This is a genomic window from Cupriavidus sp. GW821-FHT07C08 (genome assembly GCF_059419025.1).
In genome coordinates, this window is sequence record NZ_JBWKQZ010000034.1 from 1 (window position 1) to 98,650 (window position 98,650).

The window sequence follows — 98,650 nt, forward strand, 5'->3', positions numbered from 1 at the left end:
GGCCAGGCCTGTGCCTGGCCCCACCGCCGCGCTGCGTTGTCCTGCCCGCTATGCTTGCGCCCGATCAGTTCAACCCGCCCGGATTCTGGGCCGTGTTGCGTTGCTTCGTCTTGGCCGCCCAGAACGCGCCAATCTGCCTCTCGGTCACCTCGCCCTTCTTCTTGGCGTCGATCTGGTCAAACTGCTTGTAGACCTCCGGCATACCCGCCTGTGCCTCCTCACGGGTCAGCTTGCCATCGTGATTGGCGTCCGCCGCCTGGAACTTCTCCGAGAATTTCGCCTTGGCTTCCTTGGCATTCATCGGCGGCTGCTGTTGCTGCGCACCAATGGCTCCGGAGGCGAGGCATGCCGCCAGCGCCAGGCTGGCAATCGAAAGTTGTCGCGCAATCATTGAGTCTCCCTGGATAGTCGGATGGCGAGTGCAGCCGGCCTGATGGTCGCCCGCAACGGGCCAGTTTTCGCAGAGGTCGGGATACATCGATTGCCCGAACCCCGCCCGAGATCATCGTCGGCTTTCAGGGATTAGGGAATTTAGTAATTTCGGCATCCGATATTAAAAACCCTCCCAGAAATGTGACGTGTGCCGCGGCGCGACATCTCCTGTGGCCGAGCTGATGCCTGCAATAGCGCACCTCCATCCCTATGGTCATTCGTCCTGCCGCAGCCTGGCCAGGTTGCGCTTGATCACGTCCAGCACCGCCGCGGTCATCACCGAAGTGGAGACGCCGAACATCAGGATGCCGTTGGCCGCCTCCAGCGGCCCCAGCAGGCGCCGGGGTTTGGACATGACGATATCGCCGTAGCCCAGCGTGGCAAAGTTCACGCCCGAGTGATAGAGCGCCGTAGCGAAATCGCCGAACTCGCCCAGCAGCATGAACAAGACGGCCCAGATCGCCATCTGCACGAAATTGCCGAGCAACGTCAGCATCATCACGACCGACAACAGCAGGATGTCCTGCCCCAGCGATTCGCGGCCTTGCCGGGCGTGCTTGAAGCGCACGTAGTAGCGCAGGCAGATAGCGACGAAGACCGCCTGCAGCAGCAGGCAGAGCAGCATTACGGGAAGGCCGATCAGCAGGTTGCTCAGCACGACCGGCCTCTCTTGCGGGCGTGCCGTCGTGCGCCGCGCGGCTGGTCGAGCAACTCGATCATCAGCCAGGCATACAGCGTGACGCCGATAAACAGGCCCATGCGCACGGCGAAGGCGGTATAGACATCCTTCCCGGCCGCGCTGTCCTGGACCGACTGGCCCAGCAGGATGATCAGCGTCACGAGAGTGTTCACCCAGAAGCCTGGCGGGTACCGCGACGGGCTGAGGCCATACAGCTTGCGCGCCACCAGCAGGCCGAACAGCAGCATCCACAGGAAGTACATCCACAAATGCACGAACAGGCTGAGCGCGCACCAGAACAGGATGGCCAGCACGCCGCCGAACAAGGTCGAGCCAAGCAGTTCGCGCCCGGCGCCGCGTGCCGTGGTGGTGCAGCTTTGCCGGCCAAGGCTGACCGCTTTCATGATGATCGGGATGTACGCGGCCGGGTCGTTCAGCGCCAGCAGGAAGGCCGGCATCACCACCAGCGCAGCGCGCAGCGCAATCCAGGCGGCCTGGTCATCCGGCAGGGCCTTGGCCGCAGGCGGCGCCTGCGCGCCGGCCGGTTCGGGAAACAGCCAGTGGCCAAGTGCCAGCACCACGACCGCGACGAGCAGTCCCTTGACCAGGGCACCGATGACCGTGACCGCCAGACCGAAATCGAAGGTGCCCGCCGCCGAGATCATGGTCAGGCCGATCACCAGGAAGGTCGAGACCAGGTTGTTGCCGCCGCGCAGTCCGTAGCGAAAGGCGAGGAACAGGCACAGGCCGATCATCAGCACGCCGCTGACCGGGTAGTAGCGCAGCAAGGGGATCAGCAGCAGGCCGGTGCCGGTGGTCAGCATCACGACCAGCACCAGGCCCAGCCCGGCCTTGGCTGACATCGGCTGGTTGACGCTGGCCAGCAGGAACACGCCGAGCACCGGCGCGAGCATGGGGACCGGCAGGCCCAGGCCGAAGCTGGCCGCCAGGCACAGCGCGGTGCCGCACGCCACGCGCAGCGAACGCTGGGCGCGTGGATCGCGCGCGGGCAACGGCAGCGCCGGGCGGTCAGTAGACATAGGAAAGCCAGCTCATCAGGTACAGGAATACGCGGCCGAGCGGATTGAGCGGGTTGCCCTGGGTGGGAAACGCCATGACCTCGGCCTGCCCGCCAACGCGAATGCCGCGCATCGAGGCGAGTTCGCCCTGGGCAAACTCGACCACCACCGGGAAGCGTTGCGCCGGACGCAGCCAGTCCCGGCTGTTCTGCACCGTCGGCAAGCTGCCCGGCGGCGTGCTCGAGCCAACGCTGACGCCAAAGCCGACGCTGCGCACACGGCCTTCGAAGATCCTGCCCGGCAGCGCATCGAGCACGATGGCAACCGGCGTGCCGGGCTCGACACGGCCCAGGTTGTTCTCGGTCATCTCCGCGTTGATCCACAGATCGTGGATCGCGATCAGCGTCATGACCGGGTTGCCGGCCGCGGCAAACTGGCCGGCATCGGTGCGCAGGTCGGTGACCAGCCCGGCGGCACGCGCCCGCACCTGCGTATTGGCAAGATCCAGTTCGGCCTTTTCCAGGGCCGTGGCGGCGCTGCGCAGCTTGGCGTTCTCTTCCTCGCTGCCCCCCTGTTGTTCGCGCGCACGCTGGACCTCGGCCTTGGCGGCGGCGACCTGGCTGACAGCCTGCTCGAGGCTGGCCCGCGCCACCTCCAGACGGCGCAGGGAAATGGTGCCGGGGTCATCGCTGTACAGGCGCTCCAGGCGGTTGCTGTCCTGGCGCGCCTTGAGTTCGTTGGCGCGTGCTGCGCGCAGCGATGCCTGCGCCGATTCGATGCCCGCGGTGCTGGCGCCGATCTGCCGGCGTGTCGACTCCAGATCGGCGCGGGCGCGGTCCACGGCGATCTTGTAGTGCTGGGGATCCACCTCGAACAAGACAGTGCCTGCCGCGACGTCCTGGTTGTTGCGCACATGCACCTTGGTCACGCGCCCGGACACTTCCGCCGCGACCGGCACCACGAAGGCCTGTACCCGCGCCTGCTGCGTGTACGGGGTCAGGCGGTCGGCCAGCAGGTACCAGACCAGGCTGATGACGATCAGCAGGATCACCCAGCGCACGCCCTTCCTTGCCGGGTCGGCGGCGGGCGGCGGTGCGCCGGGCGCTGGGACTGCGGGGGGTTGCGGGGCGTCGCTCATCGGCACTCGTTCAGGGAGATCTACCTCTGCTTCACAGGGAGGCTGGCACCGGCGGACGGCGGGCCTGGCTCATCCAGCAGCGTCCCCCAGTCGGTGCGTTGCTGCATCTGCTGACGGGTGGCCGGATCCACCAGTGGCTGCTCGCTGTGCCAGCCGCCGCCAAGCGCCTTGTACAAGGCGATCAGGTTGCTGACGGCATTGCTGCGGTTGACCAGGTAGGTGTCCTGCTGGGTGGCCAGCGCACGCTGGGAATCCAGTACGCGCTGGAAGTCCGAGTAGCCTTCGCGGTAGAGCGCGTTGGCCAGCGTCAGCGAACGCCTGGCGGCCAGCGCGGTGTCGCGCAGGATCTGCTCGCGTTCCAGCGCCTTGATCAGCGCACTGGCGGCATCGTCGGCCTCGCGCGCTGCCTGCCGCACGGCATCCTGGTAGGCGACGATCAGCTGCTGCAGGCGGGCGTCCTGCACGCGCACGGTGTTCTTGATGCGGCCGTAGTCGAACACGTTCCAGCGCAGGCTGGGGCCGCCGATCAGGGCCAGGCTGTTGGGCGTGCCGGCCAGCGTGCTGGCGGACCAGACAATGCTGCCCAGCAGCGTCAGCGACGGATAGAGATCGGCTTCGGCCACGCCGATCAGCGCCGATTGCGCGGCAATCTGCAGCTCGGCGGCGCGGATATCCGGACGGCGCAACAGCAGGCTGGCGGGCACGTCCTGCAGTACCGCGCGATCGATCAGTGGAATCACCCCTTCCTTGCCTGCCAGCTCCGGCAATTCCGGCAACGGGCCCGGCGGGCGGCCTATCAGCACCGCCAGGGCATTGCGGGTGCGCATGATCTGGCTTTCAAATTCAGGGATGCTGCTCAGGGTGCCCAGGTACTGCGTCTTCGCTTGCTGCAGGTCGAGCTCGTCGGTCTCGCCGCTCTTGAACAGCCGCTCGGTGATTTCAAGGCTGCGCTTTTGCAGCGCCGCGTTTTCGCGGGCGATGCCCAGCCGTGCCTCGGCCGTGCGCAGCGCAAAGTAGGTGTCAGCCACCTGGGCGCGCAGCAGCACCAGCACATCGTCGCGGTTGGCGCGGGCGGCAAAATAGGCGGCGTCGGCGGATTCGATGGCGCGGCTGAAGCGCCCCCAGAAATCGAGTTCCCAGCCGATGTCGAAGCCCGCGCTGTATTGCCAGAAGCGGCTATTCTGCGGGTTGAGGCCACCGGCCTGCCTGCGATCCGTGTACAGGACATCGGCGCTGGCCTGCTGCAGTTGCGGGAAGCGCCCGCTCTGGGCAATGCCCAGCTGGGCGCGCGCTTCCATTACGCGCAGGCCGGCAATCCGCAGGCTGGCATTGTGTGCGTCGGCTTCGGCGATCAGGCGTTCGAGGGTCGGGTCGGCAAAGACCTGCCACCACTCGCGGATGTCGGGCTGGACCCGCTGCCCGGTCGCCTGCTCAAGCGCCGGGCTGTGCCACTGCTGCATCCAGGGTTCATGCTGCGGCTGGAAATCCGGCCCCAGGCGCGCGCAGCCGCCAAGGCAGCAGGCGCCGGCCAGCAATGCGCGCAACGGAGGATTCCAGCGCGACATGGGCGGCCCGGACCACTTCAGGTCTGTTGCTGGTTGCCGGGATCCGCATGCGGCGGCGGGTCTTCCACCCATTGCCAGAACAGCTGATACCCGACCGCAAGCACCACCGGGCCGATGAACAGGCCGATCACGCCGCCGGTCACCATGCCGCCCAGGGCACCGATCAACACCACCGGCATCGGCACATCGACGCCACGCCCGAGCAGCAGTGGCTTGAGCACGTTGTCGGCCAGTCCCGCCACGAAGACATAGATGGAGAAGACGATAGTGGCAACGCTGGCACCTTCCGTGGCAAAGACATAGATGATCACTGGCACGGTGATCAGCGTGGCCGGCAACTGCGCGATGCCCAGCAGCAGCACGGCCATGGCCAGCACGCCCGCGGCAGGAACCCCCTTGATCACAAAGCCTATGCCGATCAGCAGCATCTGGATGAAGGCGATGCCGACCACCCCCTGCGCCACCGCGCGGATGGTCGCCGTGCATAGCGTGGCGATGCGCGGGCCCCGCTCCGGGCCGAAAATGCGCGAGGCAATCTGCACGGCGCTACGGTTGCCGGCCTCGCCGTAGGCCATGAAGATGCCCCCGATAATCAGCGCGAAGACGAAGATCAGCAGCCCCTTGCCGATGCCGGCGGCTGCGGCCAGCACGGCCAGGCTGATTTCCTTGATCTGAGGCGCCAGCGTCTGCACCAAGCTGGCCAGGTCCGAGGCGGCATGCAGCCAGAGGTCATACAGGCGCTGGCCAACCAGCGGCCAGCTGGCGACCGACTCATGCGGTGGCGGAATATGAATGCCTTCGCTCTTGACGATGGCGATCGCATTCTCCATCGAATCGACCATGGCGGCACCCAGCAGGTAGGCTGGTAGCGCAATGATGGCGATGGCGGCCAGCACGATCAGCGTGGCGGCGCGGCCGTCCTTGTTGCCCAGCCTGCGCCTGAGCCTGACCTGCAGCGGGTAGATCGTCACCGCCAGGATCACGGACCAGACAATGAGATCGAGGAAGGGGCGGAATATCTGGAAGCAGAAGATTGCCAGCACCGCGATCAGCCCGGCACGGATCAGCACATCGAGTAGTCCGCGGGACAGCGCTCTCTCTGAAGTGGGCGTGGGCAACATCGCTTGTCTCCCTGCAGATCACCGCAAAGGTATCGGATCGGCAACCTCCGCCGCGCATTCGCCAATGCCAGGTTAAGTACCGGTCTCTTGGACAGGTGAAATCCAGTCTAGACGAGTGGCCGGGCCGGGACAACCTCAAAACGTACGCCTATCGTTACATTGGCCGTCTAGTATTGGGGGAGTTGCAGGGCGCCGACCCGCCCGGCCTGATTCGTCCTGCATTCGCCGCGGAGGACCTATGGCCAGATTGCCGACCTCAGCCTTGGCCGTCATTGCGATGCTGCTGCTTGCCGCCTGCGCCTCCCGGCCAGTCAATCCGCCGATCGCGCACGCGGACCAGAGTACCGGCTATCGATTCTTCACGCGGCCCCAGTACGCGGCGGACAACGAGAACCTGGTCATCCTTGCCTTCTCAGGGGGCGGCACGCGCGCGGCAGCATTCTCGTATGGCGTGCTTGAGTTCCTGCGCAATACCGAAGTCGTCGGACCCAAGGGCAACCGGTCACGCCTGCTCGACCATGTCAGCGTCATCACCGGCGTGTCAGGTGGCAGCTTCACTGCCCTCGCCTACGGCCTGTATGGCGACAAACTGTTTGATCTCTACGAACAGAGTTTCCTCAAACGCGACGTGCAGGGCGAGATCACGTTCCGGACGCTGAATCCGGCGTATTGGCCGTCGTTGTGGTCGAGCGGATGGGGCCGCTCTGAACTGGCCGCCGACCTGTATGACGAAATCCTTTTCCATGGGGCAACCTTTGGCGACCTCCATCGGGGCAAGGGTCCGTTCATCATTGCCTCGGCCACGGACATCTCGACGGGCGCACGCCTGCCATTCACGCAGACCACCTTCGACGTACTCTGCTCCGACCTCAATGCGCTGCGCCTGTCCCGTGCCGCCGCGGCATCGTCGGCGGTTCCCGTGGTCCTGACGCCCATCACGCTCAACAACTACGGGGGCAATTGCGGCTATGTGCCTCCCGACTGGATCAAGCCATTTATCAATGCCAGCGACCCGCCGCGGCCCGCCGCTCGCGCAACCCGGCACCTGAAGGAAGAAGCGGAATACGGGGATAGCGTCAACCGGCCCTATATCCATGTCGTGGACGGCGGCGTCTCTGACAACCTGGGCATGCGCAGCGTGCTGGACTCCCTGGAGGTCCTGGAGTCCCTGCACCTGAACGGCCAGCCCTCACCCCTGGACCATACCCGCAGGATCGTTGTCTTTGTCGTCAATTCGCTGTCCACGCCCCGGACGACATGGGACAAGTCAGAGTCTGCGCCGGGTACGCTGGAGATTCTGGTGAAAGCCACCGGCGTGCCAATCGACCACTATTCCTATGAGGCGACCGAACTGCTGAAGGACAACCAGGCCCGGTGGCAAGCCATGCGCCGACTGCGGGAGTCGCGCGCCTTTGCCACGAACAAGGATGCCGCCGTCACTGCGGCGTTGCGCACGCCGGACGCGACCATCTATGCCATCGATGTGTCGTTTGCCCGACTGACGGACAAGGCGGAACTGGATTACCTGAATGAGCTGGCGACGTCGTTCTCGCTGCCGGCCGAAGCCGTCGACCGCCTGCGCGCCGCCGCGGGAAAGATCATCCTGGAGTCGCCCGATTTCCAGCGCTTGCTGAAGGACGTCGGTGCCAGGATCGTGACAGACCAGGCGGCCGGGAATCGCCCGGCGGGGACGAGTCAGTAACCTGGTTCGATGGGATGGCCCCTGGGGGCTGGCGCGTCCTAGAGGACTCGAACCTCTGACCGCTCGCTTAGAAGGCGAGTGCTCTATCCAACTGAGCTAAGGACGCGAAGGCGTGCATTCTACCGCAGCACCGCAGCGCAGTGACAAGCGGCGCAGGTCAGGACGCGGCGCGCGGCTGTGCGCGCGTGATGTAGTGGCCATCGACAGCGCCGCCATCGGTGCCCGCCTCGCTGCCGGCCGGATGCAGGGACACGCAGTTGCGCCCTTTCAGCTTGGCGTCGTATAGCGCACGGTCAGCGCGGCGCATCAGCGCATCGGCGCCTTCGCCCGGCTGCCGCGCCGCCAGGCCGATGCTGACGGTATAGGCAATCGGGTCGGGCTCGGACGGGCATGGCGTGGCGCGCACCGCCGTAGCCAGCCGCAGGCAGGCCAGCCGGCCCTGCTCCAGCGCCGTATCCGGCATCAGGATGGCAAATTCTTCACCGCCCAGGCGCCCCGCCACATCGAACTGGCCGAAACTCTTGCGCAGCAGTCCGGCGAAATGCCGCAGCACGCTGTCGCCCGCGAGGTGGCCGTAGACATCGTTGATCGCCTTGAAGTGATCGAGGTCGACAAAGGCAACCGTCAGGGGCTTGCGCTGCCGCTCGGCACGCAGGCTGGCTGCCTCCAGCTCCTCCCAGAACGCGCCGCGCAGCAGCACATCGGTCAGGTCGTCATGGCGCGCGCGCCGCTCCAGCATGCGGCGCAGCCGGTCGTGCGCCATCAGCGCAAAACTGACCGACACGCCCACCAGTGCAAAGACGTTGAGCATGGCGAGCTCGCCGTCCCACGGCATCGGCCGCGGCCAGGTGCCGCCCTGCATGACTGCCGCCAGCGGCAGCGCCACGGTCCATGCGTTGATGGTTGCCGCGGCGATGACGATCAATACCTGCGACAACGCCGCCAGCCGGCCGGTGCCGCGCGTGGCCGGCACCGACGGCATGGCGCTGCGGGCCAGGTCCAGCAGCAGTGCGATATGGCACATCGTCAGCAGCGGTGCCATCTCCGGCACCAGCGCCGGCACGGCAAGATACTGCGGCGCCAGGTCGTGCCAGGCCACCGCCGCAGCGGCCACCAGGTTCAGCGCCAGCAACGGCACGGCGCGGCCGGGCCGGCCCGCGAAGTGCCGCGCGCCCACGGCCATGACCGAGAGCGCCGCCAGCAGCGCCAGGTCGCTCGATTCCAGCACCAGCCACAGCGGGCGCAGTTCCTGCACCGCCGCCAGGGCCGCGGCCATTGCCGCCAGCACACTCCCCAGCGCCCACGACGTCAGGCCGCTGCGATCCATGCCCGCCGAGCGGCGCAACACCACGCAAACCACCGCCATCTGCAGGGCAAACAACACTGCGATGAGCACAACTATGTGCGACTGAAACATCTTCATTCCCGTCCAAGGCGACCAGCGGTGCACCGCATGGCGCCGCTGTTACCTGCTCTTTACCGGCCCTGTGTCGGACCGTTGTTATCAATGCCGCATACCTGTTTCAGAACGCCTGGCGCCGCCAGCCGGCAGACGCAAACAGGCCGAGGCGCCCGCCGCGGGCGGGAGCGCCGTTCTTGTTGTGGTGATCAGGTCAGTCCGGAAGGAAATAGGCAAACCGGGCGGTCCCAAAAGCACGCCGGTCGGACTGGTGCGGTGTGCGGATTATCCCAGCGCGCAAACCCAAGTCAAGCCAAAGCGCCCCCGCCAGAAGGGGGAGCAGGCCGGCAAGGTTGAGTGCGCCAGAGCGGACATCATCACATTAGATTGACCGCAAGCCCGGAGCCCAGCTACAATCGCCGGCTTCGGAGCGTAGCGCAGCCTGGTAGCGCATCTGATTTGGGATCAGAGGGTCGTAGGTTCGAATCCTATCGCTCCGACCAGAAATACCCAATGGAAACAACGGCCTGGATCGAAAGATCCAGGCCGTTTTTCTTTTCTGCCAAACGGCTCCAATCGCCCGACAAGATCGCCGCCAAGGGGCCGGTGCGCTATGCGGCGCTAGGCAACCAAACAGAAGTCCCGCCAGCGCTGCGGCGGCTGTTCTCACCACCGCAGCAAGTCCGGCCAGATCAGCGCCCCCGCGAACAGCATCAGCATCACCGCGACGATGACCAGCCCCCGGCCTGGGCCCGCATGGCCGGTCTCAACCTTTGGCATCCATGACTGGCCGGCGCCGGCCGGGACCGCAGGTGACGGCGGCGGCACGGGTGGCGCAGGAATGCTGATCGCAACACGCGGCACGAAGTCGGCCTCGGCCAGCAGGAAGCCCATGGGCGTGGCCTGGCCGGCAGCACCCATGTGCTGGAACAGCAGCTTGGATAGCGCCAGACAATCATCCAGCGCAACCTGCGGGCGGGGCCGGAATATGTGCAGGTGCTCGCACAGCGTATCAAGCTTGTGGTTGGGGGCGTGGAAGTACTGGGCCCAGCGAACCTGGCGCACCGAGCAGCGCCAGCGCTTGTGCTGGATGTCGGGAAGCACTTTTCCCAGCATCCGCGCGTTGAATTCGGCGCCGTGGGCGACCAGCACATCCGCGTCGTCAATGATGGCGCGGATGGTGTCGACGTCAAAGCGCCGCCCGCGCAGCATCTCGGCGGTCAATCCGTGCGTGCCGGTGGCAGCTTCGCTGATCGGCACGGTGGGCTCCTGCGAACCGTAATAGTCAGTGATCTCCCGCAACAGCGTGCCAGCCCGCGGCGCCACTTCGACAAGCAGCAGGCCGATGCTGACGGGCTCGTCCGCTGGCGTGAGCCCAGTGGTTTCGGTACTGACGATTGCGACCCGCATGGGCTCGGTACTCCGGTGTAGCCGTCCGCAGGCATGGTTGGCGGCGGCCGCTCTGATCGTTTGCCTCTAGGTTAGTGCGAGCGCGTTAGACGTCATATCAACCAGATGGGCTAACCGAAAGCGCCAGCCGGGAGGATGCCGGCTGCTACCCCCCTCCCTCATCTCCACCTCCTGGTTCAGGCAGGCTGCTGCTCCGTCTCGCCACGCCGTCGCTCGAGATTGCAATAGACGTCGGCCGCCACCAGCCCGAAGAGCGCATGGGCGAACAGGCTTTCCCAGCCGCGGGCCTCGTCGAACCAGTTGAAGTAGGCGCCCAGCAGATAGAAATTGACCAGGTAGACCACCACGCCGAACACGATCCCGACCACCGAGGCCAACCACAGGCTGGAATCGAAACGGAATGACGACAGGATTATTGCCAGCACCGCCGCCAGGATGATCGACAGCGCGAAGTGCACCGTCCCCGCCGAAAGCACGACGGTCCAGTTGAAGGCATCAGCAGTCAGCGCTTCACGCCCGAGGATGATGGCCGCGACCATCTTCACGGTGCCCCAAGCGCCCTGGTACAGCAGGAAGCGCGCCGTCAGCAGCTCCAGCACCATGTAGACCGCGCCGGCAATCAGCCCCGCCACCACGGCTGCCCGCCAGTCCGGCCGGCAGCGAACGTAGCGGTGCGATTCCAGATGGAGTTCCATGGCAGTCTCCTTGCGAGATCCGGCCCGGCAGGGCCGTACGAGTTAGTTCTAGCTCATATGGGGCAAATACCAAGCCGGCCAGACCTCAATAAGAGCCCCTTAAGGCACATCTATTGCCGGCTTGCCCGGCACAGTGCAACTGTCGCGGCCGGCCGTCCGCTGCAACGTGCCGGCCATGCTGCAACTGCGTACGTGATACAATGTCAAAGTAGCCCCCGGGGTGTCCGTGCATCCCTGTAACCGGGCGTTCTCACCAGCGCGCTCTCGCGAGCGAACAGTAGCCGCCGGCGCGGGCCTTCCGCGACGACACCAAACTGGCGAACCACCGGGTACAACCTGCCCGCCTGCTCCGCAAAGCACACGGCCTCCCCGGCCGTCAGCGGCCAGGATCGCCCAAGCCATCCGCGCCCATTGGGCGATACCGCTGACAGGACCGAGCATCAGGCGCCGCGCGCCGCAGTCCGCGTGAGCTTGCCCCGAACAACCCAAGGCGCACTTCGCCGCAATCGGCGAAATGTGCCGCGGTTCCGCGCCGTGCCGGGCGAACCGAACAGGATTTTTGAAATCGCAACCATGCAGCCTTCACGGGCTGCCGGAAAGGAAGACAGATTGGCTAAGGAAGAACTCATCGAATTTGGCGGCGTGGTGTCGGAAGCCCTGCCTGACAACCGCTATCGTGTCACGCTGGAAAACGGCGTCGAAATCTGGGCATACGCTTCGGGCAAGATGCAGAAGCACCGCATCCGCATCCTGGCCGGCGACCGTGTCACCCTGGAAATGTCGCCCTATGACCTGACCAAGGGACGCATCAACTTCCGCCACAAGTCCTGAGTTTCTGCGCGGCCCCGGCGATACCGCATGCGCGGCTGTCGCCCGCGCCGCGGCCGTTGTGCGCCGACGCGCTGTCACGCCGCTGACACCGCGCCCGGACACACTTGCGGGCTGCCCGACAGGCAGCCCGCTTCCGTTTACGCGCTGCCTGCAGCCTGGCCTGCGCCACCGGCGCGGGCCAGGCTGGCGCTTGCGCCGCTCGGGCCGCTTCACCATACTCGAAGCACGCTCATTGCCCCGCCCGACATGAACCTGATCCTGTGGCGCCACGCCGAAGCCGAAGACCTCCCCGACGCGCTCAGCCTGAGCCGCCATGCCGACCTGCAGCGCCCGCTGACACGCCGCGGCCGCAAGCAGGCGGAGGTATCCGCCAAATGGCTGCGCGCGCATCTGCCGGCCGACACCCGCGTGCTGTGCAGCCCCGCGCTGCGCACCCGTGAAACGGCGGCCGCGCTGACTGCCAAGGCGGAGATCATTGATGCCCTTGCGCCCGGCGCCGACGTCAGCGCGGTGCTTGCCGCGGTCGAGTGGCCGGAACGCCCCGAGCATGTGGTGGTGGTCGGGCACCAGCCCTGGATTGGCCGCGTCGCCAGCCTGCTGCTGGCCGGCTCGGAAATGAACTGGAGCGTGCGCAAGAGCGGCATCTGGTGGCTGACCGGCCGCACCCGCGAAAGCGAGGCGCAGACCGTGCTGCGCGCCGTCATCAACCCCGAATTCCTCTGAGCCCTGCCTCCGGCATGCCAGGTGCCGCCTGACGGCACCTGACCCATCCTGTCCCGTCAAAATCAGAAATGGCTGATGGCGGGCGGAATCTCCCGTCACTAGAGTGGCCCTGGCGCCTCTTACGGTGCCGATAACAGGTGTCACGGAGATTCCCATGAATGGCCCGGCCAATCGTCATATTGCTGGCGAGGAACGCAACTCACACCCTGACCCGTCGCCCGAAACCGCCCAACCGTCCGCCCTGGCAGGAGACGTCACGGAACGGTCATCCCCGGGTCACGGCACTGTCACCGGCCCTCACTACATTGCATCGCAACAGTTTCGTCACCAAAAGGACATACTGATGCGAGATCTGCCGACGCCCACCCAGCCGCTTTTCGACTCTCTGCCCAATGGCCTTGGTGGCCAGACGGCGCGGAGCCGTCTTCATCGCCAATCAGATACACCGGCACATGAATCGCCTGTTCTCAGCGTGGCGTGGGCGCGCCACCAGGACGAAGTAGTCGAAGCCCAGCGCCTGCGCTACAAGGTCTTTGCCGAGGAAATGGGCGCGCGCCTGACCTCTTCCGTGCCGGAGCTGGACATCGACATGTTCGATGCCTACTGCGACCACCTGATCGTGCGCGACATGGCCACGCTGCGCGTGGTGGGCACGTACCGCGTGCTGCCGCCGCACCAGGCCAAGCGCCTGGGCTGCCTGTACGCGGAATCGGAATTCGACCTGGTGCGCCTGGCCCACCTGCGCCCCAAGATGCTGGAACTGGGCCGCTCCTGCGTGCACCGCGACTACCGTTCGGGCAGCGTCATCATGGCGCTGTGGGGCGGCCTGGGCGAGTACCTGCAGCGCTGGGGCATCGAATCGATGCTGGGCTGCGCCAGCGTGCCGATGAACGACGGCGGCCACTATGCGGCCAGCCTGCACCGGCTGTTCAGCGAACGCTCGCTGGCACCGATCGAATACCATGCCTTCCCGCGCGTGCCGCTGCCGGTCGAGGACCTGAACCAGCAGCTGGACGTCGAGCCGCCCGCGCTGATCAAGGGCTACCTGCGCCTGGGCGCAAAGATCTGCGGCCAGCCGGCCTGGGATCCGGACTTCAACGTGGCGGACTTCCTGACGCTGCTGCGCGTGAACGACATGAACCCGCGCTACGCCCGCCACTTCCTCGGCCTGAACAACGCCGCCTGAGCGGCGCCTGGCCCTGTCAGCGGCCGCCGCCCCTGGCGGCCGCCCTCCGCGCTGCGCTCAGTCGTAGATGACCTTGTAGCGCTTGCCGATCCGCTGCCATTCGTCAGCCTCCTGCGCGAGGCTGTATTCGATCAGCGGATTGGCCTCGATCCACGCCTGCGGCAGGCGCACGGTGAAGCCTTCGTCCAGCGCTTCGGCCAGCTGGCTCACACGGATATCGGGCAAGGCCACGTCCGAGCGGCGCCGGCACAGCACAAAGGCCAGGCGCAGGCTGAACAGCATGCGCCAGTCGACGAACCTGCCGCTGCCCGACAGCTTGCCGAGCTTGCCGGCATGGCCCAGCAACAGCGTCGCCAGTCGCGCCTGGTCGGTCTTGGAAAAGCCCGGCATGTCGGCATGGGTGGCGATATAGGCCGAATGCTTGTGGTAGCCGCTGTGCGAGATCGTCATGCCGATCTCATGCAGGCTGGCGGCCCAGCCCAGCAGCGCCAGGTTGTCCTCGCGCCGTTCGTTGGCCGGCTCCGGGAACTGTGACAACAGCGTCTGCGCGGCGCGGCGCACGCGGCTGGACTGGGCCCGGTCCACGCCGTAGCGGCGCATGAACTGGTCCACCGTGACGGTGCGCATGTCCTCATGGTGGCTGCGTCCGAGCAGGTCGTACAGCACGCCCAGCCGCAGCGCGCCGTCGGTGACATCCATGCGCTCGATATCGAGTTCGGCAAACACGCCCAGCATGATCGACAAGCCACCCGGCAGCACCGGGATGCGGTCCGCCTTGAGGCCGGTCAGCTTGACGCGGTTCGTATTCTCGGCCTTGATCAGCGCGCGCTTGAGGCGCTCCAGCCCCTCGCGCGTGATACCGTGCTCGGCGGTGCTGTCGTTCATGCCATTGAGTTCGATCAGCTCGGCCAGCGCGCGCGCCGTGCCCGACGAGCCGACCGCCTGCTCCCAGCCCGCGGCGCGGTACTGGCGTACCAGCACCTGTATCTCGCGGCGCGCGGCCAGCTCGGCCTGCTTCATCGCGTACTCATCGACGTTGCCGCTGGGGAAGAACTGGCGGCTGTGCGATACGCAGCCGATATACAGGCTTTCCATCAGCTTCGACTGGTAGCCGTTGCCGATGATGAACTCGGTCGAGCCGCCGCCGATATCGACCACCAGGCGGTTGCCCTGGCAGGCCGGGGCGTCGTGCGAGGCCCCGAGGTAGATCAGCCGCGCCTCTTCGCGCCCGGCGATCACTTCGATCGGGAAGCCCAGCGCGCTTTCGGCCTCGATCAGGAACTCGGACGCGTTCTTGGCCACGCGCAGCGTATTGGTGGCGACGGCGCGCACCTGGTTGGGCGCGAACTCGCGCAGCCGGTCGCCGAAGCGCCGCAGCGCATCGATGCCGCGGCGCCGCGCGGGCTGGTCCAGGTATTTGTCGGGCGTCAGGCCGGCGGCCAGGCGGACCGGCTCGCGCAGCGCGTCGACCTGGAAGATCTGGCTGGCCGGGCCATTGGCGGTGGGGGTCTCGTCCACCCGCCCGATCATCAGGCGGAAGCTGTTCGAACCCATATCGACGGCAGCCAGCAGGCGTGGGGTGTTGTTCATCGTGTGCTAGGAGGGCTGGTTCGCGTTGGCGTTGCGTGGCGCGGCAGGTGCACTCTGGTGCCTTGGCCTGCCGGCGTTCGCGCCCGGGAAAAATATGTCCTGATCATGTCTGCATCATGACAAAATCAAACTGTCATAAAAGTGACACGTTTTTATGAAAAAGTCGCCACATTACCAAAAGAAGGTCATGCTCATGTCGACGACTCCGTCCAGTACGCTGCTCAACCGCGAACTGGGCATCCTGGAATTCAATGCCCGCGTGCTGGCACAGGCGGCGGACCCGAAAGTCCCGCTGCTGGAGCGGCTGAAATTCATCTGCATCGTGTCCAGCAACCTGGACGAGTTCTTTGAAATCCGCATGGCGGGCCTGAAGGAACAGATGCGCGACAACGCTTCGGGCCTGACGCCGGACGGCCTGTCATTCCAGCAGACCTACCAGCTTGTCACCGAGCGCACGCAGCGGCTTGTGGCTTCGCAGTATGACATGCTGCAGAACACCATTTTTCCACTACTTGAAAAAGAGGGGGTCTTTTTCCACCTGACCACCACCTGGACCGACGCCCAGCGCGAATGGGCGCGCGAGTTCTTCCAGCGCGAACTGGGGCCGGTGCTGACCCCGATTGCGCTGGATCCCGCCCACCCCTTTCCCCGCGTGCTCAACAAGAGCCTGAACTTCGTAGTGGAATTGTCCGGCAAGGACGCCTTCGGCCGCGACGCCGACCTGGCCATCGTGCAGGCGCCGCGCGCGCTGCCGCGCGTGGTGAAGATGCCGGAGAAGCTGTCGGGCTACCCGTACGGCTTCGTGATGCTGTCGTCCTTCATGCAGGGCTTCGTGCATGAGCTGTTCCCGGCCATTGCCGTGCACGGCTGCTACCAGTTCCGCGTCACGCGCAACTCTGACCTGTTCGTCTCGGAAGACGAGATCACCGACCTGCGCGAGGCGCTGCAGGGCGAGCTGCCCACGCGCCATTTCGGCGACACGGTGCGCCTGGAAGTCTCTTCGGACACGCCGGCACCGCTGGCGCGCCGGCTGCTGCTGGAATCGGGCCTCGCCGAGCAGGACCTGTACCGTGTTTCCGGCCCGGTGAACCTGGTGCGGCTGATGCAGATCCCCGACATGGTGGACCGGCCCGCGCTGAAGTTTGCGCCGTATGTGCCCGCCCCGGTCAAGGCCTTCTCCGCCGGCGCGTTGATGTTCGACGTGATGCGACAGCAGGACGTGCTGCTGCACCACCCGTACGAGAGCTTCAGTTCCGTGCTCGACCTGCTGCAGCTGGCAGCGGCCGACCCCAACGTGGTCGCGATCAAGCAGACGGTCTATCGCACCGGCAATGAGTCGCTGGTCATGGAAGCGCTGATGACCGCCGCGCGCAACGGCAAGGAAGTCACGGTGGTGGTGGAGCTGCTGGCGCGCTTTGACGAGGAAACCAACATCAACTGGGCCGAGCGCCTGGAATCCGCTGGCGCACACGTGATCTACGGCGTGGTCGGCCACAAGTGCCACGCCAAGATGCTGCTGATCGTGCGGCGCGAGCCCACCGGCCCCAAGGCCAAGCAGGTCAAGCTGCGGCGCTACGCCCACCTCGGCACCGGCAACTACCATCCGCGCACCGCCCGCCTCTACACCGACTTCGGCCTGCTGACGGCCAACGAGGAGATCTGCGAAGACGTGCACCACGTGTTCCAGCTGCTGACCGGCACCGCCGGCACCATCCGGCTGAACCACCTGTGGCAGTCGCCCTTCACCATGCAGAGCAACCTGGTCGACCATATCCGCGCCGAAGCCCGCAACGCGCGCGCCGGCAAGCCCGCGCGCATCATCGCCAAGATGAACGCGCTGCTGGAACCGTCGATCATCGACGAGCTGTACAAGGCCTCGCGCGCAGGGGTGAAGATCGACCTGATCGTGCGCGGCGTGTGCGCGCTGATGCCGGGCGTGCCGGGCATGTCCGAGAACATCTCGGTGCGCTCGATCATCGGCCGCTTCCTGGAACACCACCGGGTGTACTACTTCCACGCCGGCGGCGAAGAGGTGCTGTACCTGTCCAGCGCCGACTGGATGGACCGCAACCTGTTCCGCCGCGTGGAAGTTGCCTTCCCGGTGCTGGACAAGGCGCTGAAGGCGCGCGTCATCAAGGAAAGCCTGCAGGTACACCTGCGCGACAACGCCTCGGCATGGATCATGCAGCCGGACGGCAACTATGCGCGCAAGCAGACGCGCTCGAAGCGTCCGCATGTGAGCCAGAACGATATGCTGGTGATGTTTGGGGGGATGCCCTGAGCGGGCTTCTTTTGCCCACCTTGTCGCAAAGACCATACTTGGTCCATATTTGTGGCTCTTAGGCGCGGCGCAGGAGTCCGACTGTGAAGTTCTCAACCCAAGTCAAACCCATCAGCTACCTGAAGGACCACGCCGAAGAGATCGTCAAAGACATCTCTGAGTCTGGCGAGCCCATGCTGATTACGCAGAACGGCGAGGCCAAGCTGGTGGTCATGGATGTTCGTGCGTACGAACGGCAGTGCCAGGAGCCGAGGAGGCTTCCCTGATGCATGACATGCAAAAACCCCGCCGCGGCGGGGTTTTCCTTTACGGGTCAGGCGGCGCGCCGCGAGGTGTCCGGCGACTGCGGCGGAGCGCCAGTGCCTGGCGCTGGCATGTCCGCGCCCTCCCCAGCCGAACGCAGGCTGCGCTCAAGCGGAAAGATCACGCGGAACACGCTACCCCGGCCCTCTTCGCTGGTCACGCGCAGGTCCGCATGGTGGCGTGACAGCACGTGCTTGACGATGGCCAGCCCCAGCCCGGTGCCGCCGGTGTCGCGCGAGCGGCTGCGGTCCACGCGGTAAAAGCGCTCGGTCAGCCGGGGAATATGCTCGGGCGCAATGCCCAGGCCCGTATCGGCCACGGAGAACACGGCATGGCCGTCTTCCCAGGCCAGGCGCATGGTGATACGCCCGCCATCCGGCGTATAACGCACCGCGTTCGACACCAGATTGCCCAGCGCCGACAGCAGTTCGGTTTCCGCGCCGCGCACCCCCACGGTCGGGTCGATATCGGCCGAGACCTGGTGCCGTCCCTGCGACAGCGCCTCGGCGTCGTGGCTCAGGTGCACCACCATGGCACGGATCGGCACGATGTCATTGCCGGGCGGCTGCGCATCGCTTTCCAGCTTGGCCAGCGCCAGCAGGTCTTCGACGATGCTCTGCATGCGCACCGACTGCGCCAGCATCATGTCGATGTAGCGGCGCCGGTCGTCCTCCGACACCGGCAGGTCGCGCACGGTCTCCAGGAAGCCGGTCAGCACCGTCAGCGGCGTCTTCAGTTCGTGCGACACGTTGGCAACGAAGTCGCGCCGCATCGCCTCGGTGTTTTCGAGCTTGGTGATGTCCTGCGTGATCACCAGCTTGCGGTTGTCGCCATAGGGCAGGATCTGCACCGCGATGACGCTGTGCTTGTGTTCGCCCATGTCGCGCATCACCAGCGGATCGTCGAAGCGCTGCCGGGTCAGGTAGTGGACGAACTCGGGGCGGCGGATCAGGTGGGTGATGCGCTGGCGCACGTCGCGCCGCGCGTTCAGGCCGAAATGCTGCTCGGCCACGTCGTTGCACCACTCGATCTGGTCGGCGTCATCCAGCATCAGCACGCCGTTGGGCGAAGCCTGGATGGCCTGGATAAAGCGCGTGTGCTGCTGCTCGACCTGCAGCACCTGGGTGCGCCAGCGCTTGACCAGCCGGTGCAGCCGGTAATACACCTCGCCCCAAAGCCCGAGTGCACTCGGAATCTCGCCGTAGACCGGCGCATCGAGCACCTTCCACAGGCGGTTGATCTGGTACAGGTAGTAGAACAGCAGCCCGAGCAGCGATACGCATGCCAGCGCCAGCGCCGGCACCGGGCCCACGGCCAGGTAGACACCGGCGGACAGCACCAGCAGGCTGATCAGGATGGCCACGGAACGGGCCCAGATGACATTCATGCGCAGGGTTCAGGCTCGCAGCCACGGAAGGCTGCAGGGTTGCGACGGAGTGTGCCACGAATTCGCCGCGCCCTGCCAGCAGCGTGGGCCATCCTGGCCGGGCGGTACGTCAGCCGCCCGGCCACGCCCAGCGCGTCAGGCGCCGGGCGTGCGCGCCAGGCGGTAGCCGCTGCCGCGCACGGTTTCGATCATATTGCTGTAGCCGCCGGGGGTGAGCGCGGCGCGCAGGCGCTTGATATGAACGTCGACGGTGCGCTCCTCGACAAAGACATGGTCGCCCCAGACCTGATCGAGCAGTTGCGAGCGGCTGTGCACGCGTTCCGGATGGGTCATCAGGAAGTGAAGCAGGCGGAACTCGGTCGGACCCAGGTCCAGCTTGATCGCGCCGCTGTCGTCCTGGCCGGTGACGCGGTGCGTGGCCGGATCCAGGCGCAGGCCGTTGATGGCCACCACGTCGTCGGTCAGCTGCGGTGCGCGGCGGCGCAGCACGGCCTTGATCCGCGCCAGCAGTTCCTTGGGCGAGAACGGCTTGGTGACGTAGTCGTCGGCGCCGGCCTCAAGCCCCATCACCTTGTCCTGCTCATCGCCGCGGGCGGTCAGCATGATGATGGGGATCTGGCGGGTGCGGTCGTTGGCCCGCAACTCCTTGGCGAAGTTGGCGCCCGACTTGCCCGGGAGCATCCAGTCGAGCAGCACCAGGTCGGGCAGCACATCGCTCATCAGCGACAGCGCCTGCTCGGCGTTGTAGGCCCGGATCGGATAGTGCCCCGCGTGCTGCAGGTTTACCGCGATCAGTTCGGCGATCGCCGGTTCGTCTTCGACAACGAGAATACTGCTTGGCATGTGTATTGTTCTCCGTGGGCGGCTGAGTTCAGCTCAGCGCTTCGCGCTCCATGTCCTCGCGCGAGACATGGCGGACGTCCGTCCCCTTGACAATGTAAATGATAAATTCCGCGATGTTCTTGGCGTGATCGCCAATGCGCTCCACCGCCTTGGCGATAAACAGGAAATCCAGCGCGACCGAGATCGTACGCGGGTCTTCCATCATGTACGTGATCAGCTTGCGCACGAAGCCGCGGAATTCCTCGTCGATGGCCTTGTCGTCCTTGACGATGCGCGCCGCCGCCACGGTGTCCAGGCGCGCAAAGGCGTCCAGCGCCTGGCGCAGCAGCGAAATCGCCATCTCGCCCGAGAGCTTGACCTCGGCGTAGTTGATGCTGTGCGCCGATGCGTCTTCCATGATGTGCTTGGTGCGCTTGGCGATCTTCTCGGCCTCGTCGCCGGCACGCTCCAGGTTGGTGATGGTCTTGGAGATGGCCATCACCAGGCGCAGGTCGCGCGCGGTCGGCTGGCGCCGGGCGATGATATTGCCGCAGTCGGCATCGATCTCGACTTCCAGCGCGTTGAGCTGGATCTCCCGGGCGATGACCTGGTCGGCGGTCTCGCCGTCGAAGTCGGCCAGCGCGCGCATGGCGAGCTCGATCTGCGACTCGACCAGGCCGCCCATCTGCAGCAGCTTGGTGTTGATCGCGTTGAGGTCAGCGTCGAACTGGGTCGACAGGTGCTTGTCTGGCATGGGATTCTCCTGGCCGCTTATGGATATGCTACGCCCTGCGGTGACGATCAGCCGAACCGGCCGGTAATGTAGTCTTCCGTTTCCTTGCGGTGCGGCTTGATGAAGATCTTCTCGGTCTCGCCGAACTCGATCAGCTCGCCCAGGTACATGTAGGCGGTGTAGTCCGAGCAGCGCGCCGCCTGCTGCATGTTGTGGGTGACGATCACGACCGTGTACTCGTCCTTCAGCTCGGCGATCAGCTCTTCGATGCGGCCAGTGGAGATCGGGTCCAGCGCCGAGCACGGCTCGTCCAGCAGCAGCACTTCGGGGCGGATGGCAATGCCACGCGCGATGCACAGGCGCTGCTGCTGGCCGCCGGACAGGCCGTAGCCCGACTGGTGCAGCTTGTCCTTGGCTTCATTCCACAGCGCCGCCTTGGTCAGCGCCCATTCCACGCGGTCGTCCATCTCCGAGCGCGACAGCTTCTCGAACAGGCGCACGCCGAAGGCGATGTTGTCGTAGATCGACATCGGGAACGGCGTCGGCTTCTGGAACACCATGCCAACCTTGGCGCGCAGCAGCGCGATGTCCTGGCGGGCGGTCAGCAGGTTTTCGCCGTCCATGTTGATCTCACCCTCGGCGCGCTGTTCGGGATACAGCGCATACATCTTGTTGAAGGTGCGCAGCAGCGTCGACTTGCCGCAGCCCGACGGCCCGATAAAGGCCGTGACCTTGCGGTCCGGGATCGACATGTTGATGTCTTTCAGCGCATGGAACTGGCTGTAGTAGAAGTTCAGGTTGCGCACGTCGATCTTGGCGCGTACCGAATCGGGAATATCGATGACGGTGGAGGTCATTGCGTTTCTCGCTTGCAGTCTTTGGGGCGGGACGGATTACCGGCCGCGCCGCTTATTTCTTGAACAGGATGCGCGCCAGGATATTCAGGGCCAGCACGCCGAGCGTAATCAGGAACACACCCGCCCAGGCCAGCTGCTGCCATTCGGTGAACGGGCTCATGGCAAAGCGGAAGATCGTCACCGGCAGGTTGGCCATCGGCTTGTTCAGGTCGCTGGTCCAGAACTGGTTGGACAGCGCGGTGAACAGCAGCGGCGCGGTCTCGCCGGCGATACGCGCGACGGCCAGCAACACCCCGGTCACAATCCCGGCGTAGGATGACTTCACGGTGATGGACAACACCATCTTCCACTTGGGCGTGCCGAGTGCGAAGGCAGCCTCGCGCAGCGCGTTGGGCACCAGGTTCAGCATGTTCTCGGTGGTGCGCACCACGATCGGCACCTGCAGCAGCGCCAGCGCACAGATCCCGGCCCAGCCCGAGAAGTGGCCCATGCGGGTCACCACCAGCGCGTAGACAAAGAGGCCGATCACGATCGACGGCGCCGACAGCAGGATGTCGTTGATAAAGCGGATAAGGCTGGCCAGCGGCGAGCTCTTGCCATATTCGGCCAGGTAGATGCCGGCCAGGATGCCCAGCGGCGTGCCGAACAGCGTGGCCATGCCGACCATCACGAAGCTGCCGAAGATGGCGTTGGCCAAGCCGCCGCCGGCGGTATTGGGCGCCGGCGTCATCTGCGTGAACAGGTCCAGCGACAGGCCGCCCACGCCCAGCGTGATGGTGGTCCACAGGATCCACGCCAGCCAGAACAGGCCGAAGCCCATCGCCGCCAGCGAGGCGGTCAGTGCGTACAGGTTGGTGCGGCGGCGGCGCGCCTGCAGCCGGGTGCGGATGGCATCCGCGTCGGGGCGGACCGCCGGGATCGATACGGTAGACACGGCTTGACTCACGCTCATTTGGTTCCCTCATTCTTTGCCAGTCGCAGCAGCAGCAGCTTGGACAGCGCCAGCACCACGAAGGTAATGAAGAACAGGATCAGGCCCAGTTCCATCAGCGCGGCGGTGTGCAGGCCGGCGCCGGCTTCGGCGAACTCGTTGGCCAGTGCCGAGGTGATGCTGTTGCCCGGCGAGAACAGCGAGGCGCTGTCCAGCAGGTTGGTATTGCCGATCACGAAGGTGACGGCCATGGTCTCGCCCAGTGCGCGGCCGAGGCCCAGCATCACGCCGCCGATGACGCCGGCGCGGGTGTAGGGCAGCACCACGTTCCACATCACCTCCCAGGTGGTGCAGCCCACGCCGTAGGCGGATTCCTTGAGCAGCACCGGGGTGACTTCAAACACGTCGCGCATCACCGAGGCGATGTACGGGATGATCATGATCGCCAGAATCACGCCCGCGCACAGCAGGCCGATGCCCAGCGGCGCTCCCTGGAACAGCTTGCCGATCACCGGCAGCTGGCCCACCGTGGCGGCCAGGGGCTTCTGGAAATACTCGCCGAAGATCGGCGCGAACACGAGCAGGCCCCACATGCCGTAGACGATCGACGGCACTGCGGCGAGCAGTTCGATGGCGGTGCCCAGCGGACGGCGCAGCCAGGCCGGCGACAGTTCGGTCAGGAACAGCGCGATGCCGAAGCTGACCGGCACCGCGATGATCAGTGCGATCAGCGAGGTCACGATGGTGCCGTAGATGGGCACCAGCGCACCGTAGACGTCGGCGGGAGGATCCCACTCCGCGGTCCACAGGAAGCGCGCGCCGAAAGTCTGGATCGACGGCCAGGCGCTGATCGCGAGCGAGACGATGATGCCGCCCAGCAGCAGCAGCGTCACGATCGCGGCGCCTCGCGTCAGGCCGCCGAACAGGATGTCGCCCATGCGGCTCGGGGGCTGGACGTTGCGGATCTCGGAGGGGGTAGTCGCCATGTCGGGAATTCAGGGTGGATCGCCGCTCCCGCCTGGGCGGGAGCCCGGTGTCCGGGCCAGTTTCGGGCAGCCCGGCCACCGGCCCCGCACTCACGCGGGGCCAGCGATGCCGTCAGGATCAGTACAGCGCCTTGCCCGAGGCGTCCTTGACGCTGGTCTTCCAGGTCGAACGGATCTGGTTCACAACGTTTTCCGGCAGCGGCACGTAGTCGAGGTCGGCAGCCATGTTGGCGCCGCTCTTGTAGGCCCAGTCGAAGAACTTCAGCACTTCGGCGCCCTGCGCGGCCTTTTCCTGGTTCTTGTGGACCAGGATGAAGGTGGCGCCGGCGATCGGCCAGGCTTCCTTGCCCGACTGGTTGGTCAGGATCTGATAGTAGCTCTTGCTCCAGTCCGCACCGGCGGCGGCGGCCTTGAAGGCGTCGTCACCCGGCTTGACCACGGCACCCGACGCGTTCTTCATGTTCAGGTGGGTCATCTTGTTCTGCTTGGCGTAGGCGTACTCGACATAGCCGATCGCGCCATTCAGGCGCTGCACGAAGGCGGCCACGCCCTCGTTGCCCTTGCCGCCGGTGCCGCCGCCCGGCCAGTTGACCGTGGTGCCTTCGCCCACCGCGCTCTTCCAGTCCGGGCTGACCTTGGACAGGTAGTTGGTGAAGATGAAGGTCGTGCCCGAACCGTCGGCGCGGCGCACCGGCAGGATGTCCTGGCTCGGCAGCTTGGCTTGCGGGTTCAGCGCCTTGATCGCGGGGTCATCCCACTTCTTGATCTTGCCCAGGTAGATGTTGGCCAGCACTTCGCCCGTGATGGTCAGTTCGCCCGGCTTCACGCCCTGCAGGTTGATCACCGGCACCACGCCGCCGATCACGGTCGGGAACTGGACCAGGCCCTGCTTGTTCAGGTCCTCGTCCTTCAGCGGCGCGTCCGAGGCACCGAAATCGACCGTCTTGGCGCCGATCTGCTTGATCCCGCCCGACGAGCCGATGGACTGATAGTTGACCTTGTTACCCGTTGCTTTTTGGTATGCGTCGGCCCACTTGGAATACACGGGCGCCGGGAAGGAAGCGCCTGCACCGGTAATTTCCGCCGCGAACGCAGTACCCGCCACCACCATCGAAACGATGCCTGCCACGGCAGTCTTGACCAGCTTCATATGTCCTCCAGAGAACATTGGTTGGGAATGACAAATTTTTGACAAGACGAACTCTATGCTCCCTGTATGACAATTCCGTGACATCTTCAAATCTTCTTGAAACCGGCCTCCAGCAAGGGATTGCCGCTGCCATCCGGCTGTCATGCCGGCCCAATATGACGGCGGTTAATTGCGATATCGGACAAAAAAACGCCGGGACTAGCCCGGCGTTCCTGGTCAGGGTGCGGCGTATCAGGCGCCCAAGGCATCCGCCAGCCGCCTGGCCGCGCGCTCGGCCATTTCGGCCTGCTCGGCCTCGACCATCACGCGCACCACCGGTTCGGTGCCGGAGGCACGGATCAGCACCCGGCCGCGGCCCTCCAGCTCAGGCTCGACCGCCGCGCGCGCGGCCTGCAGGCCGGCATGCGACTGCCAGTCGAAGCCCTTCTGCACGCGCACATTGATCAGCGTCTGCGGGAACAGCCGTACGCCCTCGAGCAACTGCGCCAGCGTCTTGCCGCTGCGGCGCAGCGCGGCCAGCACCTGCAGCGCCGACACGATGCCGTCGCCGGTGCTGTGGCGGTCCAGGCACAGCAGGTGGCCGGAGCCCTCGCCGCCCAGCGTCCAGCTGCGCTTGTTCAATTCTTCCAGCACGTAGCGGTCGCCCACCTTGGCGCGCACGAATTCCACGCCCTGTCGCTTGAGCGCCAGCTCGACCGCCATATTGGTCATCAGCGTGCCCACGGCACCGGGCACCGCCTGGCCGGCGGCCTGGCGGTCGCGCACGATCAGATACAGCAATTCGTCGCCATTGTAGAGACGGCCGTCGGCATCCACCACCTGCAAGCGGTCGGCGTCACCGTCAAAGGCCAGGCCCAGGTCGGCGCCATGGGCCTTGACAGCCTCAATCAGCTTGCCTGGCGCGGTTGCGCCGCAGCCGTCGTTGATATTGCGGCCGTCCGGCTGGTTGCCGATCGAAACCACGTCGGCGCCCAGCTCATGGAACACATGCGGCGCGATGTGATAGGCCGCGCCATGCGCGCAGTCGACCACCAGCTTCAGGCCGTACAGGTCCTGCTCGTGCGGGAAGGTGCTCTTGCAGAACTCGATATAGCGCCCGGGGGCATCGTTGATGCGCCGTGCGCGGCCCAGATCATCGGATGGCGCGCACACCATCGGCTCTTCGATGGCAGCCTCGATCTCTGCCTCGACCTCGTCGGGCAGCTTGTCGCCGTCGGCCGAAAAGAACTTGATGCCGTTGTCGTAGTAGGGATTGTGGCTGGCCGAGATCACCACGCCGGCGGACAGCCGCAGCGCCCGCGTCAGGTAGGCGATGCCCGGCGTCGGCAGCGGGCCGGTCAGCAGCACGTGCACGCCGGCCGAGGTAAAGCCGGCTTCCAGCGCCGCTTCCAGCATATAGCCGGAAATGCGCGTGTCCTTGCCGATCAGCACGGTCGGCTTGCCTTGCCCGGTCTTGGCGCCGTGGGCCAGCACCTTGCCGGCAGCATGGCCCAGCCGCATCACGAAGTCCGGCGTGATCGGCGCCTCGCCGACCCTGCCCCGCACGCCATCTGTCCCGAAATACTTGCGTGTCATTCGCTGATTCCCTTTCTGTACTCTGATCGTTGTTCTGTCCGCAGTGGCAGCGGCCGGTTCAGGCCGCGCCAACCGACTCGTTGCGCACCGCCCACCAGGTCTTCACGGCATCCACCGTCTGCTCCACATCATGCACGCGCACGATAAATGCTCCGCGCTCCAGCGCACACACCGCGGCGGCAATGCTGGCCGCAACACGCTGCTGCGGCGGCCGGCCGCCGAGGACGGCGCCCAGCGTGGACTTGCGCGAAATACCCGCCAGCACCGGCAGGCCCTCCAGCGCCAGCCGCGGCAATTGGCCGAGCAGGCGCAGATTATGATCGGGTGTCTTGCCGAAGCCAAACCCCGGATCGAGGGATATGCGTGCATCGTCGATACCGGCAGCGCGCAGCACGGCTATACGCTCGGCAAGGAACCCGGCCACCTCGGCGACCACGTCGTCGTAGTGTGGGTCTTCCTGCATGGTCTGCGGATCGCGCTGCATATGCATCACGCACAGGCCCGCCTGCCCCGCCGCCACGGCCTCGACCGCGCCCGGCATGCGGAAACCCCAGATATCGTTGATGAGATCGGCTCCGGCCGCAAGTGCGGCGCGCATGACCTCGGGCTTGTAGGTATCGATCGACAGCGGCTTGCCGCAGTTGCGCAGCGTTTCCACCACGGGGATCACGCGGGCCAGTTCGTCCTCAAGCGGCAGCGCGGCCGAGCCCGGGCGGCTGGACTCGCCACCGATATCGATGATGTCCACGCCCTCCTGGATCATCTGCTCGGCATGGCGCAGCGCCGCATCGCGGCTGGCGTGCTGGCCGCCGTCGGAGAACGAATCGGGCGTGACATTGAGAATGCCCATCACCAGCGGGCGCTGGTCCAGCGCAAAGCGGAAACGTCCGCACTGGAAGTACCGGGTCTGAAGAGTCTGCTGCAAGGTCGGAATACTTGAGGAAAGTCTGTGCGCGAACCCGTCGCGCAAAAGGAAAAGCCGGTGCACCAGGCACCGGCTTCGGATACAGCCACTACACAGCCACCACCACTACGTCGTCAGCCAGACGAAGTCGCGGGATCAGGCCGTGGCGGGCGCGTTGGTCGGCGCCACCGGCGAGCCGCCCGAAGGCGTGCTGCCGCCACCGTTCTGGCCCGACGCACTGCGCGGCGGACGCGGCGGCTTGCCGGCCATGATGTCGTTGACCTGGTCGGCATCGATGGTTTCCCACTCCATCAGCGCATTGGTCATGGCTTCGACCTTGTCGCGGTTCTCTTCAAGCAGGCGCTTGGCCAGCGCGTATTGCTCGTCGATGATGCGGCGGATCTCGGCGTCGACCTTCTGCTGCGTGGCTTCCGATACGGTCTTCGACGACAGCTTGCCGAACATGCCATCCTGCTCGGTGTCCACGTAGACCATGGCGCCGAGCGAATCGCTCATGCCGAAGCGGGTCACCATGTCGCGGGCGATCTTGGTGGCGCGCTCGAAGTCGTTGGAAGCGCCGGTGCTCATGGCGTTGAGGAAGACCTCTTCCGCCGCGCGGCCACCGAAGAGGATCGCAACCTCTTCCAGCATGCTGTCCTTGTACTTCGAATACTTGTCATGCTCCGGCAGTTGCCAGGTCACGCCCAGCGCCCAGCCACGCGGCATGATCGTGACCTTGTGCACCGGGTCGGCCTTGGGCAGCAGCTTGGCCACCACCGCATGGCCCGACTCATGGTAAGCCGTGGCCCGGCGCTCTTCCTCGCGCATGACCGTCGACTTGCGCTCCGGACCCATGTAGATCTTGTCCTTGGCGTCCTCGAAGTCCTGCATGTCGACCACGCGCTTGCTGCGGCGGGCGGCAAACAGCGCGGCCTCGTTGACCAGGTTGGCCAGGTCGGCGCCCGAGAAGCCCGGGGTACCACGCGCGATCACCGAGGCGTCCACATCGTTGCCGATCGGCACCTTGCGCATATGGACCTTCAGGATCTGCTCGCGGCCGCGGATGTCCGGCAGGCCCACATAGACCTGGCGGTCGAAACGGCCCGGACGCAGCAGCGCCTTGTCCAGCACGTCGGCACGGTTGGTCGCGGCGATCACGATCACACCCGAGTTGGCCTCGAAGCCATCCATCTCGACCAGCATCTGGTTCAGGGTCTGCTCGCGCTCGTCGTTGCCGCCGCCCATGCCGGCGCCACGATGGCGGCCGACCGCGTCGATTTCATCGATGAACACGATGCAGGGGGCCTGCTTCTTGGCGTTCTCGAACATGTCGCGCACGCGGGCCGCGCCCACGCCGACGAACATTTCAACGAAGTCAGAACCCGAGATGCTGAAGAACGGCACCTTGGCCTCGCCGGCGATGGCACGTGCCAGCAGCGTCTTGCCGGTACCCGGAGGGCCAACCAGCAGCACGCCGCGCGGGATACGCCCGCCCAGCTTCTGGAATTTCTGCGGGTCCTTCAGGAAGTCGACCAGCTCGACCACTTCTTCCTTGGACTCGTCGCAGCCGGCCACGTCCTGGAACGTGACGGCGTTCTGGTTTTCATCGATCAGGCGCGCACGCGACTTGCCGAATGAGAAAGCGCCGCCTTTGCCGCCACCCTGCATCTGACGCATCATGTAGAACCAGAACACGATGATCAGCAGGGTCGGCCCGAGGTAATACAGGGCCTGGACCAGCACGTTGGGTTCGTCGTCCGCCTTGCCGGTCACCTGGACGCCGTACTTCATCAGGTCGCCGACCATCCAGATGTCGCCCGGCGAGATGATGGTGTACTTGGCGCCTTCCTTAGGCGAGACCACCAGGTTGCGGCCCTGCACGTCGACACGCGACACCTTGCCGTTCTTGGCGTCATCCATGAACTGCGAATAGGTGACGCTGTCCTGCGCACGGGGCTTGTCGAACTGCTTGAAGACGGTAAACAGCACCAGCGCGATCACTAGCCAGATTGCCGCCTTTTGAAACAGGTTGTTATTCAAGGCCGAACTCCTTTGCAATTGCCTTGCCAACGGATAGCTGCATTGTAATGCAGCGCCCGCCCTCGGGGGGAAACAGAGAAACTATGATGCCGATAGCACCGGGTGGGGCACTTTCCACGCTTCTTTTTTCGCCCTGGCTTGTATCGAGACCGGTCAATCCACTGCCTTGAGGTAGCGCCCAAGGATAAAGGTTTCGGAAGACTTGTCGCGAGACGCCTTGGGCTTGCGTTTCGCAACCACTTTGAAATGCCGCTTGAACTTCTCCACGATCTGGCTGTAGCCGCTCCCGTGGAAGCACTTTACCAGCAATGCCCCCTCCGGCTTAAGGTGGGCCTGCGCAAATTCCAGCGCCAGGTCGCACAGGTACTCGATCCGTGCTGCATCGGCGAAGGCTACACCGGACAAATTGGGGGCCATGTCGGACAAAACAAGGTCAATCTTGTTACCGCCGGAGGCGTCCAGCACCACGCTTTCCAGTTCGCGGAAGACTGATTCCTCGCGGAAGTCACCCTGGATGAAAGTGACGTCGGCGACAGGTTCCATCGGCAGCAGGTCGATCGCGACCACGGCGCCATCGATCCTGCCGTCCTTGGCCCGGGGCGAGTCCGCCAGCTTGTTGCGGGCATACTGGCTCCAGCTGCCGGGCGCCGCGCCCAGGTCGACGATCACCTGCCCCGGGCGGATCAGCTTGTCCTGCTCGTCGATCTCCTTGAGCTTGTAGGCCGCGCGGGCGCGATAGCCCTCACGCTGCGCCATTTTCACGTACGGATCGTTGATGTGGTCGTGCAGCCACGAATGATTGAACTTGTTTTTTGCCATGCCAGTTACCAGCCTGTTCCCTGCCCCCGCCCGCCGGTCAATGCCATCCGCGAAGGTTTTCCTACTGTTTTGATGATTTTGCTGCCCGACAGTGCCGGATTGACGGATAATACGCGCCAATCCGCATCCCGACCGCCGGCTCGCCTTATCAGCTGCCGGCTTGCCGCCCCCCGGGGCGGCCGTCGGCAGCCTGTCCTTGCCCGACCCGCCGTGTCACGACCGGCGCGGGCTGCAGCGCCCGATTTCCAGCGCCCAGCGCTCTATCACTATTTCAAGCGCCTAATAATCAGCGCCAACCTATGCCCGCTCTACAACTAGTCCCTGCCCAGCGCTCTGACCTGCGCTCCCGTGCCCATGCCCTGAACCCGGTCGTGATGGTCGGCGCCGAAGGCCTGACCCGTGCCGTACTGGCCGAGATCGACCGCAGCCTGGCCGCCCACGACCTGATCAAGATCCGCGTATTCGGCGACGATCGCGATGCGCGCATCGCCATCTACGAGGAAATCTGCGACCAGCTCAGCGCCGCGCCGATCCAGCATATCGGCAAGCTGCTGGTGGTCTGGCGTCCGGGCGAAGCACGCCTGAAGGAAAACCAGGCCGAAGACCTGGGCCGCCACACCCCCGCCCGCCGTGGTGGCGCGGCCCCGCGCACGGTGACGGTCAAGAAGCCCAGCGCTGCGCCGAACCGCCGTCCGACCCGCAAGGAAGTCACGGTGCTTGGCAACGAGCGCGTCACCGCCGGCGGCAATGTGAAGCGTTCGCGCGCACGCCCGACCAGCCAGAAGAAGAAGGCGCTGGGCTAAACACTGCCAGCTGAAGCATGACGGGGTCGCCGCCAGGCGCCCCCGAAGCCGGCACGCCACGCCTGTGGCCGTGCCGGCGGCCGGTCTCACTCCCCGGCCGAACGCGGCGCCGAAGCGCGCCACACCAGCACCAGCGCCAGCAGGCTTTGCAGCAGGTAGAAGGCGCTCGACACGCCATGCAGCATGCCGAACTGCGCCTTGTAAGGCGATTCCGAAACACCGACACCCAACGCCAGCGCCTTTTCCTTCAGGCCGGCCATGAACGGCTGGGTGCCGAAGTAGCCCGCCAGCACGCAGCACAGCATGCCCAGCACCAGCCAGCGCAGGCCGCGATAGCGGTGGGCGCCGCGCCGGATCATCACGTTGCACAGCACCAGCTGCAACACGCCGATGGTGACCCCGACGATGGCTTCAGTATGGAACAGGTGCCCGGCGATCATGCCCGCCATCTCGCGGCTGGGCAGCACCGAAAACAGCGTCGGCGCCACCATGTAGCCGACGGTCCAGAGGCTGCCCGCCCACGCCACCGTCAGCAGCAGGAAGATGCGGTGCGGCAGCGGCGGCAGATTGTTATAGGAATTGGAGAACACGTGCCGGTCTTTCCGGGGGCCGGGGCAGGTGCAAGCCTGCCGGCCGGGCCGGCGTCAGATATAGCGTACGGTAATGACTTCGTACTCGCGCTCGCCACCAGGGGCCAGCACGGTTGCGACGTCGCCTTCGAACTTGCCGATCAGCGCGCGCGCGATGGGCGAGCTGACCGAGATCTTGCCGACGTCGATGTCGGCCTCGTCATCGCCCACGATCTGGTAGCTGACGGGACTGCCGGACTCCAGGTCCTCCAGGTCAACGGTCGCGCCGAAGACGATGCGGCCGTCGGTGTCCAGCTGGGTCGGGTCGATGACCTGCGCGGTCGACAGCTTGGCCTCCACTTCCAGGATGCGGCCTTCGATAAAGGCTTGCTTTTCCTTGGCGGCGTCGTATTCGGCGTTTTCAGACAGGTCGCCCTGTGCGCGGGCTTCCGAGATCGCATTGATCACCGCCGGACGCTCGACAGCCTTCAGGCGCTGCAGCTCCTCCTTCAGGAGCTCTGCGCCACGCTTGGTAATCGGAATGGTGCTCATGTCTTCGTTCAACAAAAAAATGAGCCGCAGCGGAGCTGGAGCCATCCCTGGCCAATGCTGCCAGGGCACTTCCGCTCAACCGCGGCTTTCAGACAGGACCGAATGCGGGCACGCCGCATCGATCGACGAATTTGACGTAGTTTAGGCCAGGAAACCCGCCGGCAGCAACTCCGGCGGGCTTCCTGGCCTTGACCGGGCGCAATGCGCCCGTCAGCGGCGATGTGCCGCTTGCCTTACGTACGGGGCTTCAGGCCAGCGAAGCGTGCAGGCTCTGCAGGTCGTAGACCTCCAGGCTCTGCATGTGCTTCAGGCCCTCCACCGCGGCGCGGGCGCCGGCGATGGTGGTGTAGTAAGGAATGCGGTGGGCCAGCGCCGAGGTACGGATCGAGCGCGAATCGGCAATCGCGGTGCGGGTCTCGTCCACGGTGGTGAACACCAGCGCCAGTTCGCCGTTCTTGATCATGTCCACGATATGCGGACGGCCGTCCTTGACCTTGTTGACCGTCTTGACCGGGATACCGGCGGCCTCGATGGCCGACGCGGTGCCGCGGGTGGCAACGATCGGGTAGCCCATGTCGTGCAGCATGCGGGCCACGCCGACTGCGCGCGGCTTGTCGCTGTCCTTCACGGTGATCAGCACGGTGCCTTTCTCCGGCAGGCGCGAACCCGCGGCCAGCTGGCTCTTGAACAGCGCCTCGCCGAAGGCCTTGCCCACGCCCATCACTTCACCGGTCGAACGCATTTCAGGTCCGAGCACCGGATCGACGCCCGGGAACTTGTTGAACGGGAACACCGCTTCCTTGACGCTGTAGTACGGCGGGATGACTTCTTCGCCGATGCCCTGCTCGTCCAGCGACTGGCCGGCCATGCAGCGCGCGGCGATCTTGGCCAGCTGCAGGCCGGTGGCCTTGGACACGTACGGCACGGTACGCGAGGCGCGCGGATTCACTTCCAGCACGTAGACGGTATCGACGCCGTCGTTCTGCTGGATCGCGAACTGCACGTTCATCAGGCCGACCACGTTCAGGGCGCGGGCCATGGCGGCGGTCTGGCGCTTCAGTTCGGCCACGGTCTCGGCCGACAGCGAGTACGGCGGCAGCGAGCAGGCGGAGTCGCCCGAGTGCACGCCAGCCTGCTCGATGTGCTCCATCACGCCGCCGATGAAGACGCGCTTGCCGTCGGAGATCGCATCGACATCGCACTCGATGGCGTCGTTCAGGAAGCGGTCCAGCAGCACCGGGGAATCGTTCGAGACCTTGACGGCCTCGCGCATGTAGCGCTCGAGGTCGCGCGGCTCATGCACGATTTCCATGGCGCGGCCGCCCAGCACGTACGACGGGCGCACCACCAGCGGGTAGCCGATCTCTTCGGCCAGGCGCAGCGCTTCGTCCTCGGCACGCGCGGTGCGGTTGGGCGGCTGGCGCAGGCCCAGCTCCTGCAGCAGCTTCTGGAAGCGCTCGCGGTCTTCGGCCGCATCGATCATGTCGGGGCTGGTGCCAATGATGGGCACGCCATTGGCTTCCAGGTCCAGCGCCAGCTTCAGCGGGGTCTGGCCGCCGTACTGCACGATCACGCCGACCGGTTTCTCGATCGCGACGATTTCCAGCACGTCTTCCAGCGTCAGCGGCTCGAAGTACAGGCGGTCCGAGGTGTCATAGTCGGTCGACACGGTTTCCGGGTTGCAGTTGACCATGATGGTCTCGTACCCGTCTTCGCGCAGCGCCAGAGCGGCGTGCACGCAGCAGTAGTCGAACTCGATGCCCTGGCCGATCCGGTTCGGGCCGCCGCCCAGCACCATGATCTTCTTCTTGTCGGTCGGCTGCGCCTCGCACTCGCCATGCTCGGCCTCGTAGGTCGAGTACATGTAGGCGGTGTTGGTGGCGAACTCGGCCGCGCAGGTGTCCACGCGCTTGTAGACCGGGCGCACGTTCTGGGCGATGCGCGCCTCGCGCACGGCCTTGGCGTCGGTCTTCAGCAGCCTGGCCAGGCGGCGATCGGAGAAGCCCTTCTGCTTCAGGAAGCGCAGCTCGGCGGTCGACAGGCTGTCCAGCGTGCGCGCCTTGACCAGGCCTTCGGTCTTGATGATGTCTTCGATCTGGGCCAGGAACCAGGGGTCGATGTCGGTCTCGGCATAGACCTCTTCCAGCGACATGCCCAGGCGGAACGCGTCGCCCACGTACCAGATGCGGTCGGGGCCGGCTTCGCCGATTTCCTCGACAACTTCATCACGGTCCGACGACTTTTCATCCAGGCCGTCCACGCCCACTTCCAGGCCGCGCAGTGCCTTCTGGAACGATTCCTGGAAGGTGCGGCCCATGGCCATCACCTCGCCCACCGACTTCATCTGGGTGGTCAGGTGGCTGTCGGCCTGCGGGAATTTCTCAAACGCGAAACGCGGCACCTTGGTGACCACGTAGTCGATCGACGGCTCGAACGAAGCCGGGGTCGCGCCGCCGGTGATCTCGTTCTTCAGCTCGTCCAGCGTGTAGCCCACGGCCAGCTTGGCCGCGACCTTGGCGATCGGGAAGCCGGTGGCCTTGGAAGCCAGCGCCGACGAACGCGACACGCGCGGGTTCATCTCGATGACGATCATGCGACCGTCCTTCGGGTTGATCGAGAACTGCACGTTGGAGCCGCCGGTGTCGACGCCGATCTCGCGCAGCACCGCCAGCGACGCGTTGCGCAGGATCTGGTATTCCTTGTCGGTCAGGGTCTGGGCCGGGGCCACGGTGATCGAGTCGCCGGTGTGGATGCCCATCGGGTCCAGGTTCTCGATCGAGCAGATGATGATGCAGTTGTCCTTCTTGTCGCGGACCACTTCCATCTCATACTCTTTCCAGCCCAGCAGCGACTCTTCGATCAGCAGCTCGCGCGTCGGCGACAGGTCCAGGCCGCGCTTGCAGATCTCTTCGAACTCTTCGCGGTTGTAGGCGATGCCGCCGCCGCTGCCGCCCAGCGTGAACGACGGGCGGATCACGATCGGGTAGCCGCCGCTGCCGGTTTCCTGGGCAATGCGCGACTGCACGGCCATGGCTTCGTCCATCGAGTGGGCAATGCCCGACTTGGCCGAACCCAGACCGATCTTGGTCATGGCGTCCTTGAACTTCTGGCGGTCCTCGGCCTTGTCGATGGCTTCCGGCGACGCGCCGATCAGCTCGACCTTGTACTTCTCCAGCACGCCGTGGCGATACAGGTCCAGCGCGCAGTTCAGCGCGGTCTGGCCGCCCATGGTCGGCAGGATCGCGTCCGGGCGCTCCTTCTGGATGATGCGCTCGACCACTTCCCAGGTGATCGGCTCGATGTAGGTCACATCGGCCGTGTTGGGATCGGTCATGATGGTCGCCGGGTTCGAATTGACCAGGATGACCTTGAAGCCTTCCTCGCGCAGCGCCTTGCAGGCCTGGGCGCCGGAGTAGTCGAACTCGCACGCCTGGCCGATGATGATGGGGCCCGCGCCGATGATCAGGATGCTCTTGATGTCTGTGCGTTTTGGCATTGCACGCTCTCTTTGTTGGCCGGCCCGCTTGCATGCGGGCCGCGCCGGTAATCAGGGAATCCGTCCGGATTCGAAAATGTCAGCTTGTCCGCCGCCGCGCCTAGTTCATGGTGGCCGTCGCCAGCTTGGCGCCGAAACCGATGAACATCGCCCCCACCCCGCTCGACATGCCGGCCGACAGGCGCCGGCGGCGCCGGAACGCGTCGGCCAGCTTCGCGCCCACGAAGATGATCGTGGTCAGGTAGGCGAAGCTGCAGATCTGGCAGACCACGCCCAGCACGGCGAACGACAGCACCGGGTAAGCGAAGGCCGGGTCGACGAACTGGATAAAGAACGAGATGAAGAACAGGATCGCCTTCGGGTTCAGCAGGCTGATCAGCAGCGCCTTGCGGAACGGATCGGACTGGTCGGCCGTGCCCGCCGGCACGGTCGCGGCCACGGCCGCATCGCCGCGCGCGGCCCAGTTGCGCACCGCGCCGCGCAGCATGTTGAAGCCGATCCACGCCAGGTAGGCCGCGCCGATGTACTTCACCACGTAGAACAGCGCCGGGCTGGCCTTGAGCAGCGAGGCCACGCCCGCCGCCGACAGCACCATCAGCACGAAGTCACCCAGGAACACCCCGCATGCGCCCTTGTAGCCGGCACGCACGCCGCGCTGCGCCGCCACCGACAGCACATACATCGAGTTCGGCCCCGGCAGCAGCACGATAAAGATCGTGCCCAGCACATAGGTCCAGAAATCGGTGATGCCGAAAGCGGTATGCATGAAGGCGTTCATGGGATGTCCCTGTGTCTGCGCTGTTCCCGGCTGCGCTTACTTGCGCGCGTCGGACATCAGCTGGATAAAGCGGTCGAACAGGTAAGCCACGTCGTTCGGGCCGGGCGAGGCTTCCGGGTGACCCTGGAAGCAGAAGGCCGGCTTGTCGGTCAGCGTGAAACCCTGCAGCGAACCGTCGAACAGCGACTTGTGCGTCACGCGCACGTTCGACGGCAGCGTGTCCGCGTCCACCGCGAAGCCATGGTTCTGCGACGTGATCACCACGCGGCCGTCGTCCAGGTCCTTGACCGGGTGGTTGGCGCCGTGGTGGCCGAACTTCATCTTCAGGGTCTTGGCGCCGACCGCCAGGGCCATGATCTGGTGGCCCAGGCAGATGCCGAAGGTCGGGATGCCGCGCTCGATGAACTCGCGCGTGGCGGCGATGGCGTAGTCGCACGGCTCGGGGTCGCCGGGGCCGTTGGACAGGAACACGCCGTCCGGATTCAGCGCCAGCGCGTCGGCGGCACTCGCCTGCGCGGGCAGCACCGTCACCTTGCAGCCGCGCTCGGCCAGCATGCGCAGGATGTTGTACTTGACGCCGTAGTCATAGGCGACCACGTGGAACTGCGGCTTGTCCTGCTTGCCGTAGCCTTCGCCCAGCTTCCACTCGGACTGGGTCCACTCGTACGGTTCCTTGACCGAGACCACCTTGGCCAGGTCCATGCCGGCCAGGCCGGGGAACGAGCGGGCCAGGTCGATGGCCTTCTGGACATTGTCTTCGCCGGCCAGGATGCAGCCGTTCTGGGCACCCTTTTCGCGCAGGATACGCGTCAGCTTGCGCGTATCGATGCCGGCGATGGCCACCACCTTTTCCTGCTTCAGGTAGTGGGCAAGGGTGTGCTCCTTGCGGAAGTTCGAGGCCAGGATCGGCAGATCCTTGATGATCAGGCCGGCGGCATGGACTTTCGTGGCTTCGACATCCTCAGGATTGACCCCGTAGTTACCGATATGCGGATACGTCAGCGTGACGATCTGCCGGGAGTAACTCGGGTCGGTGAGGATTTCCTGGTAACCGGTGATGGCGGTGTTGAACACCACTTCACCGATGGTATGGCCGGAAGCGCCAATGGAATAGCCACGAAAGACCGTGCCGTCTGCTAGCGCGAGAATGGCGGACGGAAAAGACGGTAACACGGGTAGGCTCCTGCTGGACTCACCCCGTGACCGACCAATCGACGCCTCGTGCCTCCCAGGCTGGATCCGTGACGGCGGCAGCGGCGTTGCGCCGATGCGGTCGGATCCGGTCGCGACCTGCTTCTTGCGTCACATTGAATGCGGACAGCAAAGGCGGCGCGGATGGGGGCGGCGGAAGGTGGAAAGCGGTAGGCGCTAGGGTGAAGGGTTCTGAAAGCGAAACTTTCGAATTATATCCCGCGCCACCCATTTTCTCAAGTTTTCAAGGACTTGCACGCGGCAGCGGGCGGCACCGCCACGCCGCCGGCCGGTGTCCCGGCCTGCGCCTGCTACGTTACGCCTGCGGCGGCACGACCGCCGTGACCTCGATTTCCACCTTGGCGCGCGGCTCCACCAGGTCCGCGACCTCGACCGCCGTCATCGCCGGGAAGTGGCGGCCGATGATGGCCCGGTAGTGCTGGCCGATCGCCCCGTAGGCGCCGACATATTCCGCCTTGTCCTTCACATACCAGGTCATGCGCACGATATGCTCAGGCAGCGCGTCGCCGGCCGCCAGTACGGCAACCACGTTGCGCAGCGCCTGCGCCACCTGCAGGCCGAAGTCGTCGGTCTCGAATTCACATTTGCCGGTCCAGCCGATCTGGCCGCTGACAAAGAGTAGGCGGCTGCCGACCTGCATTTCGGTCATGGTGCCGTTGGCGTAGCCACGCGGGGGCGCCCATTCGGGCGGCTGCAGGATGTTCATGATGCGTTTTCCTGTTGATATCTGTATGAGTGGATGGAATTCCGGGATTCAGGCCGTCGCGACCAGATAGGACGACATGGCCTCGCGCACGGCATCGGGCAACGGCTGCGGAGCAATCGAGCCGGTATCGACGCAGACCAGCCGCTGCGTCACTTCCATGCGGGTATCGTCATGCGGGCCGGCGAAGCGGATCGCGAGGGTAAAGCTGGACTGGCCCAGCTTCAGCACGCGCAGCTCCCGCGTCAGCACCTCGCCCAGCCGGCTCGGCGCCAGGAAGCGGCACTCCAGCTCGGCGGTCGGCACGCCCGCGTGGCCCTCGCCATGCATGGCATCGAAGGGCCAGCCCAACGCCTCGCTGAACCAGTCTTCGATCAGGTCGTTGAGCATCTCAAAATAGCGCGGGTAGAACACGATGCCCGCGGCGTCGCAGTGCTTGAAGCGCACCAGGACGGTGCTGCGGAACACGGGGCTCATGGCTTCCCCGCCTGGTTGGTGCCGCCATTGCCACCGCCATTGCCCTGCTCCGCCATCTGCCGCAGCCGGAAGCGCTGCAGCTTACCGGTCTCGGTGCGTGGCAGCGCCGGCACGAACACAATGCGGCGCGGATACTTGTAGGGTGCGATCTGGCGCTTCACGTAGTCCTGCAGCGCGGTGCGGGTAGCGTCGTCGGCCGCCACGCCCTCGCGCAGCACCACATAGGCCATCACCACCTGGCCGCGCCCGTCGTCGGGCGCGCCGACCACACCGCATTCGGCCACTGCCTCGTGCTGCATCAGTGCGCTTTCCACCTCCGGCCCGGCGATGTTGTAGCCGGCCGAGATGATCATGTCGTCCGAACGCGCCTGGTAGAAGTAGTAGCCGTCCTCGTCGATGAAAAAGGTATCGCCCGGCAGGTTCCAGCCCGCCTTCACATAGTTGGACTGGCGCGGATCGTCCAGGTAGCGGCAGCCGGTCGGCCCCTGCACCGCCAGCTTGCCGACCTGTCCCGGCGGCAAGGGCTGCATGTTCTCGTCGACAATCTGCGCGACATAGCCCGGCACCACGCGCCCGATCGCGCCCGGCCTGACCTCGGCGCCGGCGCTGGAGATAAAGATATGCATCATCTCCGTGCCGCCGATGCCGTCGGTCATCTCGATGCCGGTGGCCGCCTTCCAGCTCTGGCGCGTGGCGTCCGGCAGGGCTTCCCCGGCCGACACGCTCTTCTTCAGGCTGGACAGGTCATAGCGCGGCGCCAGCGCTGCCATCTGCCGGTAGAAGGTGGGCGCGGTAAAGACGATGGTGGCGCGGAAATCCTGGATCAGCCCGAGCAGCGTCTCTGGCGTCAGCTTCTCGGCCAGCACCGTGCTGGCGCCGATGCGCAGCGGAAAACACAGCATGCCGCCCAGCCCGAAGGTGAACGCGATCGGCGGCGTGCCGCAGAACACGTCGTCGGGCTGCGGGCGCAGCACGTGACGCGGGAACAGGTCGCACATCGCCAGCACGTCGCGATGGAAATGCATGGTGCCCTTGGGCTGGCCGGTGGTGCCGCTGGTAAAGGCGATCAGGCAGACGTCGTCGCTGGCGGTGTCGCAGGCCGCGAAGGCATCTGGCTTGCCCGCCATCGCCGCCTCCAGCGAACCCTCGCCTTCACCGTTGAAGTACAGCGTGCGCGCCAGGCTCGGGCAGTGGAATTCGCCGCCCGCCTGCTGGTTGGCATCGAGCTCCTCGCGCAGCCGCGCATCGCACAGCGCGGCACCGACCTGGGCCTTGTCGATGATCTGCTTCAGTTCCTTGGCGCGCAGCAGCGGCATGGTCGGCACCGCGACCATGCCCGCCTTGAGCGTGGCCAGCCAGCTGGCGGCCATCATCAGGTTGTTGGGCCCGCGCAGCAGCACGCGGCTGCCGGGCACCAGCGGCATGTCCTCGACCAGCACATGGGCGATGCGGTTCACCAGCGCCGCCAGCTGCGCATACGTGACCGTCTCGACCTGTCCGTCGCGGCGATGGCGGATGGCGATGCGCTCGCCGCGGCCTTCGCGCACGTGGCGGTCTAGAAGCTCCACCGCGGCATTCATCCGCTCCGGGTAGTCGGTATCGGCATTGAAGCGGAACACCGGCCACATTTCGGGCGGCGGCAGGCGGTCGCGCGCGAAGGTATCGAGGTGAGCTGTGGTCGCCATGGCTTGTCTCCTGTCTGCTCTGTATCGGTACGGCAGTTCGTGGGTAGCTCGCGGGCGCGTCAGGCTTTGCGCCCGGCCAGCGTCTCGCGCGCAATGATCAGCTTCTGCACTTCGGTGGCGCCTTCATAGATGCGCAGCGAGCGGATCTCGCGGTACAGGCTTTCCACCCGCGTGCCCACCTTGACCCCAAGTCCACCGAACATCTGCACCGCACGGTCGATCACCTGCTGCGCGTTCTCGGTCGCCACCATCTTGGCCATGGCCGCCTCGCGCGTGGTGCGCTGGCCCTTGACGTCGCGCAGCCAGGCCGCACGGTAGGTCAGCAGCGCCGCGGCGTCGATCGCGGTGGCCATGTCGCCGATGGCGGCCTGGGTCAACTGCAGGTCGGCCAGCACGCCGCCGAACATCGGACGCGCGCAGGCGCGCGCCAGTGCATCGTCCAGCGCGGCGCGGCCAAAGCCCAGCGCCGCCGCCGCAACCGAGGCACGGAAGATGTCGAGCGTCATCATCGCCACCTTGAAGCCCTGCCCCGCTTCGCCCAGCCGGTTGCCCACGGGCACGCGGCAGTTGTCGAAACGCAGCGTGGCGAGCGGGTGCGGCGCCATCACGTCGATGCGCTCGGCGATGGTCAGGCCTGGCGTATCCGCATCCACCACGAAGGCGGAGATGCCGCGTGCGCCCGGCGCCTCGCCGGTGCGCACGAACACGCAGTAGAAGTCGGCAATGCCGCCGTTCGAAATCCAAGTCTTGGCGCCGTCGATCACATAGTGGCTGCCGTCGTCCGACAGCCGTGCGCTGCACTGCATGGCGGCCACATCGGAACCGGCCTCCGGCTCGGACAGTGCAAACGCGGCAATCGCCTCGCCGCGGGCCACGCGCGGCAGGTAATGCGCGCGCAGCGCAGCGCTGCCGGCCAGCGAGATCGCGCCCGAGCCCAGCCCCTGCATGGCAAAGGCAAAATCGGCCAGGCCGTCATGGCGCGCCAGGGTCTCGCGCAGCAGGCACAGCGAGCGCGAATCCAGCGCCGGCAGCGCGCCGCCGTGCGCGGCCGGCACGCAGTAGCGCAGCCAGCCGGCCTCGCCCAGCTGGCGCACCAGCGCGCGGCAGGCGGCGTCGGTATCGCTGTGGTCGACATGGAGGTATTGCGCGCACCAGGCGTCCAGTTCGCGCTCCAGTGTGCGGTGCGCGTCGTCGAACAGCGGCAGGTCGAGATAGGTCTTGTCGGACATGGCGCTCAGTCCCCCTCGAACACCGGCTTCGTCTTGGCGACGAAGGCCTCGTAGGCGCGGCGGAAGTCGCGGGTCTGCATGCAGATGGCCTGGGCCTCGGCCTCGGCCTCGATGGCCTCGTCCACCCCCATATTCCATTCCTGGTGCAGCAGCTTCTTGGTCACGCCGTGTGCAAAGGTCGGGCCGGCGGCCAGTTGCGCGGCCAGCACCTGCGCCTGGGCCAGCACCGCTTCGGACGGATGCAGCGCATTGAAGAAGCCCCACTGCAGGCCCTCTTCCGCGCTCATCGAACGGCCGGTGTAGAGCAGTTCGCTGGCACGCCCCTGCCCGATCACGCGCGGCAGCAGCGTGCACGCGCCCATGTCGGCGCCGGCCAGGCCGACGCGCGTGAACAGGAACGCGGTCTTGGCCTGCGCCGTGCCCAGGCGCATGTCGGAAGCCAGCGCCATCATCGCGCCGGCACCGGCGCAGATGCCGTCGACCGCGCTGACCACCGGCTGCGGGCAGGCGCGCATGGCCTTGACCAGATCGCCGGTCATGCGCGTGAAGTCGAGCAGCTCAGGCATGGTCATGCGCGTGAGAGGCCCGATGATCTCGTGCACGTCGCCGCCCGAGCAGTAGTTGCCGCCGGCGCCCGTCACCACCACCGCCTTGATGTCGCTGGCATAGCACAGGCCGCGGAACAGGTCGCGCAGCTCGGCATAGGAATCGAAAGTCAGCGGGTTCTTGCGCTCCGGCCGGTTCAGCGTCACGGTGCCGACCTTGCCGTCGCCGGACACTGACCACAGGAAGTGCTTCGGCTGATAGCCGGCAAAGCTGCGCTTGTGGTGGCGCATGTCGAGTGCGATCTCTGTCATGGGTTTCTCTCGTTGTCTGTTGCAGTCGGTGAGGTTCAGCCCGCCATCACTTCGCCGCCGGCGACGGGGATCGCCTGGCCGGTAATCGCGGCCGCAGATGGCTGGCACAGCCAGGCCACCGCGTCGGCCACTTCCTCGGGCTGCACCAGCCGCCGTTGCGGATTGCGTGCGGCCAGCTCGGCGCGCGCCTGTTCCTCGGTGCGGCCGGTCTTGCCGACGATATTGGCCACCGCGTCGCGCACGATGTCGGTTTCGGTATAGCCGGGGCAGACCGCGTTGACGGTCACGCCCTTGGCCGCGGTTTCCAGCGCCAGCGCGCGCGTCAGGCCGATCACCCCATGCTTGGCCGCGCAATAGGCACTGACATAGCCATAGCCGATCAGGCCGGCCGTGCTCGCCACATTGACGATACGGCCCCAGCCCGCGTCGAGCATCGCCGGCAGCGCCGCCTGCGTGCACAGGAAGGTGCCGGTCAGGTTCACGTCCAGCATGCGCTGCCACAGCGCGGCATCGGTCTTCAGGAACGGTGCGCTGTGCGCCTGGCCGGCGTTGTTGACCAGCATCGACACCGGGCCGGCCTGCTCGGCGGCGGCGGCAAAGGCGCGCGCCACGCTGCCGGCATCGGCGATATCGGCCGTGACGAAGGAGACCACGGCGCGTGCGGGGGCAAGCTCACGCAGCGCTTGCACAGTCGCCTGCAACGCGCCGGCATCGCGGCCCAGCAGCGTCACGCTGGCGCCGTCGGCCAGCAGCCGGCGCGCGATTGCCGCGCCGATGCCGCGCCCGCCGCCGGTGACCAGCGCGTGGCGCCCTGACAGTGAACCCGTGCTGTCCGTCATCCCTGCTTCTCCTGCGCCGCGGCGCGTTCCAGGTTGGTTTCCAGTTGCCGCTTGCCGGCCTGGTACTGCTTGGGCCAGGCGATATCGCGATAGCCGATGCGCGCCGCTTCCTGCAGCGTCCAGGCCGGGTTGGCCAGGTGCGGCCGCGCGATCGCGCACAGGTCGGCACGGCCCGCGGCGATGATCGAGTCGACGTGATCGGCCTCGAAGATCGCGCCCACGGCAATGGTGGCGATGCCAGCTTCGTTGCGGATGCGGTCGGCAAACGGGGTCTGGTACATGCGGCCGTAGACCGGGGCCTGGTCCGGGCTGACCTGGCCCGACGAACAGTCGATCATGTCGGCGCCGGCGGCCTTGAAGGCGCGTGCGATCTCGATCGCATCGTCGGGAGTGATGCCGCCTTCGACCCAGTCGTGCGCCGAGATGCGCACCGACATCGGCTTGTGTTCCGGCCACACCGCACGCACCGCGGCAAACACCTCCAGCGGGTAGCGCAGCCGCGCGGCCAGCGAACCGCCGTATTCATCTTCCCGCGTATTGGTCAGCGGCGAGATAAAGCTCGACAGCAGGTAGCCGTGCGCGCAGTGCAGCTCCAGCCAGTCGAATCCGGCCTCGGCGGCGCGGCGCGCGCTGGCGACGAAGTCATCGCGCACACGCTCCATGTCTGCGCGCGTCATCTCGCGCGGGGTCTGCGATTCGCCCGGCAGGTAGGGCAGCGGCGAGGCCGACAGCACCGGCCAGTTGCCCTCCGGCAGCGGATGGTCCATTGCCTCCCAGCCGAGCTGCGTCGAACCCTTGCGGCCCGAGTGGCCGATCTGCATGGCGATGCGCGCATCGCTGTTGGCATGCACGAAGTCGACGATGCGGCGCCAGGCGTCGCGCTGTGCGTCGTTCCACAAACCCGGGCATCCCGGGGTGATGCGCGCATCGGGCGACACGCAGGTCATCTCCGCCACCACCATGCCGGCGCCACCCAGCGCGCGCGAGCCCAGGTGGACCAGGTGGAAGTCGCCGGGCACGCCGTCGGTGCACGAGTACATCGCCATCGGCGACACCACCACGCGGTTCTTCAGCGTGACGCCGCGCATGCGGAACGGCGTGAACATCGGCGGCAGCGGCTGGTGCTCGCGCAGCTGCAGGCTTTCCGGTTGCACGCCGGCCTGCCGCGCCAGCCAGTGCTCGAACTGCGCCACATAGTGCGCATCGCGCACGCGCAGGTTCTCATGCGAGATGCGCTGCGAGCGCGTCAGCAGGGAATAGGCGAACTGCTCCGGCGGCAGGCTGCCCGCGTAGCGCTCGACGTTCTCGAACCATTCGGTCGAGTTGCGCGCCGCGTTCTGGATCTTCAGCACTTCCACGCCGCGCGTGGCTTCATAGCGCGACAGTGCATCGGGCAGGCCGTCATGACCCCTGCCACGGATCTCTTCGGCGAGGTCAATGGCATCTTCCAATGCCAGCTTGGTGCCCGAACCGATCGAGAAATGCGCGGTGTGCGCGGCATCGCCCATCAGCACCACCGGCACGCGGCGGCCGTCGGGCAAGGTGTTCCAATGCACCCATTGGCGGCAGATCACACGGGGAAAGCGGATCCAGATCGCCGAGCCGCGCAGGTGCGCCGCATTGGTGATCAGCTTGTTGCCGTCAAGGTAGCGCGCGAACAGTCGCTCGCAGTAGGCCACGCCCTCTTCCTGGCTCATCTGCTCGATGCCCGCGGCGCGCCAGACCGACTCCGGGGCCTCGACGATAAAGGTCGAGGTGGTGTCGTCAAAGCGGTAGGCGTGCGCCTGGAACCAGCCGTGCTCGGTCTTCTCGAAGGCAAAGGTGAAGGCGTCGAACAGCTTGTGCGTGCCCATCCAGACAAAGCGGCACTGGCGCGTGTCGATGTCAGGCAGGAACGTGTCGGCGTAGCGGGTGCGGATGCGGCTGTTCAGGCCGTCCGAGGCGATCACCAGGTCGGCCCGGTATTGCATCGCCAGCGCCTGGTCGTCGGACACATCGGTCTCGAACACCAGCTTCACGCCCAGCGCCTCGCAGCGCGCCTGCAGGATATTGAGCAGGCGCTTGCGGCCGATGCCGATAAAGCCATGGCCGCCGGAGCGGATGGTGCGCCCGCCGATATGGATGTCGATATCGTCCCAGTGATTGAAGGCCGCGTTGATCTCGGCGGCGCTGACCGGGTCGGCTTCCTTCAGGTTGTCCATGGTGGCGTCAGAGAACACCACGCCCCAGCCGAAAGTGTCGTAGGGCCGGTTGCGCTCGACCACGATGACCTCATTGGCCGGATCCTGCAGCTTCATCAACAGGCCGAAATACAGCCCTGCCGGGCCACCACCAATACAAAGCACTCGCATCTGTCGCCTCCTGCCGGCTGCGCCGGGCACCTTTGCCCAGGACCACACCGCCATCTAGATGATGTCTAAATATTTTATGCTTCAAATATTAGACTGCATCACGGCCAATGGCAAGGGTGGGATGCGGAGTGCCCCGCAAGGCACCCGAATCGCCCCGCCCCTCAGCCCGCCATCTAGCCTTTCAGCGCTGCCTGCAACTGTTCCAGCGCACCCGGGTCCTCGATCGTGGTCAGGTCGCCCGGGTCGCGCCCTTCGGCCACTGCCTGCATGGCGCGCCGCAGCAACTTGCCGGAGCGGGTCTTGGGCAGCGCATTGACAAAGAATACGCGCGCCGGCCGCGCCACGGCACCCAGTTGCTGCTCCACCGTCTTCATCAGCTCGCCTTCCAATGCCAGCCGCGCTTCGGCCGTGGCCGTGCGCGCCGGATCGCGGGCGATGCAGAAGGCCATCGCCACCTGCCCCTTGAGCGCGTCCTGCACGCCCACCACCGCCACCTCTGCCACGGCGGCGTTGGACGACAGGCTTTCCTCGATCTCGCGGGTGCCCAGCCGGTGGCCGGCCACGTTGATCACATCGTCGGTGCGGCCCAGGATAAAGACGTAGCCGTCGGCGTCGCGCACGCCCCAGTCGAAGGTGGAATAGCACAGCCGGTTCGGCACCGATTGCCAGTAGGTGCGCACGAAGCGGTCGTCGTCGCCCCAGACTGTGCTCATGCATCCGGGCGGCAGCGGGCCGTCGATGGCGACCACACCCTTCTGGTTAGGCGGGCATTCCTCGCCGGTGTTCTCGTCGACGATCTTCAGGTCGTAGCCGTAGGCCGGCACGCCGGGCGAGCCCAGCTTGGGCGGCAGCGGCTCGATGCCGCGCTGGATCGCGAGGATCGGCCAGCCGGATTCGGTCTGCCAGTAGTTGTCGACCACCGGCTTGCCCAGGCCGTCCTGGATCCAGCGCGCGGTGGGCTCGTCCAGCGGCTCGCCGGCCAGGAACAGCAGCCGCAGGCTGGACAGGTCGTAGCGCGTGAGCCAGGCCGGGTCCTGCTTCTTCAGCACGCGGATCGCGGTCGGCGCGCTGAACATCAGGTTGACCTTGTATTGCTCCACCAGCCGCCACAGGATGCCGCCGTCCGGGCGGATCGGCGTGCCTTCATACATCAGCGTGGTCATGCCGGCCAGCAGCGGGCCATAGACGATATAGCTGTGCCCCACCACCCAGCCGATGTCCGACGCGGTGAACATGGTGTCGCCGGGCTTGCCGCAGAAGATGTATTCCATCGAAGTGGCCAGCGCCACCGCGTAGCCGCCGGTATCGCGCTGCACGCCCTTGGGCTTGCCGGTGGTGCCGGAGGTGTAGAGCACGTACGACGGCTCGCTCGATTCCAGCCACACACACGGCACGTGCACGCCGGCCACGCGCTCGCGCCAGGCGGCATAGTCCTCATCGCGGCCCTCGGCACGGGGCATTTGCGCCAGTTGCCGGTCCACCAGCAGCACCTTCTCGGGCTGGTGCGACGAGAGCCGGATGGCCTCGTCCAGCAGCGGCTTGTAGGGCACCACTTTGCCGGCGCGCGAGCCGGCGTCGGCGCTGACCACCACGCGCGGCCGGGCATCCTCGATGCGCGCGGCCAGGCTGACCGAGGCAAAGCCGCCGAACACCACCGAATGGATCGCGCCGATGCGCGCGCACGCCAGCATGGCAAATGCGGCTTCCGGAATCATCGGCATGTAGATCAGCACACGGTCGCCCTTCTGTACGCCCAGGCCCTGCAGGGTCGCAGCCATGCGGCTGACCTCGTCGTGCAGCTCGGCGTAGGTATAGGTGCGGGCCTGGTCGGTCTCGGTCGAGACCCAGTGCAGCGCTGGCTGGCTGGCGCGGGCCGCCAGGTGGCGGTCGACCGCGTTGTGGCACAGGTTGGTGAGCCCGCCGACGAACCAGCGCGTAAAGGGCGCGCGGCTGTTGTCGAGCACCTGGCCGAACGGGGTTTCCCAGTCGATGCGCGCCGCCTGTTCGGCCCAGAACCCCTCGGGGTCGGCCAGCGAACGGGCATGCACGGCATGGCTTGCCGTCATGTCTGTCTCCTCCGCGTCTGCGGTCATTGTGATGATGACCGTAGTTTGCCACCGGCGCGGGTGCGCGTGGACACAGATTCGGAGAGGGGCGTGCGGGCGCCGGGGCCCGGCACATGAAAAAAGGGGCGTGCCGACGGCATCGCCCCTTCTTGCGCCGTGCGCCGGACCAGCCGGCGCCAGCATTCGTCAGCGGGCCTTGGCCCCCTTGGTGCCGGCCTTGGCCGACGCCTTGACGGTCGGCCCCGGCTTGGACTCGCGCGCCGCCTTGGCTGCCGTGTGCCGCGACGAGGCCTCGACGGTGATGCGCTTGCGCGGCTCCGCCTTGCCCTTGGCCGAGGTCCGCACGATGCCGCCCTTGCTGCTTCGCTCGGCGCGCTCAGAATGCTCCGCGCGCTCGGCACGGTCAGCCTGTTCGGCCCGCGCCGCCCGCACCGCGCCGGCGCCGCGCACCGGCACCATCAGCACCAGGCTCTGTCCGGCGACCAGCTTGGTGCCGGAGAGCTTGTTCCACGACTGCACCTGCCCCGCCGAGACGCCATAGCGCCGCGCCACCGAGGCGACGGTGTCCCGCCGGCTGGCACGCACCACCACACGGCGCGCATCCGGCAAGTCAGGCTCCATCGCCAGCATGGCGCTGTCGGCCAGGGTCGCGCTGATATCCTGGTCGTGGCGGCCCGAGCGCGGAATCATCACGGTCGAGCCTGCCTTCAGGCGCATGCCCTTCGGGATGCTGTTGATCTCGCGCAGCGTATCGGCGTCGACATTCAGCCGTGCCGCCAGCGCTTCGATGCGCTCGCGGCTGTCCACCGTCACCGCCGACCAGCTCGACAACCCGCCGCGGTAGGTGTTCAGGTTGTACTGGAAGCGCTCGGCGTTATCGAACGGCAGCAGGATCTGCGGGTTGGACGCGCCCAGGATCACCGGCCGGTTGAACGACGGGTTGAGCGCCTTGAACTCCTCCACCGACATGTCCGCCAGCTTGGCCGCCAGGTTCACGTCGATATCGCGCGAGGTGGTCACCGTGACAAAGTACGGGTGGTCCGGGATCTCGGGCAGCTTGACGTTATACGCGGCCGGGTTGGCGATGATGTTCTTGACCGCCTGCAGCTTCGGCACGTAGTAGCGCGTCTCGTTGGGCATGGGCAGGCTGGCATAGTCGGTCGGCAGCCCGCGCGCCTGGTTGCGCGCAATCGCGCGCGACACCGCGCCCTCGCCCCAGTTGTAAGCCGCCAGCGCCAGGTGCCAGTCGCCGAACATGTCATAAAGCCGCGCCAGGTAGTCCAGCGCGGCATCGGTCGAGGCCAGCACGTCGCGGCGCTCGTCGCGGAACATGTTCTGCTTCAGGTTGTACGACCTGCCGGTGCTCGGGATGAACTGCCACATGCCCGCTGCCTTGGCAGTGGACTGGGCCTGCGGGTTGAACGCGCTCTCGACGAACGGCAGCAGCGCCAGCTCGGTCGGCATCTTGCGCCGTTCCAGCTCTTCTACGATGTGGTACAGGTAGCGGCTTGAGCGCCCGACCATCCGCTCCATGTATTCCGGCCGCTGCGCATACCACTGGGTGCGGTCATCGACCAGCGTGCCCTCCAGGTCCTGCATGGCAAAGCCGCGCCGGATGCGGTCCCAGATGTCGTTGGACGGGCCGCGCAGCCAGTCCAGGCCTCCCTGGTCGACATTGATCGTGGAAGAAAGCGCCGATTTGTCGCTGAGCGAATTGAGCGGGTCCTGGCGCTTGGCGGTCTGGGCGGTCGCGGCGCCATAGGCGCCATCAGGCGGCGTGGGGGTGCTGGCGCACGCTGCAAGCAGCGCGGCGCACGCGACCACCGCCAGTAATCGACCAATTTTCATTAAGTTCTCGAATCGTGACGCCAAAAGGATGCGTGATGCTAAAAAAAACCGCGTATCGCGTCAATCAGATTTTCCATATAGCCAATCTCCGGCGGGCAGCCGGAAAGCCTTGCGGCGCAAGGCCCGGCAGGCCAGGCAGGGTTCAGCGGAAATTGTCCTTCCAGCCGCGCAGCGCGCCGAACGCCTGCGCATCGCCCGTGGCGGCCCCGCCCTGCGCCGCCACCGCCGCCCGTACCGCCGGCTCGCGCGAGCGCAGGAAGGGATTGACCTCGCGCTCATGGGCGATGGTGGTCGGCAGCGTCGGCTGGTCCGCCGCGCGCAGCGCGTCGACCCGCTGCTCCCACGCGGCCAGTGCGGCATTGGCCGGTTCCACTGCCCGCGCAAAGCGCACATTGCTGCGCGTATATTCGTGCGCGCAATAGACGCGGGTATCGCCCGGCAGCGCCGCCAGCTTGTCGAGCGATTCCAGCATCTGCGCCGGCGTGCCTTCAAACAGACGCCCGCAGCCGCTGGCAAACAGGGTATCGCCGCAGAAGACCGCCGGGCCCGCTTCGCCCAAGTCGCCCACATAGGCGATATGGCCGGCGGTGTGCCCGGGCACGTCCAGCACGCGCAACGTCAGCGCCGGCGTCTCCAGCGTCACGACATCGCCTTCGCGCAGGGCCTGGGTGCGTCCGCCAATGCGTTCGCCAACCGGCCCCAGCACCGGCATCGCCGCGCCCGACGGCGTGCGCGGGTGCGCCGCCAGCAGCTCGGCCACCCCGCCCTGGTGATCGCCGTGGTGATGGGTGATTACAATAGCGCCCAGAGCCAGGCCGTTTTGCGCCAGGAAGCGCTCCACCGGCGCGGCCTCGCCGGGATCGACCACGGCGGCGCTACGCCCGTCGTGGATGGCCCAGATATAGTTATCCTGGAACGCCGGGATCGGCTCAACCTTCAACATGCGCATGCTCCTATGTCCAATCGTCCCAATCATTCGATTGTAAGCTGGGAAGACTGGCTGGCCTCGCCGCCCGGTGAGTACATGCTGCGCTGGGAGGCGCAGCAGTACGACCGGACCGTGACCGACATCTTCGGCTACCACGCAGTGCAGATGGGCCTGCCCTATATCGACACCCTGCGCGAGAACCGGATGCCGTTCTCGGCGCTGGCGCTGGACCCTTCCAGCGGACCGCACGGGCCGCGTGCCGCACATCCCGACGCGCGCCAGCTGCTGTGCCGCTTCGACGAGCTGCCGTTCGACACCCAGAGCATCGACCTGGTCACCCTGCCCCACATCCTGGAATTCGCCGAAGACCCGCACGAAGTGCTGCGCGAGGTCTCGCGGGTGCTGATGCCCGAGGGGCGCGTGGTGGTCACCTGCTTCAACCCGATGAGCCTGTGGGGCGCGCGCCAGGGCATGAACCGGCTCGGCGCCACGCCCTTCCTGCCGACGGACGCGCAGCAGATCGGCTTTGTGCGCATCAAGGACTGGCTCAAGCTGCTGGGCTTCGATATCATCCGCGGCCGCTTTGGCTGCTACTGCCCGCCCTACCGCACCGACCGCTGGCTGCAGCGCGCCGCCTTCATGGAAAAGGCCGGCGACCGCTGGTGGCCGATCTTCGGCGCGGTCTATATGATTTCGGCGATCAAGCGCGTGCGCAATATCCGCCTGGTCGGCCCGGCCTGGAAGAGCAAGCCGGCGCTGGCCCCGGTATCGTCGCCCGTGGCCACGCCCACCGGCACGCACGGCAAGACCCCCGGCGAAGAGCGCTGACACGGTCCAGCGCCCTTCTCCTGCCCCCTTCAATGCGCCACCCGCCCGGCGGGTGGCCACCATGGAATCACATGCAAGAAGTCACGATCTACTCCGACGGCGCCTGCAAGGGCAATCCCGGCCGCGGCGGCTGGGGCGCGGTGCTCATCGCCGGCACCAGCGAGAAAGAACTGTTCGGCGGCGAGCCCAACACCACCAACAACCGCATGGAAATGACCGCCGTGATCGAAGCGCTGCGCGCGCTCAAGCGGCCCTGCGTCGTGCGTGTCTATACCGACTCGCAGTATGTCCAGAAGGGCATCAGCGAATGGCTGCCCGGCTGGAAGGCCCGCGGCTGGAAGACCGCCGACAAGAAGCCGGTCAAGAACGCCGACCTGTGGCAGGAGCTGGACACCCTGGCGCAGCCGCACCAGATCTCCTGGCACTGGGTGCGCGGCCACAACGGCCACCCCGGCAATGAACGTGCCGACGCGCTGGCCAACCGCGGCGTCGAATCGATCGGCCGCTGATCCCTTTCGCTAACAAGAAACCGCGGAGCGCCCGCGCCGCTCCGCTAGAATGCCCGCCATGCGACAAATCGTTCTCGACACCGAAACCACCGGCCTGAGTGCCGCCACCGGCGACCGCCTGATCGAAATCGGCTGCGTCGAGCTGATGAACCGCCGCCTGACCGGGCGTCACCTGCACTTCTACGTCAACCCGGAACGCGATATCGACGAGGGCGCGATCGCCGTGCACGGCATCACGGTCGAGTTCCTGGCCGACAAGCCCCGCTTTGCCGAAGTCGTCAACGACATCCGCGAGTTCGTCCAGGATGCCGAGCTGATCATCCACAACGCGCCGTTCGACCTGGGCTTCCTCGACATGGAATTCCAGCTGCTGGGCCTGCCGCCGTTCCGCCAGCATGCCGGCAATGTGATCGATACCCTGCGCGAAGCCCGCCAGATGTTCCCCGGCAAGCGCAACTCGCTGGACGCCCTGTGCGACCGCCTGGGCATCAGCAACGCCCACCGCACGCTGCACGGCGCCCTGCTGGATGCCGAGCTGCTGGCCGAGGTCTACCTGGCCATGACACGCGGCCAGGATTCGCTGGTGATCGACATGCACGACAGCACGGCGGGCGCAGGCGGCGCCGTCGCCAGCGCCGACCTGTCGCGCCTGGCCCTGCCGGTGCTGCGCGCCACCGATGAAGAACAACAGGCCCACCTCGCCCTGCTCAAGGGGTTGGACAAGGCCAGCGGCGGCAAGACCGTGTGGCAGGAAGCCCCGGCGGAAGCACCCGGAAGCCTGGCTGCCTGACAAAAAAGTTCAAAAAGGGCTTTACAAGATACAGAGACCTCTGCATAATCTCATTTCTCTGCTGCACGACGGCAACGACGACGCAGACAGGGGTGGTTAGCTCAGCGGTAGAGCACTGCCTTCACACGGCAGGGGTCACAGGTTCAATCCCTGTACCACCCACCAGACAAATGGCTAGCAACTGCCTAAGTTGCCAGGAAACCCAGACAGCGCAAGCTCTCTGGGTTTTTTGTTGTCCGGCGTTTGCCCAGGTTTTCCACCCTCCCCGGAAAACTGTGGTTCACGACGCCAATCAAGGCAGGCTGGCCTGGCATATTTGCGCCCGGCGCGCATACTTGTCCACAGGACGACGGGCCTGGCAGGCACAGTCGCCCTCGCCCCCACCGGGCCATCCCTATCGCCCATCCGATCATCGACGCAGCTTTCGGGAGTCCGCCATGCCCGATTCATCCAGGACGACGATCCATGCCGGCGCGACCGTGCCGCCGGAGGATGCGCAGACACGGGAGCCGGTGCTGGATGTGGTCGACCGCGTCTCCGAGATGTGCTTCGGCCTGTTTATGGCGCTTACTTTTGTCGGCGCGGTGTCGAGCGGCACGGGCGGCCCGGATGCCAGCCGCACCATGATGCATGCCGCGCTGGGCTGCAACCTGGCCTGGGGCATGGTGGACGCGGTTATGTTCCTGATCCGTACGCTGGCAAGCCGCGGCCAGCGGATCTCCCTGGCGCTTGCCGTCAGGAATGCTAGCGACCAGGCCACTGCGATCGGCCTGATTCGCGATGCGCTGCCTCGCGCAACGAGGTCGCTGGTCACCGACAAGGAGCTGGAAGCCATGCGGGCACGGCTTGCCGCCGCCCCGGCACTGCCGCCCCGCCCCCGCCTGAACATGGCCGACCTGCTGGGTGCCGTGCGCATCTTCTTTATCGTTGTGCTGACCACGTTTCCGGTCGCACTGCCGTTCGTACTGCTGGACGACGTCAGACTGGCGCTACTGATCTCGCGCGGGCTAACCCTGGCCATGCTGTTCGTCGCCGGATGGGCGCTGGGCCACTATGCCGGCTTTGGCGGTTGGGTCACCGGCGCAGCCATGACGGCGCTGGGCGTCGTCATGACCATCGCCATCATCGCGCTGGGCGGCTGAGATGCGAGGCGCGATCCTGCTGCTTGCCGCCGCCCTTGGCGCGGGCGCGGTCCAGGCACAGGAGCCGCCCCAGCCCGCGCCGGATGCCGCCGGGCAGGCGGCCGGCTCACCCTGGACCTTCTCGGCAACAGGCTACTGGAACATGCCGCGCCAGAGCGGCGACTACCTCTCCGGCATCTTCATCGCGGAAAGGAAGCAGCTTCACCTCGAGGCAAGAAGCAACTACGAGGCAGTCCACTCGCAGTCAGCCTTCATCGGCTGGACCTTCTCGGGCGGCGAAACCATCCAGCTCAAGGCGACACCCATCGTTGGCTTCGTGGGAGGCTCCACCCACGGCCTGATCGGCGGGCTCGAAGCCAGCGTGGCAGTGAGCAAGTTCGACTACTACATCGAAGCCGAATACCTGGACGCGCGCGGCGAGGAACCGGGCTATCTCTACGCCTGGAGCGAACTTGGCTTCCGCCCCATCGAATGGCTGAGGCTGGGCCTGGTCGCGCAACGTACCCGGATCTACGGGGGAGACCGCGAACTCCAGCGAGGCGGCTTTTTCCAGGTCACGGTGCGCAGGTTCACGGCGGGCTTCTACTGGTTCAACCCGGGCTCGACAGACCAGGTCGCGATCCTTTCGCTGGGCGTGAGCTTCTAGGCCACAGCCACGTCGCGACGTAACCTTTCCGTTGCCAGCGACAAGGCTTATCTCATTTCCGGCCACTCACCTGCCGGCTACCTTGACTGCTCCGACCTGCACCGGAGCACGACTTGTCATCCGCCTGCCTCCCCACCGCGACCGAAACAGAACCTGCCCTGCCCTGGACCGGCCGCAACCCGGTCAGTGCCGGCTGGTTCGAGATGCGCCCGGCGCGCGTGCCGCGCGATGCGCGGCCGGTCTATGACGAAGACATGGATTGCATCATCGGCTACCACCGCAGCTTTGCCTCGGTAGCGTCCACCTATGACCTGGCGGGCGCGGTCGTGGCGCTCGATGCATGCGTGGATGCAGATGGCGCGGGGCACGCACCGCTGCTGGTTGCCGGCACGCTGTGGCAGCCGCGTGTGCGCGGCATGACGCGCAGCGGCGCCGAGGGCGAAGGACTGGCAGCGCCCGCGACAACGCTGGCGCGTCTGCGCGGGCGCTTCATCGCACTGGCCCGGCAGCCGCTGCACTTCACGCTGGCCGCGCTGGCGGACATGCATGAGCCGGAGCGGTTCGTGCCGCTGCATATCCTGCGGCTGGCGATGCGCTGCGGCACGCGGCTCGCAGCGGCAGCGGACACGGCACGCTTTGTCGCGCCGATCACCCGGCGGGGCGTGCCGACCGCGCTGGAATTGACGCTGCGACCGCGCGACCATACCGTGCTGCGCGTGCGCACCTGGCCCGTCGCTGGTTAGCCGTGCCAGGCCCCTGCGTCTGCAACGACCATGGCAAAGCGGTCATTCAACGCGGCCAGCGTGCTGCGGTGAAGATCGGCCGCAGGTACGGCGGGGCCGCCGAGCGGGTCAGGCAGGTCGCGCGTGGCGCAGGCAGCGGCCACCACGGTGCTGCGATAACCGTGGTCGAGCGCCGAGCGCACCGTGGCGCTGACGCACATATGCGTCTGGAAACCGGCCACGATCAGCTCCTTGCGGCCGAGCCTGGCCAGTTCGTCGGCCAAGGTGGTGCCGGCGAAGCTGTTGGGCAAGCCCTTGGTGACGGTAATCTCACCGGCCTGCGGCCCCACCCCTTCGATGAAGGCGGCATACGGCCCGGTCGGATCGAACGCCATGCTACCCGGCCGCCCGTGATGCGCGACATGGATCACCGGCGTGCCGTGGCTGCGCGCCAGCGCCAGCAACTGCGCGCAGGCAGCCACGGCCGCGGGCATGCCGACCAGCGGCAGGCGGCCGTCGACGTATTCGCGTTGATGGTCAATCAGGATCAGGACGGCGGCATCCCAGGCGGAAGGGGTGCGGCTGGCGCCGGCCAGGTCAAGCAGCGTAGTCGGTGTAGTCATTGGCGTTTTGGGCTGGAAGGAATCAGGAACCGCGAGACGGGCCCGCCACATCGCGGGCCATCCCGCATGCTAATGCCAAGCCGGAATCCGTGCATGAGTGCGCGTGGCGATCTCGCCACCGGCCACGCCCTTCCCTGTAGCGCGGCAGGCACGTTACGCGTACAGCCGGGGCACGCAGTTGCAAACAGTTGCGAATTTCATCTTGACATCTGCTAATCTTGATTTCACGTCCCGGACAGGAATCTCGGGTCGGCAACACGATGCGGCCGGGACGGGAATACGGGTCAGTGCGCACAAGAAATAAGTCAATCATGCAGCACTCTTTGAAGTACCGGATGGCGTTCGCCACGGCGGGTGTGGTGACGCTGATCATAGTGCTGCGCGCGCTCTACGCGCAGTACTACGCCTACGACGGCCTGAAGACCCTGCAGCAGACGCAGCAGGACACGCTGGTCAAGATGGTGGCCGAGCAACTCGATGAAAAACTGCAGGGCCGGGCCGCCGTCCTGCGGCGCGTGGCGCGCCAGCTCTCCCCCATGCTTTCGGCAAAGCCGGCCGAGCTGCGCCGGGCCGTGGAAGGCCTGGTGGAAATGCCCGAGGCCTTCAACGCCGTCTTCCTGGCCGCGCCCGACGGGCACCTCGTGTTCAGCACCGCCGTGCCGGATGGCGTGCGCCTGCGCGTGGACGATCGCGACTACTTCCGCGATATCCAGCAGGGCCAGGCGTTCGCGGTGTCGGACCTGATCCAGGGCAAGCAGACCAATGCCCCCGGCGTGGTGCTGGCAGTGCCGCTGCACGGGCCGGGTGGCGAGTTGCGCGGCGTGCTTGGGGGCGTCCTGAACCTCGCGGACAGCAACTTCCTGCGCGAGCTTGCGCACAGCCGCGTGGGCACCACCGGCAGCTTCTGCCTGGTTTCCGCCGGCACCAATCCCCGCTATGCAATGCATCCGGACGTTGCCCGCGTGCTGAGCCCCGCACGCGCGCTCGGCGAAGCCTGCGGCGCCGACCACGCCCCCGCCTTCCTGGAAGTCCTGACGCCGAAGCAGCCGATCGTGGCGCGCTACCTGCTGGCATCCAACGGCTGGGAGGTGGTGGCGGTCCTGCCGGCAGCCGAAGCCTACGCGCCGCTGGTCGCGGTGCGCCAACGGACCCTGGTCATCGGCGCCATCACCATGCTGCTTGCCGCCGCGATGATGTGGCTGGTCATGCGCCGGCTGCTTGAACCGCTGCAGCGGCTGCACCGCGCCGTGCGCCAGATCGGCACCAACCCGGCAGCGGTGGCGGACCTGCCCGCCGGCCGTGCCGACGAGATCGGCGAACTGGCCGTGACCTTCGCCGAGGTGGTGGCGCAGTTGTCGGAGCGCGAAGCCGCGCTGAAAGCGGCCAAGGACCGCGCCGCCGAAAGCGAGAAGCGCATCGAGGCGATCGCCAACCATGTGCCGGACTTTGTCTCGTTCATCGACATGCAGCAGCGCTATGTCTTCGTCAACCAGGCCTATGCGCAGCGGTATGGCGTGCCGGCGCAGCAGATCGTGGGGCTGTCGCTGCGCGAACTGTGGGGCACCCAGGAATACCTGGCCTGCCAGCCGTACCTGGAACAAGCCCGGGCCGGGCAGTCAGTCACCTTTACGCGGGAAAGCGCCGACGGCACCGAATGCATGGAGATCACCTACCAGCCGGCCTGGAACGATGCCCAGGACACCGTCATTGGCCTGCACATGTTCGGGCGCAACGTCACCCATGAGCGCGAAAAACTGCGAAGCCTGGAAGCGCAGACCATCTCCGACTACCTCACCGGCCTGCTCAACCGCAAGGGTTTCGACCGGCGCCTGGCCGAATGCATGGCCCGCGCCAGCGCCGACGGGCGCTCGCTGGCGCTGCTGCTGGTGGACCTGGACGACTTCAAGGGCGTCAACGACAGTTTTGGCCATCCGGTGGGCGACCAGTTGCTGGTCGCCTTTGCGCAGCGGCTGCGCGCGTGCGTGCGCAAGGGCGACGCGGTCGCGCGCATCGGCGGCGATGAGTTTGCGGTGATCCTGGACGGCGTTGCCGACCGCCAGGCCATGGCGTCCATCGCCAACACCATCGTGCAGGACGCGCGCATGCCCTTCGTGATCGACGGTCACACGCTGGCGGCCTCGGCCAGCGTCGGCTCGGCCATCCATGACGCGCGCCACACCATGACCGCGAGCGAGTTGTTCATGCACGCCGACATGGCGCTGTACGAGGCCAAGCGGCATGGCAAGGCGCGTTATGCGGTGCAGGCGGCGGCAGAGGCCCAATCGGAATCATCGGACTTGACCACGTAAGGCATTCAACCGTCGCCGGCAGCATCAACGCCTCGGCGCCTCAGCGCACCTTCCCCTCCTTCCACGCCTGCAGCAGCTTGTCGTAAGGAATGGTCTCGCCCTTCGGCTTTTCGTCAGCCAGCTTCTTCCACGGCGCATGGTCGTTCGACAGCCACTTGCCCGGATCTCCCTTCGGGTTGAGCTTGGGCGCGCAGTTGCTCATGCCGGCGCGTTGCAGCCGCGCCATGACCTGGTCCATTTCTTCGGCCAGCGTGTCCATGGCGGCTTGCGGCGTCTTCTCGCCGGTCACCGCGGTGGCCACGTTCTTCCACCACAGCTGGGCCAGCTTCGGATAGTCGGGCACGTTGGTGCCGGTCGGCGTCCAGGCCACGCGCGCGGGGCTGCGGTAGAACTCGACCAGCCCACCGTACTTGGCCGCGTTCTTGGTCAGGTAGTCGTGGTGGATGTCGCTGTCGCGGATAAAGGTCAGTCCGGTCAGCGACTTCTTCAGCGAGACCGTCTTGGACGTGACGAACTGCGCGTACAGCCAGGCGGCCGCCAGCTTGTTGGGGTCGGTGTTCTTGAAGAAGGTCCACGAGCCCACGTCCTGGTAGCCGTTCTGCATGCCCTGCTTCCAGTACGGGCCGTACGGCGACGGCGCCATGCGCCACTTGGGCGAGCCGTCGGCGTTGACCACCGGCAGCCCCTTCTTGGTCATGTCCGCGGTGAAGGCGGTGTACCAGAAGATCTGCTGCGCCACCTGGCCTTGCGCGGGGACCGGGCCGGCCTCGGAGAAGGTCATTCCCATCGCCTGCGGCGGCGCGTACTTCTTCATCCAGTCGATGTACTTGGTCAGCGCATAGACCGCCGCCGGGCTGTTGGTGGCACCGCCGCGCGACACCGAGGCGCCGACCGGCGTGCACTTGTCCTCGGCGACGCGGATGCCCCACTCGTCCACCGGCATGCCGTTGGGCAGGCCCTTGTCGGCGGTGCCGGCCATCGACAGCCAGGCGTCGGTGAAGCGCCAGCCCAGCGACGGGTCCTTCTTGCCGTAGTCCATGTGCCCATAGACCTTCTTGCCGTCGAGCTCCTTCACGTCGTTGGTGAAGAAGTTGGCGATGTCCTCATAGGCCGACCAGTTGGTCGGCACGCCCAGGTCATAGCCGTACTTGGCCTTGAACTTGTCCTGCAGGTCCTTGCGCGCAAACCAGTCGGCGCGGAACCAGTACAGGTTGGCAAACTGCTGGTCGGGCAGCTGGTAGAGCTTGCCGTCCGGCGCGGTGGTGAACTTGGTGCCGATGAAGTCCTTCACATCCAGCCCGGGGTTGGTCCATTCCTTGCCGGCGCCGTTCATATAGTCGGTCAGCGGCAGGATCGAGCCATAGCGGTAGTGCGTGCCGATCAGGTCCGAGTCAGAGATCCAGCCATCGTAGATCGACTTGCCGGACTGCATCGAGGTCTGCAGCTTCTCGACCACGTCGCCTTCCTGGATCAGGTCGTGCTTGACCTTGATGCCGGTGATCTCCTCGAACGCCTTAGCCAGCGTCTTGGATTCGTACTCGTGCGTGGTGATGGTTTCAGACACCACGCTGATCTGCGTGACACCCTTGGCCTTGAGCTTGGCGGCGGCGTCGATGAACCACTTCATTTCGGCCTGCTGCTTGTCCTTGGCCAGCGACGAGGGCTGGAACTCATTGTCGATCCACTTCTTCGCTTCCGCCTCGCCCGCCCAGGCGGACCCGCAAGCCAGCGCGGCCGCGCAGGCAAGGGCTGACATCCCCAACTTCACGTGCACTTTCATTGGTGTCTCCTCAAGAATTCCCCTCCCCGGCTATGGTCCTGGTGGCGGCCCCGGGGCAGGGATAAGCCGCAAACCCTCCATCCAACCGTGATGCTTCCGATCCCCGGCTAGCCCTTGCGCATGATCAGCGCCAGCACCAGCATCGATACACCGAAGCTGATCCAGACCGACGGCTCTTCGGACAGCGACAGCCACGCGGTGACCTTCTCGCCCAGTCCTACCCACGCCAGGTTGACCCAGGCGGCGCACATCAGCCCGATAAACAGCCGGTCGCCACGCGTGGTCGCGATCGGCAGGAAGCCCTTGCGCAGCACCGAAGGCGCGCGTATTTCCCAGATAGTCATGCTGATCAGCATGACCACGATGCAGCCGAAGAACACCGCTACCGGCGTCGTCCAGACCATCCAGCTCAGCATTGCGCCGTCTCCTTGTGTTGTGATGGGGTTGCGCCTTGCGCTTACACGCGGCCCATCGCGAAGCCCTTCGCGATGTAATGCCGCACGAACCAGATCACGATGCCGCCGGGCACGATGGTCAGCACGCCGGCCGCGGCCAGCACGCCCCAGTCCATGCCCGATGCCGACACCGTGCGCGTCATGGTGGCGACGATGGGCTTGGCGTTGACCGAGGTCAGCGTGCGCGCCAGCAGCAGCTCCACCCAGCTGAACATAAAGCAGAAGAACGCCGCCACGCCCACGCCGGCCTTGATCAGCGGCAGGAAGATGGTCAGGAAGAAGCGCGGGAACGAGTAGCCATCGACATACGCGGTCTCGTCGATCTCGCGCGGCACGCCCGACATGAAGCCTTCCAGGATCCACACCGCCAGCGGCACGTTGAAGACCAGGTGCGCCAGCGCCACACCCAGGTGGGTATCCATCAGCCCGATGGTGCTGTAGAGCTGGAAGAACGGCAGCAGGAACACCGCAGGCGGCGTCATGCGGTTGGTCAGCAGCCAGAAGAACACATGCTTGTCGCCGATGAACTGGTAGCGCGAAAAGGCATAGGCGGCCGGCAGCGCCACGCTGATCGAGATCACCGTGTTCATCGCCACGTAGATCATCGAGTTGACGTAGCCCGAATACCACGACGGGTCGGTGAAGATGGTCTTGTAATGCTGCAGCGTGAATTCCGCGGGCCATAGCGACAGCGTGGAGACGATCTCCTCGTTGGTCTTGAACGACATGTTCACCATCCAGTAGATCGGCACGATGGCAAACAGCAGGTAGACCAGCAGGAAGCCCGCGCGCCACCAGGTGGCGCGGTTGGCGGGGGTGCGCAATTCAGCCATGGGGCATGTCCTCGCTGCCGGCGGTGCCCGCGCGCTGCATCCAGTTATAGAGGATGAAGCACATGAGCAGGATGATCAGGAAATAGACGATGGAAAACGCCGCCGCCGGCCCCAGGTCGAACTGGCCCACGGCCTTCTGCGTCAGGTACTGCGACAGGAAGGTGGTGGCATTGCCCGGGCCGCCGCCGGTCAGCACGAACGGCTCGGTATAGATCATGAAGCTGTCCATGAAGCGCAGCAGCACCGCGATCATCAGCACGCCGCGCAGCTTGGGCAGCTGGATATAGCGGAACACCGCCAGGCGCGAGGCGCCGTCGATCTGCGCGGCCTGGTAGTAGGCGTCGGGAATGGCGCGCAGGCCGGCGTAGCACAGCAGCGCCACCAGCGGCGTCCAGTGCCAGACGTCCATCACCAGCACCGTGACCCAGGCATCGAAGGCGCTGCCGGTGTAGTTGTAGTCGAAGCCCATCGCCGCCAGCGCGGCGCCCAGCAGGCCGATATCGGTGCGCCCGAAGATCTGCCAGATGGTGCCGACCACGTTCCACGGGATCAGCAGCGACAGCGCGATGATCACCAGCACCGCCGATGCCTTCCAGCCCCTGGCTGGCATCGACAGCGCCAGCAGGATGCCCAGCGGGATCTCCACCAGCAGCACCGCCAGCGAGAAGCCGAGCTGGCGCAGCAGCGCGTCGTGCAGCTCGCCGTCGCGCAGCACGGTACGGAACCACTCAGTGCCGACAAACACGCGCCGCTCGGGCGAGATGATGTCCTGCACCGAGTAGTTGACGATGGTCATCAGCGGCAGGATGGCGGAGAACGCCACGCACGCCACCACCGGCAACACCAGCAGCCAGGCCTTCTGGTTGACGGGCTTCATTGGACCAGTTCCTCGTTGACGTAGTAGCAGGTATGGCGGTTGAACACCGACAGCCAGGCGGTGTCGCCCGGGCGCAGATCGGCCGCCTCGATACCCAGCCGCGCGCGCAGCGTGCCGGCCAGTGCGCCCGCCTCCTGCACGCCGCCGGTCAGCAGCCAGTAAGTGCCGATATCCTGCGCGCGCTCGACCCGCACCGGCACCGCCTGCGCGTCGCTCTCCGGCGCCAGGCGCAGATACTCGGGCCGCACGCCGATGCGGAAGCTGCCGGCCTCGCGCAACGCCGCTTCGACGGACGGCGACAACTCCGGCAGGTAGCGGCGCCCGGCCAGCTCGATCGCGCCGTCGCGCCACTGCCCGGTCAGGAAATTCATGCCCGGCGAGCCGATGAAATGCCCGACGAAGGTATGCGCGGGACGCTCGAACAGCGCATCGGCTGGCCCCACCTGCACCGCCTTGCCGCGCGACATCACCACCACCTGGTCGGCAAAGGTCAGCGCCTCGGTCTGGTCGTGCGTCACGTAGATCAGCGTCAGGCGGAATTCGTGGTGGATTTCCTTGAGCTTGCGCCGCAGCTGCCATTTGAGCTGCGGGTCGATCACCGTCAGCGGCTCGTCGAAGAGAATGGCCGACACGTCCTGGCGCACCAGCCCGCGCCCCAGCGAGATCTTCTGCTTGGCGTCCGCGGCCAGACCGCTGGCGCGGCGATCGAGCGTGGCCGACAGGTCCAGCATCTCGGCCACGCGCCCTACCCGCTCGCGCACCTGGGCTTCCGGCACGCCGCGGTTGCGCAGCGGGAAGGCCAGGTTCTCGCCGACGGTCATGGTGTCGTAGATCACCGGGAACTGGAACACCTGGGCGATATTGCGCGCCTGCGGCGTGGCAGCGGTCACGTCGCGGCCATCGAAGGCGATGGTGCCTTGCGAGGGCCGCAGCAGCCCGGAAATGCAGTTCAGCAGCGTGGTCTTGCCGCAGCCGGACGGGCCCAGCAGCGCATAGGCGCCGCCATCTTCGAACGTGAATTGCAGCGGCAGCAGCGCGTAGTCCTCGTCGGTACGCGGATTCGGCACATAGGAGTGCGCCAGATCCAGGTCGATGCGCGCCATCTCAGCCCCCTGCCCCGGCAGCCGCGGCCGCGCCGCCGGGCACGTCTGCGGCCAGCCCGCCCGGCCGGCGCGGCGCGTGGATGCGGCGCCCGTCGTCGTCGAACAGGTAGATCTGCTCGGGCAGCAGGTGCAGCGACACCGGCTCGCCCAGCGCCAGGTCGAGCACGCCGGCGAACTGCGCAACCAGGTTGCCCACCGGGGTATCGGCGTGGACAAAGGTGTCTGAGCCTGACAGCTCGGCCAGCGCCACGCGCCCGGGCACCGCCACCGCGCCCGGCTCACCGGCCAGGCGCAATGCCGACGCGCGCACCCCCACCGTGACCGGGCCGTCGTGCCCGCCCGCGCCGGGCACCGGCACGGAGATATCGCCGGCCAGCGTGACCCAGCCGCCCTGCAGCCTGCCCTCGACCAGGTTCATCGGCGGATCGTTGAACGCACGCGCCACGCGCAGCGAATCGGGATAGTGAAAGACCTGGGGCGTCGGGCCGTACTGCAGCAGTTCGCCGGCGTCCAGCACCGCGGTATGCCCGCCCAGCAGCAGCGCTTCGCCGGGCTCTGTGGTGGCATAGATCACGGTGGCGTCGCCATGCGCGAACAGCTGCGCCAGTTCCTCGCGCAGTTCTTCGCGCAGCTTGTAGTCAAGGTTGACCAGCGGTTCGTCCAGCAGCATCAGCGGCGCCTCCTTGGCCAGCGCGCGCGCCAGTGCCACGCGCTGCTGCTGCCCGCCGGAGAGCTCGGACGGATAGCGGTCCAGCAGGTGGTCGATATGCAGCCGCCCGGCCAGCTCGCGCACGCGCGCGGCAATCTCTGCGGCCGGCGCCTTGCGCCGCAGCCGCAGCGGCGAGGCAATGTTGTCGAACACCTTGAGCGACGGGTAGTTGATGAACTGCTGGTAGACCATCGATACGTTGCGCTCGCGCACCGGCATGCCGGTCACGTCGTGGCCGTCGACCAGCACGCGGCCGGCGCTGGGCCGGTCCAGCCCGGCCATCACCCGCATCAGCGATGTCTTGCCCGCCTGCGTGGCGCCCAGCAGGATGGTCACCGCGCCCGGAACCGGCACGAGTGTCATCGGATAGAGATACGCCTGCGAACCTGCCTGCTGTGCGACGCCTTCCAAACGTAGCTGCATCCGGTCTCCATGTTCGATATGCTTCCCGCATCACAGCTTTGGCGCGATGCAGGCGCACAAGTCTTGGCTTTACGTTCGTTTTAGCAACAAAACGAACGTAAAACAATAGTGCACCGCATCATTTGTTTTCGTTTCTGTTTGAACTAGAATCCCGGCATGACCCTGAATCCCCGCCAGACGGCCCTGCTCGAAGAAGTCCGCACCCAGGGCTTTGCCTCCATCGACGAACTTGCGCGCAAGTTCGGCGTCACGCTCCAGACCGTGCGCCGCGACGTCAACCTGCTGGCCGAGAACGGCATGCTGGCGCGCTTCCATGGCGGGGTGCGGGTGGAGGGCTCCACCACCGAGAACATCGCCTACCGGCAGCGGCAGGTGCTCAACGCCGAGGGCAAGGCGCGCATCGCGCGCGCGGTGGCCGCCGCGGTGCCCGAGGGCTGCTCGCTGATCCTGAACATCGGCACCACGGTGGAAGAGATAGCGCGCGAGCTGATGCACCACCGCGGGCTGCGCGTCATCACCAACAACCTGAACGTGGCCAATATCCTTGCCGACAACCCCGATTGCGAGGTCATCGTCGCCGGCGGCGTGCTGCGCTCACGCGACCGCGGCATCGTGGGCGAGGCCACGGTGGAGTTCATCCGCCAGTTCAAGGTGGATATCGGGCTGATCGGCATCTCGGGCATCGAGACCGACGGCACACTGCGCGACTACGACTTCCGCGAGGTCAAGGTGGCGCGGACCATCATCGAGCATTCACGCGAGGTGTGGCTGGCAGCGGACGCCAGCAAGTTCAACCGCCAGGCGATGGTGGAGCTGGCGCACGTGTCGCAGGTCGACCGGCTCTTTACCGATGAGCCGCTGGCAGCGCCGTTCGACCAGATCGTTGCCGACAGTGGGGTGAAGTGTGTGGTGGCGGAGCGGGACTGACCCGCTGGCCCGGCATCCCCGCGCCGGCGGGGATGCGGCAGCCGTGAAGCGGCAGGATTCCCGCGGGCGCGGGAACCGGGGGACGGCGAGCTTACTTGAACACCACGGTCTTGTGGCCGTTCAGCAGGATACGGTGTTCGGCATGCCACTTGACCGCGCGCGCCAGTGCCACGCATTCCACGTCGCGGCCGACGGCGGTCAGTTGCTCCGGGTCCATGCTGTGGTCCACGCGCTCGATCTCCTGCTCGATGATCGGGCCTTCGTCCAGGGCGGCGGTGACGTAGTGCGCGGTCGCGCCGATCAGCTTCACGCCGCGCTCATGCGCCTGGTAGTACGGCTTGGCGCCCTTGAAGCTGGGCAGGAACGAATGGTGGATATTGATCGCGCGGCCGGCCAGCTTGCGGCACAGGTCGTCGGACAGCACCTGCATGTAGCGCGCCAGCACCACCAGGTCGATCTTCTGCTCCTGCACCACGTCGAAGACGCGCGCTTCCTGCGCGGCCTTCTGCTCGGCCGAGGCGTTCATCAGCGGCAGGTGGAAGAACGGCACGTCGTACGACGCAGCCAGCTGGTAGAAGTCGCGGTGGTTCGAGACGATGGCCGCGATCTCGACCGGCAGGCCGCCGACCTTGGCGCGGAACAGCAGGTCATTCAGGCAGTGGCCGATCTTGGACACCATGATCATCACGCGCGGCTTGACGGCGGCGTCGTTCAGCTCCCACTGCATGCCGAACTGGTCGCCCACCGGCGCGAACGCGGCCTTCAGCGTGTCCAGGTCCGGGCCGCCGGCGGCCGGCGTGAAATGCACGCGCATGAAGAAGCGGCCGGCGTACTCGTCACCGTACTGGTCGGAATCGACGATATTGCAGCCGTGCTGGAACAGCAGGCCCGAGACGGCATGGACGATGCCCGGCTGGTCGGGGCACGAGAGGGTCAGGATGAATCCGGTGTTGCTCATGGTGTGTTGTTCTGTCGGAATGGCGCGGCGCAAGGCCGGGAAAATCAGGTCAGCGAGGTCGGCAAGACCGGCACAGGCGGAACCCGCGGCGACGGCTCAGGCGCGCTGGTCAGGACCGAGCCAGCCGCGCCGCCCAAGGGCATCCAGCGTCACCAGTGTCGCATCGACCGTCATGGCGCCGGCCGACATGATAGCAAGCAATGCGGCCACATCGACGCGCCGGTGCTCGCTGACCTCGCCATCCTGGTTGCGCGGCGTGAAGCCGGGCGGCAGCAGCAGGTCGTAGACGTAGACCTGCTCCCACTGTACGCCTTCGGGCAGGTCGCGCAGCACCTCGATCACGCCGTGGGCCTGCGCGCCCTGCGCCAGCGCGGGCGGGATGCCGGATTCTTCCTCGCATTCGCGCACCAGCGTCGCCAGCGGATCGCTGCCGTGCGGCATGCCGCCGGCAACCAGGTTGTCCCACATGCCGGGGTCGACCGACTTGGCCGGGCTGCGCCGCGAGATCCACAGCGCGGGACCGCCATCCACATCGCCATCGACAATGCCGTTCATGTGCGAGGCAAAGGTCAGCAGCCCGAGAAAGCGCGCCGCCGCGCGTTCCACCACGGCGAGTGCGGGCGCGTCCAGCGCGGGCGTGACCGCGAACAGTTCGTCGCGCCAGCCGCGCACGTGGCCGGCATCGGCCAGCTGGCGGGCCAGCGCCTGCAGCGCGGCGCTGCGCGCGTCGAAGTCATTGCGCCCGGGCAGCAGTTCAGCCGCCGTGGTGCCATCGGCCAGGCGCTCGTCCGGGCCGAGGATGGCGCCCATGCCGCGCAGGATTGCCGCATGGGCACGCGGCAGCCAGCCAACCTGCTGGCCGGCCACCATCAGGCGCAGCTTGGCGGCGGCATCGAAGCCGCTGCGCGCCGCCAGCGAGGCGGCGATCTGCGCGGCGGGACCGGCGGCGAGGTTGCCCGCGGGGTCCGCGGGCGGCAAGGAAGACATTTCAGCCATCAGGAATCCATGCGCCGGCCGGGCCGGCGTGCTTTGTCATTGTCAGGATTGAACGCATGAACCAGCCAGCCGCGCAGGCCCAGCGCCCTGCATCGTCCCAGCTTCCCACCGAGCCGCAATATGTGCTGGCGCTCGACCAGGGCACCAGCAGCTCGCGGGCCATCCTGTTCGACCATGCCGGCAATGTGGTGCGACTCGCGCAGCGCGAGTTCCGCCAATATTACCCACATCCCGGCCATGTCGAGCACGACCCTTACGAGATCTGGCAATCGCAGCTGGCGGTGGCGCACGCGGTGCTGGCCGATGCCGGCATCTCGGCCTCGCAGGTGCGCGCCATCGGCATCACCAACCAGCGCGAGACCACCGTGCTGTGGGACCGCAAGACCGGCGAGCCGGTCGGGCGCGCGCTGGTCTGGCAGGACCGCCGCACCGCCCCCATGTGCGAGGCGCTGCAGGCCGCCGGCCACGGCGAGCTGTTCCGCGACAAGACCGGCCTGATCATCGATGCGTATTTCTCCGGCACCAAGCTGCGCTGGATGCTCGACAACATCGAAGGCGCGCGCGAACGCGCCCAGCGCGGCGAGCTGGCCTTCGGCACGGTCGACAGCTGGCTGATCTGGCAACTGACCGACGGCGCACGCCATGTCACCGATGTGTCAAATGCCTCGCGCACGATGCTGTTCAATATCCACAGCTTCGAGTGGGACGACGCGCTGCTGGCGCTGCTCGACATCCCGCACGCGCTGCTGCCCGAGGTGGTGGCGTCCAGCGGCGAGGTGGCGCGCACCTCGGCGCGGCTCTTCGGCATGCAGATCCCCATTGCCGGCATCGCCGGCGACCAGCAGGCCGCCACCTTCGGCCAGGCCTGCCTGTCGCCGGGCATGGCCAAGAACACCTACGGCACCGGCTGCTTCCTGCTGATGAATACCGGCTCGCAGCCGGTCACGTCGCACAACCGGCTGCTGACCACGATCGGCTGGCAGATCCGCGGGCAGACGCAATATTGCCTGGAAGGCGGCGTGTTCATGGGCGGCGCCACCATCCAGTGGCTGCGCGACGGCCTGAAGATCATCAACAGCGCGCCCGAGGTCGAGCCGCTGGCGCGCCAGTGCGACGACACCGGCGGCGTGGTGCTGGTGCCCGCCTTTGCCGGCCTGGGTGCGCCGCACTGGGACCCCTTTGCACGCGGCACGCTGGTCGGCATGACGCGCGGCACGGGCCGGCCGCAGATCGCGCGCGCGGCGCTGGAATCGATCGCGCTGCAGAGCGTCGATGTGCTGGAAGCCATGCAGAAGGACGCCGGCATCTCGCTGGCCGAGCTGCGCGTGGACGGCGGCGCCTCGCGCAGCGACCTGCTGATGCAGATGCAGGCCGACCTGCTCGGCACCCCGGTGGTCCGCCCGCGCGTGACCGAAACCACCGCGCTGGGCGCCGCTTACCTGGCGGGCCTGGCCACCGGCTACTGGAGCGATCCGGCAGAGATCGCGCAGCAATGGCAGGTGGAGCGGCGCTTTGAGCCGAACCTGTCCGCTGACGCGCGCAGTCACCGGCTGGCGCGCTGGCATCGCGCCGTCGACCGCGCGCGCGACTGGGCGCGCGAGGACCAAGCCAACGGCAGCCACGCGTGAGCGCCGGCCCACCCCGAACACACTCCCCAAAAAAGCGTCATGCAGAGAGTCTCCACCCCGATCCAGCCCCCCGACCGCGCCGCCCTGCTCGCCACCCTGGAGCGCGAGCCGCGCTGGGACGTGATCGTCATCGGCGGCGGCGCCACCGGCCTGGGCACCGCAGTCGACGCCGCCTCGCGCGGCTACCGCACGCTGCTGGTCGAAGCCGCGGATTTTGCCAAGGGCACCTCCAGCAAGGCCACCAAGCTGGTCCATGGCGGCGTGCGCTACCTGGCCCAGGGCAATATCAGCCTGGTGCGCGAGGCCCTGCACGAGCGTGGCCTGCTGGCGCGCAACGCGCCGCACCTGGTGTGGCCGCTGGGCTTCGTGGTGCCGGCCTACCAGCTGTTCGACCAGCCCTTCTACGGCATCGGCCTCAAGGTCTACGACATGCTGGCCGGCGACCTCAACCTGGCCGGCAGCCGCTGGCTGAATCACCGCGAGGTGCTGGCCGCGGCGCCCAACCTGGCCGAGCACGTCGGCGGGCGTCCGCTGCGCGGCGGCAACCTGTATTTCGACGGCCAGTTCGACGATGCGCGGCTGGCGGTGGCGCTGATGCGCACGCTGTTCGACGTGGGCGGCACCGCCGTCAACTACATGCGCGTGACCGGGCTGAGCCAGCAAGGCGGCGTGATCAGCGGCGTGACCGTGCAGGATGCGCTGGGCGACGCCACCTTCCACCTGCGCGCCGACTGCGTGATCAACGCCACCGGCGTGTGGGTCGATGCGATCCGGCAGATGGAGGACGGCCACGCGCGCGCCATGGTCGCGCCCAGCCAGGGCGTGCACCTGACGCTGCCGCGCAGCTTCCTGCCGGGCGAGCGCGCCATCCTGATCCCCAAGACCGACGACGGCCGGGTGCTGTTCGTGGTGCCATGGAACGGCCACACCATTATCGGCACCACCGATACGCCGCGCCGCGACCTGCCGCTGGAGCCGGACGCCGGTGCCGACGACGTCGATTTCATCCTGGAAACCGCTTCGCGCTACCTGGCCAGGGACCCGACCCGCGCCGACGTCACCAGCGTCTGGGCCGGCCTGCGGCCGCTGGTGCGGGCCACCGGCGAGGCCGCTACCGCGTCGCTGTCGCGCGAGCATACGATCCTGGTGTCCAAGGCCGGGCTGATCACCGTCACCGGCGGCAAGTGGACCACTTACCGCAAGATGGCCGAAGACGTGATCGAGACCGCGATCCAGCGCCAGATGGTGCGCGCGGCCCCGTGCACGACCGCCGAGCTGCCCCTGCACGGCGCGGCGGGGCTGCCGGCCGGCCTGCCGCCGCCGGATTCAGGCTCGCCGGACCGCTACTACGGCAATGAGCTGGACCTGCTGCGCGCGCTGCCCGGATATGACCGGATGCTGGCACCGGCGTCGGGCCTGACCGAGGCGCACGTGCGCTTTGCGGCCCGGCACGAACTGGCGCGCCGGGTCGAGGACGTGCTGGCCCGCCGCAACCGCGTGCTGTTCCTGGACGCGCGCGCCGCCGTGGACGCCGCGCCGGCCGTGGCCGCGGTCCTGGCCGAGGAGCTCGGCGAGAACGAGGCCTGGCAGGCGCGCGAAATCGAGAGCTTCCGCACGCTCGCCGCCGGCTACATGCTCGGCTGACCCGGACGCCGGCGCAACCGCCGCCGGCGCCACCCCTCTCAACTGGCTGGCACACCACCCCATCGACCAAGGCAAACCCATGACCACTTGCCCGATCCTGTCCTGCGCCCGCGCCGTGGCCCTGCTCGCAACCGTCGGCGCGTGCGCCGCGGCACACGCCGCCCGCGCGCCCGGCATCGACGGCGTGCGCTTCCCGGACGTGCGCACCGTGCGCTACCAGTGCGACGGCGGCAAGACGCTGTCCGTGCGCTATTTCAACAGCCCGGACAACCAGGCGGCGGTGTTCCGCGTCGAAGGCAAGCCGGTGCTGGCGGTCAGCACCGTGTCGGCCTCCGGCGCGCGCTATGTCGGCGGCCGCTACGAATGGTGGAACAAGGGCGAGGAAGGCACGCTGCGCGACCTGATGCAGGCCGAAAACGCCGCGCCGGCGCTGGCCAACTGCCACGCAAAGCCCTAAGCGCCACGTCACCGTTTGAGGTGGCGGCGTTCCGGGCGATAATGCGGGGATTGAATCAGGGAGAACACCATGGACGAGATTGAAGATCTGTCCGATCTGCCGATGCCCCGCTTTATCTGGGGCTTCGCCGTTATCGCAGGCAAAGGCGGCGAGGTCATGCACGACGAGTTCGAGTATCTGACCCACACCCGCAGCCCGCGCTTCACCTGCCGCGTAGTCGAGCTAGAAGACATGCCGGCGGAAAGCGAGGAAGACGCCATCGATGGCCGCATCGTCCATGATGACGATCCGAGCCGGATGTTCTATATCACCGATGCCGGCATGGCGCTGGTCAATTTCCAGCTGTTCGACAAGATGCCGGACAAGCAGAAATTCAAGCGCGTCTGCGACGAAGCCATCGCCAACTGGATGCTGCGCCGCGAATTCCTTGACGAAGAAGAAGAGGACTGACCCGCTCGTGACCTGATGGGGTCAGACAGGTGGCCGCGGCGCGGCCACCATGTTTCAGCTCTCGGCCTGCTCCGGCGGCAACGCGCCCGCCAGCAGTTCATTGAGCAGCCCGGTCATGCCACCCGGGTGATCCACGGCAAGCGCCTGCAGGCGCTTGACCAGCGTGCCGTCCAGCTTGCACGCAAAGGGCACCAGACCTTGCTCCTGGTCCAGCCGGCGCTGTTCGCGCCGGTCCGGGCGCGCAGCGCCGCCGGGAATACCCCGCCCCGCCGTAGCCTGCTTCAGGCTGTTGGCGATCTTCAGGCCCTTGTTTTTTTCCAGGTCCGTTTTCTTCACGGCATTATCCGAAAGTCTGTAGAGGCCGGTATTGTACGCACCCGCGGCACCCACCGGCCGCAAGGCGACCGGCGCCGCTATTCGTTGCCGACTTCGATCAGTTCGGCGGCCACCCGCTGGATTTCCGCATAGACCGGAATCGCCTCCATCGGCCCGGTGCAGCCCACGGCCGTGGCCTGGCTGGCATCGGCGCCAGGCGGCAGGAACACAAAGGCCATGCCGGGCTGCCAGCCGGGATGCTTGCGCAGGCTGTCATTGAGGATGTCGAGATACTGCGCGCGCGTGAAAACGTGCTTTGCCATTGCTACCTCCGGTATCCGCTGCCGATGCGCCGCGCGGGCGCGGTTGTCATGGCGGCGATCGTAGCATGGCAAGGCCACCCGGCGTCACCGTGCGGCGCCGGGCGGCTGGCGCATCAGCACTCGCCCTTCTTGGCGTGGCCGGGCGGACAGTGATAGCCCTTGTCCTTGTGGCCCTTATCCTTGTACCCGCCCTGGTCCCAGCGCCCCGGCACCAGCACCCAGCCGTCGCGCGACTGGATCCAGCGCGGCGACTCATAGAAATAGCCGGGGCGTTCACGTTCCCAGCGCCCCTTCTTCCAGGCGTGCTTGTGGTAGTGGTCATCCCAGTCCCAGTAGCCCGGCACCCAGACATAGCCTGAGCGCGGCGCGGGCACGACCTCGTAGATCGGGGCCGGCGGTGGTACGCCGATGGCAACGTTGACCGACACCTGGGCCATCGACCCCGCACTGAATGTCAGGCCGGAACCCAGCAGGGCCGCCAGCAGGAGGGCCCTGGCCGGCCGGAGCGCGCGATGTGTCATGGGAGTCCTTTCTAGTGGAGGAACATGCCCACAGTCTAGCGCGCACCGATCCCGGCGCATTGTAAGAAACGGTATCCGTTGATCACAAAGATGCCGGCGCGCAACACTGGCCCCAGCCTAGTGGTCTTCGGCCATCGCCTTGAGCTGGGCCTCGCCCGCTACCCGCGCGGCATCCGAGGTGGTGAAGGTGTCGTCCGAGACGATGGCGCGCCGGATCTGCTGCGCGCCGAAGTCCACCAGCGCGATGACCCACACATAGCGCCCCGCCTGGGGCGCCGTTTGCACAAAGGCCTTCAGGTTGTTCCGCGATTCACTTGCCATGATCCATCTCCTGGTGAGACGTGCCGCAGCACAGGTGTCTGGGGAACTCTAGCACATGGCTGGCCCGCTCACCGGGCTGCGGCCTCCGTGGCGAAGTCACGCAATTCGCGCGCCCGCGCGGCCGTCATCCGGGCCATGCAGGTCGCCCCGGCCACGCGCGCGGCGGTGCCGCCGGCCGGATTGGCCATATAGGCGCAATTGGCCTGGCGGAACTCCAGCCAGACACGCTGCGCCACCCGCAACTGGCCGGTACGCGGCGCTTCCAGCCGCCGCAGCAAGGCTTGATAGGCGCTGTTCAGCGCCACGTCCTGGACCCGTGTTTCGGCCGCGGCGCAGCCGAGCATGTCGGCAGTCGACATGGCCTTGGCCATGCAGCGTTCATATTCAGCGCTCAGGCCATTGCTTTGCTCGGCGCGGGCCGGTGCGCCCGCCACGGCAAGACCAAGGACGGCAAGACATGCGATGACGCGCATAACGGCTCTCCCTTTGCCTGGTGGTGACGCGACGATGCTGGGCCATGCCGGGGCATCGGGCCGTTCAGGCCAGCCAGCGCCCCAGCGTGGCCACGGCGATATTGACCAGCCCGAGCACCAGGTTGGTCCCCACCGCCTGCCGGATGCGGTTCAGCGCGGCACCGGCCGCCGGCCAGTCCTGGGCCTCCACGGCCCGGCCCAGCACGCGATACGGCCCAAACCACACGTAGCAGAAAATCACCGTCATGACGAGGCCGATGCCCATCATCAGGTGCCAGTTGCGTGGGGCAGCGGACATGCCCACTGCGGCCATCATCGCCGCGCCGCTCAGCAGGATCGCGATCACCGCAGCCCACACCCACGGGAAGAAGCGGGCAAACACGCCGCGCCAGAGCCGCAGCCGCGGCGGCGGCTCCAGCACGGTGCCGGCCACGGGCCGCAGGCACAGGTAGGCAAAGAACATGCCGCCCACCCAGACGGCAACGCCGGCAACGTGCAGGAAGCGGAAAAGCGGGTCGGCAATCATGGCGGCAAGCGGCGGCGAGGCGCGCGTTGGGGACGATGGCCCCATTCTAAGTGTTGTGTCCGCCACGGCGAAGCGCTGCGCGCGTTCCAGCCTGACTTCAGGAAAACAACGAAAAACCGTTAAACATTCCGTATCACGCCGCGTCGCAAACTGGCCCCACGGAATCATGCCCGCACAAGCGCGTTCCGGGGCCGAGCCTGCCCGTGGCTAACGCTTGACCGCCCGGAACCGGCCCCCGGACAATAACCGCGGCTGCGGCCAGCCCGCCACTCCGTACCGAACCTCCTGCCCCAGACCATGGCACCTGCCCCAGCCAGCGCCCTTCCCGGTGCCGATTCCGCCCGACGTCCCCCGCTGCTGCGCCGCGCCCTGCCGGCCCTGCTCGCCGTGACGCTGGCGGTGCTGCCAGCCATGCTGCCGCCGGCGGTGACGGCGCAGCCCGCGCCGCAGCGCACCGACCTGGTCGCGCGCGTGGTCTTCAGCCTGCTGGGGTATGCACGCTGGCCGGTCGAGCGCGACCCCGTGCGGCTGTGCGTGGACAGCACCAGCCGCTACTCCGCACGGCTGATGGAAGGCGGCATGCTCGCCAACGGCCGGTCGGTGCGCACGCGCCAGGTCGACGTGCTGGCCGACATGCTGCATCCGGCCTGCGATGCCCTCTATGTCGGCGCCATGAACGAAGCCCGCCGCAAGCGCCTGTCGGGCGAACTGACCGGCCGCCCGGTACTGGTGATCGCCGAAGAAGACTTCGAGTGCGAGGTCGGCAGCATGTTCTGCCTGAACATCCGCGACCAGCAGGTCTCGTTCCGCGTCAACCTCGACACGCTCGCGCGCAGCGGCGTGCACGTGCACCCCGGCGTGCTGCAGCTGGGCCGCCGCAAGGGAGCGCCGTCATGAGCGCGCACCAGCCGGCGCGCGGCAACGGCGCCCGCCCTACCCTCTACAGCGTGCTGCGCCGGATCCACCTGGGCGTGGCGCTGATCGCGGTATTCACTGCCGGGGTCTCGCTGACCGCCCTTGGCCTGACCGCACTGCGCGTCTATGCCGAACACAACGTGCGGCTGGTGGCCCGCTCGATCGCCTACACGCTGGAAGCGCCGGTCGTATTCCGCGACCAGGCGGCCACCGGCGAGACGCTGGCGGCCATCGCCGCATCCGAGGACATCGCGCGCGCCACCGTCTACGACCACGACAACCACGTGCTGGCCGAATGGCAGCGCCCCGGCCAGGCGCCACTGACCGGCTTGCGCCACGTGCTGAGCGAGTGGCTGAGCATGGGCGTCGTGGAACAACCGATCCTGCACCAGACGCAACCGGTCGGCATGCTGCGCGTCAGTGGCGACCCCCGCAACCTGTTGCATTTCCTGCTGCAGGGCGCGCTCGGCCTGCTTGGCTGCCTGCTGCTGACCGCCGTCGGCGCCCACTACCTGGCCAGCCGGCTGCTGGTGCAGATCGTCGAGCCGCTGCGCAACCTGATGCGCGTGGCGCACGCGGTGCGCTCCAAACGCGATTTCGCGCAGCGCACGCCGCCGGCCAGCATCGCGGAACTCAATGCCCTCAGCGAAGACTTCAACGGCCTGCTGGACGAACTGCAGACCTGGCAGAACCAGATGCAGCACGAGAACCGCTCGCTCGCCCACCGCGCCAACCACGATGCACTGACCGGCCTGCTCAACCGCGCCGCCTTCGTCGAAGCGCTGGAGCACGCCGTACGCCATGCCGCGGCCAACGACGAATACGCGGCCGTGCTGTACCTGGACAGTGACGATTTCAAGAACATCAACGACCGCCACGGTCATGCTGCCGGCGACGCCGTGCTGGTGGCCGTGGCCCGGCGCATCCGCACCAGCCTGCGCGCCAGCGACACCGTGGCACGCATCGGCGGCGACGAATTCGCCGTGCTGGCCGCAGCGCTGCGCGCGCCGCGCGACGCCATCCATATCGCCGAGCATATCCTGCAGGCGATGTCCGCCCCGATCGACCTGCCCGACGGCAGCACGGTGCAGGCGTCGCTCAGCATCGGCCTCGCCGTTTTCCCGGTCCACGCACAAGGCAGCCAGGCGCTGCTGCACGCGGCCGACGCCGCCATGTACGGCGCCAAGCGGCGCTCCGGCGGCACCTGGCAAAGTGCCGAGCCGCGCCTGGACGTCACGCAGTGAGAACCCCCATGCCCGAGCGCCCGACCCTGCCCTGCTGGAAGTCCCTGTGGAAACTCTGGCTCGCCGCCGTCGTGCTGGCGGGGCTGTCGCTGGCCGGCTGCCAGACCGCGCCGCCAGCCACCGGGCTGTCTCCGGCCCAGGTCGCGGTGCTGAAGCAGGAAGGCTTCGCGCTGACCGATGAAGGCTGGGAACTCGGCCTGTCAGACAAGCTGCTGTTCGGATTCAATGAGGACCTGATCGACGCTGAGCGCGCCGCCAATGTGCAGCGCCTCGGGCGGGCGCTGAAGGGCGCGGGCATCGAGCGCCTGCGCGTGGATGGCCACACCGACGACGCGGGCTCGGCCGAATACAACCAGTCGCTGTCAGTGCGGCGCGCCGAAGCCGTGGCAAGGCTGCTGGCGGGCGCCGGCTTTGCGCCGGAAAACATCGAAGTTCGCGGACGGGGCAAGAGCCGCCCGGTGGCCGACAACCGCACCGCCGCCGGACGCAGCGAGAACCGGCGCGTCGCCATCATCGTATCGGTCGACTAGGGCGGCGGTCGCGCTTCAGTCCCCGAACGGGTTGGGCGCGCGGTTCTCCGGCGCTTCGCTCAGGTCGAACTCGTCGCGCACCTTGTCCACCACCGCACGGATGCTGGCCTCGTAGCCGGACGCATTGCCGAAGCCCGTCATGTTCCAGTTGCGCCCGCGGGCGTCGCGCGCGTGCGGCACCGGCGCCGGCACCCGGACCTTGGCGCCGTCCTCGCCGATTTCATAGATTTGCTGGATGCGCCGGCTAACCTCGTCCTGCAGGGCACGCCGGCCACGCTCACGCTTGGCCATGGCTGACTCCTCGATGATTCCCGAGGCATCCTAGCACGCACGCAAATCAGCTCAAAGCGCAGCCTTGGCAGCCTGGTATGCAGCGTAAAGCCGCGCAAAGACCGGCCCCGGCACGCCCTTGCCAATGGCGCGGCCATCGATGGTCACCACCGGCAGCAGCTCCTTGCTGGCCGACGACAGCAGCACCTCATCGGCGGCGAACACCTCTTCCTTCGCGATGCGGCGCGCCTCCAGCGCAATCCCCATCGCGGCACAGACCTCTTCCATGAACCCGTAGCGGATGCCTTCCAGGATCAGGTTGTCCTTGGGCGGCGCCATCACGCGGCCATCACGCACCACCCACACATTGGACGCCGACGCCTCGGTCAGCCAGCCATCCCGGAACTGGATCGCTTCGATCACGCCGTGCTCCACCGCATGCTGCGCCGCCAGCACGTTGCCCAGCAGCGACGTCGACTTGATCTGGCAGTTCAGCCAGCGCCGGTCCTCCATCGTCACGCACGCCACGCCCTGCTCAAGCATCTGCGCCGACGGCAACGCCATCGGATTGGTCATGATCAGCACCGTCGGCACGACCTCCTTCGGAAACGCATGCGTGCGCTTGGCGACGCCGCGCGACACCTGGATGTAGACCAGCTGGTCCGACAGGCCGTTTGCCTGGACCACCTCGCCGACCAGCTCCAGCCACTGCCCGGCGCTGTACGGATCGGGAATTCCGATGCCCTCCAGGCTGCGGTGCAGGCGGGCCAGATGCTGGTCCCCGCGGAATGGCTTGCCGTTGTAGTAAGGGATGACTTCGTAGATGCCATCGCCAAAGATGAAGCCGCGATCGAGGACGGGGATGCGGGCTTCGGAGAGGGGGGTCAGGGTGCCGTTGAGGTGGACGATGGGGTCGGACATGGGGGCAAGTGCCAGAGATTCGAAAGAGATGCCTCATTCTTTCACGGGCAGGCAGGCAGGTTCATGCAATTTGCGCATGAGGCTGGCTACCCGTGCCATGTCGGCGCCGGCGCGCAGGCTCAGGCTGGCGGCAGCGCTTTCGACAACAGCACAGTCGTAAAGCCGCTGTCCCAGCTCTCATCGGGATAGAAATCGATCTCGGCATAACCATGGCGCCGGTAGAACGCGCGGCTTTGCACGTTGAACGTGTCCGTCTCCAGCCTCGCCTCGCGATGCCCGGCTCTGGCAATCTCGCCTTCGGCATGGGCCAGCAGACCATGCCTTCGTGGCGGTGACGGGCATGGCCATGTCGCCCTGCGGCAACACCTCTATTTAGAGGGATGCGCGATACAAGGTCCTATACGACCATCCTCACGGGCGATCCCGCGACTCGCCCACCACTACTTCAGCCCTCGCCTACCCTGGCCGAGGGCTTTTCTTTGAGCCCATCAGGCATCACGGAGTTACCAGGGACTGGAAACAAAAAGCCGCCCAAACGGGCGGCTTAGCTTTGCACAGTGTTCTGGCGGAGAGAGGGGGATTCGAACCCCCGATAGGCTATTAACCTATACACGCTTTCCAGGCGTGCGACTTAAACCACTCATCCATCTCTCCGGGAAGTCCGAGATTATAGCAGAGTTGCCTGGCGAATCCAGTGCTTCGTCGCCGTATCTCGCCTTACTTGACAACCCCATCCGCCCTATCCCTTGCGCAGGTAGCTCACCAGCCGGTCGATCACCGGCGCATTGCGTGGCGTCAGCAGGCTGACGATGATGGCCACGGCGAAGCCGGCCGGCACGCCGAAGGCGCCGGAGGCGATCGGGTCGACGCCGAACCAGCGGTTGCCGAAAATGCCGGTCATGCGGGTGAAGAACGGGTAGTTGACGATGATGTAGTAGACCGCCATGCCCAGCCCGGCGGCCATGCCGGCGACGGCGCCGGCGGCGGTGGTGCGGCGCCAGAAGATGCCGAGCACCAGTACCGGGAAGAAACTGGAGGCGGCCAGCGAGAACGCGGCGCCGACCAGGAACAGGATATTGCCTGGGCGCAGCGATGTGACGTAAGAGGCAAAAAGCGCCACACCCAGCAACACGATCTTGGCAGTGGTGACGCGGCGCTGGTGGCTCGCCTGGCGGTCGACCATGTGATAGAAGACGTCGTGCGAGAGCGCATTGGCGATGGTCAGCAGCAGGCCGTCGGCAGTGGACAGCGCCGCGGCCAGGGCGCCGGCGGCGATCAGGCCGGAGATCACGTATGGCAGGCCGGCGATTTCCGGGGCGGCCAGCACGATCATGTCGGGCTGGAGCAGGATCTCGGCCCATTGCACGATGCCGTCGCCGTTGACATCGCGGATGCCGAACACCGGTGGATCGACCTTGCGCCATTGCACCACCCACTGCGGCAATTCGGCGTAGGAGGTGCCCACCAGGTGCTGGAAGAACTCGTATTTCACCAGCGCAGCCAGCGTGGGCGCGGACACGTACAGCAAGGCGATGAAGAACACGGCCCAGGCCACGGAGTTGCGCGTTTCCTTGACCGACGGCGTGGTGTAGAGCCGCGTCAGGATGTGCGGCAGGCTGGCGGTGCCGACCATCAGGCAGAACACCAGCAAGACAAAATTCAGCCGCTTGGTCTTGCGTTCCTGCTCCGATGCCGCGGGATAGGGCTCGGTCGATGACAGCGAATGGCGGCTGCGGGCCAGTGCGTCGGCCCGCTGCTGGTTCCACTGCCGCTGTGCCGCCGCGGGGTCGCGCGGGAATTCCAGCCGTTCGCGCTCCAGCGACTTGATCTCGCGCAGCGGGGCGTTGCGCGTGCGCAGGTCCTGCAGGCGCGCGTCGAGCGCGTCGCGCTCCTGGGCAAAGGAATCGGGCAGCCGGGCGATGCGCTCCTGCAGCAGGATGGCCTGCTGCCGGTAGTACTCGCGCACAGCCTGCTCGGCCGGCTCGCGCTCCAGCTGCTGCTCGCGCGCGTCGAGTTGCGACAGCAGCGTGCCGTAGCTGAGCTGCGGCAGCGCTTCGTGGTGATGCTTCCAGGCGATCATCGATACCGTGACCAGGAAGGCCACGATCATCATGATGTACTGCGCCACCTGCGTCCATGTGACCGCGCGCATGCCGCCAAGGAACGAACACACCAGGATGCCGGCCAGCCCGAAGAAGATGCCGACGGCAAACTCCACGCCGATAAAGCGCGTCACCACCAGCCCCACGCCCTGGATCTGCGCCACCAGGTAGACGAAGGAGCAGAGCGAGGCCGCCAGCACCGCGATCGCGCGCACTGGCAGGTTGCCGCCCGGCTTGCCGTTGCCGTAGCGCGCTGCGAGGAAATCTGGAATGGTGTAGCCGCCGTACTTGCGCAGGTACGGCGCCAGCAGGAAGGCCACCAGGCAATAGCCGCCGGTCCAGCCCATCACATAGGCCAGCCCTTCGTAGCCCGAGGCAAAGAGGATGCCGGCCAGGCCGATGAAGGACGCCGCGCTCATCCAGTCGGCGGCAATCGCCATGCCGTTGAACAGCGCCGGCACGCGCCGCGAGGCTACGTAATACTCGTTCAGGTCAGAGGTGCGGCAGATCAGCCCGATGCAGGCATAGATCGCGATGGTGATGAAGAGGAAGACGTAGCCGAGCCACAGCGCATCGGCATTGGAGCGTTCCAGCAGCCCCATCATGCCGACGAAGCCGAACAACCCCAGCGTGAACAGGCCGTAGTACAGCAGCAACCGTCGGCGAAAGCGCGACTGGGCTTCAGGCATGGGGGACGGTCCGTGGTCGGTGGGGGGCTATCGTAACAAACCCGCCGGCGCGGGAACGCGGCGGCGGGTTCAAGGGCTCGATCGGGCCGAAGCTAGACGATCACTGCGCCTGCTTGAGTTGCTCCAGGATGGCCGGATTCTCCAGCGTCGAGGTGTCCTGCGTGATCTCCTCACCCTTGGCCAGCGACCGCAGCAGGCGCCGCATGATCTTGCCCGAGCGCGTCTTGGGCAGGTTGTCGCCGAAGCGGATGTCCTTGGGCTTGGCGATCGGACCGATCTCCTTGCCGACCCAGTTGCGCAGCTCAGTGGCAATCTTGACGGCCTCTTCGCCAGTCGGGCGCGAACGCTTGAGCACGACGAAGGCGCAGATGGCTTCGCCGGTCATGTCGTCGGGGCGGCCCACCACGGCCGCTTCGGCCACCAGCGGGTTGGCCACGAGCGCCGACTCGATCTCCATCGTGCCCATGCGGTGGCCCGACACGTTCAGCACGTCGTCGATGCGGCCCATGATGGTGAAGTAGCCGGTGTCCTTGTCGCGGATCGAGCCATCGCCGGCCAGGTAGAGCTTGCCGCCGAGCTCTTCGGGGAAGTAGCTCTTCCTGAAGCGCTCCGGATCGCCCCAGATGGTGCGGATCATGGCCGGCCACGGGCGCTTGACCACCAGGATGCCGCCGTTGCCGTTGGGCACGTCATGGCCGGTCTCGTCGACGATGGCGGCCATGATGCCCGGCAGCGGCAGCGTGCACGAGCCCGGCACCAGCGGCGTCGCGCCCGGCAGCGGCGTGATCATGTGGCCGCCGGTCTCGGTCTGCCAGAAGGTGTCGACGATCGGGCAGCGCTCGTTGCCGATGTTCTTGTAGTACCACATCCACGCTTCCGGATTGATCGGCTCGCCCACGGTGCCCAGCAGGCGCAGGCTGGACAGGTCGTATTGCTTCGGGTGGATCTTGTCGTCGGCCTCGGCGGCCTTGATCAGCGAGCGGATCGCGGTCGGCGCGGTGTAGAAGATGCTGACCTTGTGGCGCGCGATCATGTCCCAGAAGCGGCCGGCGTTCGGGTAGGTCGGCACGCCCTCGAACACCACCTGGGTGGCGCCGGCGGCGAGCGGGCCGTAGGCGATATAGGTGTGGCCGGTGACCCAGCCGATGTCGGCGGTACACCAGAACAGGTCGTCGGGCTTGATGTCGAAGCTCCACTTCATCGTCATCAGCGCCCACAGCAGGTAACCGCCGGTGCTGTGCTGCACGCCCTTGGGCTTGCCGGTGGAGCCGGACGTGTAGAGCACGAACAGCGGGTGTTCAGCGCTGACCGGCTCGGCCTCGCAGGTATCCGGCTGGCCGGCGCTGACATCTTCCATCCAGCGGTCGCGGCCTTCGGTCCAGGCAACCTTGCCGCCAGTGCGGCGGTAGACGATCACGTTCCTGACGGCCTCGCAGCCGCCCAGCGCCAGCGCATCGTCGGCAATCGCCTTCAGCGGCAGGGCCTTGCCGCCGCGCATCTGCTCGTCGGCGGTAATCAGCGCCACCGCGCCCACGTCCACCAGCCGCTCCTGCAGCGACTTGGCCGAGAAGCCGCCGAACACGACCGAGTGCGTGGCGCCCAGGCGCGCGCAGGCCTGCATCGCGACCACGCCTTCGACCGACATCGGCATGTAGATCACCACGCGGTCGCCCTTCTTGATGCCGAGCGCCTTCAGGCCGTTGGCAAAGCGGCACACCTTGCCGTGCAGCTCGCGGTAGGTGACGCGGGTCACGGTGCCGTCGTCGGCCTCGAACACGATCGCGACCTTGTCCGCATTGCCGTTCTGCAGATTGCGGTCCAGGCAGTTGTAAGAGGCGTTGAGCTCGCCGTCTTCGAACCACTTGTAGAACGGTGCGTTGCTTTCGTCCAGCACCTTGGTGAAGGGCTTGGTCCAGTGCAGCAACTCGCGCGCATGGCGCGCCCAGAAGCCTTCATAGTCGCGCTCGGCTTCGTCGCACAGCGCCTGGTAGGCCTCCATGCTGGGGATCGCGGCCTGGCTGGCGAAGCCTTCAGGCGGGTTGAACACGCGATGCTCTTGCATCACCGATTCGATGGCGGACATAGGCTTGTCTCCTGATTTTGGAATGGCTTTGGCTGCCAAGTTACGCCCGACGGCTTACTTAAACCTGACGGTGGGCCTGGGGGTGTGCCTGCAACTTGTTGCAATGCAGCGGGAAAAGTCCCCGCACGCGTTGCGAAAGTGCAGCCTTCTCCATTAGGCTAGCACAGCTATAATGCCGCGAGTTCCATACCTGAATGCGGCGCTTACCCTTGCCGCTCCCGCCGGCTCAGCATCTGCCGCGCCAAAGCGCCGCGGCGCCCTGCCGGACGACCAAGGCCGTACCCGTGCCCGCCAATCCTTCAGCATTCTCCCCGGTCTACGCCCTCTTCCTGATCGCCTCGATGGCGCTGGTCGGCAGCAATGTCGGACTCGGCAAATCGATCATCGCGCATGTGCCGGTGCTGCTGTTCGCGCTGCTGCGCTTTGTCATCGCCATCGTCTGCCTGGCGCCGTGGTACCGGCCCGCGCGCATGCGCCGGGTCTCGCGCGGGGAATGGCTGAACCTGTTCCTGCAGGCGTTCTTCGGCACCTTCCTGTTTACGCTGCTGATGCTCAATGGCGTGCGGCTGACCAGCGCCATGGCTGCCGGCGTGATCACCAGCACCATCCCCGCCACCGTGGCGATCCTGTCGTGGCTGCTGCTGCGCGAGCGGCTGTCGCGGCGCACGGTGGCGTCGGTGCTGCTGGCGATGACCGGCATCGCGGTGCTGAACATCGCCCGGGGCGATGCGCACGGTGCCGGCAGCGGCAGCCAGGCATGGCTGGGCAACCTGATGATCATGGGCGCGGTGGTGTGCGAGTCGATCTACGTAATCCTGTCTCGCCGGCTCACGCAGACCCTGGCCGCGATCGAGATCTGCGCCTACACGCACCTGATCGGCGGGCTGCTGATGCTGCCGCTGGGGCTGGTCCCGCTGCTGAGCTTCGATGCCGCCACGGTGCCGGCGCAGACCTGGCTGATGCTGCTGTGGTACGCGCTCTCGGCCAGCGTGTTCTCGTTCTGGCTGTGGATGAAGGGCATCCGCCATGTGCCGGCGCAGCTGGCGGGGGTGTTCACCTCGGTGCTGCCGGTGGCGGCTGCCACCTACGGCATCGTCTTCCTGGGCGAGCAGCCGGGCTGGCCGCATGGGGTGGCGCTGGCGTGCGTGCTGGCCGGGATCGTGCTGGCCAGCTGGCCGGGGCGGATCGCGCGCGGCGCGTGGCGCGGCAAGGCGGCCGGCGCCGATCCTGGCGCCGCGGGTTGAGCCACGCCGGCGACGAACGGTAACGGTATTCGGTTACGGTCGGTAACGCCGTCCGGTCATCGGCGCTTGGTACAATCCACGCCGATTTTCAACTCGCCGACACCGCCCGCCCATGGCCTCCAATCCCATCACCGCCAAGCCGCAGACCCTGCGGCCGATCCCGAGCATCATCTTCGCGTCGCGCTGGCTGCAGTTGCCGCTTTACCTGGGCCTGATCGTTGCCCAGGGCGTCTATGTCTACCACTTCCTGGTCGAAGTCTGGCACCTGCTGGCGCATGTGACCGAGTTCGACGAGAGCAAGATCATGCTGGTGGTGCTGGGCCTGATTGACGTGGTGATGATTTCCAACCTGCTGATCATGGTGATCGTGGGCGGCTATGAGACCTTCGTGTCGCGACTGGGCATCGACAACCACCCGGACGAGCCGGAATGGCTGGACCACGTCAACGCCGGCGTGCTCAAGGTCAAGCTGTCGATGGCGCTGATCGGGATTTCGTCAATCCACCTGCTCAAGACCTTCATCGATGCCGAGCAGCGCACGACGCATACCATCATGTGGCAGGTGGCCATCCATATTGCCTTCCTGCTGTCGGCGGTCGCCATGGCCTGGGTGGATCGGATGGTGACGCATCCGGTCGGCGCACATGATAAGCATTAATCACATTAACGCGCCATCGGACACCTAGTCCCAGCCAGACCGCGGCCATGTGCCGCGGTTTTTGCTTTTGGGCCCGCCCCCACGCAACTAGCGGCGTTTGCCGCACATTATCGGCTGTGGACGGATGTATGCAGCCGGGCAGACCGCCGCGGCTCAGTGTATGATTTGCGGCTGTGTTTCACCGCTGCCCACCCCCACAAAATGACTGTCATCAAGCAAGAAGACCTCATCCAGAGCGTCGCCGACTCCCTGCAGTACATCAGCTACTACCACCCGATGGACTACATCACCAGCCTGGGCCGCGCCTATGAGCTGGAGCAGAGCCCGGCGGCCAAGGACGCGATTGCGCAGATCCTGACCAACAGCCGCATGTGCGCAGAGGGCAAGCGCCCGATCTGCCAGGACACCGGCATCGTCACGGTCTTCGTCAAGGTGGGCATGGACGTGCGCTGGGATGGCGCCACCATGGGCCTGACCGACATGATCAACGAGGGTGTGCGCCGCGGCTACACGCACCCCGACAACGTGCTGCGCGCGTCGATCGTCAGCCCGCCCGAAGGCGGCCGCAAGAACACCAAGGACAACACCCCGGCCGTGATCCACTACGAAGTGGTGCCGGGCAACACCGTCGACATCCAGGTCGCGGCCAAGGGCGGCGGCTCGGAGAACAAGTCCAAGTTCGTGATGCTGAACCCGTCCGATTCGATCGTCGACTGGGTGCTGAAGACCGTGCCGACCATGGGCGCCGGCTGGTGCCCGCCGGGCATGCTGGGCATCGGCATCGGCGGCACCGCCGAGAAGGCCATGGTGATGGCCAAGGAATCACTGATGGAGTCCATCGACATCCAGGACATCATCGCCCGCGGCCCGAAGGACTGGGTTGAGGAACTGCGCGTCGAGCTGTACGAGAAGGTCAACGCGCTCGGCATCGGCGCGCAAGGCCTGGGCGGCCTGGCCACCGTGCTGGACGTCAAGATCATGGCCTGCCCGACGCACGCCGCGTCCAAGCCGGTCGCGATGATCCCCAACTGCGCCGCCACCCGCCACGTGCACTTCACGCTGGACGGCAGCGGCCCGGCCAGGCTGGAAGCGCCTGACCTGTCGCAATGGCCGAAGGTCGAGTGGGCCCCGAACACCGAGACCTCCAAGCGCGTCGACCTGAACACGCTGACGCCGGAAGAAGTCGCCTCGTGGAAGCCGGGCCAGACCCTGCTGCTCAACGGCAAGATGCTGACCGGCCGCGACGCCGCGCACAAGCGCATCGCCGACATGCTGGCCAAGGGCGAGAAGCTGCCGGTGGACTTCAAGAACCGCGTGATCTACTACGTCGGCCCGGTCGATCCGGTGCGCGACGAGGCCGTTGGCCCGGCCGGCCCCACCACCGCCACGCGCATGGACAAGTTCACCGAGATGATGCTGGCCGAAACCGGCCTGATCTCGATGATCGGCAAGGCCGAGCGCGGCCCGGTGGCGATCGAGGCCATCAAGAAGCACAAGTCGGCCTACCTGATGGCCGTGGGCGGCGCCGCCTACCTGGTGGCCAAGGCGATCAAGGAGGCCAAGGTGGTCGGCTTCGAAGACCTCGGCATGGAAGCGATCTACGAGTTCGACGTCAAGGACATGCCGGTGACGGTTGCGGTGGACAGCGAAGGCACCTCGGTGCACAAGACTGGCCCGGCCGAATGGCAAGCCAAGATCGGCAAGATCCCGGTCGCCGCGCTGTAAGCAAGGCAACGCGGTAGAATCTGCCGTCGCGCTCGAAGAAAGCCGGGTTCCGACCCGGCTTTTTTCTGCCCAATTTTCTGTTGCCCTCCCCTCCCGTGAACCCCGCACCTATCGGCGTCTTCGATTCCGGCCTCGGCGGCCTGTCCGTGCTGCGCGAGATCCGCGCACTGCTGCCGCATGAATCGCTGCTGTACCTGGCCGATTCGAAATACGCGCCGTACGGCGAGAAGCCCGAGAAGTTTGTCGAAGCGCGCACCCTGCAGGCCTGCGAATGGCTGATCGCCCAGGGCTGCAAGGCGCTAGTGATCGCCTGCAACACGGCCACCGGCCATGCCGTGGAGCTGCTGCGCAAGCAACTGCCGCTTCCGATCATCGGCGTGGAACCGGGCCTGAAGCCGGCCGCCGCGGCCAGCCGCAGCAAAGTGGTGGGCGTGCTGGCGACCGCCAATACGCTCAGGAGCGCCAAGTTCGCGCGGCTGCTGGCGTCGCTGGATGGCGAAAGCCGTTTTATCTGCGAAGCCGGCCTTGGCCTGGTGTCGCTGATCGAGCAAGGCGATGTCGACGGCCCCGCCGTGCGCGAGCGCCTCGATGCCTACCTCACGCCCATGCTCGAAGCCGGCGCCGACACGCTGGTGCTGGGCTGCACCCACTACCCTTTCCTCTCCGGCACCATCCGCGCGATGGTGGGCGACCAGCTGGCGCTGGTAGACACCGGCAGCGCGATTGCGCGCCAGCTCGCGCGCAAACTCGCTGAGCACGGCATGGCCGCCGCGCCCGATGCCGTGCCGCACGACCGCTTTGCCTCCACCAAGGACGCCGCGCACCTGCGTGCCATGGCAGCCACGCTGCTGCAGGTGCAAGCCGATGCGGAGACGGTGGTAATCGAACCGGCGCCAGCGTTCTAGCCGGCGCCTTCTTCCCTACTGCAGAAAGCCCAGCGGCCGGTGCTCCCGCACCTCGGGCTTGATGGCATGCTCCTGGCGCAGCTGCGCCAGGAATTCATCCGGCATCAGCGCCTCGCCCAACAGCACGCACTGGCGCTTGACCGTGGCGAAGTCGCCCGGCGTCAGGCAATCCATCATATCCAGCTCACGGCGCATGCTGTCGGTCAGGCCGGCGGCGTCGCCGTCAAGCGCCTCGTCGACAAACATCGCCACGCGCTGCGCGGGCTTGAGCGCCAGGAAGCGGATCTTGAACGAGAAGCGGCGCAGCGCGGCCTCGTCGATGCGGTCGAACAGGTTGGTGGTGCAGATAAAGATGCCGTTGAAGCGCTCCATGCCCTGCAGCATCTCGTTGACCTCGGAGATCTCATAGTTGCGCACCGCCTGCTGGCGGCTCTGCATGAAGCTGTCGGCCTCGTCCAGCAGCAGCACCGCCCCATCCTCTTCGGCGCGCGCAAACATGGCGGCGATCTGCTGCTCGGTCTCGCCCACATATTTGCTCATCAGGTCGGAGGCGCGGCGGATCATCAGCGGCAGGTCCAGCTCGGCCGCGATATGCTCGGCCAGCGCGGTCTTGCCGGTGCCGGGCGGGCCGTAGAAGCACAGCGTGCCGCGCTGGCGCACGCGCAGCGCGTCGACGATCTTGACCACCTCGTAGCGGGTTTCCAGGTGCAGGTTCTCCAGCCGGTAGTGCGTGACCACCGGCCGCGCCTCGGCCTCGGGGCGCAGCCCCATGGCGCGGTCGGCGTGTTCCAGCTGGCGCAGGATCAGCGCTTCCACCGGCTCTTCCACGTCGGGCCGTGCCAGCTCGACGAAGCGCGCGGCCGACTGCACCTGTGCCGGCGTCAGCGTCTTGCGCCCGGCCAGCCCGGTGATAAAGGCGTCGCTGACATCCAGCCCGCCCAGGTGCTTGCGGATGATGTTCTCGCGCACCAGCGGCGGCGGGATCTTCAGCTCCAGGTGGAACTGGAAACGGCGCAGGTAGGCCGGGTCGATCTGCCGGATCGAGTTGGAGATCCAGATCACCGGCACCGGGTTCTGCTCGAGCGTCTGGTTGACCCAGGCCTTGCCGTTGACCGAGGCGCGCGTGTCTTCCTGGCCGAACAGGCTCATCAGCTCGCGAGCGCTGCCGGGGAAGACGTCTTCCACCTCGTCGAACAGCAGCGCGGTATGGGCACGCCCGCGCAGGAAGGCCTGCGACACCTGCAGCGAGCGGTAGCGGTCCTTGCCCGACAGGCTGTTGCCGTCGCGGTCCAGGCAATCGACTTCGTACAGCTCGCAGCCCGCCTCGCGCGCGAGCAGCCGCGCAAACTCGGTCTTGCCGGTGCCGGGCGGGCCATAGATCAGCACGTTGACGCCGCTGGCGTGCTGGCGCGTGGCATTGCTCAGCAGCGCGCACAGGTAGCGCGCGTCGGTCTCGACATGGGGATAGTCGGCGGTGGTCAGCGTGGGCGGCGCGGCCGGGCGGGTGAAGACCGCCATCATCTCGGCCTCGTTGGCGTAATTGCCCAGCAGCACGTGCAGCAGCCGGTCGGACAGCCGCATCAGGTCGCCCAGGTCGGTCACGCTGTTTTCCGGCAGCGGCTGCTCGATCAGGTTCAGCGTCTCCAGCCGCGAGCCGGGCCGCAGCGAGGCGGCAACGTCGGCCGCGCCGGCGCCGGTCAGCCCGGCCAGGATCTGGAACGCTTCCTGGCTGTGCGCCACCTTGCAGTCGACCATCACCGCGCGCAGGTCGCGCTTGTACTTGGCCAGCGCCGCGTACAGCAGCAGCTTGCGCTCGTGCTCGGGCAGGTCCAGCACACGGCTGAGCATGTCGATATTGCGCACCAGCAGCACGCGCTCGCCTTCCAGCCGCTGGGCGATGGCAGCTGCCGAAGCGTCGAACACGGCGAACATGTCCTTGGCGTGGTGCTTGACGTACTCGTCCAGGTAATAGAACAGCGCGCTTTCATCAAATGCGCTGTTCCACTGGCCGTGGCGGTCCAGGAATTCCTCAGGGGTCAGGCGGGCGGTGCCCTTCCACGCGGGCATGTCGGCGCAGCGCGCGGCCAGGAAGCGCTGCACGCGCAGCACCACGCCGTACGGCCAGACCATCTCCTGCGCGCTGACGGTCAGGACATCGTTGATATTGCTGCGCAGGTTGAAGCGCGGGCCCAGTGCGCAGACCACGCGCAGGGCAAACTGGGCGCACATCCAGTCCAATGCTGAGCTGGACGATGTGCCAGGCATGGAGCGCAGAATCGTCGATCGGTCATCTTCAGCAAAACGTGTGAAGTCCATGGACGGGTCCCCGAGCGCGCTGTGCGCGATGGCGGGGCCGCGACCGGCGCACCGCCACGTCTGCAGTTTCTTCCTATGCTAGCGCGCTTTGGTGCCAACCGCGCATCCCCGTGCGCAACGGGCGCCGGCGATTGTGGCCTGGGGCACCGAAGCGCAGCAAAGTGCCAGAGCGCGTCAGCGCGCGAGCACCACTACATCACCTCCCGAAATGCTGCTTGGACTTGCCGGTATAACGTGCCGGGGCAGAAAATTCCAGTTGCGACGCACAAATCACAACAAATAAGAATCATTATCGTTTATACTGGCCAGCTGACACGCTGCCCCAGAGTGGCGCTCCCACGGCAACCCAGTTGAAGGAGCGTTTATCATGGAATTGCTGCTTAGCCTGCTGGTCGGTTGCGGCATCTCGCTGATCCTGTTTTATCGCAAGTGACGGCGCACAGCGCCGCTGCGGTGCCGCCGCTGGCAGACTTTTGTTGTTGACACATGTTCGACCAACGCTTCCTCAAGATTACGCTCGCCGTACTGCTGTTCCACGTCGGCCTGCTCTACCTGATCCAAAGCGGCCTGGGCCGCAAGCTGACCGAGGCGGTGATCTCGCCGGAAATCGTCGCGCGCATCATCCCGCTGGAGCCTCCCAAGCAGGAAGCCCCGCCGGAGCCGCCCAAACCCAAGCCCAAGCAGGAAACCCCGCCCAAGCAGGTGAAGGTGACCACGCCCAAGCCCACCCCGCCGCAGCCCAAGCCAACCCCGCAGCCGGTAGCCAACCTGCCTCCGACGCCGAACGCGCCCGAGGCCCCGCCCGCGCCGCCGGCACCCCCGGCACCGGCCGCTGAGCTCGCTCCGGCACCGGTATCCGCCGCGCCGCGCGCAGTCGGCATCGGCGAAATCCAGTGCACGCCGCCGCAACCGAAGTATCCTTCCCAGTCACGCCGCATGGGCGAGACCGGCAAGGCCGTGGTGCGCCTGACCACCGACGAAAGCGGCAAGGTCGTGAAGACTTCCGTCGTATCCTCGAGCGGTTCGTCGCGCCTGGACCAGGCCGCGGTGGAAGCGGTGCAGTCCATGCGCTGCAAGCCTTACCTGGACAACGGCCGCGCCGTCGCCGTCACGGCGCAGCAGCCGATCGGCTTCGAACTGAACTGACCGCCCCAGATTTCCGATCTCTGATCTGACCTAAACCAAGCGAACTCACCAGGAACCAACACATGCAGGACCTCGGACTCTCCCACCTCTGGACGCAAGGCGACTTCGTCATGCGTGCGACCGCGATCATTCTGCTGATCATGTCGCTCGCCTCATGGATCGTGATCCTTACCAAGGCGTGGGATCTGGTGCGCCTGAAGAAGATGGCGCACGGCGCGGAAAAGCGCTTCTGGCACTCGGACGATTTCGACCACGCGCTCGAAACCCTGGGCGCCAGCGATGCCAACCCGTTCCGCACGCTGGCCATCGCCGGCAAGGAAGCCGCCCAGCATCATCGCGCCAGCCAGCCGCAACTGCACGACGTGATGGACATCTCCGACTGGCTGACCCGCTCGCTCAAGAGCTCCATCGATGATTCGGTGGCACACATGCAGTCGGGTCTGGCAGTGCTGGCCTCGGTGGGCTCGACCGCACCGTTCGTCGGCCTGTTCGGCACCGTGTGGGGCATCTACCACGCGCTGATCGGCATCGGCGCCTCGGGCGTGCCGACCATCGACAAGGTTGCCGGCCCCGTGGGCGAGGCGCTGATCATGACCGCCTTTGGCCTGGCCGTGGCGATTCCCGCCGTGCTGGGCTATAACGCCCTTACCCGCGGCAACAAGTCGGTGATCTCGAAGCTCAACCGCTTTGCCCACGACCTGCACGCCTACTTCGTCACCGGCGCGCGCGTGCGCCCCACCGGCGCCCGAACCGAAGACGGCACCGTGCGCCTGGCCGCGGCACAGCGCTAAACCGCTAGCAAGGAAGTCATCATGGCATTCGGTACTCTCGACAGCGACGACGACGAGGTGATGAGCGAGATCAACATGACGCCGCTGGTCGACGTCATGCTGGTGCTGCTGATCATCTTCATCATCACCATCCCCGTGATCAACCACGCGGTGAAGATCGACCTGCCGCGCGCCACCAACACCCCGAACGACCCGAAGCCGCAGAGCATCAACGTCTCGATCGACGCCAGTGGCAAGGTCTTCTGGAACCAGGTGGAAGTGGACCAGGCCACGCTGGAAAGCAATATCGCGCTGGCCGCGCAGCAGCAGCCGCAGCCTGAGCTGCACCTGCGCGCGGACCGCGAGGTGCGCTACGAGCGCGTGGCCGAGGTCATGGCCGCCGCGCAGCACGGCGGCCTGGGCAAGATCGGCTTTATCACCGAACCCAAGCAGTAAGCGGGCGCCACCAGGCGCTCCGGAACGACAAAGGGCACCTCAGGGTGCCCTTTGCCGTTGATGCCGCCGATTCATGCGACCAGCGTGCGCTGCGTCGTCTCCGCGGCCCTTCCCCGCCGCTCATGGTCGTTCCGCGAATCTTGGTCGGAAGCTATTGTAATGATAACAATTCTCATTTAAGATCCTTCCATCGACTGCGCCGTGACCGGCGCGCCCTTATTGCAGAACGGAGCCAGAAGATGAGCACACTTTCCCTGCCGCTGTCGCAACCGCGTGAAGTCACCCGCCGCCGGCTGTCGCTGCGCCGCGTCGAGGTCGCCGCGCAACCGCGCCGCGAGGCCAGCGCGAAGGCAGCACCGTCGACCATCGCATCCGTGAAGTCCGCGGTGGCGGCCCTGCCCGCCCGGCTGGAGGCACTGGTGCGTGACAGCCTGTCGCCGGCACCTGCCGGCGAGCCGGTGGCCCTGGACGCCATCATGCACGGCGCCAGCACCCTGCCGATCCTGCACAACGGTGAGGTCTACACGCTGCGCGTCACGCGCTACGGCAAGCTGATCCTGACGAAATGACGCGGCCCTGGGGCGCGATACCGCAAGGTTGAAGCCAGAGGGAAGCGATCGAGACCCGCGTTGGGCGCGGGTGCCACGTACGTGGCAGTAAAGACTTTTGTGGGGACCACCTCGGAACGAGGTGTTGGGCAGTAGCCAGGTACTGGTGTCGCGGGCGGGATTCAGACCCCACGCCGGACCGGCCGTACCCAGCCATGCCCTCTTTTATGCCGCCCCGCAGGCCATGCCTGCGGGGCATTTTCATGCGCCGGCACAGTGGTCGGCGCAGGGCTTTACAGGCCCAGCGCAGCGATGCCGGCACGCGCGATCTGCGCGTCTTCGGTCGACTTCACGCCCGACACGCCCACGGCACCGACCACCTGATCGTTGCAGACGATGGGCACGCCGCCCTCCAGCATGCCTTGCAGCACCGGCGCCGTCATGAACGAGTAGCGGCCGTTGTTGATCATGTCTTCGTAGACCTTCGACTCACGACGGCCCAGCGACGAGGTGCGGGCTTTCTCGCCGGCAATGTAGGCCGAGATCGGCGCGGCACCATCCAGGCGCTGCATCGCCAGCATATGGCCGCCATCGTCCACCACGACGATCGACACGGCCCATTGATGATTCTTTGCCTCGGTTTCCGCTGCGGCCATGATCTTCTTCACGTCGTCTGCCGTCAGAACCGTCTTTTGCTGCATGCCACTCTCCTGGTCATTCATTTGGTTGAGGCCGAAGTATAGCGCCGCGCCCCGGCCATCGTCATGACAGGCGCCCCGTTGCGGTGCGCCGGGGCACGGGCAAAAACAAGAATGGCCCGCGTTCAGCGGGCCATTCATCATGCACGGACTACAGCGATTCAGGCGCCATCCGTGAACGGATCCGGCTTGCCCATGCGTGCGCCGTCGGTAAACGGATCGGGCTTGCCGATGCGCGCGCCATCGGTGAACGGATCAGGCTTGCCGAGGCGGGCACCGTCGGTGAACGGATCCACCTTGCCCATCTTGGCACCATCGGTGTACGGGTCCGTCTTGCCGACCCTGGAGCCGTCCAGGTATGGATCGACCTTGCCGACGGCGGCAAATGCGGAGGTGGAAAGCGCGCCCAGCGCGGCCAGCGCTGCGACGGCAGCAACGGCTTGTGTGATCTTCATGGATATTCCCCTTGCTATTCTTTGGTTGGCGGAGGCACCGTGCAGCACTTTGGGGCGCCGTCATCACGATGTCACGATAACAGTTTAGGGGGAAACCCTGATATCGATAGAGGTGATGCTTTGAGCAGTCTGTTCAAATAATTTGACTACTCTCAGCAAGGGGGCGAATTTCCGGGAACTGGCTCCAGCGCCTCATGTCGCAGTGCGGCAGGAAAAAGGAAGGGGCCCCCGGAGGGCCCCTTCTCTTTCAAAAAGCTTGCGTAGATCGAACGACGATCAGTCGTCGCGCCAACGGCCGTGACCATGACCATGGCCACGATGGTATCCCGGCGGGCCATAGTAGCCGCGGTGGCCGCCGTAATAACGCGGCGGGCCGTAGTAGCCAGGACCGTAATAGACCGGACGCGGACGTACCACCACCGGCGGCGGGCCGTAATAGACCGGCGCAGGCGCCACCACGACAGGCGGCGGTGCATAGTAAGCCGGGGCTGGCGGATAGTAGGCCGGTGCGCCAACCACTACGCCCGGCACCCCAATTGCCACGCCGACGCTCACATGGGCCATTGCGGCCCCAGAAGCAAGCCCGGCTGCGACACCGAATGCTGCGAGCCACCAACGTTTCATATCCGCCTCTCAAAGTGAGATTTCTCTTACTCCGTATTGTAGGGCTTCGGAATTTTCCAGGTGCAACGGCGAGGTCGACATTGTTACCAGCCGTAACAGTGGCGTCACTTTTTCGCGCTTGCATCCGGGATGCGGAGCCACCACAATACCGGGCTTGCCGTGCGGCCGTGGAGAAATTGGTAGACTCAGCAGACTTAAAATCTGCCGCCTTTCCAGGCTTACGGGTTCGAGTCCCGTCGGCCGCACCAGGGCGTACAGCCGCCCACCCCTTCCGCTACCGGCCCCAAACAAAAAAAGGGGGCCATCGCCCCCCTCTTCTGATGCCTTCAGGTCCGCGCGCGTCAGGCCATCGCGTAGCACATCAGCGCACCCACCCCCATCAGGAACACGAACAGCAAACCGGCCAGCGCCAGCGGCTTGCGTCCGGCGCGCATCAGGTCGCCGATGCGGGTGTGCAGGCCGATCGCCAGCATCGCGCAGGCCAGCAGCCAGTTGTCCAGCGCGATCAGCGGCGCCTTCCAGGCAGTGGGCACGGTGCCGGCCGAGTTGACCGCCATCACTGCGACAAACCCCACCGCGAACCACGGCACCGACTTCAGGATCCCACGCAGGCGGCTGCCGCCGGCAGTGCCTTGCTCCGCTTGCGCACCGCCCTGCGGCCACAGCGCCATCACCAGCAGCAGCGGACCCAACGCCAGCACGCGCACCATCTTGGCCACCACGGCAGCGTCGGCGGTCGGCTCGCTGATCATCTTGCCGGCGGCGATCACCTGGGCCACCTCGTGCAGCGTCGCGCCGGTGAAAATACCGAACATGCGCTCGCTGACGGCCCAGTGCCAGTGGCCGGTCGCCAGTTCGTACAGATAGGGATAAAGCAGCATGCCGACGGTGCCGAACAGCACCACCGTCGCCACCGCCACGGCGGTCTGCTTGTCGTCGGTGCGCACCACCGACGATACGGCGATGGCCGCGGCGGCACCGCAGATGGCGCTGCCGGAGCTGACCAGGATCGCTTCGCGGCGGCTCAGGCCGAAGAACCTCGTACCCACCCAGGTGCCGAACAGCAGCGTGGCCACCAGCATGGTCAGCGGCACCACGATGCCCGGCAGGCCCAGCGCGACGATCGAGGCAAAGGTCAGCCGCAGACCGTACAGCGCCACGCCCAGGCGCAGCAGGTAGTGGCGTGCGACCTGCATGCCGGGTGCCAGCGGCGCCAGCCAGTGGCGCGGCAGCGTATTGGCCGCGACCATGCCGGCGCACATGGCCAGCGTCAGCGCGCTGAGCCCGTAGCGCGCCACGGCCGGATGCTCGGCCAGCGCAATCGCCAGCCAGGCAATGCCGCCCAGCGGGACCAGCGTCAGCAGACGCTGCGACCACGGCGGCGGCAATGCCGGCGCGGCGGCCGGGGTGGTGCGGGGGGCGGAGACGGAGGACATGGCAGGCTCGGGTCGTGTTCTTTAGTGACTCAAGCGTACTGGCACCCCGCTAACCCGTAAAACGGGTAATATCGTTATGCGTTATTGATTATATCGATATGAACCACCGCCCCGACCCGCGGCCTGAACACCGCCCCCTGCGCCTGACGCTGCGCCAGCTGTCCGTCTTCGTCGCCGTGGCCCAGCATGGCAGCACCATGGCGGCGGCGCAGGCACTCGCAATGTCGCAGTCGGCCGTCAGCGCCTCGCTGGCCGAGCTGGAGCGCGCGCTCGACAGCCCGCTGTTTGACCGCGTGGCCCGCCGGCTCAGCATCAACGAGACCGGACGCCAGTTTTTCCCGCGCGCGCTGTCGCTGCTGGACCAGGCCCAGGAACTGGAGCGCTTTGCCACCCAGACCGGCGTGCAGCTGCGCATCGCGGCCAGCAATACCATTGGCAGCTACATCCTGCCGCCGCTGCTGGCGGGCTTCCGCCATTCGCGCAGCGGACCGTGCACGCTGGACCTGCGCATCGGCAATACCCGCGAAGTGCTGCAATCTTTGCTGCAGTTCGACGCCGATATCGGCCTGGTCGAAGGCGCCAGCCATGAGCGCGACCTGCGCAGCGTGCGCTGGTGCGATGACGAGATGGTGGTGGTGGTCGGCCCCTCGCATCCGCTTGCGGCCGTGCCGCATGACCTGGTGGCGCTGCGCGATGCCGAGTGGATCGTGCGCGAGCCCGGCTCGGGCACGCGTGAGGTCATCGAGGAACGGCTGGTGCCGCTGCTGGGCGAGTTGCGCTTCGCGCTGGAGCTGGGCAACGCCGAAGCCATCAAGCGTGCCGTGATGAGCGGCTTCGGCGTCAGCTGCCTGTCGCTGCATGTGGTGCGCGACGAACTGGAACGCGGCACGCTGGTGGCGATCCGCGATGGCCTGCCACGCATCGTTCGGCCGCTGCAGCTGGTGGTGCACCAGGACAAGTTCCCGACCCAGGGGCTGCTGGCCTTTACCGAATATCTGCGCACCATGGCGCCGCGGATCGGCGGCTGAGCCGCACCTGGGCTCCGGTCAGGCCGGCTGCGGATCCGTGCCGCGATTGCGCCGCGCCGTGTACAGGTCGAGCAGGTGGAACAGCACCGGATTGAGCATGATCGACAGCAGCGCCCCGGCCAGGATCAGCGCCTGGCCGCGCTCGGGCAGGATCTTCAGGTAGACGCCAAGGCTGGCGAGAATGAACGAGAACTCGCCGATCTGCGCCAGGCTCACGGCAATGGTCATGCCGGTCTGCCCGGAATGCCCGAAAGCACGCACGATGGCCAGCGCCGCCAGCGACTTGCCCACCACGATGATAAACACCGTCGCCAGCACGCCCCACGGGTCGTTGACCAGCACCATCGGGTCGAACAGCATGCCCACGGATACGAAGAAAAGCACGGCGAAGGCATCGCGCAGCGGCAGCGACTCTTCAGCCGCACGATGGCTGAACTCGGACTCCGCCAGCACCATGCCGGCAAAGAACGCGCCCAGCGCGAACGAGACGCCAAAGAGCGCGTAGGCGCCGTAGGCCACGCCCAGCGCCGTTGCCAGCACGCCCAGGCGGAACATCTCGCGGTTGCCGGTCCAGACGATGCGCTCCAGCATCCACGGGATAAAGCGCCGGCCGATCACCAGCATCACCGCGACGAAGGCGGCCACCTTGCCCAGCGTCGCGAAGATCGCGAGCACCACGTCGCCGGTAGCCGGCGCGGCCTCGCCCGATGTTTCGCCCGAGGTTACGCCGGAAGCCGCCAGCAGACCTGCCATCGCTGGCAGCAGCACCAGGGCCAGCACCATCGCCAGGTCTTCCACGATCAGCCAGCCGACCGCGATGCGGCCCTGCGGCGACTCCACCAGGTCGCGCTCCTGCAAGGCCTTGAGCAGCACCACAGTGCTGGCCACCGACAGCGCCAGCCCGTACACCAGCCCCTGCCCCCATGACCAGCCGAAGCCCCAGGCCACCAGCATGCCCATCAGCGTGGCGATGCCAATCTGCACCACCGCCCCCGGAATGGCGATGCGCTTGACCGCCATCAGGTCCTTGATCGAAAAGTGCAGTCCCACGCCGAACATCAGCAGGATCACGCCAAGCTCGGCCAACTCCGGCGCCAGGGCCTGGTCGGCGGTATAGCCGGGCGTATGCGGACCGACCACGATGCCCGCGCACAGGTAGCCGATCAACGGCGGCAGGCGCAGCCGGCTGGCGATGGCGCCAAGTATAAAGGCCAGGACGATACCGCCGACGATGGTACTGATAAGCGGGGTGGCGTGATGCATGCGTGCGGGATTCCTCGTGTCAGGGGCTGAACGGCTAACCCGCTCCCTGCCCTGGCAACCGCGACAGCGCATCCGGCGCGCACCAGCGGTCAGCGCGGGAAAGTCGCCGCAACAATCGGCAGCAGCATCGGAACGGGAAGAACGGGAAGTGCCGCAGCGGCCCCGGATACGCCGGCGGCGCGTCACGGATCGGGGATGGCGATTGACATGCGGCCCCGCTATCGATCACGCGGAGCCCCCCGAAAAGCGTACGACAGGAGTAATGTAACATGCCCGCCACCTGCCCGAGGCGCGGAGATGGCGGACGAGCCGGTGCCTGCTTGCCTGAACGCGAGGTGAGGAACTGGCCCGGAAAACAAAAACGGCGCCGCGAGGCGCCGTTCTGCATGCAACTGGAGGCGGAGGTCGGAATCGAACCGGCGTACACGGCTTTGCAGGCCGCTGCATAACCACTCTGCCACCCCGCCAGGTGACGTGCTGCTGGATTGTATCCGCATTCAGCCGATGCTGCCGGAGCGCAGCTTCCGGCAATGTCTTGCGGCGATTCAACCCAAACAAAAAGGGAAGCGGTGCTTCCCTTTGGGGATTGGAGCGGGAGACGAGTCTCGAACTCGCGACCTCAACCTTGGCAAGGTTGCGCTCTACCAACTGAGCTACTCCCGCAC

Annotated in this window: 91 protein-coding genes, 7 tRNA genes and 2 pseudogenes; 34 read left to right on the top strand and 66 right to left on the bottom strand. The window is 66.5% G+C overall.

What is annotated here, in order from left to right; translation table 11 throughout:
- Nucleotides 1-64 precede the first annotated feature (64 nt).
- From AC07UK_RS31730 to AC07UK_RS31755, 6 genes are all read right to left on the bottom strand, one after another.
- Nucleotides 65-391 carry an EF-hand domain-containing protein gene (locus AC07UK_RS31730; protein ID WP_436222131.1) on the bottom strand — a complete coding sequence of 109 codons (327 nt, stop codon included), beginning with the start codon at nucleotides 389-391 and terminating at the stop codon, nucleotides 65-67.
- Between the two features lie 255 nt (nucleotides 392-646).
- Nucleotides 647-1,090 (bottom strand): ion channel, encoded by a 444-nt coding sequence (locus AC07UK_RS31735; RefSeq protein WP_494687301.1) that lies wholly within the window; start codon nucleotides 1,088-1,090, stop codon nucleotides 647-649.
- On the bottom strand, nucleotides 1,084-2,151 hold the full coding sequence (locus AC07UK_RS31740) for a DUF2955 domain-containing protein (protein ID WP_494687302.1): 1,068 nt from the start codon (nucleotides 2,149-2,151) through the stop codon (nucleotides 1,084-1,086). Before AC07UK_RS31740 ends, AC07UK_RS31735 begins: the two co-directional genes overlap by 7 nt.
- Nucleotides 2,141-3,268, bottom strand: a complete 1,128-nt coding sequence (locus AC07UK_RS31745; RefSeq protein ID WP_436222134.1) for an HlyD family secretion protein — start codon at nucleotides 3,266-3,268, stop codon at nucleotides 2,141-2,143. Before AC07UK_RS31745 ends, AC07UK_RS31740 begins: the two co-directional genes overlap by 11 nt.
- Nucleotides 3,269-3,288: 20 nt before the next feature.
- Nucleotides 3,289-4,833, bottom strand: a complete 1,545-nt coding sequence (locus AC07UK_RS31750) for an efflux transporter outer membrane subunit (protein ID WP_436222135.1) — start codon at nucleotides 4,831-4,833, stop codon at nucleotides 3,289-3,291.
- Nucleotides 4,834-4,850: 17 nt separating this feature from the next.
- Nucleotides 4,851-5,954, bottom strand: a complete 1,104-nt coding sequence (locus AC07UK_RS31755; protein WP_436222136.1) for an AI-2E family transporter — start codon at nucleotides 5,952-5,954, stop codon at nucleotides 4,851-4,853.
- A 238-nt stretch (nucleotides 5,955-6,192) separates the two neighbouring features.
- On the opposite strand from AC07UK_RS31755, the gene AC07UK_RS31760 reads away from it, so the two are divergent.
- The gene (locus AC07UK_RS31760) at nucleotides 6,193-7,656 is read left to right on the top strand and encodes a patatin-like phospholipase family protein (protein ID WP_494687303.1); all 1,464 of its coding nucleotides are present in this window, start codon (nucleotides 6,193-6,195) and stop codon (nucleotides 7,654-7,656) included.
- Between the two features lie 29 nt (nucleotides 7,657-7,685).
- On the opposite strand, the gene AC07UK_RS31765 is transcribed toward AC07UK_RS31760, so the two are convergent.
- Nucleotides 7,686-7,762, bottom strand: a tRNA-Arg gene (locus AC07UK_RS31765).
- Nucleotides 7,763-7,813: 51 nt separating this feature from the next.
- Complete coding sequence (locus tag AC07UK_RS31770) at nucleotides 7,814-9,073, bottom strand: GGDEF domain-containing protein (protein WP_494687304.1); 1,260 nt, start codon at nucleotides 9,071-9,073, stop codon at nucleotides 7,814-7,816.
- Between the two features lie 408 nt (nucleotides 9,074-9,481).
- Between AC07UK_RS31770 and AC07UK_RS31775 the strand changes: the two genes are divergently transcribed.
- A tRNA-Pro gene (locus tag AC07UK_RS31775) sits at nucleotides 9,482-9,558 on the top strand.
- Between the two features lie 163 nt (nucleotides 9,559-9,721).
- On the opposite strand, the gene AC07UK_RS31780 is transcribed toward AC07UK_RS31775, so the two are convergent.
- A complete protein-coding gene (locus tag AC07UK_RS31780) occupies nucleotides 9,722-10,465 on the bottom strand; it encodes a DNA polymerase III subunit epsilon (protein ID WP_436222139.1) in 744 nt (247 codons plus the stop codon).
- 176 nt (nucleotides 10,466-10,641) lie between these two features.
- Nucleotides 10,642-11,160, bottom strand: coding sequence for a hypothetical protein (locus tag AC07UK_RS31785; protein WP_436222140.1), 519 nt, complete (start codon nucleotides 11,158-11,160; stop codon nucleotides 10,642-10,644).
- A gap of 609 nt (nucleotides 11,161-11,769) precedes the next feature.
- Here AC07UK_RS31785 and infA point away from each other — a divergent pair.
- The 3 genes from infA (at nucleotide 11,770) to AC07UK_RS31800 (ending at nucleotide 13,900) form a co-directional block, all read left to right on the top strand.
- Entirely contained in the window at nucleotides 11,770-11,991 is a 222-nt protein-coding gene (infA, locus tag AC07UK_RS31790; RefSeq protein ID WP_008641674.1) for a translation initiation factor IF-1, read from the top strand.
- A gap of 246 nt (nucleotides 11,992-12,237) precedes the next feature.
- A complete protein-coding gene (locus AC07UK_RS31795; protein WP_013957275.1) occupies nucleotides 12,238-12,714 on the top strand; it encodes a SixA phosphatase family protein in 477 nt (158 codons plus the stop codon).
- A gap of 343 nt (nucleotides 12,715-13,057) precedes the next feature.
- Complete coding sequence (locus tag AC07UK_RS31800; protein WP_013957276.1) at nucleotides 13,058-13,900, top strand: GNAT family N-acetyltransferase; 843 nt, start codon at nucleotides 13,058-13,060, stop codon at nucleotides 13,898-13,900.
- A gap of 57 nt (nucleotides 13,901-13,957) precedes the next feature.
- Here the strand turns inward: AC07UK_RS31800 and ppx are convergent, their stop codons facing one another.
- The gene (ppx, locus tag AC07UK_RS31805) at nucleotides 13,958-15,490 is read right to left on the bottom strand and encodes an exopolyphosphatase (protein ID WP_013957277.1); all 1,533 of its coding nucleotides are present in this window, start codon (nucleotides 15,488-15,490) and stop codon (nucleotides 13,958-13,960) included.
- A gap of 154 nt (nucleotides 15,491-15,644) precedes the next feature.
- On the opposite strand from ppx, the gene ppk1 reads away from it, so the two are divergent.
- Complete coding sequence (ppk1, locus tag AC07UK_RS31810; RefSeq protein WP_494687305.1) at nucleotides 15,645-17,771, top strand: polyphosphate kinase 1; 2,127 nt, start codon at nucleotides 15,645-15,647, stop codon at nucleotides 17,769-17,771.
- Between the two features lie 83 nt (nucleotides 17,772-17,854).
- A pseudogene (locus AC07UK_RS31815) lies at nucleotides 17,855-18,016 on the top strand (type II toxin-antitoxin system Phd/YefM family antitoxin); the annotation flags it as partial.
- A gap of 68 nt (nucleotides 18,017-18,084) precedes the next feature.
- On the opposite strand, the gene phoR reads toward AC07UK_RS31815, so the two are convergent.
- The 11 genes from phoR to AC07UK_RS31870 all read right to left on the bottom strand — a co-directional run bounded on the left by phoR (nucleotide 18,085) and on the right by AC07UK_RS31870 (nucleotide 30,278).
- Nucleotides 18,085-19,461, bottom strand: coding sequence for a phosphate regulon sensor histidine kinase PhoR (gene phoR / locus AC07UK_RS31820; RefSeq protein WP_436222143.1), 1,377 nt, complete (start codon nucleotides 19,459-19,461; stop codon nucleotides 18,085-18,087).
- A gap of 135 nt (nucleotides 19,462-19,596) precedes the next feature.
- Nucleotides 19,597-20,304 carry a phosphate regulon transcriptional regulator PhoB gene (gene phoB, locus AC07UK_RS31825; RefSeq protein WP_013957280.1) on the bottom strand — a complete coding sequence of 236 codons (708 nt, stop codon included), beginning with the start codon at nucleotides 20,302-20,304 and terminating at the stop codon, nucleotides 19,597-19,599.
- A 28-nt stretch (nucleotides 20,305-20,332) separates the two neighbouring features.
- On the bottom strand, nucleotides 20,333-21,037 hold the full coding sequence (gene phoU / locus AC07UK_RS31830) for a phosphate signaling complex protein PhoU (protein ID WP_018309301.1): 705 nt from the start codon (nucleotides 21,035-21,037) through the stop codon (nucleotides 20,333-20,335).
- A 47-nt stretch (nucleotides 21,038-21,084) separates the two neighbouring features.
- Entirely contained in the window at nucleotides 21,085-21,873 is a 789-nt protein-coding gene (gene pstB, locus AC07UK_RS31835; RefSeq protein ID WP_013957282.1) for a phosphate ABC transporter ATP-binding protein PstB, read from the bottom strand.
- Nucleotides 21,874-21,925: 52 nt separating this feature from the next.
- Nucleotides 21,926-22,825, bottom strand: a complete 900-nt coding sequence (gene pstA, locus AC07UK_RS31840) for a phosphate ABC transporter permease PstA (RefSeq protein ID WP_114132506.1) — start codon at nucleotides 22,823-22,825, stop codon at nucleotides 21,926-21,928.
- On the bottom strand, nucleotides 22,822-23,790 hold the full coding sequence (gene pstC / locus AC07UK_RS31845; RefSeq protein ID WP_026200425.1) for a phosphate ABC transporter permease PstC: 969 nt from the start codon (nucleotides 23,788-23,790) through the stop codon (nucleotides 22,822-22,824). The genes pstA and pstC overlap by 4 nt, the downstream gene beginning before the upstream one ends.
- Nucleotides 23,791-23,908: 118 nt before the next feature.
- Nucleotides 23,909-24,940, bottom strand: coding sequence for a phosphate ABC transporter substrate-binding protein PstS (gene pstS / locus AC07UK_RS31850; RefSeq protein WP_013957285.1), 1,032 nt, complete (start codon nucleotides 24,938-24,940; stop codon nucleotides 23,909-23,911).
- A 231-nt stretch (nucleotides 24,941-25,171) separates the two neighbouring features.
- Complete coding sequence (gene glmM / locus AC07UK_RS31855; protein ID WP_494687306.1) at nucleotides 25,172-26,515, bottom strand: phosphoglucosamine mutase; 1,344 nt, start codon at nucleotides 26,513-26,515, stop codon at nucleotides 25,172-25,174.
- A 58-nt stretch (nucleotides 26,516-26,573) separates the two neighbouring features.
- Nucleotides 26,574-27,440, bottom strand: a complete 867-nt coding sequence (gene folP / locus AC07UK_RS31860) for a dihydropteroate synthase (protein WP_436222145.1) — start codon at nucleotides 27,438-27,440, stop codon at nucleotides 26,574-26,576.
- Nucleotides 27,441-27,575: 135 nt separating this feature from the next.
- Nucleotides 27,576-29,459, bottom strand: coding sequence for an ATP-dependent zinc metalloprotease FtsH (gene ftsH / locus AC07UK_RS31865; RefSeq protein WP_013957288.1), 1,884 nt, complete (start codon nucleotides 29,457-29,459; stop codon nucleotides 27,576-27,578).
- Nucleotides 29,460-29,612: 153 nt separating this feature from the next.
- On the bottom strand, nucleotides 29,613-30,278 hold the full coding sequence (locus AC07UK_RS31870; protein ID WP_010814316.1) for an RlmE family RNA methyltransferase: 666 nt from the start codon (nucleotides 30,276-30,278) through the stop codon (nucleotides 29,613-29,615).
- A 299-nt stretch (nucleotides 30,279-30,577) separates the two neighbouring features.
- Between AC07UK_RS31870 and AC07UK_RS31875 the strand changes: the two genes are divergently transcribed.
- On the top strand, nucleotides 30,578-31,081 hold the full coding sequence (locus tag AC07UK_RS31875; RefSeq protein ID WP_010814317.1) for a YhbY family RNA-binding protein: 504 nt from the start codon (nucleotides 30,578-30,580) through the stop codon (nucleotides 31,079-31,081).
- A gap of 86 nt (nucleotides 31,082-31,167) precedes the next feature.
- On the opposite strand, the gene AC07UK_RS31880 is transcribed toward AC07UK_RS31875, so the two are convergent.
- From AC07UK_RS31880 to gloB, 15 genes are all read right to left on the bottom strand, one after another.
- Nucleotides 31,168-31,671: a DUF4149 domain-containing protein gene (locus AC07UK_RS31880; protein WP_436222146.1), complete on the bottom strand. Its 504-nt coding sequence runs from the start codon at nucleotides 31,669-31,671 to the stop codon at nucleotides 31,168-31,170.
- 54 nt (nucleotides 31,672-31,725) lie between these two features.
- Nucleotides 31,726-32,202, bottom strand: coding sequence for a transcription elongation factor GreA (gene greA, locus AC07UK_RS31885; RefSeq protein WP_436222147.1), 477 nt, complete (start codon nucleotides 32,200-32,202; stop codon nucleotides 31,726-31,728).
- Between the two features lie 247 nt (nucleotides 32,203-32,449).
- Complete coding sequence (gene carB / locus AC07UK_RS31890) at nucleotides 32,450-35,698, bottom strand: carbamoyl-phosphate synthase large subunit (RefSeq protein WP_436222148.1); 3,249 nt, start codon at nucleotides 35,696-35,698, stop codon at nucleotides 32,450-32,452.
- 100 nt (nucleotides 35,699-35,798) lie between these two features.
- Complete coding sequence (gene leuE / locus AC07UK_RS31895; protein WP_436222149.1) at nucleotides 35,799-36,476, bottom strand: leucine efflux protein LeuE; 678 nt, start codon at nucleotides 36,474-36,476, stop codon at nucleotides 35,799-35,801.
- 36 nt (nucleotides 36,477-36,512) lie between these two features.
- Entirely contained in the window at nucleotides 36,513-37,649 is a 1,137-nt protein-coding gene (gene carA, locus AC07UK_RS31900; protein WP_436222150.1) for a glutamine-hydrolyzing carbamoyl-phosphate synthase small subunit, read from the bottom strand.
- A 334-nt stretch (nucleotides 37,650-37,983) separates the two neighbouring features.
- Nucleotides 37,984-38,394, bottom strand: coding sequence for a RidA family protein (locus AC07UK_RS31905; protein WP_436222151.1), 411 nt, complete (start codon nucleotides 38,392-38,394; stop codon nucleotides 37,984-37,986).
- A 48-nt stretch (nucleotides 38,395-38,442) separates the two neighbouring features.
- Complete coding sequence (locus tag AC07UK_RS31910) at nucleotides 38,443-38,868, bottom strand: acyl-CoA thioesterase (RefSeq protein ID WP_013957295.1); 426 nt, start codon at nucleotides 38,866-38,868, stop codon at nucleotides 38,443-38,445.
- The gene (locus AC07UK_RS31915; RefSeq protein ID WP_494687307.1) at nucleotides 38,865-40,553 is read right to left on the bottom strand and encodes an AMP-binding protein; all 1,689 of its coding nucleotides are present in this window, start codon (nucleotides 40,551-40,553) and stop codon (nucleotides 38,865-38,867) included. The genes AC07UK_RS31910 and AC07UK_RS31915 overlap by 4 nt, the downstream gene beginning before the upstream one ends.
- Nucleotides 40,554-40,612: 59 nt before the next feature.
- A complete protein-coding gene (locus tag AC07UK_RS31920; protein WP_494687308.1) occupies nucleotides 40,613-41,782 on the bottom strand; it encodes an acyl-CoA dehydrogenase family protein in 1,170 nt (389 codons plus the stop codon).
- Between the two features lie 5 nt (nucleotides 41,783-41,787).
- Nucleotides 41,788-42,639 (bottom strand): enoyl-CoA hydratase family protein, encoded by an 852-nt coding sequence (locus tag AC07UK_RS31925; RefSeq protein WP_436222154.1) that lies wholly within the window; start codon nucleotides 42,637-42,639, stop codon nucleotides 41,788-41,790.
- Between the two features lie 35 nt (nucleotides 42,640-42,674).
- Nucleotides 42,675-43,478 carry an SDR family NAD(P)-dependent oxidoreductase gene (locus AC07UK_RS31930; protein ID WP_436222155.1) on the bottom strand — a complete coding sequence of 268 codons (804 nt, stop codon included), beginning with the start codon at nucleotides 43,476-43,478 and terminating at the stop codon, nucleotides 42,675-42,677.
- Nucleotides 43,475-45,829 (bottom strand): bifunctional salicylyl-CoA 5-hydroxylase/oxidoreductase, encoded by a 2,355-nt coding sequence (locus tag AC07UK_RS31935; protein ID WP_494687309.1) that lies wholly within the window; start codon nucleotides 45,827-45,829, stop codon nucleotides 43,475-43,477. Before AC07UK_RS31935 ends, AC07UK_RS31930 begins: the two co-directional genes overlap by 4 nt.
- Before the next feature lie 173 nt (nucleotides 45,830-46,002).
- Nucleotides 46,003-47,895: a propionate--CoA ligase gene (locus AC07UK_RS31940; RefSeq protein WP_436222157.1), complete on the bottom strand. Its 1,893-nt coding sequence runs from the start codon at nucleotides 47,893-47,895 to the stop codon at nucleotides 46,003-46,005.
- 186 nt (nucleotides 47,896-48,081) lie between these two features.
- Nucleotides 48,082-49,743, bottom strand: a complete 1,662-nt coding sequence (locus AC07UK_RS31945) for a transglycosylase SLT domain-containing protein (protein ID WP_436222158.1) — start codon at nucleotides 49,741-49,743, stop codon at nucleotides 48,082-48,084.
- Between the two features lie 142 nt (nucleotides 49,744-49,885).
- Nucleotides 49,886-50,686, bottom strand: coding sequence for a hydroxyacylglutathione hydrolase (gene gloB, locus AC07UK_RS31950; protein WP_494687310.1), 801 nt, complete (start codon nucleotides 50,684-50,686; stop codon nucleotides 49,886-49,888).
- Between the two features lie 12 nt (nucleotides 50,687-50,698).
- Between gloB and AC07UK_RS31955 the strand changes: the two genes are divergently transcribed.
- The 7 genes from AC07UK_RS31955 (at nucleotide 50,699) to AC07UK_RS31985 (ending at nucleotide 55,329) form a co-directional block, all read left to right on the top strand.
- The gene (locus AC07UK_RS31955; RefSeq protein ID WP_114132491.1) at nucleotides 50,699-51,499 is read left to right on the top strand and encodes a methyltransferase domain-containing protein; all 801 of its coding nucleotides are present in this window, start codon (nucleotides 50,699-50,701) and stop codon (nucleotides 51,497-51,499) included.
- Nucleotides 51,500-51,570: 71 nt separating this feature from the next.
- Entirely contained in the window at nucleotides 51,571-52,008 is a 438-nt protein-coding gene (gene rnhA, locus AC07UK_RS31960; RefSeq protein ID WP_013957305.1) for a ribonuclease HI, read from the top strand.
- Between the two features lie 49 nt (nucleotides 52,009-52,057).
- A complete protein-coding gene (dnaQ, locus tag AC07UK_RS31965) occupies nucleotides 52,058-52,798 on the top strand; it encodes a DNA polymerase III subunit epsilon (RefSeq protein WP_013957306.1) in 741 nt (246 codons plus the stop codon).
- A 90-nt stretch (nucleotides 52,799-52,888) separates the two neighbouring features.
- Nucleotides 52,889-52,963: transfer RNA gene (locus AC07UK_RS31970), tRNA-Val, on the top strand.
- 272 nt (nucleotides 52,964-53,235) lie between these two features.
- Nucleotides 53,236-53,940, top strand: a complete 705-nt coding sequence (locus AC07UK_RS31975) for a hypothetical protein (protein WP_436222160.1) — start codon at nucleotides 53,236-53,238, stop codon at nucleotides 53,938-53,940.
- Nucleotide 53,941: 1 nt separating this feature from the next.
- Nucleotides 53,942-54,586 (top strand): hypothetical protein, encoded by a 645-nt coding sequence (locus AC07UK_RS31980; RefSeq protein ID WP_436222161.1) that lies wholly within the window; start codon nucleotides 53,942-53,944, stop codon nucleotides 54,584-54,586.
- A 113-nt stretch (nucleotides 54,587-54,699) separates the two neighbouring features.
- The gene (locus AC07UK_RS31985) at nucleotides 54,700-55,329 is read left to right on the top strand and encodes a hypothetical protein (protein WP_494687311.1); all 630 of its coding nucleotides are present in this window, start codon (nucleotides 54,700-54,702) and stop codon (nucleotides 55,327-55,329) included.
- Here AC07UK_RS31985 and AC07UK_RS31990 read toward each other — a convergent pair.
- Nucleotides 55,326-55,931, bottom strand: a complete 606-nt coding sequence (locus tag AC07UK_RS31990) for a cysteine hydrolase family protein (protein WP_494687312.1) — start codon at nucleotides 55,929-55,931, stop codon at nucleotides 55,326-55,328. The genes AC07UK_RS31985 and AC07UK_RS31990 overlap by 4 nt on opposite strands.
- A 311-nt stretch (nucleotides 55,932-56,242) precedes the next feature.
- Between AC07UK_RS31990 and AC07UK_RS31995 the strand changes: the two genes are divergently transcribed.
- Nucleotides 56,243-58,240: a sensor domain-containing diguanylate cyclase gene (locus tag AC07UK_RS31995; protein WP_436222164.1), complete on the top strand. Its 1,998-nt coding sequence runs from the start codon at nucleotides 56,243-56,245 to the stop codon at nucleotides 58,238-58,240.
- A 40-nt stretch (nucleotides 58,241-58,280) separates the two neighbouring features.
- Here the strand turns inward: AC07UK_RS31995 and AC07UK_RS32000 are convergent, their stop codons facing one another.
- From AC07UK_RS32000 to AC07UK_RS32025, 6 genes are all read right to left on the bottom strand, one after another.
- Nucleotides 58,281-60,008: an ABC transporter substrate-binding protein gene (locus AC07UK_RS32000; protein WP_114132585.1), complete on the bottom strand. Its 1,728-nt coding sequence runs from the start codon at nucleotides 60,006-60,008 to the stop codon at nucleotides 58,281-58,283.
- A 119-nt stretch (nucleotides 60,009-60,127) separates the two neighbouring features.
- The gene (locus tag AC07UK_RS32005) at nucleotides 60,128-60,436 is read right to left on the bottom strand and encodes a DUF2160 domain-containing protein (RefSeq protein WP_013957313.1); all 309 of its coding nucleotides are present in this window, start codon (nucleotides 60,434-60,436) and stop codon (nucleotides 60,128-60,130) included.
- A gap of 41 nt (nucleotides 60,437-60,477) precedes the next feature.
- Nucleotides 60,478-61,308 (bottom strand): carbohydrate ABC transporter permease, encoded by an 831-nt coding sequence (locus AC07UK_RS32010; protein WP_013957314.1) that lies wholly within the window; start codon nucleotides 61,306-61,308, stop codon nucleotides 60,478-60,480.
- Nucleotides 61,301-62,185, bottom strand: coding sequence for a carbohydrate ABC transporter permease (locus tag AC07UK_RS32015; RefSeq protein WP_035818277.1), 885 nt, complete (start codon nucleotides 62,183-62,185; stop codon nucleotides 61,301-61,303). The genes AC07UK_RS32010 and AC07UK_RS32015 overlap by 8 nt, the downstream gene beginning before the upstream one ends.
- Nucleotides 62,182-63,288 (bottom strand): ABC transporter ATP-binding protein, encoded by a 1,107-nt coding sequence (locus tag AC07UK_RS32020; RefSeq protein WP_436222165.1) that lies wholly within the window; start codon nucleotides 63,286-63,288, stop codon nucleotides 62,182-62,184. The genes AC07UK_RS32015 and AC07UK_RS32020 overlap by 4 nt, the downstream gene beginning before the upstream one ends.
- A gap of 1 nt (nucleotide 63,289) precedes the next feature.
- Nucleotides 63,290-64,420 (bottom strand): ABC transporter ATP-binding protein, encoded by a 1,131-nt coding sequence (locus AC07UK_RS32025; protein WP_436222166.1) that lies wholly within the window; start codon nucleotides 64,418-64,420, stop codon nucleotides 63,290-63,292.
- 156 nt (nucleotides 64,421-64,576) lie between these two features.
- On the opposite strand from AC07UK_RS32025, the gene AC07UK_RS32030 reads away from it, so the two are divergent.
- The gene (locus tag AC07UK_RS32030) at nucleotides 64,577-65,347 is read left to right on the top strand and encodes a DeoR/GlpR family DNA-binding transcription regulator (protein WP_316150549.1); all 771 of its coding nucleotides are present in this window, start codon (nucleotides 64,577-64,579) and stop codon (nucleotides 65,345-65,347) included.
- Nucleotides 65,348-65,438: 91 nt separating this feature from the next.
- On the opposite strand, the gene purU is transcribed toward AC07UK_RS32030, so the two are convergent.
- Both purU and AC07UK_RS32040 read right to left on the bottom strand, forming a co-directional pair.
- On the bottom strand, nucleotides 65,439-66,305 hold the full coding sequence (gene purU, locus AC07UK_RS32035; protein WP_035818285.1) for a formyltetrahydrofolate deformylase: 867 nt from the start codon (nucleotides 66,303-66,305) through the stop codon (nucleotides 65,439-65,441).
- A 96-nt stretch (nucleotides 66,306-66,401) separates the two neighbouring features.
- The gene (locus tag AC07UK_RS32040; protein ID WP_436222167.1) at nucleotides 66,402-67,301 is read right to left on the bottom strand and encodes an NUDIX hydrolase; all 900 of its coding nucleotides are present in this window, start codon (nucleotides 67,299-67,301) and stop codon (nucleotides 66,402-66,404) included.
- A 56-nt stretch (nucleotides 67,302-67,357) separates the two neighbouring features.
- Here AC07UK_RS32040 and glpK point away from each other — a divergent pair, with 56 nt between their 5' ends.
- The 4 genes from glpK to AC07UK_RS32060 all read left to right on the top strand — a co-directional run bounded on the left by glpK (nucleotide 67,358) and on the right by AC07UK_RS32060 (nucleotide 71,480).
- Nucleotides 67,358-68,929, top strand: a complete 1,572-nt coding sequence (glpK, locus tag AC07UK_RS32045; RefSeq protein ID WP_436222168.1) for a glycerol kinase GlpK — start codon at nucleotides 67,358-67,360, stop codon at nucleotides 68,927-68,929.
- A 39-nt stretch (nucleotides 68,930-68,968) separates the two neighbouring features.
- On the top strand, nucleotides 68,969-70,573 hold the full coding sequence (locus AC07UK_RS32050; protein ID WP_494687313.1) for a glycerol-3-phosphate dehydrogenase/oxidase: 1,605 nt from the start codon (nucleotides 68,969-68,971) through the stop codon (nucleotides 70,571-70,573).
- Nucleotides 70,574-70,652: 79 nt separating this feature from the next.
- A complete protein-coding gene (locus AC07UK_RS32055) occupies nucleotides 70,653-71,030 on the top strand; it encodes an MliC family protein (RefSeq protein ID WP_494687314.1) in 378 nt (125 codons plus the stop codon).
- A 69-nt stretch (nucleotides 71,031-71,099) separates the two neighbouring features.
- Nucleotides 71,100-71,480 carry a hypothetical protein gene (locus tag AC07UK_RS32060; protein WP_114132477.1) on the top strand — a complete coding sequence of 127 codons (381 nt, stop codon included), beginning with the start codon at nucleotides 71,100-71,102 and terminating at the stop codon, nucleotides 71,478-71,480.
- Nucleotides 71,481-71,534: 54 nt separating this feature from the next.
- On the opposite strand, the gene AC07UK_RS32065 is transcribed toward AC07UK_RS32060, so the two are convergent.
- From AC07UK_RS32065 to AC07UK_RS32090, 6 genes are all read right to left on the bottom strand, one after another.
- The gene (locus AC07UK_RS32065; protein ID WP_041228006.1) at nucleotides 71,535-71,816 is read right to left on the bottom strand and encodes a hypothetical protein; all 282 of its coding nucleotides are present in this window, start codon (nucleotides 71,814-71,816) and stop codon (nucleotides 71,535-71,537) included.
- A 77-nt stretch (nucleotides 71,817-71,893) separates the two neighbouring features.
- Nucleotides 71,894-72,118 (bottom strand): hypothetical protein, encoded by a 225-nt coding sequence (locus AC07UK_RS32070; RefSeq protein WP_010814355.1) that lies wholly within the window; start codon nucleotides 72,116-72,118, stop codon nucleotides 71,894-71,896.
- Between the two features lie 113 nt (nucleotides 72,119-72,231).
- Nucleotides 72,232-72,639, bottom strand: coding sequence for a YXWGXW repeat-containing protein (locus tag AC07UK_RS32075; RefSeq protein ID WP_494687315.1), 408 nt, complete (start codon nucleotides 72,637-72,639; stop codon nucleotides 72,232-72,234).
- Nucleotides 72,640-72,756: 117 nt separating this feature from the next.
- Nucleotides 72,757-72,960, bottom strand: coding sequence for a hypothetical protein (locus AC07UK_RS32080; protein ID WP_010814357.1), 204 nt, complete (start codon nucleotides 72,958-72,960; stop codon nucleotides 72,757-72,759).
- A gap of 68 nt (nucleotides 72,961-73,028) precedes the next feature.
- The gene (locus tag AC07UK_RS32085; RefSeq protein WP_114132474.1) at nucleotides 73,029-73,433 is read right to left on the bottom strand and encodes a lysozyme inhibitor LprI family protein; all 405 of its coding nucleotides are present in this window, start codon (nucleotides 73,431-73,433) and stop codon (nucleotides 73,029-73,031) included.
- A gap of 64 nt (nucleotides 73,434-73,497) precedes the next feature.
- Complete coding sequence (locus AC07UK_RS32090; RefSeq protein ID WP_436222172.1) at nucleotides 73,498-74,004, bottom strand: CopD family protein; 507 nt, start codon at nucleotides 74,002-74,004, stop codon at nucleotides 73,498-73,500.
- A gap of 252 nt (nucleotides 74,005-74,256) precedes the next feature.
- Between AC07UK_RS32090 and yfiR the strand changes: the two genes are divergently transcribed.
- From yfiR to yfiB, 3 genes are read left to right on the top strand one after another with little or no spacing between them, the layout of a single operon-like run.
- Nucleotides 74,257-74,856 carry a regulatory sequestration protein YfiR gene (yfiR, locus tag AC07UK_RS32095; RefSeq protein ID WP_436222173.1) on the top strand — a complete coding sequence of 200 codons (600 nt, stop codon included), beginning with the start codon at nucleotides 74,257-74,259 and terminating at the stop codon, nucleotides 74,854-74,856.
- Complete coding sequence (gene dgcN / locus AC07UK_RS32100) at nucleotides 74,853-76,118, top strand: diguanylate cyclase DgcN/YfiN (RefSeq protein WP_436222174.1); 1,266 nt, start codon at nucleotides 74,853-74,855, stop codon at nucleotides 76,116-76,118. Before yfiR ends, dgcN begins: the two co-directional genes overlap by 4 nt.
- A gap of 8 nt (nucleotides 76,119-76,126) precedes the next feature.
- Complete coding sequence (gene yfiB / locus AC07UK_RS32105) at nucleotides 76,127-76,648, top strand: outer membrane lipoprotein YfiB (protein ID WP_436222175.1); 522 nt, start codon at nucleotides 76,127-76,129, stop codon at nucleotides 76,646-76,648.
- A 15-nt stretch (nucleotides 76,649-76,663) separates the two neighbouring features.
- Here yfiB and AC07UK_RS32110 read toward each other — a convergent pair whose 3' ends face one another.
- The 6 genes and pseudogenes from AC07UK_RS32110 to acs form a co-directional block, all read right to left on the bottom strand.
- On the bottom strand, nucleotides 76,664-76,939 hold the full coding sequence (locus AC07UK_RS32110) for a hypothetical protein (protein WP_013957332.1): 276 nt from the start codon (nucleotides 76,937-76,939) through the stop codon (nucleotides 76,664-76,666).
- 51 nt (nucleotides 76,940-76,990) lie between these two features.
- A complete protein-coding gene (locus tag AC07UK_RS32115; protein WP_035818312.1) occupies nucleotides 76,991-77,839 on the bottom strand; it encodes a D-amino acid aminotransferase in 849 nt (282 codons plus the stop codon).
- A gap of 119 nt (nucleotides 77,840-77,958) precedes the next feature.
- A pseudogene (locus AC07UK_RS32120) lies at nucleotides 77,959-78,153 on the bottom strand (GNAT family N-acetyltransferase); the annotation flags it as partial.
- A gap of 249 nt (nucleotides 78,154-78,402) precedes the next feature.
- Nucleotides 78,403-78,493, bottom strand: a tRNA-Ser gene (locus AC07UK_RS32125).
- Between the two features lie 85 nt (nucleotides 78,494-78,578).
- Complete coding sequence (locus AC07UK_RS32130) at nucleotides 78,579-80,630, bottom strand: sodium:solute symporter family protein (RefSeq protein ID WP_436222176.1); 2,052 nt, start codon at nucleotides 80,628-80,630, stop codon at nucleotides 78,579-78,581.
- A gap of 100 nt (nucleotides 80,631-80,730) precedes the next feature.
- On the bottom strand, nucleotides 80,731-82,713 hold the full coding sequence (gene acs / locus AC07UK_RS32135; RefSeq protein WP_436222177.1) for an acetate--CoA ligase: 1,983 nt from the start codon (nucleotides 82,711-82,713) through the stop codon (nucleotides 80,731-80,733).
- Nucleotides 82,714-82,997: 284 nt separating this feature from the next.
- Here acs and AC07UK_RS32140 point away from each other — a divergent pair, with 284 nt between their 5' ends.
- The 4 genes from AC07UK_RS32140 to murI all read left to right on the top strand — a co-directional run bounded on the left by AC07UK_RS32140 (nucleotide 82,998) and on the right by murI (nucleotide 87,245).
- A complete protein-coding gene (locus AC07UK_RS32140; protein WP_436222178.1) occupies nucleotides 82,998-83,957 on the top strand; it encodes a DMT family transporter in 960 nt (319 codons plus the stop codon).
- 112 nt (nucleotides 83,958-84,069) lie between these two features.
- Complete coding sequence (locus AC07UK_RS32145) at nucleotides 84,070-84,615, top strand: TIGR00645 family protein (protein WP_013957338.1); 546 nt, start codon at nucleotides 84,070-84,072, stop codon at nucleotides 84,613-84,615.
- Nucleotides 84,616-84,816: 201 nt separating this feature from the next.
- Nucleotides 84,817-86,340 (top strand): fumarate hydratase, encoded by a 1,524-nt coding sequence (locus AC07UK_RS32150; protein ID WP_436222180.1) that lies wholly within the window; start codon nucleotides 84,817-84,819, stop codon nucleotides 86,338-86,340.
- Between the two features lie 95 nt (nucleotides 86,341-86,435).
- Nucleotides 86,436-87,245, top strand: coding sequence for a glutamate racemase (murI, locus tag AC07UK_RS32155; protein ID WP_436222181.1), 810 nt, complete (start codon nucleotides 86,436-86,438; stop codon nucleotides 87,243-87,245).
- Nucleotides 87,246-87,260: 15 nt separating this feature from the next.
- On the opposite strand, the gene AC07UK_RS32160 is transcribed toward murI, so the two are convergent.
- Nucleotides 87,261-89,561: an AAA family ATPase gene (locus tag AC07UK_RS32160; RefSeq protein ID WP_436222182.1), complete on the bottom strand. Its 2,301-nt coding sequence runs from the start codon at nucleotides 89,559-89,561 to the stop codon at nucleotides 87,261-87,263.
- Nucleotides 89,562-90,047: 486 nt separating this feature from the next.
- On the opposite strand from AC07UK_RS32160, the gene AC07UK_RS32165 reads away from it, so the two are divergent.
- The 4 genes from AC07UK_RS32165 (at nucleotide 90,048) to AC07UK_RS32180 (ending at nucleotide 92,502) form a co-directional block, all read left to right on the top strand.
- Nucleotides 90,048-90,707 carry an energy transducer TonB gene (locus AC07UK_RS32165; protein WP_494687316.1) on the top strand — a complete coding sequence of 220 codons (660 nt, stop codon included), beginning with the start codon at nucleotides 90,048-90,050 and terminating at the stop codon, nucleotides 90,705-90,707.
- Between the two features lie 62 nt (nucleotides 90,708-90,769).
- Complete coding sequence (locus tag AC07UK_RS32170) at nucleotides 90,770-91,498, top strand: MotA/TolQ/ExbB proton channel family protein (RefSeq protein WP_013957343.1); 729 nt, start codon at nucleotides 90,770-90,772, stop codon at nucleotides 91,496-91,498.
- A 21-nt stretch (nucleotides 91,499-91,519) separates the two neighbouring features.
- Complete coding sequence (locus AC07UK_RS32175) at nucleotides 91,520-91,933, top strand: ExbD/TolR family protein (protein WP_013957344.1); 414 nt, start codon at nucleotides 91,520-91,522, stop codon at nucleotides 91,931-91,933.
- Nucleotides 91,934-92,172: 239 nt separating this feature from the next.
- Nucleotides 92,173-92,502 (top strand): hemin uptake protein HemP, encoded by a 330-nt coding sequence (locus AC07UK_RS32180; RefSeq protein ID WP_211979955.1) that lies wholly within the window; start codon nucleotides 92,173-92,175, stop codon nucleotides 92,500-92,502.
- Between the two features lie 272 nt (nucleotides 92,503-92,774).
- Here the strand turns inward: AC07UK_RS32180 and AC07UK_RS32185 are convergent, their stop codons facing one another.
- The 3 genes from AC07UK_RS32185 to AC07UK_RS32195 form a co-directional block, all read right to left on the bottom strand.
- Nucleotides 92,775-93,182, bottom strand: a complete 408-nt coding sequence (locus AC07UK_RS32185) for a heme-binding protein (RefSeq protein WP_041228012.1) — start codon at nucleotides 93,180-93,182, stop codon at nucleotides 92,775-92,777.
- A 158-nt stretch (nucleotides 93,183-93,340) separates the two neighbouring features.
- Nucleotides 93,341-93,634: a hypothetical protein gene (locus AC07UK_RS32190; RefSeq protein WP_436222185.1), complete on the bottom strand. Its 294-nt coding sequence runs from the start codon at nucleotides 93,632-93,634 to the stop codon at nucleotides 93,341-93,343.
- Nucleotides 93,635-93,910: 276 nt separating this feature from the next.
- Complete coding sequence (locus AC07UK_RS32195; protein ID WP_436222186.1) at nucleotides 93,911-94,258, bottom strand: hypothetical protein; 348 nt, start codon at nucleotides 94,256-94,258, stop codon at nucleotides 93,911-93,913.
- Nucleotides 94,259-94,419: 161 nt separating this feature from the next.
- On the opposite strand from AC07UK_RS32195, the gene AC07UK_RS32200 reads away from it, so the two are divergent.
- Nucleotides 94,420-94,506 (top strand) — tRNA-Leu (locus AC07UK_RS32200).
- A gap of 93 nt (nucleotides 94,507-94,599) precedes the next feature.
- Here AC07UK_RS32200 and AC07UK_RS32205 read toward each other — a convergent pair.
- Nucleotides 94,600-95,694: a YeiH family protein gene (locus AC07UK_RS32205; RefSeq protein ID WP_436222197.1), complete on the bottom strand. Its 1,095-nt coding sequence runs from the start codon at nucleotides 95,692-95,694 to the stop codon at nucleotides 94,600-94,602.
- A gap of 98 nt (nucleotides 95,695-95,792) precedes the next feature.
- Between AC07UK_RS32205 and AC07UK_RS32210 the strand changes: the two genes are divergently transcribed.
- Nucleotides 95,793-96,722 (top strand): LysR family transcriptional regulator, encoded by a 930-nt coding sequence (locus tag AC07UK_RS32210; protein ID WP_013957350.1) that lies wholly within the window; start codon nucleotides 95,793-95,795, stop codon nucleotides 96,720-96,722.
- Nucleotides 96,723-96,740: 18 nt separating this feature from the next.
- On the opposite strand, the gene AC07UK_RS32215 is transcribed toward AC07UK_RS32210, so the two are convergent.
- The 3 genes from AC07UK_RS32215 to AC07UK_RS32225 form a co-directional block, all read right to left on the bottom strand.
- Nucleotides 96,741-97,985 carry a cation:proton antiporter domain-containing protein gene (locus AC07UK_RS32215; protein ID WP_436222198.1) on the bottom strand — a complete coding sequence of 415 codons (1,245 nt, stop codon included), beginning with the start codon at nucleotides 97,983-97,985 and terminating at the stop codon, nucleotides 96,741-96,743.
- A gap of 393 nt (nucleotides 97,986-98,378) precedes the next feature.
- Nucleotides 98,379-98,452 (bottom strand) — tRNA-Cys (locus tag AC07UK_RS32220).
- 120 nt (nucleotides 98,453-98,572) lie between these two features.
- A tRNA-Gly gene (locus AC07UK_RS32225) sits at nucleotides 98,573-98,648 on the bottom strand.
- Between the last annotated feature and the right edge of the window lie 2 nt (nucleotides 98,649-98,650).

What these genes read in the sequence shown, in the direction of transcription:
- AC07UK_RS31730 (WP_436222131.1), bottom strand. Translation starts at nt 391, where the DNA reads ATGATTGCGCGACAACTTTCGATTGCCAGCCTGGCGCTGGCGGCATGC.
- AC07UK_RS31740 (WP_494687302.1), bottom strand. Translation starts at nt 2,151, where the DNA reads ATGTCTACTGACCGCCCGGCGCTGCCGTTGCCCGCGCGCGATCCACGC.
- AC07UK_RS31745 (WP_436222134.1), bottom strand. Translation starts at nt 3,268, where the DNA reads ATGAGCGACGCCCCGCAACCCCCCGCAGTCCCAGCGCCCGGCGCACCG.
- AC07UK_RS31750 (WP_436222135.1), bottom strand. Translation starts at nt 4,833, where the DNA reads ATGTCGCGCTGGAATCCTCCGTTGCGCGCATTGCTGGCCGGCGCCTGC.
- AC07UK_RS31755 (WP_436222136.1), bottom strand. Translation starts at nt 5,954, where the DNA reads ATGTTGCCCACGCCCACTTCAGAGAGAGCGCTGTCCCGCGGACTACTC.
- AC07UK_RS31760 (WP_494687303.1), top strand. Translation starts at nt 6,193, where the DNA reads ATGGCCAGATTGCCGACCTCAGCCTTGGCCGTCATTGCGATGCTGCTG.
- AC07UK_RS31770 (WP_494687304.1), bottom strand. Translation starts at nt 9,073, where the DNA reads ATGTTTCAGTCGCACATAGTTGTGCTCATCGCAGTGTTGTTTGCCCTG.
- AC07UK_RS31780 (WP_436222139.1), bottom strand. Translation starts at nt 10,465, where the DNA reads ATGCGGGTCGCAATCGTCAGTACCGAAACCACTGGGCTCACGCCAGCG.
- AC07UK_RS31785 (WP_436222140.1), bottom strand. Translation starts at nt 11,160, where the DNA reads ATGGAACTCCATCTGGAATCGCACCGCTACGTTCGCTGCCGGCCGGAC.
- AC07UK_RS31795 (WP_013957275.1), top strand. Translation starts at nt 12,238, where the DNA reads ATGAACCTGATCCTGTGGCGCCACGCCGAAGCCGAAGACCTCCCCGAC.
- AC07UK_RS31800 (WP_013957276.1), top strand. Translation starts at nt 13,058, where the DNA reads ATGCGAGATCTGCCGACGCCCACCCAGCCGCTTTTCGACTCTCTGCCC.
- ppx (WP_013957277.1), bottom strand. Translation starts at nt 15,490, where the DNA reads ATGAACAACACCCCACGCCTGCTGGCTGCCGTCGATATGGGTTCGAAC.
- ppk1 (WP_494687305.1), top strand. Translation starts at nt 15,645, where the DNA reads ATGAAAAAGTCGCCACATTACCAAAAGAAGGTCATGCTCATGTCGACG.
- phoR (WP_436222143.1), bottom strand. Translation starts at nt 19,461, where the DNA reads ATGAATGTCATCTGGGCCCGTTCCGTGGCCATCCTGATCAGCCTGCTG.
- phoB (WP_013957280.1), bottom strand. Translation starts at nt 20,304, where the DNA reads ATGCCAAGCAGTATTCTCGTTGTCGAAGACGAACCGGCGATCGCCGAA.
- phoU (WP_018309301.1), bottom strand. Translation starts at nt 21,037, where the DNA reads ATGCCAGACAAGCACCTGTCGACCCAGTTCGACGCTGACCTCAACGCG.
- pstB (WP_013957282.1), bottom strand. Translation starts at nt 21,873, where the DNA reads ATGACCTCCACCGTCATCGATATTCCCGATTCGGTACGCGCCAAGATC.
- pstA (WP_114132506.1), bottom strand. Translation starts at nt 22,825, where the DNA reads ATGAGCGTGAGTCAAGCCGTGTCTACCGTATCGATCCCGGCGGTCCGC.
- pstC (WP_026200425.1), bottom strand. Translation starts at nt 23,790, where the DNA reads ATGGCGACTACCCCCTCCGAGATCCGCAACGTCCAGCCCCCGAGCCGC.
- pstS (WP_013957285.1), bottom strand. Translation starts at nt 24,940, where the DNA reads ATGAAGCTGGTCAAGACTGCCGTGGCAGGCATCGTTTCGATGGTGGTG.
- glmM (WP_494687306.1), bottom strand. Translation starts at nt 26,515, where the DNA reads ATGACACGCAAGTATTTCGGGACAGATGGCGTGCGGGGCAGGGTCGGC.
- AC07UK_RS31870 (WP_010814316.1), bottom strand. Translation starts at nt 30,278, where the DNA reads ATGGCAAAAAACAAGTTCAATCATTCGTGGCTGCACGACCACATCAAC.
- AC07UK_RS31875 (WP_010814317.1), top strand. Translation starts at nt 30,578, where the DNA reads ATGCCCGCTCTACAACTAGTCCCTGCCCAGCGCTCTGACCTGCGCTCC.
- greA (WP_436222147.1), bottom strand. Translation starts at nt 32,202, where the DNA reads ATGAGCACCATTCCGATTACCAAGCGTGGCGCAGAGCTCCTGAAGGAG.
- carB (WP_436222148.1), bottom strand. Translation starts at nt 35,698, where the DNA reads ATGCCAAAACGCACAGACATCAAGAGCATCCTGATCATCGGCGCGGGC.
- leuE (WP_436222149.1), bottom strand. Translation starts at nt 36,476, where the DNA reads ATGAACGCCTTCATGCATACCGCTTTCGGCATCACCGATTTCTGGACC.
- AC07UK_RS31905 (WP_436222151.1), bottom strand. Translation starts at nt 38,394, where the DNA reads ATGAACATCCTGCAGCCGCCCGAATGGGCGCCCCCGCGTGGCTACGCC.
- AC07UK_RS31910 (WP_013957295.1), bottom strand. Translation starts at nt 38,868, where the DNA reads ATGAGCCCCGTGTTCCGCAGCACCGTCCTGGTGCGCTTCAAGCACTGC.
- AC07UK_RS31915 (WP_494687307.1), bottom strand. Translation starts at nt 40,553, where the DNA reads ATGGCGACCACAGCTCACCTCGATACCTTCGCGCGCGACCGCCTGCCG.
- AC07UK_RS31920 (WP_494687308.1), bottom strand. Translation starts at nt 41,782, where the DNA reads ATGTCCGACAAGACCTATCTCGACCTGCCGCTGTTCGACGACGCGCAC.
- AC07UK_RS31925 (WP_436222154.1), bottom strand. Translation starts at nt 42,639, where the DNA reads ATGACAGAGATCGCACTCGACATGCGCCACCACAAGCGCAGCTTTGCC.
- AC07UK_RS31930 (WP_436222155.1), bottom strand. Translation starts at nt 43,478, where the DNA reads ATGACGGACAGCACGGGTTCACTGTCAGGGCGCCACGCGCTGGTCACC.
- AC07UK_RS31935 (WP_494687309.1), bottom strand. Translation starts at nt 45,829, where the DNA reads ATGCGAGTGCTTTGTATTGGTGGTGGCCCGGCAGGGCTGTATTTCGGC.
- AC07UK_RS31940 (WP_436222157.1), bottom strand. Translation starts at nt 47,895, where the DNA reads ATGACGGCAAGCCATGCCGTGCATGCCCGTTCGCTGGCCGACCCCGAG.
- AC07UK_RS31945 (WP_436222158.1), bottom strand. Translation starts at nt 49,743, where the DNA reads ATGAAAATTGGTCGATTACTGGCGGTGGTCGCGTGCGCCGCGCTGCTT.
- gloB (WP_494687310.1), bottom strand. Translation starts at nt 50,686, where the DNA reads ATGTTGAAGGTTGAGCCGATCCCGGCGTTCCAGGATAACTATATCTGG.
- AC07UK_RS31955 (WP_114132491.1), top strand. Translation starts at nt 50,699, where the DNA reads ATGTCCAATCGTCCCAATCATTCGATTGTAAGCTGGGAAGACTGGCTG.
- rnhA (WP_013957305.1), top strand. Translation starts at nt 51,571, where the DNA reads ATGCAAGAAGTCACGATCTACTCCGACGGCGCCTGCAAGGGCAATCCC.
- dnaQ (WP_013957306.1), top strand. Translation starts at nt 52,058, where the DNA reads ATGCCCGCCATGCGACAAATCGTTCTCGACACCGAAACCACCGGCCTG.
- AC07UK_RS31975 (WP_436222160.1), top strand. Translation starts at nt 53,236, where the DNA reads ATGCCCGATTCATCCAGGACGACGATCCATGCCGGCGCGACCGTGCCG.
- AC07UK_RS31980 (WP_436222161.1), top strand. Translation starts at nt 53,942, where the DNA reads ATGCGAGGCGCGATCCTGCTGCTTGCCGCCGCCCTTGGCGCGGGCGCG.
- AC07UK_RS31990 (WP_494687312.1), bottom strand. Translation starts at nt 55,931, where the DNA reads ATGACTACACCGACTACGCTGCTTGACCTGGCCGGCGCCAGCCGCACC.
- AC07UK_RS31995 (WP_436222164.1), top strand. Translation starts at nt 56,243, where the DNA reads ATGCAGCACTCTTTGAAGTACCGGATGGCGTTCGCCACGGCGGGTGTG.
- AC07UK_RS32005 (WP_013957313.1), bottom strand. Translation starts at nt 60,436, where the DNA reads ATGCTGAGCTGGATGGTCTGGACGACGCCGGTAGCGGTGTTCTTCGGC.
- AC07UK_RS32010 (WP_013957314.1), bottom strand. Translation starts at nt 61,308, where the DNA reads ATGGCTGAATTGCGCACCCCCGCCAACCGCGCCACCTGGTGGCGCGCG.
- AC07UK_RS32015 (WP_035818277.1), bottom strand. Translation starts at nt 62,185, where the DNA reads ATGAAGCCCGTCAACCAGAAGGCCTGGCTGCTGGTGTTGCCGGTGGTG.
- AC07UK_RS32020 (WP_436222165.1), bottom strand. Translation starts at nt 63,288, where the DNA reads ATGGCGCGCATCGACCTGGATCTGGCGCACTCCTATGTGCCGAATCCG.
- AC07UK_RS32025 (WP_436222166.1), bottom strand. Translation starts at nt 64,420, where the DNA reads ATGCAGCTACGTTTGGAAGGCGTCGCACAGCAGGCAGGTTCGCAGGCG.
- AC07UK_RS32030 (WP_316150549.1), top strand. Translation starts at nt 64,577, where the DNA reads ATGACCCTGAATCCCCGCCAGACGGCCCTGCTCGAAGAAGTCCGCACC.
- purU (WP_035818285.1), bottom strand. Translation starts at nt 66,305, where the DNA reads ATGAGCAACACCGGATTCATCCTGACCCTCTCGTGCCCCGACCAGCCG.
- AC07UK_RS32040 (WP_436222167.1), bottom strand. Translation starts at nt 67,301, where the DNA reads ATGGCTGAAATGTCTTCCTTGCCGCCCGCGGACCCCGCGGGCAACCTC.
- glpK (WP_436222168.1), top strand. Translation starts at nt 67,358, where the DNA reads ATGAACCAGCCAGCCGCGCAGGCCCAGCGCCCTGCATCGTCCCAGCTT.
- AC07UK_RS32050 (WP_494687313.1), top strand. Translation starts at nt 68,969, where the DNA reads ATGCAGAGAGTCTCCACCCCGATCCAGCCCCCCGACCGCGCCGCCCTG.
- AC07UK_RS32055 (WP_494687314.1), top strand. Translation starts at nt 70,653, where the DNA reads ATGACCACTTGCCCGATCCTGTCCTGCGCCCGCGCCGTGGCCCTGCTC.
- AC07UK_RS32060 (WP_114132477.1), top strand. Translation starts at nt 71,100, where the DNA reads ATGGACGAGATTGAAGATCTGTCCGATCTGCCGATGCCCCGCTTTATC.
- AC07UK_RS32070 (WP_010814355.1), bottom strand. Translation starts at nt 72,118, where the DNA reads ATGGCAAAGCACGTTTTCACGCGCGCGCAGTATCTCGACATCCTCAAT.
- AC07UK_RS32075 (WP_494687315.1), bottom strand. Translation starts at nt 72,639, where the DNA reads ATGACACATCGCGCGCTCCGGCCGGCCAGGGCCCTCCTGCTGGCGGCC.
- AC07UK_RS32080 (WP_010814357.1), bottom strand. Translation starts at nt 72,960, where the DNA reads ATGGCAAGTGAATCGCGGAACAACCTGAAGGCCTTTGTGCAAACGGCG.
- AC07UK_RS32085 (WP_114132474.1), bottom strand. Translation starts at nt 73,433, where the DNA reads ATGCGCGTCATCGCATGTCTTGCCGTCCTTGGTCTTGCCGTGGCGGGC.
- AC07UK_RS32090 (WP_436222172.1), bottom strand. Translation starts at nt 74,004, where the DNA reads ATGGGGCCATCGTCCCCAACGCGCGCCTCGCCGCCGCTTGCCGCCATG.
- yfiR (WP_436222173.1), top strand. Translation starts at nt 74,257, where the DNA reads ATGGCACCTGCCCCAGCCAGCGCCCTTCCCGGTGCCGATTCCGCCCGA.
- dgcN (WP_436222174.1), top strand. Translation starts at nt 74,853, where the DNA reads ATGAGCGCGCACCAGCCGGCGCGCGGCAACGGCGCCCGCCCTACCCTC.
- yfiB (WP_436222175.1), top strand. Translation starts at nt 76,127, where the DNA reads ATGCCCGAGCGCCCGACCCTGCCCTGCTGGAAGTCCCTGTGGAAACTC.
- AC07UK_RS32110 (WP_013957332.1), bottom strand. Translation starts at nt 76,939, where the DNA reads ATGGCCAAGCGTGAGCGTGGCCGGCGTGCCCTGCAGGACGAGGTTAGC.
- AC07UK_RS32115 (WP_035818312.1), bottom strand. Translation starts at nt 77,839, where the DNA reads ATGTCCGACCCCATCGTCCACCTCAACGGCACCCTGACCCCCCTCTCC.
- AC07UK_RS32130 (WP_436222176.1), bottom strand. Translation starts at nt 80,630, where the DNA reads ATGCCTGAAGCCCAGTCGCGCTTTCGCCGACGGTTGCTGCTGTACTAC.
- acs (WP_436222177.1), bottom strand. Translation starts at nt 82,713, where the DNA reads ATGTCCGCCATCGAATCGGTGATGCAAGAGCATCGCGTGTTCAACCCG.
- AC07UK_RS32145 (WP_013957338.1), top strand. Translation starts at nt 84,070, where the DNA reads ATGGCCTCCAATCCCATCACCGCCAAGCCGCAGACCCTGCGGCCGATC.
- AC07UK_RS32150 (WP_436222180.1), top strand. Translation starts at nt 84,817, where the DNA reads ATGACTGTCATCAAGCAAGAAGACCTCATCCAGAGCGTCGCCGACTCC.
- AC07UK_RS32160 (WP_436222182.1), bottom strand. Translation starts at nt 89,561, where the DNA reads ATGGACTTCACACGTTTTGCTGAAGATGACCGATCGACGATTCTGCGC.
- AC07UK_RS32165 (WP_494687316.1), top strand. Translation starts at nt 90,048, where the DNA reads ATGTTCGACCAACGCTTCCTCAAGATTACGCTCGCCGTACTGCTGTTC.
- AC07UK_RS32170 (WP_013957343.1), top strand. Translation starts at nt 90,770, where the DNA reads ATGCAGGACCTCGGACTCTCCCACCTCTGGACGCAAGGCGACTTCGTC.
- AC07UK_RS32175 (WP_013957344.1), top strand. Translation starts at nt 91,520, where the DNA reads ATGGCATTCGGTACTCTCGACAGCGACGACGACGAGGTGATGAGCGAG.
- AC07UK_RS32180 (WP_211979955.1), top strand. Translation starts at nt 92,173, where the DNA reads ATGAGCACACTTTCCCTGCCGCTGTCGCAACCGCGTGAAGTCACCCGC.
- AC07UK_RS32185 (WP_041228012.1), bottom strand. Translation starts at nt 93,182, where the DNA reads ATGCAGCAAAAGACGGTTCTGACGGCAGACGACGTGAAGAAGATCATG.
- AC07UK_RS32190 (WP_436222185.1), bottom strand. Translation starts at nt 93,634, where the DNA reads ATGAAGATCACACAAGCCGTTGCTGCCGTCGCAGCGCTGGCCGCGCTG.
- AC07UK_RS32195 (WP_436222186.1), bottom strand. Translation starts at nt 94,258, where the DNA reads ATGAAACGTTGGTGGCTCGCAGCATTCGGTGTCGCAGCCGGGCTTGCT.
- AC07UK_RS32205 (WP_436222197.1), bottom strand. Translation starts at nt 95,694, where the DNA reads ATGTCCTCCGTCTCCGCCCCCCGCACCACCCCGGCCGCCGCGCCGGCA.
- AC07UK_RS32210 (WP_013957350.1), top strand. Translation starts at nt 95,793, where the DNA reads ATGAACCACCGCCCCGACCCGCGGCCTGAACACCGCCCCCTGCGCCTG.
- AC07UK_RS32215 (WP_436222198.1), bottom strand. Translation starts at nt 97,985, where the DNA reads ATGCATCACGCCACCCCGCTTATCAGTACCATCGTCGGCGGTATCGTC.